The organism is Cupriavidus sp. 22TCCZM01-5, from assembly GCF_057798915.1.
On sequence record NZ_JBYOJR010000010.1, the window covers coordinates 1 to 113200 of the forward strand.

Consider the following 113200-nt stretch of genomic DNA (forward strand, 5'->3'; position numbering starts at 1 on the left):
GCAGAACTTCCGCTTCGCCGCGCCGCTGGCCGACCGCTTCTATGTGATGGAGCACGGCAGCATTGTCGAGCGCTTCGCGGCGAGCGAGCTGGAGGCGAAGATGCCGGTGCTGCATGAATTGCTTGGGGTCTGATCCGCGCGTCCGCTTGCACGGAGCGCCAGATCGGTTGTTTGGCAGGAACGGGTGGCGCGCTTGGCGCTACAACACAGGAGACTCGCTATGAAGAAGACTCGGCTCGCGGCCGCGATGGCGGCCATTGCCATGGGTGCTGTTTCGTTCAACGCCGCCGCGCAGGTATCGGGCGATACCGTCAAGATCGGCTACATCACCGACCTGTCGGGCCTGTATGCCGATATCGACGGGCAGGGCGGCGCCGAGGCCATCAAGATGGCCATCGAGGATGCGGGCGGCAAGGTGCTGGGCAAGCCCATCGAACTGGTCACTGCCGACCACCAGAACAAGGCCGACATTGCCGCGTCCAAGGCACGCGAATGGATGGACCAGCAGGGCCTGGACGTGCTGATCGGCGGTACCAACTCCGGTGCCGGGCTGGCCATGAGCAAGGTGGCCCTGGATAAAAAGCGCGTCTACATCAACGTCGGCGCCGGCTCGGCGCGCCTGACCAACGAAGAGTGCTCGCCGTACACGGTGCACTACGCCTACGACACCGTGGCGCTGGCCAAGGGCACCGCCATCCCGGTGGTGAAGCAGGGCGGCAAGTCGTGGTTCTTCCTGACTGCTGACTATGCCTTCGGCCACTCGCTGGAGAGCGACGCCGCGGCGGTGGTGAAGGCCAATGGCGGTACGGTGGTAGGTTCGGTGCGCCATCCGCTGTCGGCGTCGGACTTCTCGTCGTTCCTGCTGCAGGCGCAGTCGTCCAAGGCGCAGATCCTTGGCCTGGCCAACGCCGGTGGCGACACCATCAACGCGATCAAGGCGGCCAAGGAGTTCGGCATCACCAAGACGATGAAGATCGCCGGCCTGCTGATGTTCATCAACGACGTCCACAGCCTGGGGCTGAAGAACACCGAAGGCCTGCTGATGACCGACAGCTGGTACTGGGACATGAACGACGACACCCGCAAGTTCGCCAACCGGTACTTCAGCAAGATGAAGAAGATGCCGAGCAGCCTGCAGGCCGCCGACTACTCGGCCGTCAGCACCTACCTGAAGGCCGTGGCCGCGGTCAAGACGGATGATCCGGACAAGGTCATGGCCGAACTGAAGAAGACCAAGATCAACGACTTCTACACCAAGGGCTATATCCGCCAGGATGGCCGCGGCATTCACGACATGTACCTGATGCAGGTGAAGGCCCCGGCCGAGTCCAAGAAGCCGTGGGACTACATGAAGATCGTCGCGACGATTCCGGGCGACCAGGTCTTCACCACGGTGGCCGAGTCGAAGTGCGCGATGTTTAAGAAGTAACCGTCAGCAGCGCTGCGACGGTTTGCTCCTCTCTCCCGCCTGCGGGAGAGGGGAGATACAAACAGCAACGGATGCCTATGGACATCTTCGGAATCCCCCTTCCCGCCATGCTGTCCCAGCTCCTGCTGGGCCTCGTCAATGGCGCCTTCTATGCGATGCTGAGCCTGGGCCTGGCGGTGATCTTCGGCCTGCTCAATGTCATCAATTTCGCGCACGGCGCGCTGTTCATGCTCGGCGCGGTGCTGGCCTGGATGGGCATGGAGTACGCCGGGCTCAACTACTGGGTCATGCTGGCCCTGTCCCCGCTGGTGGTCGCGGTGCTGGGCGTGGTCATCGAGAAGACCATGCTGCGCTGGATCTACAAGCTGGACCATATCTACGGCCTGCTGCTGACGCTGGGCATCACGCTGGTGATCGAAGGCATCTTCCGTTCGATCTACGGCGTGTCGGGCTTGCCATACCAGACACCCGATGCGCTTCAGGGCGCTACGGACCTCGGCTTCATGATCCTGCCCAACTACCGGGCCTGGGTAGTGGTGGCTTCGCTGGCGGTGTGCTTCGCCACCTGGTACGTGATCGAGAAGACCAAGCTTGGCGCCTACCTGCGCGCCGGCACCGAGAACCCGAAGATGGTGGAGGCCTTCGGCGTCAACGTGCCGCTGATGGTGACGCTGACCTACGGCTTCGGCGTGGCGCTGGCCGCGTTCGCGGGCGTGCTGGCGGCGCCGGTGATCCAGATCTCGCCGCTGATGGGACAGAACCTGATCATCATCGTGTTCGCGGTGGTGGTGATCGGCGGCATGGGCTCGATCATGGGGTCGATCCTTACCGGCCTGGGGCTGGGCGTGATCGAAGGGCTGACCAAGGTGTTCTATCCTGAGGCATCGTCGACCGTGGTGTTCTTCATCATGGTGATCGTGCTGCTGCTGCGTCCGGCCGGACTGTTCGGGAGGGAGAAGTGATGCGTGCGGAATCCACCGTGACGATCAAGGGCGCACAGGCGAAAGAGGGCCACGGCGTGCAGAAGAAACTCTTGTACGGATTGTTGCTGCTGGCGCTGATCGTGGCGCCGATGGCTGGCGCCTACCCGGTGTTCGTGCTCAAGGTGCTGTGCTTTGCGCTGTTCGCGTGCGCGTTCAACCTGCTGATCGGCTATACGGGGCTGCTGTCGTTCGGCCATGCGGCCTTCTTCGGCGGCGCAGGCTATATCTCGGGCGAAGCCATGAAGGTGTGGGGCGTGACGCCGGAGATCGGGCTGATCCTGGGCACCGCAGGGGGCGCACTGATCGGCTACGTGGTCGGCTCGCTGGCCATCCGCCGCCAGGGCATCTACTTCTCGATGATCACGCTGGCGCTGGCGCAGATGCTGTTCTTCATCTGCCTGCAGGCGCCGTTCACGGGCGGCGAGGACGGCCTGCAGGGCATCCCGCGCGGCAAGCTGTTCGGCGTGCTGTCGCTGTCGGACGACCTGACGCTGTACTACGTGGCGCTGGCGATCATCGTGGCCGCCTTTGCGCTGATCGTGCGCACCGTGCATTCGCCGTTCGGGCAGATCCTGAAGGCGATCAAGGAGAACGAGCCGCGCGCGATCTCGCTTGGCTATGATGTCGACCGCTTCAAGCTGACCGCCTTCGTGCTGTCGGCGGCGCTGTCCGGGCTGGCGGGTTCGATCAAGGCGCTGGTGCTCGGTTTCGAGACGCTGACCGACGTGCACTGGTCGATGTCGGGCTCGGTGATCCTGATGACGCTGGTGGGCGGTCTGGGCACCTTGTCGGGCCCGATTGTCGGCGCCTTCGTGGTGGTGGCGCTGGAGAACAAGCTTGGCGACATCGGCTCGTTCCTGGCCTCGGCCACGGGCATCCAGTGGTTCAACTCGCTGGGCGAGTCGGTGACCATGGTGATCGGCGCGATCTTCGTGATCTGCGTGCTGACCTTCCGCCGCGGCATCATGGGCGAACTGAACGCGCTCTTCAGCCGCAAGCAGGAGTGATCACGGGTCGACATGCCCGATATTGGGGCTAGGGTTTCTTCTAGCTTGTCCCATCTGCACCGCTTCGTTACATTTCACACACGGTTTTCGCAGGTTAGATGGAGGCGGAAGCGAGGAGACGACAGGCGCGCACCCGGTGTCGGGTAGCAGCGTTATAAATAAAGGGCGTTGCCGGGTGATCCTCGGCAACGCTTTTTTCATTCACGGGTGATGATTGCATCACCTGCACCAATTCAGGGCGGCGATGCCGCAATGGCATCACCGCGCTTGAGGCACATGAGACAATGCGGGCTTGCTTTCCAGCACGCCATGCCGTCCGATCCCGCTTCCCCCCAATATTCCGAATTGTTCCCGCAGCACCAGGTACGCCTTGGCGTAAGCGCCGACGCACGCGTACTCGACGCCTGGCTGCAGGCTGCCGTGCCGTTGTCGGTGCCTGCGGCGCGCGCACGTACGCTGGTGCTGGAGGGACTGCTGGCACAGACGGGACAGGGGGCATGCCTGCTGGCGACCCGTGAAGGTGGCGAAATCGTCGCCTGCCTGCCGGTGGCGCTGGTCCCGAGTCTTGAGCTCGGGGGGCGCGTCGCGTGCGCTATGGAGTGGTGGTCGCCCAACGCAGCAGCAGCGGGCCCGGGCGGCCTCGATGCCTGCCTGGCGACGCTGGCCGACTGGTGCCGGGCCCACGGCATCCGCCATGTCCTGCTGGCCCCTGGCCTGGCCAGCGAGACGCCGCCGGCAGGATTCGCCCGGCACGCCAGCGGGCTCTGGCATCGCGTCCTGGTGCCGGCACCCAAGACGCTGGGCTAAGTGCCCGGCGCGCCGCGCAGCTTCCCCCTTCCTTTCGTCCTTCTTCCTCTTCTCTTCCTGCAATCATGGAGTTCGCATTCCTGGCGGTAGCCGCCTTTCTCGCCGGCCTGATCGACGCGGTGGCCGGCGGCGGCGGCCTGGTCCAGATCCCCGCGCTGTTTTCGGCCTTTCCCGGCATGCCGCCGGCCACGCTGCTCGGCACCAACAAGATAGCCTCGGTCGCCGGTACGGCCAATGCGGCGATCCGCTACGGGCGCAGCGTGCGCATCTACTGGGCGGCGACGGCGCCAGCCGTGATAGCGGCATTCGTGTTCTCGATGGCCGGTGCCTGGGCGCTGACCATGATTCCGGCCGAGCCGCTGCGCAAGGCGCTGCCGTTCGTGCTGGTGACGCTGCTGGTCTATACCGTGGCCAAGAAGGACCTGGGCACCGAGCACGCGCCATCGCTCAGCGGCGCGCGCGAGCGCGCGGCGGCGTTGCTCGCGGGCGCGGCGATCGGTTTCTACGACGGAGTGTTCGGGCCCGGCACCGGCAGCTTCCTGATGATCGTGTTCGTGCGCGTGTTCGGCTATGACTTCCTGCACGCCTCGGCTTCAACCAAGGTGGTGAACATGGCCACCAACCTCGCGGCGCTGCTGCTGCTGGCCAGCAAGGGCCATATCTGGTGGCAGCTCGGCGCGGTCATGGCCGTGGCCAACGTGGCCGGCAGCCAGGTAGGCAGCCGGCTGGCGCTTCGCCACGGCAGCGGCTTCGTGCGCAAGGTGTTCATCGTGGTGGTCAGCGCGCTGATCCTGAAGACGGCGTGGGACGCCTTCGTGCGCTGAGTTTGCCGCGCCATGCCATGCCATGCCATGCCATGCCATGCCGTGCCGCGATGCGGGTTAATCCGGCTGGTGGCGCTAAATCGCTGTGTTAGACTCGATTCACATTCCCGACCGAGCGGTCGGGAAATGGCCCGCGGCATTTCCGGGGAGTGGTGCGGACGGGAAAGACGGGAGGAATCATCTCCTTCCTGGCAGTACGCAGGTGCCAGCGATGTGCCTGCGCTGACCCGAGGGGTCGCAAAAACAAATAGAGGCATCCGACGGCCGGGGCCGTACGGATGCCTTTCCGTTTGCAGGAACCGAAGGAGACAAGATGAACTTCAAGCGCGCCAGCCTGCTGGCCATCGCTGCTGCCGCCCTTGTTGCCGGCACTGCCAGCGCACAGGTCAAGGTAGGGGTCACGGTGTCGGCTACGGGTCCGGCGGCATCGCTGGGCATCCCGGAGAAGAACACCTTCACGCTGATGCCCAAGGAGATCGCGGGCAAGAAGGTCGAGTACATCGTCCTGGATGACGCCTCCGACACCACCACGGCCGTCAAGAACACGCGCAAGCTGATCAGCGAGGACAAGGTCGACGTGGTGGTGGGTTCCACCGTGACACCGAACTCGCTGGCCATGGTCGACATCGTGGCCGAGAACGAGACGCCGATGATCACCATGGCCGCCTCGGCCCGCATCATCGAGCCCATGGACGCCAAGCGCGCCTGGGTCTTCAAGACGCCGCAGAACGATTCGCACATGGCCACGGCAATTGCCGAGCACATGACCAACAACAACGTGAAGACGGTGGCGTTCATCGGCTTCGCGGATGCCTACGGCGACAGCTGGGCGCAGGAATTCGCCAAGGTGGCGGACATGCGCAAGATCAAGGTCGTCGCCAATGAGCGCTTCGCGCGCACCGATACCTCGGTGACCGGCCAGGTCCTGAAGATGATGGGCAGCAATGCCGACGCCGTGCTGATCGCAGGCTCGGGTACGCCCGCGGCGCTGCCGGCCAAGGCGCTCAAGGAGCGCGGCTACAAGGGCAAGATCTACCAGACCCATGGCGTGGCCAACCCCGACTTCCTGCGCGTGTGCGGCAAGGACTGCGAAGGCACCTTGCTGCCGGCGGGCCCGCTGCTGGTGGCCGAGCAGCTGCCAGACGGCAACCCCGTCAAGAAGCCGGCCATGACTTACAAGACCGCCTACGAGAAGGCCTTTGGCGGCCAGGTGTCGACCTTCGGCGGCCATGCGTGGGACGCGGGCCTGATCCTGCAGCACGCGATTCCCGAGGCGCTGAAAAAGGGCCAGCCGGGCACCAGGGAGTTCCGCAAGGCACTGCGTGACGCCATGGAGCAGACCAAGAACCTGCCGGTATCGCACGGCATCATGAACATGAGCCCGACCGACCACCTCGGCTTCGACCAGCGCTCGCGCGTGATGGTGCAGATCGTCGACGGCAAGTGGAAGCTGCTGACCAAGTAAGCGGCTTGCAGTGGCTGGACGTGTAGCAAGGGAAGGCGCATGGTGAAACCCATGCGCTTTCTTTTTTCGTGCGCATCAGTGCATTAGGGTTGCCCTGTATTTCTGCAATAGGCAACCCGTTTACCATTCCGTAATCCCAGCGCACCCAGCGCATACTCGCGCCCTGTCCGCCCCTTGGCTTGCAGGCAGATCATTTCACAACACGGGGAGACAATGGACCTTTCGATTGCCGCCATCCTGGCGCAGGACGGGATCACCTCAGGCGCGATCTACGCGCTGCTGGCGCTGGCACTGGTGCTGGTGTTTTCGGTGACCCGCGTCATCTTCATCCCGCAAGGGGAGTTCGTTGCCTATGGCGCGCTCACGCTGGCGGCCATGCAGAGTGGGCATGCGCCGCAGACGAGCTGGCTGCTGCTGGTCATGGGCGTGCTGACCTTCCTGTATGAGACCGTGACCATGCTGCGCAGCGCGGAACTGCGCCGTACGCTCGGGCGCAGGCTCGGCGTGCTGGCCGGCAAGTACCTGGTGTTTCCGCTGGTGGTGCACGGGCTGGTCCAGCAGTACGGCGCGCAGCCGTTGCCGATGTTGGCGCAGATCGCGCTGACGCTGCTGGTCATCATTCCGCTCGGGCCGATGCTGTACCGCCTTGCCTACCAGCCGCTGGCCGAAGCGAGCACGCTGGTGCTGCTGATCGTCTCGGTCGGCGTGCATTTCGCGCTGGTGGGGCTGGGGCTGGTGATGTTCGGCGCCGAAGGCTCGCGCACCGAGGCATTCTCCGATGCGCGCTTCGAAGTGGGCAGCCTCAGCATCTCGGGGCAGAGCCTGTGGGTCGTGGGGATGTCGGCGCTGCTGATCGGCGCGCTGTATTTCTATTTCGAGCGCACGCTGCAAGGCAAGGCGCTGCGCGCGACGGCGGTGAACCGGCTGGGCGCGCGCCTGGTCGGCATCGGCACCACGCAGGCGGGGCGGCTGTCGTTCACGCTGGCCGCGGCCATGGGCGCGCTGTGCGGCATCCTGATCGCGCCGCTGACGACCGTGTACTACGAGTCGGGCTTCCTGGTGGGCCTGAAGGGCTTTGTCGGCGCGATCGTCGGCGGGCTGGTGAGCTACCCGATCGCAGCACTGGGTGCGCTGCTGGTGGGGCTGCTGGAATCGTATTCGTCCTTCTGGGCCAGCGCGTTCAAGGAGGTCATTGTCTTTACGCTGATCATTCCGGTGTTGCTGTGGCGCTCGCTCACGGGCAAGCACGTCGAGGAAGAGGAGTAAGCCATGACGATGCTGACTGACAAGCAAGCCGCCGTGGGCGGCGAACGCGCCGGCGGCCGCGCCGGGCTGCAGCGCAACCGCGTGCTGACAGTGCTGTTCATCGCGGTGCTGGCGTTGCTGCCGGTGCTGCCTACGCCGGAGTTCTGGATCACGCTGGGCAACTACATCGGCCTGTACAGCATCGTGGCGATCGGGCTTGTGCTGCTGACGGGCGTGGGCGGCATGACGTCGTTCGGGCAGGCGGCGTTCGTCGGGCTCGGTGCCTACAGCACCGCGTACCTGACCACGCAGTTCGGGCTGTCGCCGTGGTTCGGCCTGCTGGTGGGACTGGTGATCACCATGGCCTGCGCGTATGTGATCGGGCTGATCACGATGCGCATGTCCGGCCACTATCTGCCGCTTGCCACCATTGCGTGGGGCCTTTCGCTGTTCTTCCTGTTCGGCAACCTGGAGTTCCTGGGCAAGTACGACGGGCTCAATGGCATTCCGGTGCTGTCGTTGTTCGGCGTCGAGCTGCAGTCGGGCCGTTCGATGTTCTACCTGATCTGGGCCGTGGTGCTGCTCGTCGTGCTGGCCGTGCAGAACCTGCTCAACTCGCGTCCGGGCCGCGCCATGCGCGCGCTCAAGGGCGGCGGCGTGATGGCCGAGGCGATGGGCGTGAACACCGCGTGGATGAAGGTCGTGGTGTTCGTGGTGGCGGCGGTGCTGGCGTGCATCTCGGGCTTTCTCTATGCGCACCTGCAGCGCGCGGTGAACCCGACGCCGTTCGGCCTTAACTACGGCATCGAATACCTGTTCATGGCCGTGGTCGGTGGCGTGGGCCACGTGTGGGGCGCAGTGCTGGGTGCCGGCCTGCTGACGATCCTCAAGGACACGCTGCAGGGGCTGCTGCCGAAGCTGCTCGGTGCCAACGGGAACTTCGAGATCATCGTGTTCGGCGTGCTGCTGGTGCTGCTGTTGCAATACGCGCGCGATGGCCTCTGGCCGTTCCTGCGCCGCTTGTTTCCGTCGGGGCCGCCGGTGCAGGCACCGCAAGCCGCCGACGCGCTGCCGGTACGGCAGAAGCCCGAGGCCGGCGAACTGATCCTCGACGTGCGCGCCGCGCGCAAGCAGTTCGGCGGGCTGGTGGCGGTGAACGACGTGAGCTTCCAGGTGCGGGCCGGCGAGATCGTCGGCCTGATCGGCCCGAACGGTGCAGGCAAGTCGACTACGTTCAACCTGGTCACCGGCGTGCTGCCGGTGACGCGCGGCGAGGTGCGCTATCGCGGCGACATGATATCGGGCCTGCCCTCGCGCGAGATCGTCAAGCGCGGCATCGGCCGCACGTTCCAGCACGTGCACCTGCTGCCGACCATGACGGTGCTTGAGAACGTGGCGATCGGCGCGCACCTGCGCGGCGACTTCCGCGCGCAGGGCGGTGTCTGCGCGGCGATGCTGCGCATGAACCGCGCCGAGGAGGACAAGCTCTTGTTCGAGGCGCGTCGCCAGCTGGAGCGCGTGGGTCTTGCGGACTGCATGTACATGGAGGCCGGCAGCCTCGCGCTGGGGCAGCAACGCATCCTGGAGATCGCGCGCGCACTGTGCTGCGACCCGGCGCTGCTGCTGCTCGACGAGCCCGCGGCGGGCCTGCGCTACAAGGAGAAGCAGGCGCTGGCCGAATTGCTGCGCAAGCTCCGGTCGGAAGGCATGAGCGTACTGCTGGTGGAGCACGACATGGACTTCGTGATGAACCTGACCGACCGCCTCGTGGTGATGGAGTTCGGCACGCGCATTGCCGAAGGCGTGCCCGAGGAGGTTCAAAAGAACCCGGCCGTGCTCGAGGCCTACCTCGGCGGCGTGGAGTAACGGTGTGGACAAGGAACGCAAGATGAGCCCGATCCTCGAAGTGAAGGACCTCCACGTCCGCTACGGCAAGGTGGAAGCGTTGCACGGCGTGAGCCTGAAGGTGGAGGCCGGCAAGATCGTGACCGTGATCGGCCCCAATGGCGCAGGCAAGTCGACCATGCTGAACGCCATCATGGGCGCGCTGCCCGTCACCGGCTCGGCCACTGGCACCGTCAGCTATCTCGGCCACGATATGGCCGGCATCCCGGTGGAAGGGCGCGTGGCGCGCGGCATGTGCCTGGTGCCGGAGAAGCGCGAGCTGTTCGCGTCGATGACGGTGGAAGACAACCTGCTGCTTGGCGCCTTCCGCCGCAAGCGTGCGCGCGAGAAGAATTTCCTGGATCAGATGGACGTGGTCTACGACCTGTTCCCACGCCTGCGCGAGCGCGCGCGGCAGGACGCCGGCACGCTGTCGGGCGGCGAGCGCCAGATGCTCGCGGTGGGCCGTGCGCTGATGGCCAAGCCGCAGCTGCTGATGCTCGATGAGCCGAGCCTCGGGCTGGCGCCGCTGATCGTGAAGGAGATCTTCCACATCATCAGCAACCTGCGCCAGACCGGCGTGGCGACGCTGCTGATCGAGCAGAACGCGCGCGCGGCGCTGCAGGTGGCGGACTACGGCTATGTGATCGAGACCGGCGATTTGGCGATGGAAGGACCGGCGGCGGAACTGGCCAGCAATCCGAAGGTGATAGAAACCTACCTGGGGCTGGCGAAGAAGGCGGCGTGAATCGCAGGATTAGTTGATTGATGAATAGTTCGGCCCGCGTTTGCGGGTCTTTTTATTTGTCGGGTAGATGTAACCCGGATCAAAGCCCCTGCGTCATCCAAGAATATTCGGATGAAAGATGTTTGTGACTATCTAGTCGAACGAAAAATCTTTGCGGCGAATAGTTGTTGAATGGGCACAGAGTTTTCATTCATTTAATGAATTCCTCTTACCATTAATTTGAGAAGATCATCTCTCAGGCGAATGATCATCGCCGACAGCTCGTGCTGAGTCCTGTGCCGCCGTTTCCAACAGCCATTCTCGGAAGTACCGCAGAGCAGGATGATCGCGCCGTTCCCTGGGTGTGCAAAGAAAGTAGCCGCGCTGCAGCCGTATTGGAAGATTGAAGGGTGCTACCACGCGTCCGGAGGCCAGTTCGTCATGCAGCAGGCAGCGCTGCAGCACGGCCACGCCCATGTCGGCGCGCACCGCCTGGATCAGGATCGACACTTGATCGAAGCCGGTTGATAGCGTTGGCGCAGCGTTGGGTACGCCTGCCGCCCGCAGCCAGTTCTGCCAGTTGGTGGGGGCGGTGGTGTGGTAGAGCAGGGGTTCTTTGAGCAGTTCGGCCGGCTCCTTCCAGCGCCCGGCGGCATGCCGCTGGCGCGCCCGTTCGGGATGGCAGACCGGTACCATTTCATGTCCCACCACATAGTCCACCTGCAGGCCGGGCCACTTGCTGGCCTCGCCGGCCAGCACCGCCGCATCGGGCACTGCGCCTGAGAAGTCCTCATCGCGACGGTAGGGCACGAAGTCGAGCCGGATTTCCGGGTGCCGCCGATGGAACTCGGGCAGCCGGGGCACCAGCCAGACGCTGGCGAGCGTCGGGACGACGGACAAGGTGAGGTGGTGGCTGCGGTCGCCGGCGCGCAGTGCCGCACTGGCATTCTCGATGGCGGCCAGGGGACCCGCCACCGCGTCCAGCAATTGCTGCCCGGCGCCGGTCAGCATCAGGCGATGCGCATTGCGCTGGATCAGCGGCTGACCGAAGTGCTCCTCCAGCCTGGCAATGGCGCGGCTGATGGCCCCTTGCGTGACGCATAGCGTTTCGGCCGCACGGGTGAAACTGCCCAGTCGTGCGACGGCGGCGAAAGCATGCAGCTCGGACATGGAGGGGGAATGCAGCCGCATGGGTCGGGGACGGTCGAGGATGAACTTTGGTAATGCGAAGGTGCAATATAGTCGTTTGCCTCGCATGGGTAAACGGTCGACACTCGGCGCTCATTGCACACCATAAAACAGGAGAAAGCCCATGACCCGAGTCCGGATGTCGCGCCGCCAACTCATGCTGTCCGGCGCCGCGGCTGCCGCCACGCTTGCTTTTGCCGGCAGCGCCCTTGCCCAGGCTCCCTATCCCAGCCGCCCCATTCGCCTGATTGTCCCGTTCGCGGCAGGCGGCTCGACGGACCTGTCGGCACGCCTGGTGGCGGAGTTCGCCGGACGTGAGCTGGGCCAGCCCATCGTGGTCGAGAACAAGGGCGGGGCAGGGGGCTCGGTGGGCATGGAGCAGGTCGCCAAGGCAGACCCGGACGGCTACACCATCGGCATGGCCACGGTCAGCACCCATGGCTCCAACCCGGCGGTCTTTCCCAAGCTGAAGTACGACCCGATCAAGGACTTTGCCCCCGTAACCAATGTGGTGGCGGTCCCGAGCGTGTTTACGGTGCATCCGAGCGTACCGGCCAAGACCATGCAGGAATTCATTGCCCTGGCCAAGGCCAACCCGGGCAAGTACACGATTGCCTCGCCAGGTGTCGGCTCCCTGGGCCACGTGAATATCGAGTACTTCATGATGCTGGCCAAGATCAAGCTGCTGCACGTGCCATACAAGGGCGCCGGGCTGGGGCTCAATGATGCCGTGGCAGGGCAGGTCAATGCGATCAGCGACAACCTGTCATCCGCGCTGCCCCACGTGAAATCGGGGCGGTTGCGCGCGCTGGCCGTGCTTGGCCCGAGCCGCTCGCCGCAACTGCCGAACGTACCCACTTATGCGGAGCTGGGCTTCAAGGAGATGGGCGATGGCGGCTGGTTCGGCATTGTGGCGCCGGCCGGGACGCCCCCGGCCATCGTCAACCGGCTGAACCAGGCGATCCACAAGGCCATGCAGAACCCCGAGTTCAAGCGGAAGGTGGAGGAGTCGGGCGGCACGCTGGTGCCGAATACGCCGGAGCAGTTCAAGGCACAGATCCAGCAGACCATGGCGCGTTATGCGCGCGTGGCCAAGGCTGCCAACATCCAATTGGACTGAAGCATGGCTGAAGCAATGGAATCGAAAGTCATCGCGCCGTTCACGCTGGCTTTGCCGGAGGCCGAGGCCCTGCCACTGGTGTGTGACTCGCCGCACAGCGGCACCGTCTACCCGGCCGACTTCGGCGCTGCCGTCGCACCCGAGCGCCTGCGCGCTGGCGAGGACACCCACGTCGATGCGCTGTGGGAGGCGATCCCCCGGGTGGGCGGCACACTGCTTGCCGCAACCTTTCCGCGTGTGTACATCGATCCGAATCGCATGCTGGATGACATGGATCCGGAGCAGTTGGACGGGCCCTGGCCGACGCCGCTCGCACCGGGCGAGAAAACCCGTCTGGGCTACGGCCTGATCTGGCGAAATATCGACGCCGCGACGCCGATCTACGACCGCAGGCTCGCAGTAGCCGAAGTCCGGTCCCGTATCGACCACTACTACCGGCCCTATCATGCGGCGCTGGCCGAGGCAGTGGAGGGTGCCCACCGCCGCTTCGGCGCAGTCTGGCACCTGAATCTGCACTCGATGCCGAACAACGCCTATGAGCGGCTCAAGATCCAGAGCCCGCACCCGCTGGCGGATTTCGTGCTGGGAGACCGGGACGGCAGTACCTGCGAACCCGGGCTGGTCGATCTGGTGGAAGCCGAGCTTCGTAGGATGGGTTATACCGTCGCGCGCAACGACCCGTACAAGGGCGTGCAACTGATCGCCCAGATCGGGCGTCCGGCAGAGCGACGCAACAGCCTGCAGATCGAAATCCGGCGCCCACTTTATATGGATGAGCAGACGCGTGAGCGCAATGATGGTTTTGCTGCCCTACAACGGGATCTGACGTTGTTGACGCTGCGAATTGCTGAGTACGTGCGGCGGCAAATCTAGGGTTGTTCCACGTGAAACATCCGGCCGGGCCTTGTGCCCGGCCTTTTTTGTTTCACGTGGAACACACTCGGCGTCAATCGGGTATCGCAAGCGTCATGTTTCACGTGAAACATGGCGGGCCCTGAAAAGCCCCCAGTCGATTGCCGCTATAATTCGACATCCCGATTGTTCCCGCCAGCCTCCCGGAGGAGGTGTCCCATGCTTTACCCAAAAGAGTTCGATGTCATTGTCGTCGGTGGTGGTCACGCCGGCACGGAGGCCGCCCTGGCTGCTGCCCGGATGGGCTGCCAGACGCTGTTGCTGACCCATAACATCGAGACGCTTGGGCAGATGAGCTGCAATCCGTCGATTGGCGGCATTGGCAAGGGGCATCTGGTCAAGGAAGTGGATGCCATGGGCGGCGCGATGGCTGCCGCCACGGACGAGGCGGGGATTCAGTTCCGTATCCTTAACTCCAGCAAGGGCCCGGCTGTGCGCGCAACGCGTGCCCAGGCCGATCGCGTGCTGTACCGCAAGGCCATCCGCACCCGCCTGGAGAACCAGCCGAACCTGATGCTGTTCCAGCAGGCCGTGGACGATCTGCTGGTGGAACGGGATCGCGTTGTCGGCGCCGTGACGCAGGTTGGCATCGCTTTTCGCGCCCGCGCGGTGGTGCTGACGGCCGGTACGTTCCTGGACGGCAAGATCCACGTAGGCCTGGACAACTATACGGGCGGCCGCGCGGGTGACCCCGCTTCGGTGTCGCTGTCGGCCCGGCTCAAGGAGCTGAAGCTGCCGCAGGGCCGGCTGAAGACCGGCACGCCGCCGCGTATCGATGGCCGCACCATCGACTTTTCGGTGATGGAAGAGCAGCCCGGCGATCTGGATCCGGTGCCGGTGTTCTCGTTCCTGGGCCGTCCTGAACAGCATCCGCAGCAGCTTCCGTGCTGGATCAGCCATACCAACAGCCGTACCCACGACATCATCCGCGGCGGGCTCGACCGCTCGCCGATGTACACGGGCGTGATCGAAGGGGTAGGGCCGCGTTACTGCCCGAGCATCGAGGACAAGATCCATCGCTTTGCCAGCAAGGACAGCCACCAGATCTTCCTGGAGCCCGAAGGGCTGACGACCAACGAGTTCTACCCGAACGGCATCTCCACGAGCCTGCCTTTCGACGTGCAGCTCGAGCTGGTGCATTCGATCCGTGGCCTGGAGAACGCGCACATCCTGCGTCCCGGCTACGCCATCGAATACGACTACTTCGATCCGCGTGCGCTCAAGGCGTCGCTGGAAAGCAAGGCAATCAGCGGGCTGTTCTTTGCCGGCCAGATCAACGGCACCACCGGCTATGAAGAGGCTGCCGCACAGGGCCTGCTCGCAGGCATCAACGCTGGCTGCTACGTGCGCGAGCGCGATGCCTGGACGCCGCGCCGTGACCAGGCTTACCTGGGCGTGCTGGTCGACGACCTGATCACGCGTGGCGTGACCGAGCCGTACCGCATGTTCACCAGCCGCGCCGAGTTCCGCCTGAGCTTGCGTGAAGACAACGCCGATATGCGCCTGACCGAGATCGGCCGCGAACTCGGCGTGGTCGATGACGTTCGCTGGGATGCTTTCAACCGCAAGCGCGATGCTGTTTCACGTGAAACAGAGCGCCTGAAGAGCACCTGGGTCAATCCGACCCTCCTGCCGGCCGAAGACGCCGTGCCGCTGCTGGGCAAGCCGATCGAACGCGAGTACAGCCTGGCGGACTTGTTGCGCCGCCCGGAGGTCCGCTATGACAGCCTGATGGCGCTGCAGGGCGGTCGTCATGCACCGGAAGCCCCGCTCGACGCGGATCCGTTGCTGGTGGACCAGATCCGCGAGCAGATCGAGATTGGCATCAAGTACCACGGCTATATCACCCGCCAGGCGGCGGAAGTGGACAAGCTCGAAGCCAACGAGTCGACGCGCCTGCCGGAAGGGCTGGACTACACCGAAGTGCGCGGCCTCGGCTTCGAGGTCAGCCAGAAGCTGAACCAGCATCGGCCCGAGACGCTGGGGCAAGCCTCGCGCATTTCGGGCGTGACGCCGGCGGCGATCTCGCTGCTCTTGGTACACCTGAAGAAGAAGGGGCTGGGGCGTACCCGTTCCGGCAACTCTCAAGAGGCTGCCTGAGTGGCGGGCCAACGACACACCGTGATCGACGACGCGGCCCAGCGTCGTCGCCTGGAGGCCGGCCTCGCAGAGATCGCGCTGGCCTTGCCGCCGGATCGCATCGAGAAGCTGTTCGCCTACCTCGCGCTGCTGCGCAAGTGGAACGGCGTCTATAACCTCACCGCGATTCGCCATCCCGATGAAATGCTGACGCACCATCTGCTGGACTCGCTGGCTGCGGTTCCGGCACTGGCGGAGGCGGCGCGCTCGGCGGCGGTTGCCGGTGGGGCCCGGGGCAGGGTGCTTGACGTCGGATCGGGCGGCGGCATGCCAGGCCTGCCGCTGGCGATTTCGTGCCCGGATGTCTCGGTGCTGATGGTCGACATCGTGCAGAAGAAGACCGCCTTCCTGACACAGTGCCGTGCTCAACTGGGCTTGCCGAATGCGGCGGCACACTGGGGTCCGGTCGAGAAGCTTGAAGACGCCGATAAGTTCGCGGTGATTACGTCACGTGCGTTCGCCGAGCTGACGGACTTCGTCAACCTCTCCGGCCAGCTGCTGGCGCCGGCAGGGAGGCTGATTGCGATGAAGGGCGTCTATCCGCAGGCCGAACTCGACCGCATGGAAGCGGCCGGCCTGATGGCTGCATGGCACGTGGAAGAGGTAAGGCGACTGACGGTTCCCGGGCTGGACGCTGAGCGTCACCTGGTGTTCTTGTCGCGCAAATGATTTTGGCGGCGCGTGCGCCGCGAGCTGGACGGGCCAAAACGGGCCGCGCCGGATAAAGAATTCAATCGGGAGCCTCAGAAGCATATGGCCAAGGTATTCGTGATCGCGAACCAGAAGGGCGGGGTGGGCAAGACCACCACGACGGTGAACCTCGCCGCAGGACTGGCTGCGCAGGACCAGCGCGTGCTGCTGGTCGACCTGGATCCGCAGGGCAATGCCTCGATGGGCTCAGGTATCGACAAGCAGTCGCTGGAACACAGTGTGTACCAGGTGCTGGTCGGGCTGGCCTCGGTTGCGCAGGCTCGCCAGCGCTCCGAGACCGGCAAGTACGATGTGCTGCCCGCCAATCGCGAGCTGGCGGGCGCGGAAGTCGAACTCGTGGAACTGGACCAGCGCGAGCGCCGGCTCAAGCAAGCCATTGCCGAGGTCGACGATGAATACGACTTCGTGCTGATCGACTGCCCCCCGTCACTGTCGCTGCTGACGCTGAACGGTCTGTGCGCAGCGCACGGCGTGATCGTGCCGATGCAGTGCGAGTACTTCGCGCTCGAAGGCTTGTCCGATCTGGTCAACACCATCAAGCAGGTACATGCGAACCTGAACCGTGAACTGAAAGTGATCGGCCTGCTGCGCGTCATGTTCGATCCGCGCGTCACGCTGCAGCAGCAGGTATCGGCGCAGCTCGAATCGCATTTTGGCGACAAGGTCTTCAAGACCCTGATCCCGCGCAATGTGCGCCTGGCCGAGGCGCCGTCTTATGGCATGCCGGGCGTTGCCTTCGATCCGTCGTCGAAGGGTGCCAAGGCATATCTCGACTTCGGCGCCGAGATGATCGCCCGTGTCAGGCAGCTGTCGGCGCCGGAAGCTGCCACCGCCATGCAAGGACAGTGACCATGAGCACCGTGAAAAAGAAGGGTCTGGGCCGCGGCCTGGAAGCCCTGCTGGGAGGTCCGGCCGAGATCGTCGAGACCGCCAAGCAGGAGGGCGCGCCCACCGTGCTGCGACTGGACCAGCTTCAACCGGGCAAGTACCAGCCGCGCACGCGCATGGATGAGGGCGCCCTGCAGGAGCTTGCGGCGAGCATCCGCGCGCAAGGCCTGATGCAGCCGATCCTGGTGCGGCGCGTGGCAGAGCCCGACCGCTACGAGATCATTGCGGGCGAACGGCGCTTCCGTGCCTCGCGCATCGCGGGGCTCGACAAGGTGCCGGTGCTCGTGAAGGAAGTTGCCGACGAAGCAGCGGCGGCCATGGCGCTGATCGAGAACATCCAGCGCGAAGACCTGAATCCGCTGGAAGAAGCGCAGGGCATCATGCGCCTGATCCGCGAGTTCCGCTTTACGCATGAACAGGCTGCCGAGTCGGTGGGCCGCTCGCGCAGCGCGGTGTCCAATCTGCTGCGCTTGCTGAACCTGGCGGCGCCAGTGCAGACCATGCTGATGGCGGGCGATCTCGACATGGGGCACGCGCGTGCGCTGCTGGCCGTCGACGGCGCGAACCAGATCACGCTGGCCAACCAGATTATCAACAAGCGGCTGTCGGTACGCGAGACCGAGAAGCTCGTGGCATCCACGCTCAAGCCGTTCGAACTGAAGTCGCTCAAGCATAAGACCGGCAACGGCATGCGCGATGTCGCGCGGCTCGAAGAAGAACTGTCGGATGCGCTGGGACTGTCGGTGCAGATCAAGCTCGGCGTGCGTGGCAAGGGCCAGCTCACCATCCACTTCAGCAATAACGAAGCCCTCGATGGCGTGCTCGCGCGCTTGCGCGATGCGGACGAAGGGCAACGAGTCGCCTGAAAAGCTGCGCGATAAACGGCCATTTTCCTGCTCACTGTTGCATTCGCGCAGCAGTAAACAATCCGATGTTCGGTTAACGCACCGGGCAGTCGCGAATCCACCATCATGCGTCACGCGAGTTGCGCAATCCAATTACGTCAAGCGTCGTTGTCGCGCAATTTCAACGAAGCCATCATGCAATCGTGATAGCAACCGTTGTGCAGTTTGCCATTGCAAGCAAACTGTAAGCACATTGACGCGACTCAGTAGTTCCCCTTAAAATCGTGCGGTTTGAATTCTGGTCGGGCCGAAAAGTTCCGGCCCGGATGAGGCAGGCAGTAGTGGTACGAGACCGTCAGCAGCACAACGATTCGCGTCAGGTAAACGCCCGCAGTGATGACTGGGATTCTGACGCAGAACGTGAGGAAGAAGCTGTCGATCCACTGTCACACGCCGAGGCGGTGACGCTGTTTGGCGAACGCGCGTTGCAGCCTTCGCGCATGACACCCGGCAAGATCGTGCTGGCGCAGGTGGTTGTGACCCTGCTGTCGGCATTGTGCTGGGCGTTGTTCGGCAAGCAGGCAGGGCCGTATGGCTGGTCCGCGATGTTCGGTGGCGCAGTGTGTTTCGTACCGAGCGGATTTTTCGCGTTCCGCCTGTGGATGGCGCGCGATCGGGCGTCGGTGGGCGGGCTGGTGATGGGCGAGGCGATCAAGGTGTTCGCCACCGTCGCACTGTTCGTGCTGGTGGTGGTGCTGTACCGCGATCTGCGTTGGGTGCCGATGCTCGTCACGTTCCTGCTTGCGCTCAAGACGTATTGGGTGGTGGCCCTGGCAATTCGGTAACGCCAGGCCAGCCGCACGAAGTGTGTGCTTCCCGGAGAGATGAGGCACCAAAACGGAATATCAAGATACGTGGCGCAGGGTTTCACACTTGTGAAACCGTGGGCCAACAAAGTTTGACCCGCTTGCATGGCGGTGACCGGCCACGATGGCCGAAGGCAATGCAAGACGCGTACCGGCTGCCCGCCAATGCGAGGGTGCCGGCTCAACGATTTCGCAATATACCGTTCGTTTCGACATGTCAGAAGCTATCCAAGGCGCCGAACACGCGCTGACACCCTCCGGCTATATCGCCGAACACTTGCAGAACCTGAACTCGGTCGGCGGCAAGCAGGCGTCGGTGGTCGATTTCTCCGTGCTCAACTATGACACGGTGTTCTGGTCCGTGCTGTGCGGCGCCATCGCCGTGATCTTCCTCTTCGCTGCCGCGCGCCGCGTCAGCGCGGGCGTGCCGGGCCGCTTCCAGGCCTTCGTCGAGATGATTGTCGAGATGGTCGACGACCAGGCCAAGGGCATCATTCACGGCGACCGTTCGTGGATTGCTCCGCTGGCGCTGATGGTGTTCTGCTGGATCACCATGATGAACGCCATCGACCTGATTCCGGTCGACTGGGTCACCGGCCTGAACCAGCTCCTCGGTATTTTCCACATCCATCTTCCGCACCACCGCGCAGTGGCCACGGCCGACCTGAACGGCACGCTGGGCATGTCGTGCTCGGTGCTGGTGCTGATGATCTACTACAGCTTCAAGATCAAGGGCGCGGGCGGCTTCATGCACGAACTGTTCTCGGCCCCGTTCGGCGCCAAGTGGTACCTGGCCCCGTTCAACCTGATCCTGAACATCATTGAGTTCCTGGCCAAGGCCGTGTCGCTCGGCATGCGGTTGTTCGGCAACATGTATGCCGGCGAACTCGTGTTCCTGCTGATCGCGCTGCTGGGTTCGATCTGGACGTTCAGCGCCGACCTGTCTGCACTGGGCTTTGTCGGCCACGTCGTTGCCGGCACGGTCTGGGCGATCTTCCACATCCTGATCGTGCTGCTGCAGGCCTTCATTTTCATGATGCTGACGCTGGTGTACATCGGCCAGGCTCACGATCACCACTGATCGACACAGGTTTTAGGTTTTTGGTTTTTTGGTTTTTTGGTTCTAAGTCTCTCTAAATTAAAGGAGTCATCATGCAAGCATTTCTCGCCAACATCCAGGGTCTGACCGCCATCGGTATCGGCATCATCATCGGTCTGGGCGCTATCGGCGCCTGCCTGGGTATCGCCCTGATGGGTGGCAAGTACATCGAAGCCTGCGCACGTCAGCCCGAGCTGATGAACCCGCTGCAAACCAAGATGTTCCTGCTGGCTGGCCTGATCGACGCGGCATTCCTGATCGGTGTGGGTGTTGCAATGCTGTTCGCCTTCGCCAACCCGCTGCTGGCTGTCATCAAGTAATTCTTTTCGGTCTGCATGATGCTGACGGGCGGCGCGGGCCACTAGCCTGGCCGCCCTTGCGCATTTATCTGTAGTTTGATTACCGAAAGGAACACACCATGAATCTGAACGCAACGTTTTTTGCGCAGATGGTCGTGTTCTTCATCCTGTGGTGGGTTGTTGCCAAATTCATTTGGCCGCCGCTGGTGAAGGCGCTCGACGAACGCGCAAGGAAGATCGCCGATGGCCTCGCCGCTGCCGAGAAGGGCAAGGCCGAGCTTGAACTCGCCAGCAAGCGTGTGGACCAGGCTATGGCCGAAGCCCGCACCGAGGGTGCTCAACGCGTCGCTGACGCCGAGAAGCGCGCCCAGCTGACGGCCGACGAGATCAAGCAGAACGCCCAGGCGGAAGCCGCACGCATCATTGCCCAGGCCAAGGCCGAGGCAGAGCAGCAAGTGACCCGCGCACGTGAAGATCTGCGCGACCAGGTCGCTGTGCTGGCAGTCAAGGGTGCTGAGCAGATCCTCAAGCGCGAAGTGAACGCGCAGGTCCACACGGATCTGCTCAATCAACTCAAAGCTGAGCTCTAATCATGGCCGAAACCGCAACCATTGCCCGTCCCTACGCTGAGGCGCTGTTCCGCGTCGCCAGCGAAGCCGGCAATCTGGGTGCATGGTCCGAGCTGGTGTCGGAGATGGGGCTGATTGCCGCCAACCCCGACATGAAGGCGCTCGCCGACGATCCGAACATTCCCGGCCAGAAGCTGGCCGAACTGTTCCTGTCGCTGGTGAAGTCCCCGGTCAATGACGAGGCTCGCCGCTTCGTCAACCTGCTGGTGGAGAACAACCGCCTGACGGTGATGCCGGAAGTCGCCGAGCAGTTCCATGCGCTCAAGAACGCCCGCGAAGGCTCGTCGGACGTCGAGATCACCAGTGCATTCCCGCTGGATGGTCAGCCACTGAACGACCTGGTCGCTGCACTCGAACGCAAGTTCGGCCGCAAGCTGCACGCGAAGGTGGCGGTGGATCCGTCCCTGATCGGCGGCGTGAGCGTCAAGGTCGGCGACGAAGTGCTCGACACCTCCGTGCGTGCGCGCCTGGCTGCCATGCAAACCGCGCTGACCGCCGTCTGATCGGCCGTCCGTCGGATTGAAGAATTAGGAGCATTGTGATGCAACTGAACCCCTCAGAAATCAGCGAGCTGATCAAGTCCCGCATCTCGGGTCTTGGCGCCGAAGCTGAAGTGCGCAACACCGGCACGGTGATTTCCGTGACCGATGGTATCTGCCGCGTGCATGGCCTGTCTGGCGTGATGCAGGGCGAGATGCTGGAATTCCCGGGCAACACCTTCGGCCTCGCGCTGAACCTCGAGCGCGACTCGGTCGGCGCCGTGGTGCTGGGCGACTACGAACACATTTCGGAAGGCGACACGGTCAAGTGCACCGGCCGCATTCTGGAAGTGCCCGTCGGCAAGGAACTGCTGGGCCGCGTGGTGAACACGCTGGGCCAGCCGATCGACGGCAAGGGCCCGATCAACGCGAAGGAAACCGACGTGATCGAAAAGGTCGCGCCGGGCGTGATCGCGCGTCAGTCGGTGAGCCAGCCGGTGCAGACCGGCCTGAAGTCGATCGACGCGATGGTGCCGATCGGCCGTGGCCAGCGTGAGCTGATCATTGGCGACCGCCAGACCGGCAAGACCGCCGTGGCCGTCGACGCGATCATCAACCAGAAGGGCAAGGGCATGTACTGCGTGTACGTCGCCATTGGCCAGAAGGCTTCGACGATCGCCAACGTGGTGCGCAAGCTCGAAGAGCACGGCGCGATGGAATACACCGTCGTCGTGGCCGCCGCCGCTTCGGACTCGGCCGCCATGCAGTATCTGGCTGCCTACGCCGGCTGCACGATGGGCGAATACTTCCGCGACCGCGGCGAAGACGCGCTGATCGTCTATGACGACCTGACCAAGCAAGCCTGGGCCTACCGCCAGGTGTCGCTGCTGCTGCGCCGCCCCCCGGGCCGCGAAGCCTACCCGGGCGACGTGTTCTACCTGCACTCGCGCCTGCTGGAGCGTGCCGCGCGTGTGAACGAGCACTATGTCGAGCAGTTCACCAAGGGTGCTGTCAAGGGCAAGACCGGTTCGCTGACCGCGCTGCCGGTGATCGAAACGCAGGCCGGCGACGTGTCCGCGTTCGTGCCGACCAACGTGATCTCGATTACCGACGGTCAGATCTTCCTGGAAACCGACCTGTTCAACGCCGGTATCCGTCCCGCCATCAACGCCGGTATCTCGGTGTCGCGCGTGGGCGGTGCCGCCCAGACCAAGGTGGTGAAGAACCTGGCCGGCGGTATCCGTACCGACCTGGCCCAGTACCGTGAACTGGCTGCGTTCGCGCAGTTCGCTTCGGACCTGGACGACGCCACCCGCAAGCAGCTCGAGCGCGGCCGCCGCGTGACCGAACTGCTCAAGCAGGCGCAATACCAGCCGCAACAGGTGTGGCAGCTGTCGGCCTCGCTGTTCGCAGCCAACAACGGCTTCCTCGACAACGTGGAAGTGAAGGACATTCTGCCGTTCGAGAAGGGCCTGCACGACCATCTGAAGACCAAGTACGCCGATCTCATCAACCGCATCGAAGAGACCAAGGTGCTCTCGAAGGAAGATGAGCCCGCCCTGCGTGCCGCGATCGAGGATTTCAAGAAGTCCGCCGCGTTCTAACCACCGCGTGATTCCACGACACCACTGGCGCGCCTGAGCTTTCAGGCGTGGCAGTGGTTCGGACGGAGAGGAAGATATGGCCGGAACGAAAGAAATTCGAACCAAGATCAAGAGCGTGCAAAACACGCGCAAGATCACCAAGGCGATGGAGATGGTCGCCGCATCCAAGATGCGCAAGGCGCAGGAACGGATGCGCAATGCCCGTCCCTATGCCGAAAAAGTGCGCAACATCGCGGCGCACCTGGCTTCGGCCAACCCCGAGTTCAAGCATCCGTTCATGCAGGAGCGCGAAGTCAAGCGCGTCGGCATGATCGTGGTCACGACCGACAAGGGGCTGTGCGGCGGTCTGAACACGAACGTGTTGCGTGCGGTGACCAACGAGCTGAAGAGCCTGCAGGGCCGCGGCGTGGATGTGCAAGCCACGGCCATCGGCAGCAAGGGCCTGCAGTTCCTGAGCCGCATCGGCGCCAAGGTGGCCTCGAATGTGGTCCAGCTCGGCGATACCCCGCACCTGGAAAAGCTGATCGGCGCGGTCAAGGTCCAGCTCGATGCATTCACCAATGGTGAAGTCGACGCGGTGTACCTGGCGTACACCAAGTTCATCAACACGATGAAGCAGGAACCGATGGTTGAGCAGCTCCTGCCGCTCGCCGCCGACAAGCTGTCGCAGACGGAAGAAGAGAAGCGCGCCTACTCGTGGGACTACATCTACGAGCCTGACGCGCAGACCGTGGTGGAAGAGCTGTTGGTCCGCTACGTCGAGGCGCTGGTGTACCAGGCCGTGGCCGAGAACATGGCGTCCGAGCAGTCGGCGCGCATGGTGGCCATGAAGGCAGCATCCGACAACGCGAAGAACGTGATCGGCGAACTGCAGCTGGACTACAACAAGACCCGGCAGGCAGCGATCACCAAGGAACTGTCGGAGATCGTCAGCGGCGCGGCAGCGGTCTGAGGCGTCAAGAATTCAAGCTATCGGAGATACGAAATGAGTATCGGAAATATTGTGCAGTGCATTGGCGCCGTGGTGGACATCGAGTTCCCGCGCGACGCAATGCCGAAGGTGTACGACGCGCTGGTGCTGGAAGACAGCGGCGAAACGTCGTTTGCCGAAAAGGGCCTGACGTTCGAAGTCCAGCAGCAGCTGGGTGACGGCGTGGTGCGTACCATTGCCCTCGGCTCGTCGGACGGCCTGCGCCGCGGCATGGCCGTGAAGAACACCGAAGCGCCGATCTCGGTGCCGGTGGGTCAAGGCACGCTGGGCCGCATCATGGACGTGCTGGGTCGTCCCATCGACGAAGCCGGCCCGATCGCTTCGGACGAGCGCCGCGCGATTCACCAGAAGGCACCGAAGTTCGACGAACTGTCGCCTTCGACTGACCTGCTGGAAACCGGCATCAAGGTGATCGACCTGATCTGCCCGTTCGCAAAGGGCGGCAAGGTGGGTCTGTTCGGCGGTGCCGGCGTGGGCAAGACCGTCAACATGATGGAGCTCATCAACAACATCGCCAAGCAGCACAGCGGTCTGTCGGTGTTCGCCGGCGTGGGCGAGCGTACCCGTGAAGGGAACGACTTCTACCACGAAATGAAGGAATCCAACGTGCTCGACAAGGTGGCCATGGTGTTCGGCCAGATGAACGAGCCGCCGGGCAACCGTCTGCGCGTGGCACTTTCCGGCCTGACCATGGCCGAGAAGTTCCGCGACGAGGGCCGCGACATCCTGTTCTTCGTCGACAACATCTACCGCTACACGCTGGCCGGTACCGAAGTGTCGGCACTGCTGGGCCGTATGCCTTCCGCCGTGGGCTACCAGCCGACGCTGGCCGAAGAAATGGGCAAGCTGCAGGAGCGCATTACGTCGACCAAGACTGGCTCGATTACGTCGATCCAGGCCGTGTACGTGCCTGCGGATGACTTGACCGACCCGTCGCCGGCTACCACCTTCCTGCACCTGGACTCGACCCTGGTGCTGTCGCGTGACATCGCTGCTCTCGGTATCTACCCCGCAGTGGACCCGCTTGACTCGACCTCGCGCCAGATGGACCCGCAGGTTGTGGGCCAGGAGCACTACAACGTCGCGCGCGCGGTCCAGCAGACCCTGCAGCGCTACAAGGAACTGCGCGACATCATCGCGATTCTGGGCATGGACGAACTGTCGCCGGAAGACAAGATGGCCGTGAACCGCGCGCGTAAGATCCAGCGTTTCCTGTCGCAGCCGTTCCACGTGGCCGAAGTGTTCACGGGTTCGCCGGGCAAGTACGTGCCGCTGAAGGAAACCATCCGTGGTTTCAAGATGCTGGTGGATGGCGAGTGCGATCACCTGCCCGAGCAGGCGTTCTACATGGTCGGCTCGATCGACGAAGCCTTCGAGAAGGCCAAGAAGCTCCAGTAAGCCTCGCTTTGACGCTCCCGCGCCCCGGTGCGGGAGTGGCGGCATGCTGCCTCGCGCGGCCTGCCGTCAGAAGTGAAGCGAACGGACAAAGGAATTCATATGGCAACCATTCTTGTAGACGTCGTCAGCGCGGAAGCGTCGATCTTCTCCGGTCAGGCGAAGTTCGTGGCGCTGCCGGGCGAGTCGGGTGAGCTGGGCATCCTGCCGGGCCACACGCCGCTGATCACGCGCATCCAGCCGGGCGCCGTGCGCATCGAGAAGGAAGACGGCAGCGAAGAGTTCGTGTTCGTTGCCGGCGGCATTCTCGAAGTGCAGCCGAAGCATGTCACCGTGCTGGCCGATACCGCCATCCGCGGTACCGACCTGGACGAAGCCAAGGCGCAGGAAGCCAAGCGTGCCGCCGAAGAGCTGATGCAGAACCAGAGCAGCGATCTGGACATTGCACGCGCTCAGAGCGAACTCGCCGTGGCCGCCGCGCAGCTGGCTGCCATCGCCCGCCTGCGTCGTAAGAAGTAAGCAGCAAGCAGTACTGGCGCACTGTTGTTTTTTCGGTGCGACAGTCAAAAAAAGGCAGCCATGCGGCTGCCTTTTTTTTGGGGCTGGGGATATTCTTCAGCTGTTCTGGACAAAAAAAAGCGCGCGGGCCGGGGAGGCTCCGCGCGGACGGGAAAATCCCTTCGAGGGGTCAATTCGAAGGAACGGGTTCGGTCCAGGACTACTAAGGCGCAGCGAATCGCATTCGCATAATTGGCCAACAAGGCCTGGCGCCACCGGGTCTTCCTGGTATCCGGCCAGCAGGCATCGCCTGCTGGCTCGGAAAATCGGGATTCACTGCCAAAGGCTTTCTTCAGCGCCCCATCTTCTGACTTCTTGCTTCTTCGCGGGACGCGCCTCACCAAACGTCGGTGTGTCAATGCATTGTGGGGGAAAGTCCCTGCAATGGCAGTAACAAAATGTATCCTTTTGCAAGAAGTTGAAAGCCAGGTCGGTGCAAATAGCTCGTTATATGCACATTTGCGAACTCAAGCATCACTTTTTGGCGAGGCAGGTGCCTGATGCGCATCGTCTTGCGTCGGATTGCTTGTGCGACGGCGAACCAAGCGACGATTACGGCGTCGCACTTCATTCGCGGTTACGATGACTCCAGTTCTCACCACGCCCGGCAACTGCCGCGGCAATGCCACGGAGCCGATGATGACAGGTACGCAGGACGCGATCCGGGAAATGCTTGGCATGAAGACCGTGGCCATTGTCGGCTTGTCCGACCGTGCTGACCGTCCGAGCCATGAAGTTGCCGAATTCCTGCAGCAGCATGGTTTCCGCATCGTGCCAGTGAACCCGCGTCATGCCGGCGAACGGATTCTGGGCGAGCCCTGTCATGCCACGCTGGGCGAAGCTGCCTTGGCGATCCGGGCGCAAGGCGGCCGCATCGACTGGGTCGACATCTTTCGCCGTGCCGAGGATACTCCGCCGGTAGTCGGCGAGGCCATCGCCATGGGTGCGCGCGGTGTCTGGCTGCAGCTTGGCATCGTGAACGATGATGCGGTGGCACGCGCGCTTGCTGCGGGCCTGCTTGCCGTGCAGGACTGCTGCAGCAAGATCGAACTGACGCGGCAACTCGCGCTGTCCTGAACCGCACGCTATTGCCCGAACCCTTCCTGCCCCACCGATGGCCATCGATCCGCAACTTCTTGCCTATTTCCGCCGTCAGGCCGAGCAATATGCCGGCCTGCCCGTACCCGTTGATGCGCTCGCGCGGCGTGCGCGCTTTGCCGAAGTGGCGGCCTCGTCGGTGGGGCCAGATCCCGACGGCGTCACATGGACTGACCTCGCGCTGGAGCTCGACGGCCGCACACTCACGGCGCGCCTGTTCCGGCCGGCCGGCACCGGGCCGCAGCGGCTGATCGTCTATTTCCACGGCGGCGGGTGGGTGATCGGATCGCCCGAGACTCACCATACGGTTGCCGCGATGCTTGCCGCCGATACGGGTTGTGCCGTGGCCAGCGTGGACTACAGGCTGGCGCCCGAGCATCCGTTTCCGACGCCATGCGATGACGCCGTGCAGGCCGTGCAGTGGTTTGCCGGACAGCGCGCGGCATTAGGTTTCGACACAGACTTCCTGGCCGTGGCAGGCGACAGCGCCGGCGGGCATCTGGGGGCGCTTGCCACGCAGCAGGTCAATGCCGGTGCGGGCAGGCAGGTCGTGGCGGCGCAATTGCTGGTCTACCCCGTCACCGCGCCCGTGCTCAGCACCGAAAGCTACCGCGCCTTTGCCAATGGCCCTGGCCTGACGCGTGACGAAATGGCCTGGTACTGGACTCAGTTCATTGGTGCCGACGCGCTGGCATTGGGTGCGCAGCACCCCGATGCGCGCATCAACCTGATGGCGCAGGCACCACAGGTGCAGCCGCCCGCCACCGTCATCATCGTGGCGGCCAACGACGTGCTGCGCGATGGAGGCCTGGCCTATGCCGATTTCCTGGTGCGCCATGACGCCACCGTGCTCACCATCGAGGCCAGCGGCATGACGCACGGTTTCGCGCGCCTGCAGTCGGATGCGCCGCGCGCGCGCGAATGGATGCAGCGCGCGGCCCAGGCGTTCATGGGCCTGCTCGACGAGGCCTAGCCCCCGAGCACCGGCACGGTCGCAACAAGTGCCGGTGCGCCGTGGCCATCCCTTAGAATGGCGGTCTTACGAGGATGACCATGACCGCACTGCAGAACGACACTTTCCTGCGCGCACTGCGCCGGCAGCCGACTGAATACACGCCGCTGTGGCTGATGCGCCAGGCGGGCCGCTACCTGCCAGAGTACAACGCCACGCGCGCGCGGGCCGGCAGCTTCCTGGGGCTGGCCAAGAATCCGGCCTACGCCACCGAGGTGACGCTGCAGCCGCTGGATCGCTATCCTCTGGACGCGGCCATCCTTTTCTCGGACATCCTGACCGTACCCGACGCGATGGGCCTGGGCCTGTCGTTCGCCCAGGGCGAGGGCCCGCGCTTTGCCCGGCCGCTGCGAACCGAAGCCGATGTCCAGAAGCTGGCGGTGCCGGACATGGCGTCGCTGCAGTACGTCTTCGATGCCGTGGCCGAGATCCGCCGCGCGCTGGTCCAGGACGGCCGCCAGCGCGTTCCGCTGATCGGTTTCTCGGGCAGCCCCTGGACGCTCGCGTGCTATATGGTCGAAGGCGGCGGCTCGGACGACTTCCGTACGGTCAAGGCAATGATGTACGGCCGCCCCGACCTGATGCACCGGATCCTGGAGATCAATGCTCAGGCGGTCAGCCAGTACCTGAACGCCCAGATCGAGGCCGGTGCCCAGGCCGTGATGATTTTCGACACCTGGGGCGGCGCGTTGGCCGATGGCATGTACCAGGCATTCTCGCTGGCCTACATGCGCAAAGTGCTGGCTGGCCTGAAGCGCGAGCATCACGGGCAGCAAATCCCGGCGATCGTGTTCACCAAGGGCGGTGGCCTGTGGCTGGAAAGCCTCGCCGACATCGGCGCCGACGCAATTGGCCTGGACTGGACCGTCAACCTGGCCGACGCCCGGCGCCGCACCGCGGGGCGCGTGGCGCTGCAAGGCAATATCGATCCCACGGTGCTGTTCGCTCCCGAGGCTGCCATCCGCGAGCAGGTGCGTGGCGTGCTGGACAGTTATGCCGCGGCGGGCGGCAGCGACGGGCATGTGTTCAATCTGGGCCACGGCATTTCGCAGTTCACGCCGCCGGAAAGCGTGGCCGTGCTGGTTGACGAAGTGCATCGCTATAGCCGCCAGCTGCGTGCGCAGCGCGGCTGAGCCACCTTTGTTCTGGCGGCTGGCAGCAGCAGCGCCGGCCGCTGTTTCCCCGCGGTGCAGCGATCTTGCGCGGTTTGCCCTCAGTGCCGCCAGAGGCGCGCCGAAACTGCTGTCAAGTAAACAATTTCTTCCGGATTCACCAAAAAGGTACTTCCGCTTGACCGATGAGGCTTGACTTATGCACACCGATAGGTTTGCGGCGGTGCAAGAACGGGTTACCCCTTAACTCATCTGGGGGATGTTTGCAAGGCCTTGATTTTTAAGGAATTGGAAGTTTTTCAATGCGGGCGTGCCGGCCAGTGAGTCCCTTGTTTTTCGGGCTTTGGCGGCATCTTGGAGCGACTTTTCAACAAAGTTATCCACAGGGGCGTTGGAATTAGTGGAAAAGCAGTCATCTATCATCGACTTAGGGCCACATTTGAAGTTTTACTTTAAGTTGATGTTGCGCCGCACACAAAGCCTCGAGCGATTCCTTTCGCGCCGCATTCCGCACAATTTTCGCGCACGCGTTGTGCACCACAACCGCCCGCAATGATGCTGTCAGACGACACCGAGCCGCGCAGCGGGGGCATTATCCGCGTCGCGCTCGATACCCCCGCGGACGACTGTTTCGACTATCTTGCCGGCCCCGACGTGTCGCCTGGTGACCTGGTGGTGGTGCCATTCGGGCGTCGCAGCGTGGTCGGGGTTGCCGTCGCCCGCGCCGTTGAATCCGCCGTGCCCGCGGAACGTCTCAAACCGGTGTCCGCGCGGCTGGACTGGCTGGCGCCGCTGGCGCAAGAGTGGCGGGAGCTGGCGGCATTCGCCGCGCGCTATTACCAGCGCTGTCTCGGGGAGGTGATGCTGCCGGCGCTGCCGCCGTCGCTACGCGAACCGGAGGGTTGGCCGCGTCTCGCACAGCGTGCGCGTACCGAGGCGTACCGGGTGCTGCCCGAGCATATTCCCACGCTGCTGGATGCCATACCCGCCCGCGCCCGGTCAGTGCGAGCGCTTGCCCAAGCGCTCGCCGACCGTGCCGCAGGCGATGCGGTGCCGTTGCCAATGAGCCAGTCCGAGGCACGCGAGCTGTGCGCGGCCGCGCCGGCCAGGCTGGCGGAATGGGTCGCCGCGGGCTGGGTCGAGGCTCTGGTCGCCGAACGCACTTTGCTGGCCACGGCACCCGCCCAGGCCCCGTCGGTGGCGCCCCCGCTGCACGAGGAGCAGCGTATGGCGGTCGATGCCATTGCCGCGGCCACGTCATTCGCGCCGTTCCTTCTTCACGGCGTCACCGGCAGCGGCAAGACCGAGGTCTACCTGCACGCCATGGCGCAGGTGCTGGCACGCGATCCGCACGCGCAGGTGCTGATGCTCGTACCCGAGATCAACCTGACGCCCCAGCTCCAGTCGCGTATCGCCGCCCGGTTTCCGCACTTGCCGCTGGCCGTGCTGCACAGCGGACTGGCCGACCAGGAGCGCAGCCTGCAGTGGCTGGCCGCCCATCGTGGCGAAGCACGCATCGTGCTGGGCACGCGCATGGCGGTGATGGCGTCCATGCCGCAGCTCGCGCTGATCGTTGTCGATGAAGAGCACGACACGTCCTACAAGCAGCAGGAGGGCCTGCGCTACTCCGCGCGCGACCTGGCCGTGTGGCGCGCCAAGCGGCTCGGGGTCCCCGTGGTGCTGGGTTCGGCCACGCCGTCGATGGAGACCTGGTGGCGCGCCGAGCAGGGCGCCTACCGCAAGCTGGTGCTGCGAGAGCGTGCGCAGGCGGAAGCCGCGCTGCCGGTGGTGCGGCTGGTCGACCTCAACCACGAACGCCAGCGCCAGCGCGCGCTGTTCGAGGGCCTGTCGGTCCCGCTGCTGGAAGCCATCGAAGCACGCCTGGCGCGCGGCGAGCAGAGCCTGCTGTTCCTTAACCGCCGCGGCTACGCACCGGTCCTGGCCTGCGACAGCTGCGGCTGGCTCTCCGGCTGCCCGCGCTGTTCGGCGTACCTGGTATTGCACCGTCCCGAGCGGCGGCTGCGCTGCCACCACTGCGGCCTGGAAGCCCCGGTGCCGCACCATTGCCCCGATTGCGGCAATGTGGATATCGCGCCGCTGGGCCGCGGCACGCAGCGCATCGAAGAAGCCCTGGCGGCGCGTTTCCCACAGGCGCGCATCGCCCGCATCGACGCCGACTCCACACGTCGCAAAGGCAGCGCGCAAGCCATGTTCGACGACGTCCATGCCGGCGAGGTCGACATCCTGGTCGGCACCCAGATGGTCGCGAAGGGGCACGACTTCCAGCGCGTCACGCTAGTGGGCGTGGTCCACCCGGACGCCGCCATGTTCAGCCACGACTTCCGCGCCGCCGAGCACCTCTTTGCATCGCTGATGCAGGTGGCAGGCAGGGCGGGGCGGGCCGGATTGCCGGGCGAAGTCATGATCCAGACCCGCTACCCCGATGCTGCGGCATTGCAGGCCCTGCAACGCCATGACTATGATGGATTCGCCGCCGGTCAGTTGCGCGAGCGGCGCCAGGCAGGGTTGCCCCCGTTCTGCTACCAGGTGCTGCTGACCGCCGAACATGGCCAGCTGGAGCGGGCCCTGCAGTTCCTGCGGGCAGTCCGCCGCCTGGCAGATGGCAACGTGCTGGCACCTGAGGTGCAACTGCATGACCCGGTACCGATGTCGATGGTCCGTATTGCCGGCCGGGAGCGCGCGCAGATGCTGGTGGAAGCCAGCGCCAGGCCAGTGCTGCAACGGTTTGTGAGCGAGTGGGTACAGACTTTCTCCGAACCTGGAGCGGATGCCCGGGGCGTCCGGTGGCAGTTGGAGATCGATCCGCTGAGGATCTGAAGGCCGGGTTGCACCATGACCGTGGCGCAACCTCTACAACCGTTTTCTATCTAGTGGTTGCACTAGGTTGCACCCTCGCGTTTTTCGGGAGTAAGATCGCGCCAGCCCAAAGGTTGCGCAGGTCGGGCCCCTATGCCGTCCGGGCTTGACCCCGAGACGGCATCGACCCGCAGCCTTGTGTCTTACGGAGAACAGCTCGCATGGCCACCACCACCCTCGGCGTCAAGCTCGACGACGCCTCGCGCGATCGCCTCAAGCGCGTCGCCCAATCCATCGACCGCACGCCGCACTGGCTGATCAAGCAGGCGATCTTCACGTACCTGGAGCAGATCGAGCGCGGCCACCTGCCGCACGAGGCGGCGGCCGGTGGTGCGGCGGATGCCGAGAGCGCCGATCCGCGTGACCTGGGCCATGCCGATGGCGCGCCCCAGCCGTTCCTGGAATTCGCGCAGAGCATCCAGCCACAGTCCGTGTTGCGCGCGGCCATTACCTCTGCCTATCGCCGCCCCGAGACGGATTGCGTGCCAGTGCTGCTGGAACAGGCGCGCCTGCCGCACCAGCAGGCCGAGTCCGCCATCAAGATGGCCAAGAAGCTGGCCATGACCCTGCGCGAGCAGAAGGTCGGCACCGGCCGGGAAGGCCTGGTGCAGGGCCTGATCCAGGAGTTCTCGCTGTCTTCGCAGGAAGGCGTCGCGCTGATGTGCCTGGCCGAGGCGCTGCTGCGCATTCCCGACAAGCCCACGCGCGACGCGCTGATCCGCGACAAGATCAGCGGCGCCAACTGGCAGTCGCACCTGGGCCAGAGCCCGTCGCTGTTCGTCAATGCCGCGACCTGGGGCCTGCTGCTGACCGGCAAGCTGGTGGCCACGCATACCGAGTCGGGCCTGAGCAAGGCGCTCACGCGCATCATCGGCAAGGGCGGCGAGCCGCTGATCCGCAAGGGCGTGGACATGGCCATGCGCCTGATGGGCGAGCAGTTCGTCACCGGCGAGACCATTTCCGAGGCGCTCGCCAACGCGCGCAAGTACGAGGCACAGGGCTTCCGCTACTCCTACGACATGCTCGGCGAAGCCGCGATGACGGAAGAAGACGCCCAGCGCTACCTGGCGTCCTATGAGCAGGCCATCCACGCGATCGGCCAGGCCTCGCGCGGGCGCGGCATCTACGAGGGCCCTGGCATCTCGATCAAGCTGTCGGCGCTGCATTCGCGCTACAGCCGCGCCCAGCACGAGCGCGTGGTCACCGAGCTGTACGAGCGCCTGAAGAGCCTGACGCTGCTGGCACGCCAGTACGACATCGGCATCAATATCGACGCCGAGGAGGCAGACCGCCTCGAAATCTCGCTGGACCTGCTCGAGCGCCTGTGCTTCGAGCCCGAGCTGGCCGGCTGGAACGGCATTGGCTTCGTGGTGCAGGGCTACCAGAAGCGCTGCCCGTTCGTGATCGACTTCCTGATCGACCTGGCCCGCCGCAGCCGCCACCGCCTGATGATCCGCCTGGTCAAGGGCGCCTACTGGGACAGCGAGATCAAGCGCGCCCAGGTCGAAGGCCTGGAGGGCTATCCGGTCTACACGCGCAAGGTCTACACCGACGTGTCCTACGTGGCCTGCGCGCGCAAGCTGCTGTCGGTGCCGGACGCGATTTATCCACAGTTCGCCACGCACAACGCGCACACGCTGTCGGCCATCTACCAGATCGCCGGCCACAGCTACTACCCCGGCCAGTACGAATTCCAGTGCCTGCACGGCATGGGCGAGCCGCTGTACGACCAGGTCGTGGGCCCGGTCGCAGATGGCAAGTTCAACCGCCCGTGCCGCATCTACGCGCCGGTCGGCACGCACGAGACGCTGCTGGCCTACCTGGTGCGGCGCCTGCTCGAAAACGGCGCCAACACCTCATTCGTGAACCGCATTGCCGACGACACCATTTCGCTCGATGAACTGGTGGCCGACCCGGTGGCCGTGGTCGAGACCATTCATCGCGAAGAGGGCACCCTCGGCCTGCCGCATCCTAAGATCCCGTCGCCGCGCGGCCTCTATGGCAAGTCGCGCGCCAATTCGGCCGGCATCGACCTGGCAAACGAACATCGCCTGGCGTCGCTGTCGTCGGCGCTGCTGGCCGGCACCAGCGAGCGCGTGGTGGCCGAGCCGATGCTGGGCACCGAGGTTCCGCGCGCGGCCGATGCGGTTGCGGCGCCCGTGCTGAACCCGGCTGACCACCGCGACGTGGTGGGCCATGTCGCCGAGGCCAGCCAGGCCGAGGTCGACGCTGCGCTGCAGGCCGCCGCCAATGCCGCGCCGATCTGGCAGGCCACGCCGCCCGACGTACGCGCCGCCGCGCTGGAGCGCGCCGCCGACCTGATGGAAGCGCAGATGCAGTCGCTGATGGGCATCATCATGCGCGAGGCCGGCAAGACCTTCTCCAACGCCATCGCCGAAGTGCGCGAGGCGGTGGACTTCCTGCGCTACTACGCCGCCGAAGTTCGCCGCAGCTTCGACAACGAAACCCACCGCCCGCTGGGCCCGGTGGTCTGCATCAGCCCGTGGAACTTCCCGCTGGCGATCTTCACCGGCCAGGTGGCCGCGGCGCTGGCCGCCGGCAACACCGTGCTGGCCAAGCCTGCCGAGCAGACCCCGCTGATCGCCGCCGCCGCCGTGCGCCTGCTGCGCGAGGCCGGCGTGCCGGCCGGCGCGGTGCAACTGCTGCCGGGCCGTGGCGAGACCGTAGGCGCGGCGCTGGTGGGCGATGCCCGCGTCAAGGGCGTGATGTTCACGGGCTCGACCGAAGTCGCGCGCATCCTCCAGCGCAATATCGCCGGCCGCCTCGATGCCGCTGGCCGCCCGATCCCGCTGATTGCAGAAACCGGCGGCCAGAACGCGATGATCGTCGATTCCTCGGCGCTCGCCGAACAGGTGGTGGGCGACGTGGTTAACTCCGCGTTCGACTCGGCCGGCCAGCGCTGCTCGGCGCTGCGCGTGCTGTGCCTGCAGGAAGACGTGGCCGACCGCGTGCTCGAGATGCTCAAGGGCGCCATGAACGAGCTGACCATGGCCAACCCGGACCGGCTGTCCACCGACGTGGGCCCGGTCATCGACGATGAGGCGCGCGGCAATATCGTGCGCCATATCGACGCTATGCGCGCCAAGGGCCGCCGCGTGTACCAGGCCGACCCGAACGCCGCGCAGGGCGCGAGCTGCCGCCACGGCACCTTCGTGCCGCCGACGCTGATCGAACTCGACAGCATCGACGAGCTCAAGCGCGAAGTGTTCGGCCCCGTGCTGCATGTGGTGCGCTACCCGCGCGCGGCCCTCGACACCATGATCGGCCAGATCAACGGCACCGGCTATGGCCTGACGATGGGTATCCACACCCGCATCGATGAAACCATCGCGCAGATCGTGCAGCACGCCGAGGTGGGCAACCTGTACGTGAACCGCAATATCGTCGGCGCCGTGGTCGGCGTGCAGCCGTTCGGCGGCGAAGCCCTGTCCGGCACCGGCCCGAAGGCCGGCGGCCCGCTGTACCTGCATCGCCTGCTGTCGGTGTGCCCGCAGGACGCGGTGGTACGCAGCGTGCGTCATGCTGAAGCTTCGGGCGCCACGCTGGCCACGCCGGAGCGCCCGGTCGCGGCGCAGGCGCTGAAGGACTGGGCCAAGGCGGAGATGCCCGCGCTGGCCGCGGCATGCGACCGCTTTGCCGAAGCGTCGGCCGCCGGCATTTCGGTGACGCTGCCGGGGCCGACAGGAGAGCGCAACACCTACTCGCTGCTGCCGCGTCACCAGGTGCTGTGCCTGGCGGCGCAGGAAACGGATCTGGCTACCCAGCTGGCGGCCGTCCTGGCCGTCGGCAGCCAGGCCGTGATGGCGGAAAACCCTGTCGCGCGCGGGCTGTTTTCGCGGCTGCCTAAGGGCGTACAATCGCGCGTCCGCCTGGTCGCCGACTGGATGTCGCCCGAGGTTGCGTTCGACGCGGTGATCCACCACGGCGACTCAGACCAGTTGCGCACAGTGTGCGAACAGGTCGCGGCGCGCCCGGGCCCGATCGTCAGCGTGCAGGGACTGGCGCAGGGTGAAACGAATATCGCGCTGGAGCGTTTGCTGATCGAGCGCTCGCTGTCGGTCAACACGGCAGCCGCCGGCGGCAATGCCAGCCTGATGACGATCGGCTGAGCCGGCGCGGACTGAGTTTGACGTGCGTATGCGCGGCGGCGATCCTGCCGCCATACGCAGCAATAGGGGAGGGGCGCCCAGCCGGCGTTCCCGAAGCGTAGAAAAAGCGCAGCAAAGAAGGCTGAACCAGCCACCAAGGAGAACTGATGACCTCGACATTCCACAAGACGGCCCTGACCGTTGCCCTGACTTTCGCCGGCCTGACCGGTGCCACGGCAGCCTTCGCCCAGGCGCAGGAAATCAAGCTGGGTTTTGCCGGCCCGATGACCGGCGGCCAGGCCCAGTACGGCAAGGACATGCAGAACGGCATCGTCCTCGCGATTGATGACATGAACGCCACCAAGCCGAAGATCGGCGGCAAGGAAGTCAAGTTCGTGCTGGTCTCCGAAGACGACCAGGCCGATCCCAAGACCGGCTCGGTGGTGGCGCAGAAGCTCGTCGACAATGGCATCCAGGGCATGCTCGGCCACTTCAACTCGGGCACCACGATTCCGGCGTCGATGGTCTACAACCGCGCCGGCATTCCGCAGATCGCCATGGCGACCGCGCCGGAATACACGAAGCAGGGGTTCAAGACGACCTTCCGCATGATGACGTCCGACACCCAGCAGGGCTCGGTGATCGGCGCCTTCGTGGTGAAGAAGCTGGGCGCGAAGAACATCGCGATCGTCGACGATCGCACCGCCTACGGCCAGGGCCTGGCCGACGAGTTCGAGAAGGCCGCCAAGGCCGCCGGCGGCAAGATCGTGCGCCGCGAGTTCACCAACGACAAGGCGGTGGACTTCAAGGCCGTGCTGACCAACATCAAGCGCAGCAACCCGGACATCATCTTCTACGGCGGCGCCGAGACCCAGTCGGCCCCGATGGCCAAGCAGGTCAAGGAACTGGGCATGAAGGCCCCGCTGGTGTCGGGCGAAATGTCCAAGACCGACAACTTCCTGAAGCTGGCCGGCCCGGCTGCCGAAGGCACTGTGGTGTCGCTGGCTGGCTTGCCGCTGGACCAGATGCCGGGCGGCGCCGCATACGAGAAGAAGTACGAGAAGCGCTTCGGCTCCAAGGTGCAGACCTACTCGCCGTACGCCTATGACGGCGCGACCGCGATGATGACCGCCATGATCAAGGCCGGATCGGCCGATCCGGCGCGCTACCTGCCGGTGCTGGCTGCCACCAATATGCAGGGCGTCACCACCAAGACGCTGGCGTACGACGCTCGCGGCGACCTGAAGGACGGCGGCATTACCGTCTACAAGGTGGTGGGCGGCAAGTGGACGGTGCTGGAGACGGTTGGCGGCAAGTAAGCCGCCCAGCGCACAGCCCGAAAAACGCCGCCCGAACGGGGTGGCGTTTTTTTTTCGTGCAATTCTAAAGATCGAACTGACCCCTGCCGTTTGTTGTCCCCGATGGGGGATCGTGTCATTGGCGCATAATCCCGCATTCGCCTATCCAATCCAGAAGGAGCAGTACGTGTCCGTGCAGGAAGTCAGCTACGACCGCGCAATCGACCTGGCCAGCATCGGCCGGTTCGATGAAGCGCTCGAAATCGCCGGCCAGTTGTCGGAGGCCCGGCCCGAAGTGGTCGATTTCATTACGCTGCGGGCAAGGCTGCACTTCGACAAGGGTGATGCGCAGGCGGCCTTCGCCGTGCTCGACGAGGCGCTGGCGCGGCTGGAATCGCTGGGGCTGGCGGCGCCGCACCGGTGGGCTTCGCGCGGGGTGATCGCGCATCGCTACGGCGCCATGCTGATGGGCCTTGGCCGTGATGGCGACGCGCTGCCGTGGCTGCATGAGGCTGCGCGGCGCAACGGCCTGCTGTCCGGCGAATGGGCTGCCCATTTCCATGCGGGCCTGGCGTGCTACCGGCTCGGTGACCTCGCGCGGGCCGGCCGTTACTGGCACGACCTGCTGTACCGGGCGCCGGACCTTGGCGCAGAAGACATCCTGCCGCTCGTGCACGACGCGATCGCGCGCGCCGAGGCCGCCGGCCAGCCGGCCGAGCCCATGATGCGCGTTTGCCTGGGCCGCATTGCGCTGGATAACCCCGACCTGCTGGATCTCGAACCGGAGGCGGCCGACGCGCTCGCCGGCGAGCAGGCCGACCTGGTGCTGGCCGAGTCTCCCGATCATCCGCAGGCCCGCCGCCTGCGCGCGCCGCTGCGCTTTGGCACGGGCGACATGGACGGCGCCCAGGATGACCTGGCCGTGTACCTGCGCCAGTGCCCGGACCCGCAGACCCAGGTACGCGCCATGGCGTGGCGCCACCAGGCCGCCCAGTCCGGTGCGCAGGGAGCCGACGCACAGCCCTGGCTGAAATTCAGCCTGACCACGCAATCCGACGACGGCGCCGGCTTCTACCGTGCCGCCACGGCGCTGGGCGAGTTCATCGACCAGGTGCCGCAGGCCGAAGCCGCGTTGCGGCCGCGGCTGGTGGAAGCCTGCCAGCTCGGCGTAGCGCGCTTCGAAGCGTATTTCGCCACCGGCGAAGGTGACGCGGACGGCCATGGCGGCAATGCCGACCCGCACGTCTATTCGCTGCTGTGCCGCTTGCTCGCACGCAGCCTGCCGGCCGACGCCGCCAGCCTCGACACGCGCATCGCCCTGCACCGCAAGGGCATGGCCGCGAGCGAGTTCATCGACCACTGGATCGACCTGCTCGACTGCCACGCCGGCGCGGGCCAGCACCAGAAGGTGGTGGAACTGGCGGGCGAGGTGCTGAACCGCTATCCGCTGGAGCGCAACCCAGCCGACGTGACCTGGGCATTCAGCCGCCTCATCGCCGCCTGGAAGGCCATCGGCGGCGCCGAGGCCGGCGAGGCGGCCGGCGCGGCGATGACGCATATGGATGCCCGGCTCGACGCTTTGCCGGTGGAAGCACGCAGCGAGGCCGCGCACCCGATGGCGCACGCGCGCGCCCATTACGCCGCGCTCGTGCAGGCCCGCATGGACGGCATGGACCAGCACGACCGCACCGACGCACTCGCCGAGATCGACGCCCAGCAACGCCGCGCACTGCTGGTGGAAGACGCGTGGCTCTTCAACCGCTTTGGCCAGGTCTGGCGCGATCTCGGCGACCATGAACGCGCGCTGCCGCTGTTCGAGCAGGCGATCGAATTGACAGAGGGCGATGCCTGGGACCAGGCCGCGCCGCGCGTGCAGCGCGCGCTCATCCATAACGCCGCCGCACGGCACGATGCCGCGCTCGCGGATTTTGTCGCGGCGTTCGCGGTACGTGACGACTGGGATGCCGAAACCTGGTTGCGCGCGGTGGAGTCGGCGGTTGGCCTCGGTCAGCGCGAGACGGCGCTTGGCTACTACGACAAGGCGCATGCCGCAGGCGCCGCCGAAGGGCGCACGCGTGGCCTGAATATGAAGGTCGAGGCTGCGCTCCGGGCCACCCGGCCGAGGTGGAAACTGTGGGGCATGTAAGGCGCGGCCGGCGCCAGTGAAAGCGCGGATCCCGCCATGAGAAACGCCATCTGAAAAGATGGCGTTTTTTATTGAAAGTTAGAGACAGAAGTTGGCGCATTCCGTGCGGTGTCAGACAATCACTGACACGGCATGTCATGTGCTTCCATTACCATGTCACGCATGAATGGACTGAGCCAACTTTTCCCGTCACTTCCGCTCGCGCCCGGCGGCCTGTTCTGGGTCGGCCTGGCGCTGGTGGGTGCCGGCCTTGCAGGCGAGCTGAGCCGCCGCTGGCTGCGTTGCCCGCGCATTGTCGGCTATGCGGTAGCGGGCCTGTGCGCCGGCATGCTCGGGCGCAGCATCGTCGACGACAACATGATCGCGCAGACCCGTATCCTGATCGATATGGCGCTGGCGCTGGCCCTGTTCGAACTGGGGCATCGGCTCTCGCTGGCCTGGCTGCGCGCGAACCGCTGGCTGCTGCTGACCAGCGCGTTCGAAAGCGTGCTGACCTGGGGCCTGGTCGCGGCCGTGCTGCAATGGATCGGCGCCTCGCCGGGCATTGCGGTCCTGGCGGGCGGCATCGCGGTCAGCACCTCGCCGACCATCGTGCTGCAGCTCAAGAACGAGCTGCGTGCCGAAGGCCAGGTGACCGAGCGCCTGATGGCCATGGCCGCGCTCAACAGCATCTATGCCGCCGTGATCGTGCAGGTGGCTACCGGCTGGCTGCATTCCGAGTACGGCAACCTCGGCGCCGCGCTGCTGCATCCGCTTTACCTGCTGGTCGGCTCCTGCCTGCTGGCGTGGGTAGTGGGGAAGATCGGCCACGCCATCTACGGCCGGATGTCGGTGGACGATCACTACAGCTTCCTCGTGCTCGTCGGCCTGGTGCTTTTCACGCTGGCGCTGACCCGGGTACTAAAATTGTCGATGCCGATCACGCTGTTGCTGGCCGGCGTCGTGTTCAAGCACGAGGACAGCCAGCCGCATGTGTGGCCGACGCACTTTGGCAGCGCTGGCAGCCTGCTGATCATCGTCATGGTGGTGTCGCTGGGCCTGCCGCTCACGGCGCATGACTGGGCGGTCGGCGGCGTCTATGCTGTAGTGCTGGTGCTGCTGCGCCACGCGGCCAAGCTGGCCGGCGTGGTGTCGCTGGGATCGTTCTCGGGGCTGAGCCTGCGCCAGTGCGTGGCGCTCGGGCTCGCGCTGGCGCCCATGTCGGGCCTGGCGTACCTCTTGATGAACGATGTCGCGCGCCTGTACCCGGGCACCGGGGAGCCGTTGGCCGCCATCATCCTGTGCGCGCTGGCCATCGAGCAACTGCTGGGCCCGGTGATCGCGGCCTGGGCACTGCGCTTCGCCGGCGAAGTCCGCGCCGATCTGCGCAGCAATGGAGGAGGGCGCTGATGTCGCTCGAACCGTTCAAGCATTCCGAGGCGCTGACCTTCGGCGTCGAGCTGGAGCTGCAGCTCGTCAATCGGCACGACTACGACCTGGCGCCGTTCGCGCCCGACTTGCTGCGTGCGCTGAAGGGCGCCCAGCATGCCGGTGACATCAAGCCGGAGATCAGCCCGTCGATGATCGAGATCAGCACGGGCATCTGCCATACCTATGACCAGGCGGTCGAAGAGCTGACCACCATGCGCGACCTGATGGCGGCGGCCTCGCGCTCGCTCAACATCGGCATCAGCGGTGGCGGCACGCACCCGTTCCAGCAGTGGGCCGACCGCATCATCTCCGATTCGCCGCGCTACCAGTACATCTCGGAGCTGTATGGCTACCTGGCCAAGCAGTTCACCGTATTCGGCCAGCATGTCCATATCGGCTGTCCGAGCGCGGACGAGTCGCTGTTCCTGCTGCATGCCATTGGCCGCTACGTGCCGCACTTCGTCGCGCTGGCGGCGTCATCGCCGTACGTGCAGGGCGTCGATACCGGCTTTGCCTCGGCGCGCCTCAATTCGGTGGCGGCCTTCCCGATGAGCGGACGGGCGCCGTTCCTGCTCACCTGGGACGCCTTCACCGCGTACTTCGAGAAGATGCGCAATACGGGCGTGATCGAGAGCATGAAGGACTTCTACTGGGATATCCGGCCCAAGCCCGAGTTCGGCACGATCGAAGTGCGCGTGATGGATACGCCGCTGACGGTCCGGCGTGCCTGCGATATCGCCGCGTATATCCAGATGCTGGCGCGCTACCTGTTGCTGTCGCGCCCGTTCATGCCGCAGGAAGACGACTACCTGGTCTATACCTTCAACCGCTTCCAGGCCTGCCGTTTCGGGCTGGAGGGCGAATACGTGCATCCCAACGAGCTGACGCGCCGGCCGATCGCGGAACACATCCTGTCGATCTGCGACGCGCTGGTGCCGCATGCCGAAGCCCTGGGATCGCTGCAGGCGCTGGCCAATATCCGCGCGCTGGCCGAGCGCCGCGACGGCGACGCCGAATGGCTGCGCCAGGTCGACGCCGACGCGCGCAGCCAGCGTGAAACCGTGCGCCAGGCCTGCGAACGCTGGGCGGCCTGACGCCGCCCGCGGCGCTTACTTTACGGTGTAGCCGCGCCCCTGCATGCACGCGCCCCAGGCCTGGTAGTAGGTCGACATGGCCTGGCCGGTGTTGGCTGCGGCCTGCTGATTGGCGGCCGCGGCCTGCCGGCGCGATTGCCGGTGCGCGACGCCGCCCGCAACCGTGCCAACCGCTGCGCCCTTGCCGGCATCGCCCGCGATTGCGCCTACTGCCGCGCCGGCCGCTGCACCGCGCACACGCTGGCCGCTTTGCGCCTGTGCGGGCGGCGGCGCGGCCGCGGCCTGAGCCGGGTCGACGCCGGTCTGCTGCTTGGCCCAGCTATAGCACGCGCCGTCGTCGCTGGACTGCTGCTGCTGGCTCTGTCCCTTGGCGGGATAGGCAATCGGCTTTTGCTGCGCCTGGGCCGGTACTACGGCCAGCGCCGCCAGCACCGCCGCGAGCGTACCCAATCCACAACATGCATTCCCGTCAGGCTTCATGGCGAAATCCCCTGTGAGTCGGTCGGCGCTGCATGCGTCACGCTGCAGCGCATCCGGGTGCCGGAGAAATCAGTATTGCAGCGGGTGGCGCGAAGTCAATTCAGAGTTTTTGGAGGGCGGAATAGACGGGTTCGCCGCGCGTCACGCGCCGTGCGGCACGCTTTCGCCGTCGCGCAGCCCGAGCCGCCTGTTGGCCGGCACGGCCACGTCGATCAGCTTGGGCCGAGGCAGGTTCAGGTTGCGCATCATTTCGATGAACTCGTCGCGCGTGCGGCCGGCCACGCGACTGTTGTGCGCGCGCTCCTGCGCGATCGTCGACGAGGTTTGGCCCTTGTAGTCGTGCGCCGGGTAGACCAGCGTGTCGTCGGGTAGTGCAAACAGCTTGCGCGTCAGGCTGTCGTACAGCGTGCCGGCATCGCCCGACTGGAAATCGGTGCGCCCGCAGCCGTCGATCAGCAACGCGTCGCCGGTGAACACGCGGCGCACCGTGCCGTCCGGCGCGGGCTCTTCCCACAGGTAGCTCATGCTGCCGGCGGTATGGCCCGGCGTATGGATGGCCCGCAGCACCTGCGCGCCGAACGTCAGGGTATCGCCATCGATCAGCTGCTTCTGTGCGGACCTGATGTCGCACCCGGATGGTGCCGCGGTGTGCGCACCCGTCTGCATGGCGACATGGCCGGCCGAGGTGATGTGGTCGGCATGGGCATGCGTCTCCACCACCCACGCAAGGCTGGCGCCCGCGTCGCGCAGCACGGCCATGTCGCGTTCGAGCTGGTGGTCGACCGGGTCGATCAGCACGGCATCGCGCGTGGCGGCATCGATCAGCAGGTAGGTGAAAGTGGACGAGGTGTCGTCGAACAGCTGGTAGAAAGTTTGCATGGCCGCCTCGCTTTTTGCTCTGGTTCTGGCAGGCGCCCGCGGTGGCGCCATGGGGAGACTGGCGCCATGATACGCCGCACCGGGCTCAGCATTCCACGATATTCACCGCCAGCCCGCCGCGCGCCGTTTCCTTGTATTTGGTCTTCATGTCGGCGCCGGTTTCGCGCATGGTCTTGATGACCGAATCGAGCGATACGTAGTGCGTGCCGTCGCCGCGCAACGCCATGCGCGCGGCGTTCACGGCCTTGACCGAAGCCATCGCGTTGCGCTCGATGCATGGGATTTGCACCAGCCCGCCGACCGGATCGCAGGTCAGGCCCAGGTTGTGCTCCATGCCGATCTCGGCGGCGTTCTCGACCTGCGCGGGCGAGCCGCCCAGCACCGCCGCAAGCGCGCCAGCCGCCATCGAGCAGGCCACGCCAACCTCGCCCTGGCAGCCAACCTCGGCACCGGAGATCGACGCATTGAGCTTGTAGAGCAGGCCGATTGCGCCGGCGGTGAGCAGGAAATCCACCACGCCCTGCGCGTTGGCGCCGGGCACGAAGCGGTCGTAGTAGTGCAGCACGGCCGGGATGATGCCCGCCGCGCCGTTGGTCGGCGCGGTCACCACGCGGCCGCCGGCGGCGTTTTCCTCGTTGACGGCGATCGCATAGAGGTTGACCCAGTCCATCACGGACAGCGGGTCGGACAGCGTGCGCTCGGCGCGCTCGGTCAGGCTGCGGTACAGCTCCGGCGCGCGGCGGCGGACCTTGAACGGGCCGGGCAATTCGCCATCCGTGCGGCAGCCGCGCACCACGCAGGCCTGCATCACGTCCCAGATATGCAGCAGGCCGGCGGTGACGTCGTCCTCGCTGCGCCACGTGAGCTCGTTTTCCATCATCAGGCGCGCGATGCTCTTGCCGCTTTCGCTCGCCATCTCCAGCATGTCCTTGCCGCTGCGGAACGGGTGCGGCATCTGTTGCGCCGCCTTGAGCACCTGCGTGTTGGGCGCGCCCGCGGTGACGACGAAGCCGCCGCCAACTGACAGGTAGCGCGCCTCGCGCAGCGACGCTCCCTGCGCGTCGAAGGCGTGGAACTTCATGCCGTTCGGGTGCTCGGCCATGGCCTCGCGGCGATAGAACGCGATGTGTTCCTTCTCGATGAACGGGATCGGGTGGCGGCCCAGCAGCGACAGCGTGCGGCTCGCGCGCAGCGCCTTGAGCCGGCCGTCGATGGTGTCGGGATCGATGGTATCGGGCGCTTCGCCCATCAGGCCCAGCATCACGCCCTTGTCGGTGCCGTGGCCCTTGCCCGTAGCGCCGAGCGAGCCATACAGCTCCACGCGCACGCTGGCGACCTGCGGCAGCAGGCCATCGCGCTCCAGGCCCTGCGCGAACATCAGGGCAGCGCGCATCGGGCCCACGGTATGCGAGCTCGACGGGCCGATGCCCACCTTGAACAGATCGAAGACGCTGACTGCCACGGATCACTCCTGAAGTCATTGCCGCTTGCGGATGGCAAGCGGGCATTGCAGGTTCAAACTGCGTCGTCCTTGCCGACTTCGCTCCAGACCGACGCATCCGGCTTGGGCGGCGCGGCGCCGGCCGGCTGCTGGCGCAGCTTGACCGATACCGTGCCGTCGGTTTCCAGGATGGCGAAATGCACGTCGGCGATGCTGCTGCTGCCGGCGTGGCGCAGTACCTTGTTGAGGTCCTCCATGCTGACGCGCTGGCTGCGCATCACGTCACGCAGCAATTTGCCGTCATGGATCAGGAACTGCGGCCGGCCTTCCACGAAGACCTCCAGCTTGCGGCTGCGCCAGGTCAGATAGGCAAGGCCGGCATTGGCGCCCACCAGCGTGATGGCCAGGATCAGCCCGGCGGTCACGGAGTTGTCCCCGGCGTTCATGGCGTTCTGCACGGCGTTGGACAGTACCAGCAGCAACACCAGGTCGAACGGCGTGAGCTGGCCGATCTGGCGCTTGCCCGACATCCGCAGCAGGGCCAGCACCGCGCCATACACGATCAGTCCGCGCAGCACGAACTCCCACCAGGGGGCACTGAGATTCCACATGCAGCCTCCGCTGTGCTGGTGGCGCCGCGACGCGCGGCGCCCCTGTGTCGAGCATAGCGCGCGCGGCGGCCGGCCGTCACCGGACGCCGGGCGAAGGACGGCCTCAGTCCTGGGCGTACTCGCTCATCGGCACGCAGCTGCAGAACAGGTTGCGGTCGCCGTAGACGTTGTCGGCGCGGCCGACCGGCGGCCAGTACTTCTGCGTGCGCAGCGATGCCACCGGATAGGCCGCCTCTTCACGCGTGTACTTGCGCGTCCACTCGTTGGCCGTGACCACGGCCGCGGTGTGCGGGGCATGCTTGAGCGGGTTGTCCTCGCGGTCGAAGGTGCCGTCGGCGACACGGCCGATTTCCTGGCGGATCGCGATCATCGCGTCGATGAAGCGGTCCAGCTCGTGCAGGGCCTCGCTTTCGGTCGGCTCGATCATCAGCGTGCCCGGCACCGGGAAGCTCATGGTCGGGGCGTGGAAGCCGTAGTCCATCAGGCGCTTGGCCACGTCCTCGTTGCTGATGCCGGTGTCCTTCTGCAGCGGGCGCAGGTCCAGGATGCACTCGTGCGCCACCAGGTCGTGCTGGCCCGTGTACAGCACCGGGTAGTACGGCGACAGGCGCTTGGCGACATAGTTGGCGGCCAGGATCGCGTTCTCGGTGGCGGCGGTGAGGCCGGCCGAGCCCATCATGGCGATGTACATCCACGAGATCGGCAGGATGCTGGCCGAGCCGAACGGCGCGGCCGAGACGCCGCCGATGCCGTTGTCGTCGCGGCGATAGCCCACGCTGTCCTGGTTCGGCAGAAAATCGGCCAGGTGCGCGCCGACGGCCACGGGACCCACGCCGGGGCCGCCGCCGCCGTGCGGGATGCAGAAAGTCTTGTGCAGGTTCAGGTGCGACACGTCGCCGCCGAAGTGGCCCGGCGCGGCCGTGCCGACCATGGCGTTCATGTTGGCGCCATCCACGTAGACCTGGCCGCCGTGCTGGTGCACGATCTCGCAGATCTGCTGCACGCCCTGCTCGAACACGCCGTGCGTGGACGGGTAGGTGATCATGATGGCCGCCAGGTTTTTGCTGTGCTGCTCGGCCTTCTTCGCCAGGTCCTCCAGGTCGACGTTGCCGTTCTCGTCACAGGCGACCACCACCACCTTCATGCCGGCCATCTGCGCCGACGCCGGGTTGGTGCCGTGCGCCGACGACGGGATCAGGCAGATGTCGCGATGGCTTTCGCCGCGGCTGGCGTGGTAGGCGTGGATGATCAGCAGGCCGGCGTATTCGCCCTGCGAGCCGGCGTTCGGCTGCAGGCTCACGGCGGCATAGCCGGTGGCTGCGCACAGCATGTCCTCGAGCTGGTCGATCATCTCGCGGTAGCCCACGGTCTGGTCCAGCGGCGCGAACGGGTGGATCTGGCTGAACTCGGGCCAGGTCACCGGGATCATCTCGCTGGTGGCGTTGAGCTTCATCGTGCACGAGCCCAGCGGGATCATGGTGCGGTCCAGCGCCAGGTCCTTGTCGGCCAGCATGCGCAGGTAGCGCAGCATCTCGTGCTCGGCGTGGTGCGTGTTGAACACCGGGTGCGTCAGGTAGGCGCTTTCGCGTGCCAGGTTGGCCGGGAAGGCGTCCTCGACCGTTGCCTCGATGGCATCGAACGTCAGCGAGGCCGGCAGCGGCTTGCCGTGCGAGAAGATTTCCCACAGCGCCACCACGTCGTCGCGCGTGGCGGTCTCGTCGAGCGACACGCCGATGCGCGTCGCGCCGGCATGGCGCAGGTTGATGCCGCGCTCGGTCGCGGCGGCGTGGATCGCTTCGGTATTGAAGCCGGTCTCGAACGTCAGCGTGTCGAAGAACGTCGCGTTGGTACGCGTGAAGCCGAGCGTCTGCAGGCCCACGGCCAGCGTGGCCGCCAGGCGATGCACGCGCTGCGCGATGCGCTTGAGGCCTTGCGGGCCGTGGTACACGGCGTACATCGACGCCATCACGGCCAGCAGCACCTGAGCGGTACAGATGTTGGACGTGGCCTTCTCGCGGCGGATATGCTGCTCGCGCGTCTGCAGGGCGAGGCGGTAGGCCTTGTTGCCCTGCGCGTCGATGGTCACGCCGACCAGGCGGCCCGGCATCGAACGCTTGTAGGCATCCTTCACCGCCATGTAGCCCGCGTGCGGGCCGCCGAAGCCAAGCGGCACGCCAAAGCGCTGCGAGTTGCCCACGGCCACGTCGGCGCCCCATTCGCCCGGCGCGGCGATCAGCGTCAGCGCCAGCAGGTCGGCGGCCGCCACCACCAGGCCGCCGGCCGCGTGCACGGCGTCGGCAATGGCGCGGTAGTCGGTCACGTCACCATTGACGCCCGGATACTGCAGCAGCACGCCGAACGCGTGGGCCGAAGCTGCGTCGGCAGCGGGGCCGACCTTCACCTCGATGCCCAGCGGCTTAGCGCGCGTGCGTACCACTTCCAGCGTCTGCGGCAGGACGTCGTCGGCCACGTAGAAGGTGTTCGACGCGTGCTTGTTCACGCGCTGCAGCAGCGTCATGGCCTCGGCCGCGGCGGTGCCTTCGTCCAGCATCGAAGCGTTGGCGATATCGAGGCCGGTCAGGTCGGTGACCATCTGCTGGAAGTTCAGCATGGCCTCCAGGCGGCCTTGCGAGATCTCGGGCTGGTAGGGCGTATACGCGGTGTACCAGGCCGGGTTCTCGAAGATATTGCGCAGGATGACGGCCGGGGTCAGCGTGTTGTAGTAGCCTTGGCCGATAAAGCTCTTCAGGACCTTGTTCTTGCCAGCGAGCTTGCGCAGCTTTGCCAGTGCGGCCTCCTCGGCCAGCGGCTCGGTGAATTCGCCCATCGGCATGCCGTCGCGGCGGCGGATGGCCTCGGGGATCACGGCGTCGATCAGCGCGGCGCGGCTGCTGTAGCCGAGCACCTTGAGCATGTGCTGCTGTTCGGGCGTGTCGGGGCCGATATGGCGAGCGGCGAAGGCGTCGCGCGCCTCCAGTTCGGCCAGCGTGGGCCGGTTACCTTGGGCGGCGGTCATGGGAAGCGGGGCGTTCATGGCAAGAACCTCGTTGGGGCGCGGCGGCAGGTGGTCAGCCATGCCGCCGCGCATCGATACAGTGGCCGGCCCATGCTTGGTGCAGGGGCCGGCGGGCGTGGCGTCAGGCGCCGACGCTGGCCTTGTAGGCGTCGGCCGACATCAGGCCGTTGACGTCGTCGCTGTTGGCCGGCTTGAGCTTGAACAGCCACGCGTCGAAGGCGTCGGCGTTCACGCTTTCCGGCGCGGCCGTGGCGGCCTCGTTGACGGCGATGACTTCGCCGGCCACCGGGGCGTAGATGTCGGAAGCGGCCTTCACCGATTCCACCACGGCGAGCGCGTCGCCGGCGCCAACCGACTTGCCCACTTCGGGCAGTTCCAGGAAGACGATGTCGCCCAGCGCGTCCTGCGCATGGTCGGTGATGCCGATGGTCAGGGTGCCGTCGGCTTCGACGCGCACCCACTCGTGCGACTCGGTGTATTTCAGGTCAGCGGGGAAATTCATGAGGGTTCTCCGGATTCAGATTTGTTCTTGATTCGGGCGCCTGCCATCGGTGGATGGTGCAGGCGCGACGGGCGACCGTTGTGGTGGGCCGGGGCGTTGCCGCCTCAGCTCACGAGTGCCTTGCCATTACGCACAAACGGCAGTTTAACCACAGTCGCCGCGAGTTTGCGGTCGCGGATCTCCACCTGGACGGTATCGCCGACCGCCACGCCCATCGGCAGGCGTGCGAAAGCGATCGACTGCGACAGGGACGGACTGAAGGTGCCGCTGGTGATTTCGCCGTCACCGGCCGCGGTGATGACCTTCTGGTGGGCGCGCAGCACGCCGCCCTTGTCGCGCAGGATCAGGCCCAGGAACTGCTGGCGCTGGCCGGCGGCGGCGAGTGCCGCCTTGCCGGTGAAATCGCGCTCGCTCTGCAGGTCCACGGTCCAGGCCAGGCCCGCGTCCAGCGGCGAGACGTTGATGTCCATGTCCTGGCCATACAGGTTCATGCCGGCTTCCAGGCGCAGCGTGTCGCGCGCGCCGAGCCCGGCCGGGCGCACGCCCGCGGCATCGAGCTTTTCCCAGACAGCGGCAACGCTCTCGGCGGGCACGACCAGTTCGAAGCCGTCTTCACCTGTGTAGCCGGTACGCGCGACCATGATCTCGCCGATAGCAGGATCCTGCACCACGACGGCGTTGAAGGGCTTGAGGGCGTCGGAAGGCTGAGTGGACGGGAAGGCGCTCCACACCTTGGCGCGGGCATTCGGGCCCTGCACGGCAACGATGGCCAGCGGCAGCACGCCAGCCGGGGCCACGTCATCGCGGCGCGGGGTGATGGTCACGCCGCTGCCGGTGGCGTCATTGCGCGCGCCGATCCATTCGATATCGCCGAGCGCCGTGCTGGCATTGACGACCAGGCGGAAGCGGTCCTCGGCGAAGAAATATACGATCAGGTCGTCGATCACGCCGCCTTTCTCGTCGAGCATGCACGAGTACAGCGCCTTGCCCGGGGTCTGCAGCTTGTCGACGTTGTTGGCCAGCAGGCCGCGCAGGAACGCGCGGGTATTCGGGCCCGCCAGGTCGACCACGCACATGTGCGACACATCGAACATGCCGGCGTCGCCGCGCACCGCGTTGTGTTCTTCGATCTGGGAGCCGTAGTTGACTGGCATGTCCCAGCCGCCGAAATCGACCATGCGGGCGCCGAGAGCGCGGTGGATGGCGTTGAGGGGCGTGGCCTGGAGCGTCATGGGAATCCTCGGGGGCAATCTCGGTTGCGAAAACGAAAAAAGGGTCATCCGCCGCAACGCTTGCTTCGCCCGAATGGCGTCGCAATCCGCTGCGGCGGATGACCCCTCTGTCCTCGATACCTGAGAGATTACGAGGCGGCTCTGCCTGATGGCAGGCCCGGTCCTCGCGCGCCCCTTCGGTGGGCACGCTCGCCATCTTAATGGCGGGTGCCGCTCTCCAGAGTGCGGCATGCATCGTGTGCATGTTGCATGCCGATCCGAACGGTCCGTGGTGCCTGAGAGTTTTCGGGTGATACCCCTTCGGCGGCGCAATACTGTGCGCGCTCTCCCGGTCGGATGCGCGCAATGTACGGGAGGGCCCTGCCTTTGTCAACGCGGCAGGCCCGCCCGCTTTCGTCACCCCTTAGCGGTGATGGTGGTTGTCGTCCGTGACCACGTTGCCGACCACGCCGCCGAGCGCGGCGCCGCCGAGGGTACCGACCGCACTGCCGTTGGTCAGCACGGCGCCGCCCACGCCACCGGCGGCCGCACCGATTGCGGTATTACGTTGCTTTGGCGTCATATCGGAACAACCGCCCGCGAGGGCCGCTACTGCCACGCCTACCAGTGTCGCCTTGCCAAGGGCTCGTAGAGTTCTCATGATTGGCTCCGGAAGTGACTTCAAACAGGCCCGGGACGGATCGGAATCCCTCCCGCCTACTCATTAGAAACCGCGATGTGCCGCCGGTTTTGGGACTTACCAAGTGTTACCCCGGTAACATGCGCGCCAAGCAAATACCGGTTTCCGCTGACAGAACCGCCGCTGTCGCGCGTGTTAACATGGCCGGCTTCGCGCCGGCCGCCGACATGCTGCGGCATGTTGCGTACCAGGCGCCTCCGCCGCCCCGCCCACGTCAGACACATCCCACGCATGACCCACGGCCTGAATGCTGCCCAATCCGAAGCCGTCCGCTACCTGGACGGGCCCTGCCTCGTCCTTGCCGGCGCGGGTTCGGGCAAGACGCGCGTGATCACGCAGAAGATCGCGCACCTGATCGAAGACAAGGGCTTCGAGCCGCGCCACATCGCCGCCGTCACGTTTACGAACAAGGCGGCCAAGGAGATGCAGGAGCGCATCGGCAAGCTGATGGAGGGCAAGACCACGCGCGAGGGCAAGCGCCTGCCGCTCAGGCAGCTCACGGTGTGCACGTTCCACTCGCTGGGTGTGCAGATCCTGCGCCTGGAGGCCGAACACGTGGGCCTGAAGCCGCAGTTCTCGATCATGGATTCCGACGACTGCTTCGGCCTGATCCAGGAGCAGCTTGGCACCACCGACAAGAAGCTGATCCGCGGCGTGCAGAGCACCATCTCGCTGTGGAAGAACGGCATGGTCGATCCGGAAGCGGCCATCGCGCAGGCCGCCAATGCAGACGAGCACCAGGCCGCGCTGGTCTACCGCAACTACGTGGCCACGCTGAATGCCTACCAGGCGGTGGATTTCGATGACCTGATCCGCCTGCCGGCCGAACTCTTCGCGCGCAATGAAGCGGTGCAGCTCAAGTGGCAGAACCGCCTGCGCTACTTCCTGGTTGACGAATACCAGGACACCAACGCGTGCCAGTACCAGCTGCTGAAGCTGCTGGCGGGCGGGTCGCACCTGCGCGCGCCGGCGTTCACCGCCGTGGGCGATGACGACCAGGCCATCTACGGCTGGCGCGGCGCCACGCTGGACAACCTGCGCTTGCTCCAGACCGATTTCCCCGACCTCAAGGTCGTGAAGCTCGAACAGAATTACCGCTCGACCGTGCGCATCCTCGAAGCGGCCAATTCGGTCATCGCCAACAACCCGAAGCTGTTCGACAAGAAATTGTGGAGCGAGCACGGCATGGGCGACCCGATCGCCGTGCACCCGATGAACGACGAGGAGCACGAGGCCGAATCCGTGGTGTTTCGCCTGTCAGCGCACAAGTTCGAGCGCCGCGCGCAATTCCGCGACTACGCGATCCTGTATCGCGGCAATCATCAGGCGCGGCTGTTCGAGCAGATCCTGCGGCGCGAGCGCATTCCCTACGTGCTGTCGGGCGGCCAGAGCTTCTTCGACAAGGCGGAGATCAAGGACATCTGCGCCTACCTGCGGCTGATCGCCAACCCGGACGATGATCCCGCCTTCATCCGCGCGATCACCACGCCGCGCCGCGGCATCGGCAACACCACGCTGGAAGTGCTGGGCACGTTCGCGGGCCAGGCCAAGGTGTCATTGTTCGAGGCTGCCATGATGGGTGGCATCGAAGCGAAACTGCAGCCGCGCCAGCTCGAGCCGCTGCGCGTGTTCTGCGAATCGATGGTGCGCCTGGCCGATCGCGCGACCAAGGACCCGGCCAGCGTGGTGCTGGACGACATGATGGAAGGCATCCACTACGAAGCCTACCTGTATGACGCCTTCGACGAGCGCCAGGCCCAGTCGCGCTGGACCAACACGCTCGAGTTCCTTGACTGGCTCAAGCGCAAGGGCACGCGGCCCGAACCGGAGGGCGAGGGCGAAGCCACCGGTTTCGACAATACCGACGGCTTCGGCGACGAAGGCAAGAACCTGCTCGAACTGACCCAGACCGTGGCGCTGATGAGCATGCTGGAAGGGCGCGAGGAAGACCCCGACGCGGTGCGGCTGTCGACGCTGCACGCGTCCAAGGGCCTCGAATATCCGCATGTGTTCCTGGTTGGCGTGGAAGAGGGCATCCTGCCCCATTGCCGCGAGGACGAGGACATGGGTGACGAGAAGATCGAGGAAGAGCGGCGCCTGATGTACGTGGGTATCACGCGTGCCCAGCGCAGCCTGCATATCAGCTGGTGCAAGAAGCGCAAGCGCGCGCGGGAGACATATTCCTGCGAGCCTTCGCGCTTCATCGGCGAGATGAAGCTGGAAGAGGCGCCCGCGCCGAAGGATGAGACACCGGCAATGAGTCCCAAGGACCGGCTTGGCGCGCTGAAGGCTTTGCTCGGCAATGGTGGCAAGGCGGCGCAGGGGTGAGATTTGCGGGAGGCAATATTGCCGATACCAAGCGATATGAATGGGACATGGCCCACGTGCCGGCGCGGGCCTAATATTTTCCGGCGTTGGCGCGGAGCTGTCTTGTGCGGGCGTCGGGCGGTGACGCGGGAATAGGGAAGGGTTGGGGGTGTCGTGTGTTTCGCCGGCTACGCCGGCGAAACAGCGGCGCCTGCCAAGCACGACAACCCCACCATCACCCATCCCCGCACTCCGCTTATCGCCTTGATCTCAGGCGCGCACGCCCGTGTATCGGGCCTGATACAAAGGCGCCACAGGGACCTACCGCGCGCCTGAAGCGGCCAGCTGCACGTAGCGCGAGCCGCGCTGGCCCTGCGTGAAGTCGAGCGTGAAATCGCCCACGTCGATGCGTGCCTGCAGCGCGCGCCGCAGTTCCACCGTGCCGTTGCCGTGCCACCCGCCCAGGGCGCGCACCAGCCACGCCGCGCCGATGTATCCGGCGATGGTCGCAGGCGAGGGCGGTTCATCGAGGTATTGCTTCATGCGGGCCACATGCTCCTTGACCACGCGCAGCGTGGCGGCCTGCGGGCCGGGGGCGACCTGCGTCAGCACCATGCCGCCCGGGTAGCCTGCGCCGAGCACTTCGCGCGCGACCGCAGGGCTGACCGCGGACAACCCGACCAGGAATCCGTACCAGCCTTGCGCGGCCAGCGCGCGGCCCAGGCTCGCATAGGCGAGCGTATCGCCCGCTACGATCACGGCACCCGGCCGTTGCGCCGCGATGGTGCGCGCTGCGGCGTCCGGGCTGCCGCCCAGCGGCACCGCGCGCGTGCCCGTCGTGGATTCCAGCCGGGTCAGCCACGATGCACCGTTGCCGGACGCGGTGGCGGCGAACTCCGCCGAAACCGCCAGGGCCACGCGGGTCAGCCCATAGTCGCGCAACTGCTTCACCGCGGCGTCGAGCTCGGCCTGGTAGTCGGCCCGCGTGAACCAGACGTTGTCCGCGCTCAGGGCAAGGCCCGAGAGCGGCGCCACGATCTGCACGCCGCGCCGGTGCAGTTCGGGCGAGGCCGCCAGCGCGGGCAGCAACCGGTCGCCCGGACCGAACAGCAACTCGGCATGCTCGCTATCCACGAGCGACAGTGCCTGCGCGAGCGCCGCGCGCGGATCGGCATCGGCGTCGCGCACGACATGCGCGATCCGCACGGGCCCTCCCGTGGCGTTGGCCGCGTCGAACATGACCTTGGCGCCCGCCAGATAGTCGCGCGCCAGATCGGCCTGCGCGCCGCTGCGGTCGAGCAGGTGCCCGACCACGGCAGTGCGCCGGGCCGGTGACTGGGCCAGGACCGGCGGCGTGGCGGCCAGTCCGCCAAGCGCCAGCATCAGCTGGCGGCGTCGCGGGGAGTCTGGCAGCGCTTCGCCGCGCAGCGATGGGTACGGCAAACAGGGCAGGATTGAAGGCATGGGAACACGGTTGGCTGAGCGATCCGGGCGGTGGCTGCCGGAGATGCGGGGCGCAGCGTATCCGGCATCCGTGACAGAAATGTGACGCAGTCCCCCCGCTCACGAGGGGTGTGCGCAAGCATTGCGGCGGTGGTGCTTGACGCGGGTCAAGTCCCTGCACGCGTCGCGGAACTAGCATGGACCGTCAAACTCCCCGATAAGTCCGCCCCCATGAACACGTCATCCACGCCATCCGCGGCGCTCGACCGCCGCGCCTTGTCCGACTTCCGCGCGCTGGCAGGCCGAATCGACGGCAACGGTCCGCGTTATACGTCCTACCCCACGGCAGACCGCTTCCATGGCGGCTTCGACGAAGCCGCCTATCATGCTGCGCTGGCGGACTGCGGCGCGGCGGCGCCGGCGCCGTTGTCGCTGTACCTGCACATCCCGTTCTGCGAGAACATCTGCTACTACTGCGGCTGCAACAAGGTCATCACGCGTGACCATGGGCGCAGCGCCAAATACGTGAGCTACCTAGGGCGCGAAATGGCCCTTGCTGCGGCACACCTTGGCGGGCGCAGGCAGGTGTTGCAATCGCACTGGGGTGGTGGCACACCGACTTTCCTGAACCCGGCCGAGATGCGCCGCGTGATGGCTTCGCTGCACGAGCACTTCGACCTGCCGGCCGACGGCGAGCACTCGATCGAGATCGATCCGCGCCGCGTCGACCACGAACGCATGGCGTTGCTCGCCGAACTCGGCTTCAACCGTGTCAGCCTCGGCGTGCAGGATTTCGATCCCGAAGTCCAGCAGGCCATCCATCGCGTGCAGCCGTTCGAGGAAACCCGGGCGGTGGTCGATGCTTCGCGCGAACTGGGGTTCCGCTCGGTCAGCCTGGACCTGATCTACGGGCTGCCGCACCAGACCACGGCGCGCTTCAACGCGACGGTGGAGCGGGTACTGACGTTGCGGCCGGACCGGCTCTCGGTCTACAGCTACGCGCACCTGCCGCACGTCTTCAAGCCGCAGCGGCGCATCGATGAAAACGCCTTGCCGAGCGCGGGCGAGAAGCTCGACATTCTGGTCTCCACGATCGAGCGCCTGACCGCCGCCGGCTACGTCTATATCGGCATGGACCACTTCGCGCTGCCCGACGATGACCTCGCCGTGGCCCAGCGCGAGGGCCGGTTGCAGCGCAATTTCCAGGGCTACTCCACGCATGCCGGCTATGACCAGCTCGGCTTCGGCATTTCCGCGATCGGAGCCGTGGCGGGACGATACGTGCAGAACGCGCGCACGCTGGACGACTATTACGCTGCGCTCGACGACGGCCGGCTGCCGGTCATACGTGGCTTCGCGATGGAGCGCGACGATCATCTGCGCCGCGAGATCATCGGCGCGCTGATGTGCAACGGCGTGCTCGACATCGCGCAGATCGAGGCACGCCATGGCATCGATTTCGCGGACGTGTTCGCCGCGGAGCTCGGCGATCTCGACCGGCTCGGTGCCGATGGCCTGGTCCGCCGCGAGCCGGGCCGCATCGAGGTGACCATACTGGGCCGCCTGCTCGTGCGCCGCGTGGCCATGGTGTTCGACCGGTACCTGCGCGAAGATGCCGCGCGGCCGCCTGCCGCGCAGCCAGCCGCCAACGACGGTGCCGAGCCGGTGCGGTTCGTGCCGCGGTACTCGCGCGTGGTCTGAACCGGCGGCGCCATTCCTGGCGCACGGCGACAGGCGAAGAACCAAAAAAAAGCCCGCGAACCAGTCGCGGGCTTTTTTTACAGCGCAGCCGGTATTACTTGGCAGCGCTCGCCATGTAGTCGGCGGCGGCGAGCACGTCGGCGTCCGGGCCGGCATAACCGCCCTTCGGCGGCATCACGCCCTTGCCCTTCAGCGCGAAGTTGTGGACAGCGTCCATGCCTTCCTTCAGGCGTGGTGCCCAGGCGGCCTTGTCGCCGAACTTGGGAGCACCGGCAACGCCAGCAGCATGGCAGGCGGCGCAGACCTGGTCATAGACCTTCTTGCCCACATCGGCGGACGCCGCGGCAGGTGCAGCGGCCGGTGCCGGCGCAGCAGCAGCGGGCGCTGCCGGGGCGGCGGCTGCCGCAGGTGCGGCACCAGCGTCCGTTGCCGCGGTGGCGGCCGGAGCAGCGGCGGCCGGAGCCGGCGGCTCGGGGAACTTGGCGCCGCCGGCGTCAGCCATGTAGACCACGGCGCGGCCCAGTTCGTAGTCGGAATAGTCGTCCGGCGTGGTGCCCGCGCGGGCCTGCATGGCGCCCTTGCCGTTCAGGAGGGACTTCAGCAGGCCATCGAAGCCCTGGCCGATGCGGCCGGCCCAGTCGCCAGCGTTGCTGTACTTCGGCGCGCCCGCCGCACCCGTGGCGTGGCAGGCAGCGCAGACTTCCTTGTAGACCTGCTCGCCGGTCTTGAAGACGCGCGGCGCATTAGCGTCCTTGATCTCAAGCGCTGCGACCGGCTTGATGCGGTCATTGATGGCTTCGGCCGTGGTAATCGAACCGGCACCTTCCTTGGAACCATGGCCGACAAAATTGACCAGCAGGATGATCACGATGATCGGGACCAGGAACGCAGCGATCACCACCGCGATCAGCTGCTTTGGCGTCTTGATGGGAGACTCGTGTTCGTCGTGTTGGTGTTGGACGTCGCTCATACAGAACTCTCAGTTTTGCAGGAAACCTTCAGCCGCTCACGCTCGGCTTGATTTATGGGGCCCTAGAACGCCTGGGTCCTTCTGATTGCGTGGTTCAGTACTGTCCACCGTTTGCCAACGCGGTGCGGCTGCGTCTTGACGGAAATAGCTCGCGATTATAGCCCCAAAGGCCTCATGGCAGGGCCAAAAGAGACGGTTCCGAGACGTCCGGCGACGTCCCCGGATTCCCGCGCATGGACGCATGACCGCAAACGCGGTATCCTATGCGACTTCTCAGCGGCGGCACTCGCCCACCGCACGGTTGCACCCCGCGGCAGTGCCTGCCGCCAGTGCCAGACCACTTTCCGCGCGCCCGTAGCTCAATGGATAGAGTACTGCCCTCCGAAGGCAGGGGTTGCTGGTTCGATCCCAGCCGGGCGCGCCAAATCTCCATCACATTTCTTGCCGTTCCCGCTTTTCGCTTCCAGGGCCAGCACATTGCCAAGAGCGGCAGCGTGTCCGCGCCTTCTGCTAAGTCTTGCCCCGGCGAGGGGTGTCTTTGCGAGCACCTCTGCTGGAACATGCGAGTGTCGCGAGCTGACCCTCCCCGGCATTTCCCATGGCCCGCTCAATGCGGGCCTTCTTGTAGGACGAAGCCGGATACCCGGACGACTGGCATGCGCCAAGACTGGAAATGTTCCTAGGCGGAGACCACCATGGGTAGCAAGACTCCCCCCGTCGATCCGACGCACGACCGCAAGTCAGCCGGGTCGGAGGCCCATGATGATCAGGGCCTGGGCGAGCGGCGGGCTGAGACTGTGCGGAGCGACGACGCTCTGCTCGAGCGGATGCAGTGGGTCCGCGCCTCCAACCGCCGGGTCGTCGAGCGAAGCCAGCGCCTGGTGACTGAGAGCATCATCTTGCTGGCGAGGATTGGATTCCGCTGAGCAGGCGACGGCCAGGCATCCGTGCTTGAGCCTTCAAGGCACGGCCCGCGGACGCATGGCAGCGTCCCGGCACGATGTCCTCAGGCAGGGTATTACGCCGCGGCGACTGAAGGTGCCGTGGCTGCGCGCTTGACAGCTCCGGCAGTCAATACCGCTGCTGCTCGTTGCGTCCCTTGATATTGCCGGCCACACCGCCCGCCACCGCGCCGATGGCGGCACCCGTCCAGCCGCTGCCGCCTGCGATGGCGGCAATGCCGGCGCCGGCCGCCGGCACCGATGGCCGCCCCCGATACCGTACCTTGCTGCTGCGGCGTCATGCCCGTGCAAGCGGCAACACTGGCCACTGCCAGCGCCGCGCCGATCCACTGAAGTCGTTTCATGGCCTTGCCTTACTTCTTGTTCTGCAGTCCGGGCACCACCATCTCGAACCAGATGGTCTCGATCACCGGCCGCTGCAGACGGTCGGGGTGGGCGGCATACCAGCGGTCCAGGCCGTCGCGAACCGAATCCAGCGTATGGCCTTTCAACCCCCTGGCCAGGCGCGGCACGATGGTCTGCGAGTCGGGCGGGACATTGCCGGCATAGTAGGCGACGTCGACCTGCACGACGTTGGCGATGCCGACCAGGTAGGCCTTCTTCAACTGCTCCGTCGATTCGGTCCACTGCTTGCCGGTCACCAGCGGGACCTCGTCGGCACGGGCAATGCCCGATGCCATGACAAGCGCGGTGCACGCCACGGCGGTCCACGCATGCAGTTTCTGTCTTGTTGTCATTGCGCACTCCTGCACGGGCCGGGTTGCGCCGCGGCCCACTCAGCCTGTCTCCCGGTCAGCAGGTGCTGACTGGCGCGCTTTCATATTAGTCGCTATTCCAGTGACCGCTACGCCGCCGTTCGGGGGCTCACCGGAGACGCGGCCGCAAGACCCATCGTCAGCCAGCGCGGCACCCGCAACCACGTCACCATGGCATCGGCCCTGGGCTATGCCTGGCGCTGACCCGGGACGTGTCGCCGCTGTAACGGATTGTCCATCAGCACCGCGGATATCCTGCGTCACAATCGGCACCCTTTTGGCACCGTGTCGCGGATACCGGGAGACTTGCCAGGCATCACGGATGAAACACTTCGGCCCGATTCGAAGGAAGCACTAGCCCCTTTGAGTCGCAAGGCGTGTCCAGTCGGTGCGTTGCCGCACATGGCGCGCAATTTGCGAGACTGAAACCCCTGGACGGCTGCCATGGCCCCTGTCCACCACCGCATGGCGGCCCCGGGATGTCGATGCGGAGGATTGCCATGCCCGTGATTTCGAATGACTTGCTTGCGTCACTGCGCACGGCCGTGCGCGGCAAGGTGCTGTTGCCCGGTGAGGCCGACTACGATGCGTCGCGCGCGATCTGGAATGCCATGGTGGACAAGCGCCCCACACTGGTCGTGCGATGCACCGGGGTAGCCGACATCGCGGCGGCGGTAGCATTTGCGCGCGACAACGGCCTGCTGCTCGCGGTGCGCGGCGGTGGCCACAATATTGCCGGCAAGGCGCTGTGCGATGACGGCCTTGTCATCGACCTGTCGGCCATGCGCGCGGTCCATATTGACACGGGTTCACGGCGCGCCTGGGTGGAGCCTGGCGCGCTGCTGGCCGACTTCGACCACGAGGCCCAGGCTTGTGGGCTGGCGACGCCGCTGGGCATCAACTCGACCACGGGCGTGGCCGGCTTGACGCTTGGCGGCGGCTTCGGCTGGCTCACGCGCAAGTACGGCATGACGGTGGATAACCTGCTCTCGGCACAAGTCGTGACCGCCGATGGCCGGCGCCTTCACGCGAGCGAGCAGGAGCACTCCGACTTGTTCTGGGCCCTGCGCGGCGGCGGCGGCAACTTCGGCGTGGTGACGCTGTTCGAATTCCGGCTGCATGCTGTCGGGCCGCAGATCCTGGCCGGGCTGCTGGTGTTCCCGGCTGCGGAAGGCCGTGCGGTGCTCAGCCAGTACCGCATGTTCACCGAAACCATGCCGGAAGACTTGAATATCTGGGTCGTGTTGCGCAAGGCGCCGCCGCTGCCTTTCCTGCCGGCCGCCGTCCATGGCACGGACGTAGTGGTGCTGGCTGTGTTCTACGCGGGCGAGCCGGCGCAGGGCGAGCCGTTGCTGGCGCCATTGCGCGGCTTCGGCACGCTGCTGGGCGAGCATGTCGGCGCCATGCCCTATGTGGCCTGGCAGCAGGCGTTCGACCCGCTGCTGACGCCGGGCGCGCGCAACTACTGGAAATCGCACAACTTCACGCAACTGCCGGACGAGGCCATTGAGGCGATGATGGATTACTCCGGCCGCCTGCCTTCGCCACATTCTGAGATTTTCATCGGTCATGTCGGCGGGCGGGCCAACAGCGTCGCCGCGGATGCCACCGCCTACCACCACCGGGATGCACGCTTTGTCATGAACGTACATACGCGGTGGGAAAGTCCCGGCGAGGACGCAGCCTGCATAGCCTGGGCGCGCGACTTCTTCCGCGCCACGGAACCATATGCCACGGGAGGCGTGTACGTGAACTTCCTGACCGAGGATGAAGCGGGGCGCATCGGTGCGGCCTATGGCCCCAACTTCGAACGCTTGTCACGAATCAAGCAGAAGTACGACCCGGACAACCTGTTCCGCGTGAACCAGAACATCGCGCCCGCCGTTTAGAAGAATGTCCCGGGCATGCGCCTTGCTATGATGCGCGCATGTCCGGCGAACTCCTCATCCCTCACCACGAGTACGACATCACCGCCATCCGCGCGCAGGGCGCGGGCGGCCAGAACATCAACAAGGTGTCCAACGCGGTGCACCTGCGCTATGACGTGCATGCGTCTTCGCTCGCGCCGGACCATAAGGAGCGCCTGCTGCAACTGCATGACCACCGCATCACGCGTGATGGCGTGGTGGTCATCAAGGCGCAGCAGCACCGCAGCCTGGAGCTGAACCGCGACGATGCCATCCGGCGCCTGCATGAACTGGTTGCGAGCGTGGCGACCCCGCCGCGCTCGCGCCGCCCGACACGGCCTACGCTGGCTTCACGCAAGCGCCGCCTCGAGAGCAAGAACCAGCGCAGCCAGGTGAAAGCACTGCGCGGGCGCGTGACGGACTGAGCGCGGGCAGCCTGCTGCCTGCGGGCACCGTGGGGGCCGAGAGCGCATGATAGCTTGCTCCCTGACCGATGCCCGCGATGCCAGAGGCCCTGGACGGGTCGCAGCGATGGATCGGGCTTCAGCGTGCCGACTGCAGCGCCGCGATGCGCTGCTCGATCGGCGGATGGCTCGAGAACAGCGCCATCCACGATGTCCCTCCTGCTATGCCCATGGCCTGCATGTTCTGCGGCAGGCCATCCGGCTCCAGGCCGCCCAGGCGGCGCAGCGCGGCGACCATCGGCATCGGCGTGCCCATCAGGCCCGCGGCGCCCGCGTCGGCGCGGAATTCGCGGCGGCGAGAAAAGGCGGCGACGATGATGCTGGCCAGGATGCCGAAGACGATCTCGCAGACGATCACGGTGACCATGTAGCCGATGCCGGGCCCGCTCGACTCCTCATCGTTCTTGCGCAGCATCGAGTCGACGAAGTAGCCGACCACGCGCGCGAGGAAGATCACGAACGTGTTCACCACGCCCTGGATCAGCGTGAGCGTGACCATGTCGCCATTGGCCACGTGCGCCACTTCATGCGCGAGCACGGCCTCCACCTCGTCGTGCGACATCGTTTGCAGCAGGCCGGTGGAAACGGCCACCAGCGAGCTGTTCCGGGTCGCGCCGGTCGCAAACGCGTTGGGCTCGCCCTCGTAGATCGCCACTTCGGGCATCGGTAGCCCGGCCTTCTGCGTCAGCTTCTGCACGGTCTGCACCAGCCACAGTTCGGTGCTGGTGCCCGGGTGCGTGATGACCTGCGCGCCGGTGGACCACTTGGCGATGGTCTTGGACATCAGCAGCGAGATAAAGGCGCCGCCGAAGCCCATCAGCGCGGCAAAGGCGAGCAGCATGCCGAGGTTGAGACCGTTGGCGGTCAGGAAGCGGTTCACGCCAAGGACGCTGGCGGTGATGCTGAGGACAAGCATGACGGCGAGGTTGGTCGCCAGGAAAAGCAGGACGCGTTTCATGAGAGTGGAACAGGACAGCAGGATAGGCGCGGACGGGCCGCAGGCGCGCGCGGCGCCTCAACGGCACGGCACGCAGGAATGGTCATGCGCGGCGAATGCCGCGCAGGTGGGGATCAGCCGCGCGGAGGACGCGGCAGGAGAGGAAGGTCGGGGTCAGGCAGGGCAATCCCCACGTAGCGCGGTGGCCCGGATTGGGTGGGACCGGCGGCAACGCGGAACTCGGGCGAGGGCAGAAGCTGCTCCGCGAGATCGATGCCGGCCGGCGACGTTTCAGGCGCTTCGGCCGGATCGGTCGGTGAGGTGCTGCAGGGCGCCGCACTTTCCGTCGCCTTGCACTGTCCGGCCGAACGGCCGTCAGTCTGTTGCGCCGGGTTGGCCGCAGCACCCAATTCAGGCGCGACTGCGCCGGCCCATGCCTGGAACGGCAGGAAGGCCAGCATCAGAACCAGCAGGAGGAGCCGGATGGTGCGCACGCGACAGCAGCGACAGCAAAAAAAACGCAAAGGGGGATGGCGCGAATTCTACAGGATGGTGCCGGCGTCCGCGGTGACGTAATGAGCGCTAGCCTACGATGCGCGCGGCTGCGCGGGTGCCCCGTCAGGCGGCCTCTTCGAACACCGACAGGCCTGATCAAGGCGGTGCTGTCCGCCGCATCGAGGAACCGCATCGGCATGTCGTTGAACCCGCATTCGCCAAACGATGGCACGTAGGCGTGGTAGGGCCAGGTATGCAGGCCCGCCTCGCGCAGGGTTGCATCGATGCCCCAGTACGAGCGCGGCGCGTAGTACGGCGAGGTGGACTGCACCACGGCTTAACCCTTCTCCGTGAGGTGCCGCGACAGCAGCCGGTACATCTGTACCGAGTACAGCTTGCCGAGCCCGAAGTTGGGCGGGGCGGGCAGGTCGACGATGATGGCATCGAACACCTCGGCACGCTGCTCCATCCATTGCGCGGCATCGGCGTTGACCACCCTCACGCGCGCGATGCGCGCTTCCAGCACTTCGGGCCAGGGCTTGGCGTGACGGGCGTGCTGCTGCTCAAGGAGTCGCACATCAGCATCCATACGTGGCCCGAATATGGCTTCGCGGCTGTGGATATCTTCATGTGCGGCACGGCCAGGCCCGAACTGGCCGCCCGGCATATCCGCGAAGCGCTTGCGCTGCGCTCGATGACACTGCGGGACGAGGCACGCGGCATGAACGGCTGCCGCTGACGCCGCTTCGGCAGATCAGTGTCTTCTGCGCTAGACTAGCAAAACCCCGTAGTCACTACAGAGATCGTACCCATGCGAATCGGCGAACTCTCCCGGCACAGCGGTTGCGACGTCGAAACCATCCGCTACTACGAACGCGAAGGCGTGCTCGACGCCCCGCAGCGCGAGGACAACGGCTACCGCCGCTACGGCGACATGCACCTCACGCAGCTGAACTTCGTGCGGCACTGCCGTTCGCTCGGCATGAGCCTGTCGGACGTCCGCCGGTTGCGCGATTTCGAGCGCAACCCGTCGCAGGACTGTGACGATGTCAACGCCTTGCTGGACCGCCAGATCGAGCAGATCCACGCGCAGCGCATGGCACTCGAAGCGCTGGAGAGCCAGCTGCGGGCCTTGCGCGAGACCTGCCACCACCAGCACCAGGCCGCCAGCGAATGCGGCATCCTGCAGAACCTGCAGCAGGCCGCTGCCGGCGCGCCATGCGAATGCCATGCGCCGGCCACCGGCCAGGCTGGCTGAAGGCGGCGCTCACGGCGCATGCCGCCTGCCTGTGCTACGATGGGTGTTCCCGTCGCTGCACCAGACCGGTGCGGGCACGAAGCCAGAATTGCCGGACATGTGTCTGGTTTTCCTTTCCAGATCCTAGCTCTTGTTATCTGCGTGACCGCCATAACAGCCCGCCACTCGCTGCCCGCCGTACCTGCCCGCCCTGCGCGGCAGGACCGCGCACGCACCGGCGCCGCAGCCCTGGCAACGCGCATGACGCCCCGCCGCCGGGTCAGCGCTCCGCCTGATCCCGCCCGGTTCCCAGCCTGATTGTCCCCACCACGGGCCCGGGCCGAACCGGGCCCGAGCCCCAAGCCTGCGTTCTGACACCGATGCGCTTTGCAAGCGCCGTGTGACCCGGCAACGCCGGCCTTGATTCGCTGTTTTTCCCTGATGTTCCCGCATGGGGCCGTCGGCAATGCCGTCCGGTTGCCGTGCCGGGTCCAACCTGACCGCCACCGACATCTGACGGAGGATTAGCCATGACGGCCACCAACCCGACCGCAACGACCCTCTACCTGACCGAGCTCGACGTCACGCGACTGGAGCGTATTGCCAGCCGCCCCGGCGCCGGCCCGATGGCCGATATGCTCGACGCGCTGCTCGCGCGCGCGGCGATCGTCGCGCCGCGGGATATCCCGACCGACGTGGTCACCATGAACTCCCGCCTGCTGTGCGCACTGCAAGGCGACGCCGCGCCGCGCCAGTGGACGCTGGTCTACCCGGATGAAGCCGATTTCGAGGCCGGCCGGCTGTCGGTGCTGTCGCCGGTGGGCCAGGCGCTGCTGGGCGCGCGTGCCGGCCAGACGGTGAGCTACCGCATGCCCGATGGCCGCGAACAGCACGTCATCATCAGTGAAATCGCGTTCCAGCCCGAGGCCAGCGGCCAGTACACACTTTGAGCAGGTGAAACGGGCAGCGCACGCCATACGCGTGCGGGCCCGCTGCCTCGCGCCATGGCATAGGCATACGGCGATCCACACGCACCGTTCGTCAGCAAGTCCGTCGTTTCACGACTAGCAACTCACCATTCGTCGCAGCGTCATTTCCGATGACGTACCCAGTGACTAAGCTTCAGTCCGTGCTCGCATCGCGACAAAGATTGCGTAGCGGCAAGGAGTTAGCCGGTCACATAAAGAAAGACGAAATCAGTTGAAGGAGTCCGAAATGATCGCCAAACGCATTCTTGGCGGCGCGTTCGTGGTAGCGGCCCTGGCCGCATCGGCCGCGTCGATCGCTGCCCCTGCTGCGACCAGCAAGGCAGGCAAGTTCGATGTTTATGCCGACGCACTGCGTGCCGGCAAGTTCGACCCGTATGTGGACGGCACCAAGCAAGGCAAGTACGACGTCTACACCGACGGCGCGCGCAAGGTTTACGACCCTTATACGGACGGCGCGCGCATGGAACGCTTCAACCCTTATACGGATGGTGCGGCCGTATTTAGTGGCGAGCTCTCCGCGAGCTCGACCGACAACTCGCGCACGGGCGACGGCACGCTCTACGGGTATCGCGTCTGACGCGCTTTCACAGGGTTCTTTTCGGACCTGATGCGGCCACCCTGGGTGGCCGCAAGTTTTCTCTCCCGCCTGCCCGGCAGACCTCCTCCTCCTTCTCTCTGCGCCGGGCAGGCGATTTTTCCCCGAAGATCACCACGAAGCTCACGGTTTAGCACCTGAGTCCGGTGCGGCTCGCTCAGGACGATCGCGCCGAAGAAAACGGGTCAAACGACGGATCAAGGCTGGCGCGCGGCGAAGGTATCGCACTTGCGGATATCGCCCGTGGTCAGGCCCTGGCGCAGCCAGCGCACACGCTGTTCGCTGGTGCCATGTGTAAAGGCCTCGGGCACGACATAGCCCTGTGACTGGCGCTGCAGCCGGTCGTCGCCGATGGCGGCGGCGGCCTTCAGGCCTTCCTCGATATCGCCCGGCTCCAGCAACTGCTGGTTGGCGCGCTGTGCGTTGGTGGCCCAGACGCCGGCCAGGCAGTCCGCCTGCAGCTCCATGCGCACCGACAACTGGTTGGCCTGCGCCTCGCCCATGCGGCGGCGTGCCGCATCGACCTTGTCGGAGACCCCGAGCAGGTTCTGCACGTGGTGACCGATCTCGTGGGCAATCACATACGCCTGCGCAAAATCGCCGCCCGCGCCAAAGCGCTGGCGCAGCTCGTCATAGAAGGCCAGGTCGATATAGACCTTGTGATCGCCCGGGCAATAGAACGGACCCATGGCCGATTGTCCCGTGCCGCATGCAGTTGGCGTCGCGCCCGAGAACAGCACGAGCTTCGGCGGCTCGTAGCGGCGATTGAGTTCGGTTTCGAAGATGTGCTCCCACGTCCGCTCGGTATTGCCCAGCACCTTGCGCGTGAACACCGTCATCTGGTCGTTGGCCGGAGGCCGGTTGACCTGTTGCTGGTGGGGCGCCTGCTGGCCCTGCAGCACCGACGCACCCTGCATGATGAGCGTCGGATCGATGCCAAAGAAATACGACGCGGCAAGGGCGATGATGACCGTGCCGATGCCGATGGTCTTCGGACCACCGAACCCGCCACCGCCAAAGCCGCCGCGGCGGTCTTCAACGTTCTGGCTTTCGGCTTCGTCATCGAGACGCATGGGGGCTCCGCGGGCAAGGGGGTATCGGTTGGGGAATCAAGTATAGCAACGAGGATGAAGGGCGTTTGGCGGCACGGCGCCCTTCGGGAACAACCCCTCCAGACAAAAAAACGCCACCCGCCCAGCCTTGGAGAAAAGGCACTGGCGGGTGGCGGGCGGCAATTTGCACCATAGGGGCACGGCCAGTGCCCCGACAACAAAAAGCGGATCAGACCGTAGCGGCCTCCCGGGCGGATTGCGCACCGACCGCCGCATTACCGCCAACTTCCGCCACGCGCAGCAGGTTGGTGGTCCCGCCCTGGCCAAACGGCATGCCGGCGGCAATCGTGATCTGGTCGCCCGGCGCGGCATAGCCCTCGACCAGCGCGGCCCGCGTGGCCGCTTCGACCATCTCGTCGACGCTCTGCACATCGGGACTGACGGTCGAGTGGACGCCCCAGGCAATCGCCAGCCGGCGTGCGATCTCGAGGTTCGGCGTGATGCTGACGATCGGCGCGCACGGCCGCTCGCGCGCCGCGCGCAGTGCCGTGGCGCCGGACGACGTATAAGTCACGGTCGCCGCCGCGCCGATGATCTGCGTGACTTCGCGCAGTGCCGCGCAGATCGCGTCCTGGCGTGTGTTCAGCGGCGTCTCGTGCTGAGCATCGAGCAGGTTGCGATAGAGCGGATCGCGTTCCACCTCGGTGACGATGCGATTCATCATCGACACTGCAGGCACCGGGTAGCGGCCATTGGCCGACTCGGCCGACAGCATCACCGCGTCGGCGCCTTCGTAGATCGCGCTCGCCACATCGGACGCTTCGGCACGCGTCGGCACCGGTGAGTCGATCATCGACTCCAGCATCTGCGTAGCGATCACCACCGGCTTGCCAAGCTGGCGGCACACGCGCAGGATGCGCTTCTGCACACCGGGCACGCGCTCGGGCGGCAGTTCCACGCCGAGGTCGCCGCGCGCGACCATCACCGAGTCCGACACGCGCACAATCTCTTCGAGCTGCTGCAGCGCGGCCGGCTTCTCGATCTTCGACAGGATGCCGGCACGCGTGCCGACGATCTCGCGCGCTTCGACGATATCGGACGGGCGCTGCACGAACGACAGGCCGATCCAGTCAGCGCCAAGCGACAGCGCGAAGTCCAGGTCCTTGCGGTCCTTTTCGGTCAGCGCGGGAATGGGGATCACCGCGTCGGGCACGTTCACGCCCTTGCGGTCGGACAGCGTGCCGTTATTCACCACGCGCGTAGTGATGCTGCCGCTCGCCACGGCTTCGATCGCCAGGCGCACCTTGCCATCGTCGATCAGCAGCGACTGTCCGGGCTGCGCCGCGCGGAACAGTTCCGGGTGCGGCAGGTGCACGCGGGTGCCGTCGCCGGGCGTCGGGTCGCTGTCGAGCACGAAGGTGTCGCCGGCGCGCACCGCGACCTTGCCTGCGGCGAACACGCCGATGCGCAGCTTGGGGCCCTGCAGGTCGGCCAGCACCGCGATCGGGCGGCCGGTCTCGGCCTCGACCTGGCGCACGGCGTCGTAGCGCGCGCGGTGGTCTTCGTGCGTGCCGTGGCTGAAGTTCAGGCGGAACACGTCGGCCCCGGCTTCGAACAGCTGTCGGATCACCGCGATATCGGTGCTCGCGGGACCGAGCGTGGCAACGATCTTGGCTTTGCGCTGGCGTCTCATGATGTCTCCTCTTCCATTCTCGGAACGGCGCGCCGGATGCGGTGCGCCGGTAATGCAATTCGGCAATTCAGTTCGTGCAGTTCGCTTCGGCCGCGATGCTCAGACGATGAGGATCGCGCGGAAGTCGTTCACGTTGGTGCGGGTCGGTTCGGTGACGATCAGGTCGTCCACGCCCGCAAAGAAGCCATAGCCGTCGTTGTTTTCCAGATGCGCGCGCGCGGACAGGCCGCGAGCCGCGGCACGGGTCAGCGTGTCGGGCGCGAGCAGGGCGCCAGCGTTGTCTTCGGAACCATCGATGCCGTCGGTGTCGCACGCAATCGCATGCACGCCGGGCAGGCCGTCGAGCGCCACCGCCAGCGACAGCAGGAACTCGGCATTGCGGCCGCCTCGGCCCTTGCCGCGCACTGTGACGGTGGTCTCGCCGCCCGACAGCAGCACGCACGGCTTGCTAAACGGCTGGCCGTGCTGCGCGATCTGGCGTGCGATCGCGGCATGCACGACGGCCACGTCGCGGGCCTCGCCTTCGATGCAATCGGACAGGATGTGCGCTTCGTAGCCGAGTTCGCGCGCACGCGCCGCAGCGGCTTCGAGCGATTGCTGCGCGGTGGCCAGCGTCACGCTGCGGTGGCCGGAAAAACGCGCATCGCCGGGCTTGGGCGTCTCGCCAGCGCCGCTTTCGAGATGCGCGCGCACATTGGCCGGCACCTCGATGCCGTACTTGGCGATAACGGCGAGCGCGTCGGCACAGGTGGTCGCATCGGGCAGCGTCGGGCCGCTTGCGATCAGCGTCGGGTCATCGCCGGGAATATCGGAAATCAGCAAGGTCTCGACGCGGGCCGGCGCGCAGTGCAGCGCCAGGCGGCCACCCTTGAGCGCGGACAGGTGCTTGCGCACGCAGTTCATCTCGCCAATGCTCGCGCCGCTGCGCAGCAGCGCCTTGTTGACGGCCTGCTTGTCGGCCAGCGAGATGCCGGGCGCGGGCGCGGCCAGCAGCGCGGAGCCGCCGCCGGAGATCAGGCACAGCACCAGGTCGTCGGCGCTCAGGCCCTGCACGAGTTCGACCATGCGCTGCGCGGCACGGGCGCCGGCTTCATCGGGCACCGGATGCGCGGCCTCGACGACTTCGATGCGCTGGCAGTCGGCACCGTGGCCATAGCGCGTCACCACCAGTCCGCTCAGCTCGCCCTGCCAGTGGGCCTCGACCGCCTGCGCCATCGCGGCGGCGGCCTTGCCGGCGCCGATCACTACCGTGCGGCCCTTGGGCGGCTGCGGCAGGTGCGGGGGCAGGCAGTGGCTGGCGCTGACCGACGCCACGGCGGTATCGAACAGGTCGCGCAGCAGGGCACGCGGCTGGAGGCTGGGGCGCTGCGGGGTCAGCAGGGCGGCGCTGGTTTCGGTGTCGAGCATGGGGAATCCTGGGAACTGAAACTGAGGCCGTCCCCGGCGAAGGGGACGGCGTTTGCTGCAACTACAGGTACTGCAGATACTGCAGGTATTGCATGTACAACAATGCGCTTACTTGGCCTTGGCGATGTCGTGGTTCGACATGATCTCGATCGCACGGCACAGGGCCGAGTGGTCGGCCTTGCCGAAGCCGTTCGCGGCGCAGGTGTTGAACAGCTCCTGCGCGGTCGCGGTGTTCGGCAGTGCCACACCCAGCGCCTTGGCGCCCTGCAGCGCGAGGTTCAGGTCCTTCTGGTGCAGTTCGATGCGGAAGCCCGGGTCGAAGGTGCGCTTGACCATGCGTTCGCCGTGCACTTCCAGGATGCGCGACGAGGCGAAGCCGCCCATCAGCGCCTGGCGCACGCGTGCCGGATCGGCGCCGGCCTTCGACGCGAACAGCAGCGCCTCGGACACGGCCTGGATGTTCAGCGCGACGATGATCTGGTTGGCCACCTTGGTGGTCTGGCCATCGCCGTTGCCGCCCACCAGCGTGATGTTCTTGCCCATCAGCTCGAACAGCGGCTTGACCTGGTCGAACGCTTCTTCCGGACCACCAACCATGATCGTCAGCGACGCGGCCTTGGCACCCACCTCACCACCGGACACCGGCGCGTCCAGGTACGAGGCGCCCAGCTTGTTGATGCGCGCTGCGAAATCCTTGGTCGCGATCGGCGAGATCGAGCTCATGTCGACCACGATCTTGCTGTAGCTGGCTTCCTTGCCGGCGGCCTTGAGCGCGGCGGCAACGCCCTTCTCGCTGAACAGCACCGCTTCGACGTGCGGGGTGTCCGGCACCATGATGATGATGATGTCGGCGCGCTTGGCGACTTCCTCGGCGCTGGTGCAGACCGTCACGCCGGCATCGACCAGGACCTGCGGGGCCGGGTTGACGTCATGCACGAACAGCGTGTGGCCCGCTGCGCGCAGGTGGCCCGCCATCGGTGCGCCCATGATGCCCAGTCCGATGAAGCCGATATTGCGTTGGTTTGCCATGTTGATGTCTCCGATTGGATGTTAAGTCTGTGATGGATTGCGTGTGCGGTAACCCGTTACTGCACGCTGTTACTGCACGCCGTGGGCGGCGCGCCAGCCCAGGCCGGCTTCGGTGGTGGTCTTCGGCTTGTACTCGCAGCCGATCCAGCCGGTGTAGCCGATCTCGTCCAGGTACTTGAACAGGAACTGGTAGTTCAGCTCGCCGGTGCCCGGCTCGTTGCGGCCCGGGTTGTCGGCCAGCTGCACATGCCTGATCTTCGGCAGGTTGGCCTTGATGGTGTTGGCGATCTCGCCCTCCATGCGCTGCATGTGATAGATGTCGTACTGCACGTAGAGGTTGGGCGCGTTGACCTGGTTGATCAGGTCCACGGCCTGCTGCGTGCGCGACAGGAAGAAGCCCGGGATATCGAAGGTGTTGATCGGCTCGATCAGCAGGTCGATATGCTCGGCGGCCAGCGCGTTGGCGGCGAAGCGCAGGTTTTCGACCAGCGTCTCCTGCGCCTGCTCGCGCTTCACGTTCTGCGGCTGGATGCCGACCAGGCAGTTGAGCTGGCGCACGCCCAGCACCTTGGCGTACTTGATGGCCTCGCCCACGCCGTCCTGGAATTCGCCGACGCGGTCCGGGTGGCAGGCAATGCCGCGCTCGCCCGCATCCCACTTGCCGGCGGGCAGGTTGTGCAGCACCAGGTCGAGCTGGAAGCGGTTCAGGCGGTCAGCGATCTGGTCCGCATGGAACGCATACGGAAACAGGAATTCCACGCCGCGGAAGCCCGCGCGCGCAGCGGCTTCGAAGCGGTCGAGAAAACCGACTTCGTTGAACAGCATGGTGAGGTTTGCCGCAAGTTTGGTCATGAATCTCTCCGGTTTAATTGTGGTTGTCGCTCCGCCGGTGCGGAGCCGCTACTGCTTTCCTTGGTGCTGCAAAACAGGGGGCGCTGACAACGGCGCGGGCCTGTTGCCCGCGCCGCGTGTGGAGGCTTGCTTACGCCGTTTCCACTTCTTCCTTCAGGATCGCTTCCTCGATGTCCTCGAGATCCTCGATCGGTTCGAACTCGTTGATGTTGTCGATCTCGGTACCCATCGCGATATTGGTCACGCGCTCCAGGATCACTTCCACGACCACCGGCACGGAGAACTCGGCCATCAGGTCGCGCGCCTCGGCGAAGGCCGGGGCGATGTCTTCCGGCTTGAACACGCGGATCGCCTTGCAGCCCAGGCCTTCGACGACCTTGACGTGGTCCACGCCGTAGCCGTTGAGCTCGGGCGAGTTGACGTTGTCGAACGCGAGCTGCACGCAGTAGTCCATCTCGAAACCGCGCTGCGCCTGGCGGATCAGGCCGAGGTAGGAGTTGTTCACCACCACGTGGATGTACGGCACCTTGAACTGCGCGGCCACGGCCAGTTCCTCGATCATGAACTGGAAGTCGTAGTCGCCCGAGATCGCCACCACGTCCGAGTTCGGCGACGCGGTCTTCACGCCGATCGCGGCCGGGATGGTCCAGCCCAGCGGGCCGGCCTGGCCGCAGTTGATCCAGTGGCGCGGCTCGTTGACCGACAGGAACTGCGCCGCGGCGATCTGCGACAGGCCGATGGTGCTGACGTAGCGCACGTCGCGCGGGAAGTACTGGTTCATCTCGCGGTACACGCGCTGCGGCTTGACCGGCACGTTGTCGAAGTCGCTCTTGCGCTGCATGGTGCGGCGGCGCTTCTGCACGTCGGCGACCCACGACTTGCGGCACGGCAGGCGGCCGGCCATCTTCATTTCGCGTGCGACTTCGACGAACAGTTCCAGCGCGGCCTTGGCGTCGGAAACGATGCCAAGGTCCGGACCGAACACGCGGCCGATTTGCGTCGGCTCGATATCGACGTGCACGAACTTGCGGCCCTTGGTGTAGACGTCGACGCTGCCGGTGTGGCGGTTGGCCCAGCGGTTGCCGATGCCCATCACGAAGTCCGAAGCCAGCAGCGTGGCGTTGCCGTAGCGGTGCGAGGTCTGCAGGCCGACCATGCCGGCTTGCAGCGGGTGGTCGTCGGCCAGCACGCCCCAGCCCATCAGCGTCGGCACTACCGGCACGTTGACCAGCTCGGCGAACTCGACCAGCAGGTCGGACGCGTCAGCGTTGATCACGCCGCCGCCGCACACGATCAGCGGGCGCTCGGCCGCGTTGAGCATGGCGATGGCCTTCTCGATCTGGGCGCGCGAGGCGGCCGGCTTGTACGGCTGCAGCGACTGGTAGGTGTCGGGATCGAATTCGATCTCGGCGACCTGCACGTCGAACGGCAGGTCGATCAGCACCGGGCCCGGACGGCCCGAGCGCATGATGTGGAACGCTTGCTGGAACACCTGCGGCACCAGCGCCGGCTCGCGCACGGTCACGGCCCACTTGGTCACGGGCTTGGCGATCGACTCGATGTCGACGGCCTGGAAGTCTTCCTTGTACAGGCGGGCGCGCGGGGCCTGGCCGGTGATGCAGAGGATGGGGATCGAATCGGCCCAGGCCGAGTACAGGCCGGTGATCATGTCGGTGCCGGCGGGGCCCGAGGTGCCGACGCAGATACCGATATTGCCCGGCTCGGCACGGGTGTAGCCCTCGGCCATGTGCGAGGCGCCCTCGACGTGGCGGGCCAGCACGTGGTTGATGTTGCCCGACTTGCGCATCGCCGAGTAGAACGGGTTGATCGCCGCGCCCGGCACGCCGAACGCCGTGGTCACGCCTTCCTTCTCCAGTACGGCGATGGCCGCGTCGATTGCTCTCATCTTTGCCATGATCTTGTCTCCAGTTGGGGTGGGTTTTCCGTTGGAGTTGATCCTATTCCCGCAACCGGTGTGGGATAAAGGGAAGCGAGATCAGTTGATTCGATACCTGGAGTTTGCAATGTGGCCTTGGAACGCCCGATGGACGGTCGGCGCCCATGCCGCGCGCACCGGAATTCGAGATCGCGTGTGATGATCTGGATACGCGGGGACGCTACCCCCTGCACGCGGCTGCGGCGACAATGGCGGGGTTAGCTGCGCCGCGCCGATTCCAAACCTCCGCCTTCCTGAACGCCATGTACTCCCGGCTACCGTCCACCTACGAACTGCTCGAAGCCCTGGCCGCCGCGCCGGCGCCCGCGCCCGTGCCGGCGTCGGTCAGTGCGGCGGGGGTGACGCCTTGGGCGCAGCGGCTTGGCCGTGGTCTGTGGGTGGGCTTCGTCGTCACGCTGGTGGCAACGCTGCTTGCGGCCGCCGCGCTCGCTGTCTGGCGGCTGGTGCTGAAGCATCCGCTGGCGCCATGGTCGGTCCGGCTGACCGAGGCCCTGCTGGTGCTTTGCGCCGCGTGCTATGCGGGCGCGGGGCTGATGCGCCTGCCGGGTGTGCTGGCGATCGTGCGCAACCCGCTGCGGTGGCAGGCCAGCCAGATGGATCTGGACAGCGCCATCGAGAACGCGCTGCTGCGCCGGCTAGGGCGGATTCACCCGCTGCAGCTGCAGGCGCGGCAACGGCGGGTGGCCTTGCAGATTCGCTTATGGGAAGCGATGGCGCGCGCCGTCGGCCTGCTGCTTGCACTGGCGCCCGCGGCGCTGGTGCTCGTGAGCGGGCTGCACCCGCTGCCGCATCAGGCCGAGATGAAGGGGTCCCTGCTATGGCTTTACGCCGTGATGGTAGTGGTGGGGGCGGCGCTCTATCTCTACGTGCATGTGCAATGCAGCCGGCCGCTGCGACGGCTGTCGCATGTGCTGGGGGAGGCGGCGGAGATCAACGCGCGGCTTGGGGCGCGGCGCGCGGGCCCGGCTCCATCCACCGAGCAGGCACCCGCGCAGTAAGACCGGGCGGTTTCAGTTCGCCGCCAGGTAGGTCTGCGCCAGCCGCACCCACGCGGCCGCGCCCAGCGGCAGCACTGCGTCGTTGAAGTCGTAGCCGGGGTTATGCACCATGCATCCCCCAGACTCCCCTTCGCCATTGCCGAGGATCAGGTAGCAGCCCGGCACCGCATTGAGCATCCACGCAAAATCCTCGCTGCCGTTCAGGCCCTTGGGCGCTTGCGTGACCACGTTTTCCGCCCCAACGAGTTCTGCGCAGACATGTTGCGCAAGCTGCGTTTCCGCTTCGGTGTTGACCATCGGCGGCGTGAGCTGCCGGTAGTCGATCTGCGCTTCCACACCATGCGCCTGCGCCGTGAGCGACACGATCTCGCGGATGCGCTGCTCTACCAGCGCGCGCGTCTCCGGACGCGCCGCGCGCACGTTAAGGCCGATCGTCACGGACTCGGGAATGACATTGTGCGTGGCACCGCCGCGGATGAACCCGACCGACACCACCGCGGTGTCGTCAGGCGCGACGTTGCGCGCCACCACCGTCTGCAGCGCGGTGACGATGGCCGCCGACGCGGCGATCGGATCGCGCGCGCGGTGCGGCATGGCACCGTGGCCGCCCACGCCCTTGATGGTGACGTCGGCCACATCGGACGACAAACTGACCGGCCCCGGCAGCACGCGGAAGGTGCCGGCCGGCACGCCCGGCATATTGTGCAGTGCGAACACCGCGTCGCACGGGAAGCGCTCGAACAGCCCGTCCTCGATCATCGCGCGCGCGCCGCAGAGGTTTTCCTCGTCAGGCTGGAAGATGAGGTTCAGCGTGCCGTCGAAGTCCGGGTGGTCGGCCAGCGCCTTGGCTGCTGCCAGCAGGATCGCGGTATGGCCGTCATGGCCGCACGCGTGCATCTTGCCGTGCAGCTGGCTGGCGTAGGGCAGGCCGGTGGCCTCGACGACCGGCAGCGCATCCATGTCGGCGCGGATGCCGAGCCGGCGCTTGCCGGTGCCGCGCCTGAGTTGCCCGACCACGCCGCTCTTGCCGATGCCGGTGTGGACCTCGTAGCCCCACGCGGCGAGCAGCGTGGCCACCAGCTTGCTGGTCGCGCCGACTTCGAAGCCGAGCTCGGGTTGCGCATGGATCTGGCGGCGAATGCCGATGAAGGTTTCGGCATCGATATTGATGTTCGGCAGCAGGTGCGGCAGGTACTGGAAGGGCTTGAGCGTGGGTGCGCGGGTCATGGATCGGGTCTCCTGAAGAATGGGGGAATCAGTGCACGCGGCGTTCGCGGATGCTCAGCACGGCGATCAGCGTGATGGCGCCGCAGACCAGCATGTACCAGGCCGGCGAGAGCGGATTGCCGGTCCGCGAGAGCAGCCACGTGACGATGAACTGCGACGAGCCGCCAAATACGGTCACGCCAACGCTGTAGATCACCGACAGGCCGCTGGCGCGCACGCTGGCGGGCAGCATCTCGAGCATCATCAGGAACATCGGCGTGGTGCCCAGGTTGATGCCGGCGGTCAGCAGCGCCGACAGGCACAGCACCAGCGGCACGCTCGGGTGGGCATTGATCAGCCAGAAGGCGGGATACACGGCCACCATGCTGAACACCAGCGACGCCACCACCAGCGGCTTGCGGTTCGTCAGGCGGTCGGCCAGGCGCCCGGCGACCAGCGATACCACCGTCAGCGTGAGCCCCGTGACGCAGCCCGACAGGAACGACAGCGAGGGCGGCATCTTGAGCACGCGGATCATGTACGTCGGCATGAAGAACACCACCAGGTACATCGTCGCGGTGCCAGCCGTGGTGGCGAGGATGCCCTTCACCACGGTGGCCCAGTGGTGGCGGAACAGTTCGCCGAGCGGGCTCGGTGCATGGGCGTCGGCCTGGTGCGTTTCATCGAGGTTGGCGCGGATGTAGAGGCCCACCGGCGCGATCAGCAGGCCCACCAGGAACGGCAGGCGCCAGCCCCAGCTTTCCAGCGACTCGGTCGGCAGCAGCGTGTAAAGGGCCGCGCCGGTCAGCGCGCCCAGCAGCGCCGAGATGCCCTGGCTGCCGAGCTGCCAGCTCACGCGCCAGCCGCGGCCGCGCACGCCGCCCGATTCCATCAGCATGGCGGTCGACGCGCCGATCTCGCCGCCGAGCGAGAAGCCCTGCAGCAGGCGGCCGGCCAGGATCGTCAGCGAACCGAACACGCCCGCCGACGCATACGGCGGCGCCAGCGCGATGCACAGCGTGCCGGCCACCATCAGGCCGATGGTCAGCGTCATGGCCGCCTTGCGGCCGCGGCGGTCGGCGTAGCTGCCGATCACCACGCCGCCAAGCGGACGCATCACGAAGCCGATGCCGAAGGTGGCCACGGCCAGCAGCAGCGAACCGTAGGGATTGTCGGACGGGAAAAACAGCTTGCCGATCAGCAGCGAGAAGAAGCTGTAGACGGTGAAGTCGAACATCTCCAGCGCATTGCCAAGGGAACAGGCGGCAATCAGGCGGAACTGGCTTTGCGGGCGCGTCGGCGTGGCAAGCGTGCCGGTGCCGGCGGCGAGGGTGGCGTCGTTCATGCGGTCTCCACGAACTGGTGGGTGGGGGCGCACGCGGGGGCCGGTCTTGTCCGTGCCGGGTCATCGGGATCCGCGCTGGCCATGGGGTGCAAAGGCTGCGATGAAGTATTCAGGCAAACGCGGCGGGACAAAAAATCATATATTTTCATCTTGATAACCAAATCGAATCACCGTCATAACCGCTTGCCGGCGGATATCGGGACAAGTACTGAGCCGGGGCGAAACCCAGCGCTGGCGCGGGATGGCGGGAATGCGGCGTGCGCCGCGCATGGATGCGGTGCGCCTGCAAACGGGGCGCGCTGCACGGCACGCGGGCACGCCGCACAAATCAAGGGGACCGATGAAGCTGCAACAACTGCGCACCCTGCTGGCCGTGGCCGAGCACGGCAGCATTCATGAGGCGGCGCGTGCGCTGCATATCTCGCAGCCGGCGCTGTCCAAGGCGATCGCGGAGCTGGAGCGCGAACTGGGCGTCACGCTGATGTCGCGCTCGGTGCGCGGCGTGAGCCTGACGGCCTATGGCGTGGCGCTGGTCAAGCGGGCCAGCGTGGTGGAGCAGGAGCTGCGGCATGCGCTGGAAGACATCGAGTCGATCCGCGGCCACGCCGAGGCCGAACTCAATATCGGCTTCACGGCGGTGGCTTCCAGCGGGCCGCTGCCGGACGCCATGGCGGCGTTTCGCCAGCGCTTCCCGAACGTCGCGCTGCGCGGCTTCGAACTGCGTCCGCAGCAGATCCAGGAAGGGTTGCGCGAAGGGCGGCTGGACCTGGGGCTGATCTCGACCAACAGCGGCCCCGGCTCCGCCTCGTTCCAGTGGGAGCCGCTGTTCTCGGTCGGCATGAAGCTGGCCGTGCGCACCGGCCACCCGCTGCGGCGTGCGCGGCGCCTGCGGCCGCTGCTCGATGCCGACTGGCTCGTGCTCGACCCGGTCGATGACGCTGGCAGCCCGCTCGCCAGCCTGATGCGCCTGCACCGGCTGGAGATGCCGCGACGCGTGGTGCAAAGCGCCTCGAACCTGCTCGGCCTGCAGCTGGCGACCAAGACCGATCTCGTCAGCATGTGGTCGGATTTTGTCTTCTTCGGCACTGGCGGCCCGCTGCAACTGGTACGCGACGCGCTCACTCCGCTGCCTATCCAGGACGAGCTGCCAGATTTCCGCGTATTCCTGGTCTACCGCTCGGTGGACCTCATGACCCACGTCTGCGCCGAATTCGTGCGCGAGGTGCGCCATTGTGCCCGCCAGATGCGTGAGCCGCTGGCCACCATGCGCAAGCCCCGATCCGCTACATAAGTGCCGGCAAGGTGCCAGTCCGGCGCCGATGCCGCACAATGGCGGGCAGGAGACGCAATACCCTATGGACAAACTCAAACAGATAGAAGCCTTTATCGCCGTGGTCGAGCATGGCAGCATGGCCGCCGCTGCGCTCACCCAGGACGTCACGCCGGTGATGATCGGGCGCCGCATCAACGCGCTGGAGGCGCGCATCGGCGTCAAGCTGCTGCACCGCTCGACGCGGCGCATCGTCGTGACCGAGCAGGGCGCCGTGTTCATGGAGCAGTGCAAGAAGGCGCTGGCCGACCTGGACCGCGCCGAGATGCTGATCGCCGAAGGCAAGCACAAGGCCACCGGCCACCTGATCGTGTCGGCCCCGGCCGCGTTCGGGCGCAAGCACGTGGCGCCGCATGCGCCGGCCTTCCTGGCGGCGAACCCGGAAGTGCAGATTTCCTTCAACCTGACGGACCGCGTCGTGGATCTGGTGCGCGAAGGGTATGACGTCGGCATCCGCATAGGTGGCGCCATCGACCCGAACTTCGTCGCCATCAAGCTGGCCGCGAACAAGCGCGTGGTGTGCGGCACGCCCGCGTACTTCGCAAAGCACGGCGTGCCGCTTACGCTGGACGATTTGCAGCACCACAACTGCCTGGCCTTCAATTTGCAGGGCGGCCAGCAGCGCGGCTGGTACTTCCAGCAGAACGGCAAGACCGTGACGGTGCGCGTCAACGGCAACCTCGACTGCAACGACGGCGAGCTGCTGCACCGCTGGACCGGGGAGCACCTGGGCCTGGGCTGGCGTTCCACGTGGGAGATCCTGCCGCAGCTCGAGAGCGGCGAGCTGGTCACCGTGCTGGATGAATACGCACTGCCGGACTACGACATCCTTGCCGTGTACCCGCAGCAGCGTCCGGTGCCGGCCAAGATCCGCTTCTTCATCGAGCACCTGAAGGCGCAGTTCGCACAACCCGGCTACTGGTCCGGCCGAACCTGACGAACGAGAGGAGGGCGCCGATGGCGGGGTGGCTGGCTGACCTGGTGGTCGTGGTCCACTTCCTCTTCATCGCCTTCGTGGTCGGGGGCGCTCTGCTGCTGTTCCGCTGGCCTCGCGTCGCGTGGGTGCACTTGCCGGCGGCAGCGTGGGGCGTGTTCGTGGAGTGGTCGGGGCGGATCTGTCCGCTGACGCCGCTGGAGAATGCGTTGCGCCGTGCGGCGGGCGAGGCGGGGTATGGCGGCGGGTTTGTCGAGCGCTACTTGTTGCCGGTGATTTACCCGGTCGGGTTGACGCCGGAGATTCAGCTCTGGCTCGGCGCGCTCGTGCTGGGACTTAACGTGGCGATCTATGTGTTGTGGTGGAGGCGCCGGAGACAGTCCTAGCTCACCGCTCACCGGTTATGACGATCGCGCGGTGCCTCCCCTCTCCCGCATGCGGCAGAGGGGAGCCAGGCAGCGGTAACGCCGGGCGTATCGCTCAGTCCCGTGCCGCCTCAAACTTCGGCGCACGCTTTTCCAGATTTGCCCGCACCGCTTCGCGCTGGTTGGGCGAACCGACCAGCTTGTCCTGCTCGACTGACTCGGCCATCAGGATAGCGGCGTTGTCGCCACCCTCGACCACTTCCATCAGCCGCTTGGCGGCGCGGATGGCGTGCGGGTTCTTCTGCGCGACCTGCCGCGCCGCCTCCAGCGCCGCAGCGCGCGGATCGTCCACGACGCGCGTGGCCAGGCCCAGTTCGCACGCTTCGGCGCCGGTGACGATGCGGCCCGTGTAGACCAGCTCGCGCAGCGCGTCCGGGCGCACCAGCCCGCGTGTCAGCACCATGCCCGCCATATCTGGCACCAGGCCCCACTTGATCTCCATGACCGAGAGCCTGGTGTCGGCCGTGACGAAGCGCACGTCAGCGCCCAGCGCCACCTGCAGGCCGCCGCCGAAGGCCACGCCATGCACGGCCGCGAACACGGGCACCGGCAGCTCGCGCCACACCATGCATGCGTACTGCGGACGATTGGAGATGCCGTGCGCGCGCGCGGCAAGTCGGCCCGGGCGGATGCCCGGATCGCCGCCCCCGCCGTTGCCGAGCATGCCGGCCATGCTTTCCATGTCCAGCCCCGCGCAGAACGCACGGCCTTCGCCCGACAGCACCACCGCGCGCAGGTCCGGGGTCTCGCGCAGCCGTTCGCCAGTGGCGATCAGCGCGTCGAACATCGCTGGGTCGAGCGCGTTCATCTTGTCGGCGCGGTTGAGGCGGACGTCGGCGACGCCGTCCTCGATGGTCACAATGATGCGGTCGGTGCTGCTGGCGCTCATGCGCGGCTCCTTCTGTGTTCGTTCAGTGTTGGGAATGGCTGCCCGCACCGCGGCGGCGCGGGCAGCCGGTCTTACGCCGTGCGCTCGTCTTGCGCGGTCGGCAGCACATAGTTCCGGTAGGTCTCGCGCAGCTTCAGCTTGAGCAGCTTGCCGGTGGCCGTATGTGGCAGCGCATCGACGAACACCACGTCGTCAGGCACCCACCAGCGCACTACCTTGCCCGCCAGGAAGGCGAGCAGCTCGGCCGGCGTGACATCCTGATCGGGCCGCTTCACCACGATCAGCAGCGGCCGCTCCTGCCACTTGGGATGGGGCACGCCGATGACGGCCGCCTCGGCCACGGCCGGGTGGCTCATGGTGGCGTTCTCCAGGTCGATCGAAGAGATCCACTCGCCGCCGGACTTGATCACGTCCTTGGCGCGGTCCACCAGCTGCACGTAGCCTTCAGGGTCGATATTGGCCACGTCGCCAGTATCGAACCAGCCGTCGTTGTCGAGCGCGTCATGCTCGGCCTTGAAGTATCCCGAGGCAATCCACGGTCCGCGCACCTTGAGCCGGCCGAACGCCTTGCCATCGTGCGGCAGCGCCTGGCCTTCGTCGTCCTCGATGCGCAACTCGACACCCCACAGCGCGCGGCCCTGCTTGAGCTTGATCCTGAGCTGCTCGGCCTCGCCGAGGCCGGCATGCTGCGGCAGCAGCGTGTTGATCACGCCGATCGGGCTGGTCTCGGTCATGCCCCAGCCCTGCATCAGCGTCGCGCCGAACTGCTTTTCGAAGCGCTCGATCATGGCCGCCGGTGCGGCGGAGCCACCCACGCCGGCCACGCGCAGCACCAGCTCGTCGCGCGGGTTGATTTCAGGGTGCGCGTCCAGGTACTGGAACAGCATCAGCCACACCGTGGGCACTGCGGTGGAGTAGTTCACGCGCTCGTCGCGCAGCAGCCGGTACACGCTTTCGCCGTCGAGGTGCTGGGCCGGCAGTACCATCTTCGCGCCGTTCATCGCGCACGCGTAAGGCAGGCCCCACGCGTTGGCATGGAACAGCGGCACGATCATCAGGATGCTGCTGGCCGGACTCACGCCGAAGGTGTCGGCGCCGCTGGCCTTGAGGCTGTGCAACACCGTGGACCGGTGCGAGTAAAGCACGCCCTTGGGGTGGCCCGTGGTGCCGGACGTGTAGCACAGCGACGACGCGGTGCGCTCGTCGAACTGGGGCCAGTCGAAATCCTCACTGCTGCCGGCGAGCAGGTCTTCATAGCAGAGCAGGTTCGGAATGCCCATCGCAGCCAGCGCCGCCATGTGCTCGGGATCGGTCATGGCGACGTAGTGCCTGACCGTCTTGAGCTGCGGCGCGAGCTTCGCGACCAGCGGCGCGAAGCAGCTGTCGAAGCACAGCACGCTGTCTTCGGCGTGGTTGACAATGTATTCGATCTGCTCGGGGAAAAGCCTCGGGTTGACCGTATGCAGCACGGCGCCCGAGCCCGACACGCCGAAATACATCTCGAGGTGCCGGTGCGTATTCCACGCCAGCGTGCCGACGCGGTCGCCTTCGCTCAGGTCGAGCTTGGCGAGCGCGTTGGCGAGCCGCTTCGAGCGGCGATGCACCTGCTCATAGTTGCTGCGCACCGTGCCGCCTTCCACGGTGCGCGAGATGATCTCCTGTTGCGGGTGGTACGCCGTCGCGTACTCGATCAGCGATGAAATCAACAACGGACGGTCTTGCATGAGGCCCAGCATGATGCGTCTCCTTGTGTTGTTCTCGTGATGCCCCGGGATGCCATCCCGGGGGTAATGCAAACGGCGATGGAGCGCTCAGCGGCCCTTGAACTGCGGCGGCCGCTTGGCCACGAAGGCGGCCACGCCTTCGCGGAAGTCCTCGCTGCGGCAGGCCAGCGACTGCTGCGTCGCCTCCAGCTCGAGCTGCGCCGCCAGGTCGTTGCCGGAGCTGGCGTTGAGCGCCTGCTTGATCAGCCCATAGGCGAAGGTCGGCATGTTGGCCAGGTGGTTGGCCATCCTGGCGGCCTCGGCCTGCAGCGCGTCGTCGGCGTGGACCTTCCATACCAGGCCAATGCGCTGGGCTTCTTCCGCATCGATCTTCTCGGCCAGGATGGCCAGCGCACGCGCGCGCATCTCGCCCGCGTAGCGCGGCACGAAGTACGTGCTGCCGGCATCGGGCACCAGGCCGATCTTCGAGAATGCCTGCAGGAACGAAGCCGACTTCGCCGCCAGCACCACGTCAGCGGCCAGCGCGATGCTCATGCCGGCGCCGGCGGCAACGCCGTTCACGGCGCTGATCACGGGCTTGGGCATCTCGCGCAGCTTGAGGATGATCGGGTGATAGCGTTCGCGCAGCAGCGCGCCGGAGTCGGCCATCTCGCCGCCGGCATTCTGGCGCGCGGACAGGTCCGCGCCCGAGGAGAAGCCGCGGCCGGCGCCGGTCAGCACGACGGCGCGCACGGACTCATCGGCGGCGGCCCGGTCCACGGCCGCGCGCAGCTCGCGCAGCAGGTCGGCGTTGAGCGCGTTCAGGACGTCGGGACGATTCAGGGTGATGGTGGCCACGCCTTCGCTGGCGTGGCAGAGCACGGGGGAGGTCATCGGGCTGTATTCCTTCGGATGATCTTGGGGTTCAGTTGGTCTTCAGGGCGTTGGCCGAGGCGTCGCCGAGCTTGCTGCCGCCGTCGCAGTCCAGGATGGTGCCGGTCACGTAGCGCGCGTTGTCGCAGCTCAGGTACAGCGCGGCATCGGCGATGTCCTGCTTGCTGCCGTAGTCGCGCAGCGGCAGGCGGCCCTTGTAGAGCGCTTCCATCTCGGGCGTCGGTGCCAGGCGCGCCATGCCTTCCGTCTCCGCGATCGGGCCGGGAGAGATGCCGTTCACGCGCACGCCGGCCGGGCCCCATTCCATCGCCAGGCACTTCACCAGCATGTTGATGCCGGCCTTGGCCGCGCACGCGTGGGCCTGGAACATCATCGCGTTCACGCCCTGCGGCGCGGTGATCGCGATCAGCGATGCGCCGGGTTTGTTCAGGTAGTCGAACGACGCGCGGAACACGTTGAACGTGCCGATCAGGTCGATGTCGACCACGGTCTTGAAGCCGTTGGCCGACATGCCGACCACCGGCGCCAGGAAGTTGCCGGCCGCGCCCGAGATGACGATGTCGATCGGGCCGAGCGTGTCGCGCGCCTGTTTCAGCGCGGCGTCCACGGTGGCGTAGTCGCGCACGTCGGCGGCCATGCCGATGGCGGTGCCGCCGGCCTCGGTGATGGTGGCCGCGGCGGCTGCAACGCGCGCCGGGTCGCGGCTGATCAGCGCGAGCTTTGCGCCGGCGCGGGCAAAGCTCTGGGCAATGCCAAGGTTGATGCCGGACGAGCCACCAGCCACGAAGACAGTCTTGCCGGCGAGCGCGTCAGGGCGGAATGCACTGGACATGGGATTCCCTCTGTTGAGTGGGTGAGCGAGACAAGGCACCGGCTTGCGTGCGGCATGCCGGCGGTTCACGTAAAGGGAGGCAGGGGAAGCAGGGCCAGGTTCAGCGCGGTGCGCGCGCGCTTGGCCAGGTATTGCGGCAGTTGCGGCAGGGGTCAGGGTGGGTGCAAGCGTGCATGGGTGTCTCCTGTCTGTCGTTATCGCTGGCTCGGGCCTGCGACATGCTAACCCGAAGACGGATTCCGTTCATGCACGCCCTGCGCAATGCCGCGCCGCAACACCGGAAATTATGTGGCGCCACGCGGCGGCGCGGCAATCGGCGAAGACAGGCTTACAAAAAGAAAAAGCCCGCACCATTAAAAGAAAAAGCCCGCACACCATTGCGGTGGGCGGGCGGCCTGCCAGATAGATCGGGTAGGCGCAGTGCCCGTGAAGTGCGCCCCCGCGTCTTCACGAGCGGGGTCAATATTGCATCGCAGTCAGCGCAAACGCTTTGACCGGCGTCAAGCAGTCAGGCGAGCAGCGCCGCAACCAGGTCCTTGCCGCGTGCCGCGGGTTCGTTTTCCTCGAAGTGCAGGGCGGCCTCGACGTGGCTCAGGTGGTCGACCATCAGCGACACGGCGCGCTCGACATCGCCGGCACGGGCGGCTTCGATGAATTCGCGATGCTCGTCGGACGAGCAGGCCGCATCGCGCCGCGACTGGTACAGCATGGTGATCACCGCGCTGCGCGTCGACAGCTCGCGCATCATCTCGGTCAGCACGCTGTTGCCGACCACTTCAGCCAGCACGATGTGGAAATCGCCTAGCAGCCGGGTGCGGGTCTGCGCGTCGATGCCTTCGATCGACTTGCGCTCGGCGGACAGGTGCTTGTCGATGCGCTTGTAGTCGGCCGGGCGCGCCTTGGCGACGAACTCGCGCGCGAGCGCCGCTTCCAGGATGCGGCGCACGGCAAAGACCTCGCGCGCTTCCTCGGCGCTCGGCTTGGCGACGAAGGCGCCCTTGTCCGGCACGATCTGGATGACCTTGTCCTTGGACAGCATCAGCAGCGCCGCGCGCACCTTGGTGCGGCTCACGCGGTAGACGCTGGCCAGGGCTTCCTCGCGCAGCTTGGTGCCCGGGGGCAGCCGGTGCGAGACGATCGCCGCGACGATGTCTTCGGCGATCGCTTCGGCGGTCATGTCGGGATCGATATGCTCGGGCATGGCTTGCATGGGCGCAGGGCCTGCGCGTTGGAGGAAATGCCGAGATTCTAGCGCCCCGCCGCGGGTGACGGCACAGGCGCCACGGCTTCGGCCGCATCGGCCACCGGCAGGCCCTCGTCCAGCTCGGTGGCCGGCACCTTGCCATTGAGCACGTCGTGCGCGCGGCCGCGGTCGATATCCTTCTCCCAGGCCGCCACCACCACAGTGGCCACGCAGTTGCCGATCAGGTTGCCCAGGGCGCGGGCAATGCCGATGAACCAGTCGACGGAAAGCACCAGCACCAGGCCGATGGCCGGGATGGCCGGATGCGCCGACAGCGTCGCCGCCAGGATCACGATGGCCGAGCCGGGGATGCCATGCGCGCCCTTCGAGGTGATCAGTGCCACCGCGAGGATGCCGAGCAGGTCGCCCATGGCCAGCGGCGTGTTGGTGGCCTGCGCGATGAACACGGCTGCCAGGGTCAGGTAGATCGAGAATGCGTCGAGGTTGAACGAGTAGCCGGTCGGGATCACCAGGCCGACCACGGACTTCTTGATGCCCATGAACTCGAGCTTCTTCATCACCTGCGGCAGCACGCTGTCGGACGAGGCAGTGCCCAGCACCACCAGCAGTTCGGCGCGCAGGTAGCGGATCAGCTTGATCACGGAGAAGCCGGACAGCCGCATGATGGTCCCCAGCACCACGAGCACGAAGATGATTACCGCGCCGTAGAACAGCACCACCAGGAAGCCGAGTTGCTTGAGCGAGCCGATGCCGTACTTGCCGACCGTGAACGCGACTGCGCCCAGCACACCCAGCGGAGCGAGCTTGATGATGAAGCCCATCATCTTGAACAGGGTGTGGGAGAAGGTGTCGACCAGGCTCACCAGCGGCTTGGCCTTTTCCCCGACCAGCGACAGCGCACAGCCGAACAGCACCGAGACCAGCAGCACCTGCAGCACGTCGCCGCTGGCGAAGGCGCCCATGATCGTGTTCGGAATCAGCTTGAGCAGGAAGTCGGCCGTGCCCTCGCTCTTCACCTTGGTGGCGTTCTCGATGTAGCCTGCAATCGCGGAAGCATCGAGCGAGCGCGGATCCACGTTCATGCCCGTGCCCGGATGGAACACGTAGGCCAGCAGGATGCCAAGCGCCAGCGCTATGGTGGTGACGATCTCGAAGTACACCACCGCCTTGATGCCCACGCGGCCGACCTTCTTGAGTTCGCCCGCGCCGCAGATGCCGGCCACGACCACGCAGAACACGATGGGGCCGATCAGCATCTTGACCAGCTTGATGAAGGCATCGCCAAGCGGCTTGAGCTTGGCGGCGAACTCGGGGAACAGTATGCCGAGCACCGTGCCGATCACGAGGGCGATCAGCACCTGGCCGAACAGCGAGCGGGTAAAGCGGGTGTGGAGGCGGCCACCAGGGGCGGGGCGCGACTGGACTGCGTGCTGCATGGTTGTCTCCGTACCGGGTCGCTGCCTGGCGCCTTTCGCTGGCCCGCCCGTTATCTGATTCCAGGAATGCCTGCCGCCCGTACTGCATTCACCATCCGGGCTGCCGGCCTGCCGTTCAGGACGCACCGTCGGGTCACGGACGCATCACTTCGCGGACAGCCCCCCTGTTGGGGCGGAATCCGCGCAATCCATTGTTGGGACGGGATTGTCCGCAGCAGATTGTCTGAACGTTGGACCGAATATAGTGCATATAATTTTTGTATGCAATTTTTGAATTCACTGTGCTACCATGAATCGCACAGAATAGAGCTTCGGCCCTGGGCGCCTTTAACCAGACAGCGCCCCGACTGGCGCCCCCGCCAGCCCGCGTGCCGCCGCTTCAAGTCCTTCCAGCAGGAGACAACGCATGGCAGCAAACCAGTCGCCGGCCGCAGACATCGGCACGCGCATCATGGCCTGGCACGACGCCCTGGCCGTCCACACCGAGCAGCCCGGCATGCTCACCCGCACCTACCTGACCGAAGCCCACCACGGTGCCGCCGCGCAGCTGACCGAGTGGATGCAGGCCGCGGGCATGACGGTGCGCCGCGACGCCGCCGGCAACGTGATCGGCCGCTATGAAGGTACCGAGCCGGGCGCCCCCGCGCTGCTGACCGGTTCGCACTTTGACAGCGTGCGCGACGGCGGCCGCTATGACGGCAATCTCGGCGTGATCCTGCCGATTGCCTGCGTCGCCGAATGGAACCGCCAGGGCAAGCGTTTCCCGTTCGCCGTCGAGGTGGTCGGGTTCGCGGAAGAAGAGGGCGTGCGCTTCAAGGCCACGCTGCTGGGCAGCCGCGCGATTGCGGGCACTTTCGACAACAACGTGCTGGACAACGTCGACGACAGCGGCAAGACCATGCGCGAGGTGATGGCCGCGGCCGGCTTCGACCCGGCCGGCCTGCCGGCCGCCGCGCATGACCCGAAGCAGGTGCTGGCCTTCATCGAAGTCCATATCGAACAGGGCCCGGTGCTGCTCAACGAAGGCCTGCCGGTCGGCGTAGTGACCGCCATTTCCGGCGCGAGCCGCTTCATCGTCGAACTCGAAGGCCTGGCCGGCCACGCCGGCACGGTGCCAATGGACATGCGCCGCGACGCGGCCATGGCCGGTGCCGAGATCGGCCTGTACATCGAGAAGCGCTGCGGCGGCAAGCCGGGCCTGGTCGGCACGGTCGGCCAGTTCAACGTGCCCAATGGCGCCACCAACGTGGTGCCGGGCCGCGCGGTGTTCTCCATCGACATCCGCTGCGGCGAAGACGCCGAGCGCGAGGCCGCCGTCAATGACGTGCTGGCCGAAATCGAACGCGTGTGCGCACGCCGCAACGTGCGTGCGCAGGTGCGCAAGACGCACGAAGCCAAGAGTGTTCCCTGCGCCCCGTGGCTGCAGGAGCAATGGGCCGCCGCCATCGCCCGCCAGGGCGTGCCGGTGCGCCACCTTCCCTCCGGCGCCGGCCATGACGCCATGGCCATTGCCGCGATTGCCGACGTGGCCATGCTGTTTGTGCGCTGCGGCAACGGCGGCATCAGCCACCACCCCACCGAAATCATGACCGCCGAGGACGCCCAGCTGTCCGCGCGCGTGTTCAGCGATTTCGTCGAGCAATTCCGGCGCCAGCAATAAGCCGAGCGCGCCTGGAGCGCTTCCTGAAGCTACAGCACAATCCCCGAGAACAAGACATGACCGCACGAGACAATATGAACCCGATCGAAACCACGCTGACGACGTTCATCGACCAGCACCGCCCGCAGCAGGAAGCCTTCCTGGCCGAGCTGGTCAAGGTGCCTTCCGACAACCCGCCGGGCGACTGCGACGCCCATGGCAAGCGCGCCAAGGAACTGCTCGAAGGCCTGGGCTTCACCGTCGAAGCGCACAAGGTGCCTGACGAGCAGGTGAAGGCCGCCGGCATGATCAGCGCCACCAACCTGATCGTGCGCAAGCAGTTCGGCACGGGCGGCCCGGTCATCGCCATGAACGCCCACGGCGACGTGGTGCCCCCGGGCCTGGGCTGGACCAAGGACCCGTACGGCGGCGAGATCGCCGATAGCGAGCACGGCCCGGTCATGTACGGCCGCGGCGTGGCCGTGTCCAAGTCGGACTTCGCCACCTACACCTACGCCGTGCTGGCGCTGATGGAAGCCGAGAAGCAGGGCGCCAGGATCAACGGCGCGGTCGAGCTGCAGTTCACCTATGACGAGGAAACCGGCGGCGACATCGGTCCCAAGTTCCTGCTCGACAACAACCTGAGCAAGGCCGACTACGCGATCTCGGCCGGCTTCTCGTACGGCATCACGTCGTCGCACAACGGCTGCCTGCACGTCGAAGTGACCGTGAAGGGCAAGCAGGGCCACGCCGCCATGCCGCACACCGGCGTGGACGCGATCGAGGCCGCCACGCACATCCTGCAGGCCATCTACGGCCTGCGCGCCGAACTGGCCACGCGCAAGTCCAAGGTGCCGGGCATCGACACCGCCACGCTGAACGTCGGCCTGATCAAGGGCGGCATCAACACCAACGTGGTGCCGGACCTGGTGACCTTCCGCGTCGACCGCCGCATGATCCCCGAGGAAATCGGCTTCGACGCCGAGGGCGAGATCCGCGCCGTGGTGGAAAAGGCCGCCAAGGACCGTCCGGGCATCGAAGTGAAGGTCGAGCGCATCATCCTGGCCGAGCCGCTGTCGGAACTGCCGGGCGTGGAAAAGCTGATCGGCGCGCTGAAGAGCCGTGCCGAGTCCGTGTTCGGCGTGGACATCCCGGTGCAGGGCGTGCCGCTGTACACCGACGCGCGCCACTACACCAAGCGCGGCATCCCGACCGTGCTGTACGGTGCCGGCCCGCGCACGCTGATGGAAGCGCGCGGCCACAACTCGGACGAGAACCTGCGCCTCAATGACCTGAACCGCGCGACCAAGGTGGTGGCGCTGGCGCTGTCGGACCTGATGAAGTAAGCCGGCAGCCATACCATCTTGAAGACAGCCCGCAGCGATGCGGGCTGTTTTGGTTTCTGCCTTCCACGCAGCCCCACCGAATGCCACGAACCTACAAATAGATGCACGGGATAAATCAAATTAAAATTTATCGCCGTCAAATTATTCTCAAATCCAATGATTAGAGCAGCTGAGTGCGTTTCTATGCACCAAGCTGGTGGCTCCGCCTACTCCGGCAGACTGCCTCGCCCGGTTCCAAGCTCGCGCTGCATCAATACCGTGTCGATCCACTGCCCATGCTTGAAGCCGACCGCTTCGAGCCGGCCGACCGTGCGGAAACCCAGCCGCTCATGCACGGCCAGCGACCCCGCGCCCTCGCCGCTGGCGGTGCACGCAACGACCGCCACCATCTGCCGCCACGGTCCGGTCTCGCAGCGCGCGATCAGCGCTTCCAGCAACGTCCGACCCAGGCCCTCGCCGACACAGCGGTGGTCGATGTAGATGGAGTCCTCGATCGCGAAGCGGTAAGCGCTGCGCGCGCGGTACGACGACGCGTAGGCATATCCCAGCACCTCGCCGTCGCGCTCGGCGACCAGGTAGGGCAGGCCCTTGCGCAGGACTTCGGCCATGCGCTGCTGCATGTCGTCGACGCTTGGCGGCACTTCCTCGAACGAAGCGCGGCCGTGCAGCACATGATGGGCGTAGATGGCCTGGATGGCCGGCACATCGGCCGGTCCGGCATCACGCAGGGTGAAGGTCTTGCGCTGCCGCACCGTGGGTGCCGGCATGGAGGAGTTCGTCATGGTCGAGGTGGACACGCCGCAATCCGCGGGAAGATAAATATGCACCGGAACAGCACGATGCGTGCCGGGCTCCGCCGACGAGCTTGCACTGCGCCGGTGCACGTATATAGTGCGTGATTATTCGACAAGAAGGACGCCTGCCATGATCACGATCTATCACAACCCTCGCTGCTCGAAATCGCGCGAAACGCTGGCCCTGGTCGAGGCCGCCGCCGAACGCCTCGGCGAACCGGTGGAGGTCGTGGAGTACCTGAAGGCCCCGCCGTCGCTGGCCACGCTGCGCCAGCTTCAGACCATGCTCGGTGTGTCGGCGCGCGAGATGCTGCGCGACAACGAAGCGCCATACCAGGAACTGGATCTGGCCGATCCTGGCCTGACCGACGCAGAGCTGCTGGCTGCCGTGGCTGACAATCCCATCCTGCTGCAGCGGCCGGTGGTGGTGCGCAACCGCCGGGCGGCCATCGGACGCCCGCCGGAGAAGGTCGCCGCGCTGCTCGCCTGATCCGCAGCGACGAAATAAAACCGGCCTTCACAAAGTGAAGGCCGGCCCGGTCAGTCAAGCTGGATCGCTTCAGGCGAGTCGTTTAATGAACACCCAACCAGTGCATGGCTTCCTGACCGAAAGCGATTGCCGCCAACACCACGAGCAGCACGACCAGCGTGACCGTGCTCACGTACAGGGTCGCCTTGGCGACTTCGGCATCCTCGTCCGAGGTGTGGCGGTGAGTGATCTGCGTGTCATTGCGCGCGGGATGCGGCCAATGGATCCGGCCGGCCAGTTCCTTGAAGTGCAGGTCGGTAGGAAATCGCATGATCGACACCTCCTCGACGGGAGCCGCGCAGGCCGGGCGACAGGGGAACGCAGGCAGATGGCGTGATTGCGCTTGGTCCGCGAATCGCAAGTCGTCAGGTTTCACCCGGTGTCGCCACCTGCATCTTTACTATAGGCGGGCTGGGCGCAGATGCCAGCCCGCGCACATATGCCGCCACGGGTCGCTTAGGGCGCTAACGGTGGAGGTGAAGGTTCGCTTACGTCAGAAGCCTCACCAGAAGCCAGCCTGGCTTCACGGGCGCGGACTTCTGCAAGCATATTGCAGAACAGGGCTCCCTGTTCCAGGGCGTCGTCCAGGGCCACGTGCGTATGGGGCAGCGGGTCTTTCCATGCGTCCGGGAAGGCCGGCTTGACGGTCTTGCGGTACGGCAGCCCGGTCAGCGCGAAGCCCAGCGTCTTGACGTCGAGCGCGGCCCAGCCGAACGGCGAGCGGCCGACGAAGCGCATCATGTACCAGAACATCCACGTGAAGTCGAAGCCGGCCGGAAACGCCACGAAGACCGGCTTGCCGGGCAGGCGCTCGACCCATTCGACGTAGCGCACCATGGCCTCCTCAGGCCGTTGCAGGTCGCGGCGGCAGGCGGTCCAGGCTTCGGGCTGGGTCTCCCACCATTGCATCTGGACCGGATGACCTACCGCCCCCGGCAGCGTTTCCAGGTTCGCCGAGAACGTGCCCACCACGGTCTTGTCCGCCAGCATGGCAGCCGAGGCGAACGACAGCATCGAATGCGGGCCGGGAATCGGCCCGTCGGCCTCGATGTCCGTGCTGACGTAGATTTCCGGGCGGGTATCGGGGGCTTGCCGCTTGGCCATGGCGCTTGCTGGGATGGCCCGCGGGTCAGGCCGCGTCGATGAGGTGGTCGGCGACGTAGGGGTTGTTGCGGCGTTCCTCGCCGAACGTCGACACCGGACCGTGGCCGGGGATGAAGGTCACGTCCTCGCCCAGCGGCCACAACCGCGTGCGGATCGAGCGGATCAGGTCCGCATGGTTGCCGCGCGGAAAATCCGTGCGGCCGATCGAGCCGGCAAACAGCACGTCGCCGACAACCGCAAGCCGGTTCCCGCGCGAAAAGAACACCACGTGGCCGGGCGTATGGCCCGGGCAGTGATAGACCTCGAGCGTTTCGCCGCCGAACTGGACGGTATCGCCGTCCTTGAGCCAGCGATCGGGCTCGAACGCCTCGGGGTGGCCAAAGCCGAAGCGGCGGGTTTGTTCCGGAAGCTGTTCGATCCAGAAGCGCTCATCCTCGTGCGGGCCCTCGATGGGGATGCCGAGCTGGCGCGAAAGCGCCGCGGCACCGGCGCAGTGGTCCACGTGGCCATGCGTCAGGAAGATCTTCTCCAGCGTCACGCCCTGCTCCTTCACGGCCTCCAGGATGCGGTCCAGGTCGCCGCCGGGATCGCAGACGGCTGCCTTGCCGGTGTGCTCGTCGATCAGCAGCGAACAGTTTTGCTGGAAGGGCGTAACGGGGATCAGCAGGACTTTCATGGGTGATTTTTCGTAGGCCGCGGCGGGCTCGGTCACATGCGGCGGGTTGTGTCGGCATTGTAGCGCCGGCCGGCCGCAAGGCCCGTTTCCTGCTCTGAATATGCAGTTTGAAGCACAGCCATCCTGGTATTGGCCGACAGCCGGAATCCCTTGCCTGGCGGTGGATTCCGGGGAATTGACCGGCCTTCGTGCGAGATCGCACATAATTCGTAACAAAATCAATGCTATAGCTGCATCGGTACGATGATAGACTCGCGCGATGTCTTGGATTCTGTCGATCTCCTCCGGCTGGCAGCGGCTGGCAAAACTGGGCACATGCACGGCATGTGCCGTGGTGCTGGCCGCCTGTGCAACGCCGCCCGAGGGCGGCGATTCTTTGGGCGCCGGGGCTTCCGGCGCGGTGCCGACCAAGTCTGCCCGCACGTCGAAAACCGCCAAGGCCGACAAGCCCGATACGGGCAGCTGGAACCTGTTTGGTCTCGATCAGGACGACAGCAGCCTGAGCGGCCGTTCGCTGGACGGCCTGCGCGCCGACATGGGCTCGTTCGAGCAGCGCGGCATGGCGTCCTGGTACGGCAAGGGCTTCCATGGCCGCAAGACCGCCAACGGCGAACGCTTCGACATGCGCGCGATGACCGCGGCCCATCCGTCGCTGCCGCTCGACAGCTGGGTGCTGGTGCGCAACCTGCGCAACAACAAGGTGGCCGTGCTGCGCATCAATGACCGTGGCCCATACCATGGCAACCGCGTGCTCGACGTGTCCTATGGCGCCGCGCGCCGGCTGGGCTTTGTCGACCACGGCGCCACGCAGGTGGAAATCCGCCGCCTGTCGCGCACCGAAGTGGCTGCGCTGGGACCGCAGTTCGAGGCTGGCGGCAACGAAGCCGGCGACGGCGCCGGCGATGACGATGTCGCAGTGCCCGAACTGGCCAACTCGCTCGCGCCCAAGTCGGGCAAGGCGTCCGCGAAGGCCAGGTCGACGGCCAAGCACAAGCGCCGCTGATGCGGCGCGGGCCGACGCATGCCGCCGCGCGCCCCGGCCCTCTTTTCCGCCTTTCTCCGCTTTCCCTCAGTCCCCGCCGCGCTGCGCCAGCGCCAGCTTGTAGAGCGCATCGGTATCCGCGCCAGTGATCGCGGCGGCCAGCTTGGCCGCACGCTTGGCGGGCAACTCCGCCAGCAGCAACGACAGGACGCGCTGCGCTTTGGCGTCGGGCGCACCGTCAACCACAGTCCCCGCCGCACCTTCCACGACCAGCACGAATTCGCCCTTGGCGCGGGTGGCCTCTGCCGCCAGCCACGCAGGCGCCTCGGCCACGGTCATCACCGGGATTTCCTCGAACAGCTTGGTCAGCTCGCGCCCCACCAGCAGCCGGCGCGTGCCCGGCAGGCCAGCGGCCAGCGCAGCCAGCGTCTCGGCAATGCGGTGCGGCGCCTCATACAGGACCCAGGCGTGGTCGAGCGCAGCCAGCGTGGCGATAGCCTCGGCGCGTGCCTTGGCTTTGCTCGGCAGGAAGCCGACAAAGGTGAAACGGCCAGCGCCGGTGTCGAGCATCTCGCCGGCGACCGACAGCGCCGCCACGGCGGCACTGGGGCCGGGCAGCGGCACCACCGGCAGGCCAGCGGCGCGCACGGCCTCCACCAGCCGTGCGCCAGGATCGGAAATGCCCGGCGTGCCGGCGTCCGACACATAGGCAATGCGCTCGCCGGCGGCCAGGCGCTGCACGATGCGGACCGCGGCCTCGCGTTCGTTATGTTCATGCACGGCGACCAGCGGGCGCTGCAGGCCCACGCGCGACAGCAGTTGCCCGGTATTGCGCGTGTCTTCGCAGGCAATGGCATCGGCCAGGCCCAGCACATGCAGCGCGCGCAGCGACAGGTCCGCCACATTGCCGATCGGGGTCGCCACGACGTACAGCGTGCCGGCCGGGTACGACTGGCCGGCCGCCAGCGAGATCCAGTCACTCATGAGAACTTCCGTTGATTCGATCATTCAAAAGCACGACGCAGGCGCGCGGCGCGCTGGCCGAGGACCGCGCGCTTGCCCACCTGCAACGGCACGGCTTGCAGCCCGTGGTGCGCAATTATCGCTGCAAAGGCGGCGAGATCGACCTGGTCATGTGCGCGCCGGACGGTACGCTGGTGTTTGTCGAGGTGCGCCAGCGCAGTGCGGCCGCGTTTGGCGGCGCGGCGGCCAGCGTGACGCCGGCCAAGCAGCGGCGCGTGGTACTGGCGGCGCTGCATTACCTGGCGACGCTGGCGCAGCAGCCGCCGTGCCGGTTCGACGTGGTGGCGCTGGCGCCGGGCCGGCTCGAATGGCTGCAGCACGCCTTCGACCTGGATGCCGCCGGCGGCCTTTGCTGATCGCGGCTGACCGGCCGCGCTGGTTCATAATGCGCGATATTGCGCGGCCCGTGCCGCCACTGCAACAATAAGGCCCCCATCGAGCGATGAGCATCGAAAGCATTCAGCAGCAATTCCTGGACAGCGCCGAAACCAAGCGCCAGGCCGCGGCCGTGATGGCGCCGTATATCGACGCCGCCGTGGAACGCATGGTCGGCGCGCTGACCAGCGGCAACAAGATCCTGGCCTGCGGCAACGGCGGTTCGGCCGCCGACGCCCAGCATTTCGCCGCCGAGCTGGTCGGCCGCTTCGAACGCGAGCGGCCCGGCCTGGCGGCAATCGCGCTGACCACGGACAGCTCGATCCTGACCGCCATCGGCAATGACTACGACTTCAGCGTGGTGTTCTCCAAGCAGGTCGAGGCGCTGGGCCAGCCCGGCGACATCCTGCTGGCACTGTCCACGTCGGGCAATTCCGGCAATGTGATCACCGCGATCGAGGCCGCGCGCCAGCGCGACATGAGCGTGATCGCACTGACCGGCAAGGGCGGCGGCAAGATCGGCGCCATGCTCGACGAATTCGATATCCACCTGTGCGTGCCGAGCGAGCGAACGGCGCGCGTCCAGGAAGTCCACCTGCTCACCCTGCATTGCCTGTGCGATGGCATCGACGAGGCATTGCTCGGCGAAGCCTGATCCACTTACCCCAAGCTACAGCAAGGACAGCATGACCAAACTGCCTTTCCAAGCCACCCGACTGACCCGCATCGCGCTCACGGCCGCCATGCTCGCCGTCGGTACCACCCAGCTCGCCGGCTGCTTCCCGGTCATGGCCGGTGCCGTGGCCAGTGGCGTGGCGGTTGCCACCGACCGTCGCCCGACCGCCACGCAGACCGTCGACCGCGGCCTGCAGATGGAGGCCGACAGCACGCTGAGCTCGCGCTACAACGGCCAGGCGCGCGTGAGCGTCACCGTGTTCAACCGCAAGGTGCTGCTGACCGGCGAAGCCGCGAACGACAATGTGAAGCAACAGGTCGACCAGTACGTGCGCGGGCTGCAGAACGCGCGCGTGGTAATCAACGAGCTCGAGATCGCGTCGTCGCCGTCGTTCCTGACGCAGAGCGAGGACGCCTACCTGACCAGCAAGGTCAAGACCCAGCTCATGACCGCCGAGGGCGTGCCGTCCAACTCGATCAAGGTCACCACCGACAAGGGCGTGGTCTACCTGCTGGGCATCGTCACCACGGCCGAAGGCGACCGCGCCACGGAAGTGGCCCGCAACACCAGCGGCGTCGCCAAGGTGGTCAAGGCTTTCGACTACGTGAGTGATGCCGAGCGCGCGCGCCTGGACCAGGCCTCCACCTCGCAGAACCCGCAGCCGGACGGCACCGTCGGTACGCCGGCGCCCGTGCAGTCGGTGCCGGGCGTCGGAGGTCCGGTCAATGCGCCGGCCGACTCGTCGGCCGGCAATGGCGCCGTTGCGACTCCGGTGACGTCGCCGGTGGCTTCCCCGGTGGCACTGCCTCCGGGCCGCAGCCTGCCCTGAGCCGCATCCGAACCCACCGTCAGGCAGCACCGGCTGCCTGACGTCATGCGGATTTCGTTCCGTCCGCCCGCGTGCAATGTGATACGGTAGCCACGCGCCGCCCGCCGGGCGGTCCACGGAGCGAGACCATGACAAGGATCCCCATGCCCGCGGCGCTGGCCGTGCTGGCCTTGCCGATCGCGTGCGGCACCGCCTCCGCGGCCGACAACGACGCGTCGGCGCTGCGCGCCCGCAATCATGCCGCGGCCTGCACCAGCTGCCATGGTCCGCACGGCCGCCCGCCTGCGGGCAGTCCCATTCCCGCGCTGGCCGGCCGCCCCCAGTCAGAACTCGTCTCGCAGATGCAGGCGTTCAAGGCCGGCACGCGCCCGGCTACGGTCATGCACCAGATTGCCAACGGCTACAGCGACGACCAGGTCGCCGCGATTGCCGCGTGGTTTGCCGCCATCAGGTGAGGGGGGGCACCATGCAACGTCGCAACTTTCTGAAGGTGGCGGCCGGCGCCGCTGCACTGGGTACGCTGGGCGCACGCGCAGCCGCGCCGGCAAAGGTGGTGGTGGTCGGCGCCGGCTACGGCGGTGCCACGGCGGCGCGCTACCTGCGCGAATGGAGCGGCCACACCATCGACGTCACGCTGGTGGAGCCCAATGCGGCCTTCGTATCGTGTCCGCTGTCCAACCTCGTGATCGGCGGCAGCCGGCGCATGGCGGACATCACCGTGCCATACGACGCCCTGGTGCGCCGCCACGGCGTGAAGCTCGTGCGCGACAACGCGGTGGCGATCGACGCCGCCCGGCGCACGGTGCGCCTGGGCGGCGGCGCGGTGCTGCCGTACGACCGCCTGGTGCTGTCGCCCGGCGTCGACATGATGAGCGACGCGCTGCCCGGTCTGCAGCGTCCCGGCGGCGACCAGATCCTGCATGCCTGGAAGGCGGGCCCCCAGACGCTGGCATTGCGGCGCCAGCTCGAAGCCATGCCGGACGGCGGCACCTTTGCGATCAGCATTCCGCTGGCGCCTTACCGATGCCCGCCGGGGCCCTACGAGCGGGCCTGCCAGGCGGCGCACTATTTCAGCCGGCACAAGCCGCGCAGCAAGGTGCTGATCCTGGATGCCAATCCGGACATCACCTCGAAGGCGGCGCTGTTCCGGAAGGTCTGGGGCACGCAGTACCAGGGCATGGTGGAGTACCGGCCGCAATACAACGCCGTCGATGTCGACGCCGCCACGCGCACGCTCAAGTTCGACGTGCAGGATGACGAGCGGGCCGACGTGCTCAACGTGCTGCCGCCGCAGCGTGCTGGCGCAATTGCCGTGTCGGCGGGGCTGGCCACCGCCAATGGCCGGTGGTGCGAGGTGGATTTCCTGACGTTCGAATCGCTTGCCGTGCCGAATATCCACGTGCTCGGCGACGCCATCCAGATTGCGCCGCTGATGCCCAAATCGGGACATATGGCCAACCAGCACGGCAAAGTCGCCGCGGCGGCCATTGTCGCGCTGCTATCGGGTCGTGCCCCGGATTCCGAGCCGCTCTACAACAACACCTGCTACAGCTTCACGTCCGATCGCGAAGCGGTGCATGTGGCGAGTGTGCATCGCTACGACGCCGCGCAGAAGACGATGGTGACGGTGCCAGGTTCTGGCGGGCTGTCGGCGGCGCCGAACGCGCCGGAGGGGGATTTTGCCCTGGCATGGGCAAAGGGAATCTGGGCCGACATGCTGAGTTAGCCGTCTCGGCAAAAACCGCAGGAACGTGCAATGCCCCGGCGCGGGGCACTGCTACGCTGGGGCTTTCCGAATCCGCCCCCGCGCCGCCCCCGTTCCCATGCACCCCAAAGACCGCCTCCTAGCCCTAGCCATCGTCTGCGTCTGGGGCGTCAACTTCGTCGTCATCAAGGTCGGCCTGGCGGGCGTTCCGCCGATGCTGCTGGGCGCGCTGCGCTTCTGCCTGGTGGCGTTTCCGGCCATCTTCTTCGTCCCGCGCCCGCGCGTGCCGCTGCCCATGCTGCTGGCCTATGGCGCGACCATCAGCCTCGGGCAGTTCGCGTTCCTGTTCTACGCGATGGCGGTCGGCATGCCGGCCGGGCTGGCCTCGCTCGTGCTGCAGTCGCAGGTCTTCTTCACAGTGGGCATCGCGGCGCTGTGGCTGGGCGAGCCCGTGCGCTGGCACAACCTGGCCGGCATGATGGTGGCCGCCTGCGGACTGGTGCTGATCGGCTCGGGCGCTGCAACGGGTACGGCTCCGGGCAGCATGAGCGTTGCCGGCTTCCTGCTGACGCTGTGCGGCGCGGCCTGCTGGGCCAGCGGCAATATCGTCAGCAAGAAGATCGGTCCGGTCGACCTGCTGGGCCTGGTGGTCTGGGCGGCGCTGATTCCGATCGTGCCGTTTGCGCTGCTGTCGCTGTGGTTCGAAGGGCCGGCGCGCATTACGGCAAGCCTCACGCACGTCTCGGGCATGGCCGTGTTCGCGGTACTGTATCTGGCGTTCGCCGCGACGGTGTTCGGCTACACCATGTGGGGCAGGCTGCTGACCCGCTATCCGGCCAGCCAGGTGGCGCCGCTCACGCTGCTGGTGCCGGTGGTCGGCCTGGTGGCTGCGCACGGGCTGCTGGGCGAAGACCTGTCGCCGGCCCAGTGGCTCGGCGCCGCCGTGGTCATGGCCGGCCTGCTGCTCAACGTGTACGGCGGCCGCTTCTGGGCTGGCCGCCCGCTGGCACGTCGCTAGCGTCGGCGCAGGCGCGCCCCTTGGCGCAGTCAGTTCAACGCAGCGGGGACGCCCGGATTCATTCTCCGAATCCGGTCCGCCATCAGGCGACGACGGCGGACACCCAGGGCGAGCGGATATCGGACAGGAAGCGTTGCGCGCGCGGATGCTCGGGCTTCTGGAAGAACCGCTCCGGCTTGGCGCGCTCGAGCACCTGGCCCTGGTCCATGAAGATCACGCGATCCGCCACTTCGCGCGCGAAGCCCATTTCATGCGTGACGCACACCATGGTCATGCCGTCACGCGCCAGCCCCTTCATGACCTGGAGAACTTCATTGACCATCTCCGGGTCGAGCGCGGAGGTCGGTTCGTCGAACAGCATGACAGGAGGCTTCATCGCGAGCGCGCGCGCAATGGCGACACGCTGCTGCTGGCCGCCCGACAATTGTCCCGGGTAGGCCTGCGCCTTGTGCGGCAGGCCAACGCGTTCCAGCAGGCTCATGGCAAAGTCCTTCGCTTCGCGTGCTGACATCCGCTTGAGCCGCACCGGCGCGAGCGTGCAGTTGTCGAGCACCGTCAGGTGCGGGAACAGGTTGAACTGCTGGAAGACGAAGCCGATGCCGCTGCGCAACGTGTTGACATCGACATTGCGCGCGTGCACGTCCAGGCCGTTCACGACGATGCGGCCTTTCTGGATGGCTTCCAGCCGGTTCAGGGTCCGGATCAGCGTCGACTTGCCAGAGCCCGAAGGCCCGCACACGACCACGACTTCGCCTTTCGCTACCGTTTCGTTGATATCCACCAGCGCCTGATAGTCGCCGTACCACTTGCTGACATTCTCAAGGGTAATCATTTCACACCTTCATCGGGGCACGCGCGGCAAGCCTGCGCTCAAGCAGATAGGCAAAGCGGGTCAGTCCAAAGCACATGACGAAGTAGCTGAACGCGAGCAGCAGGTAGACCTGGGCCGCCTGGGTAAGCATCTGCGTGCTGATCTGACCGGAGATGAATGAGGCTTCCGGCAGGCTGATGATATAGCCCAGTGACGTCTCCTTGATCGTCGACACCAGCTGGTTCACCAGCGAGGGCAGCATATTGCGCAAGGCCTGCGGAAGAATGACCAGGACCATCGCCTGAACGTATGACAAGCCGAGCGACCGCGCGCTCTCCATCTGGCCGCGCGGCAGCCCCTGGATCCCGGCGCGCACGATCTCGGCCAGGTAGGCGCCGTCGAAGATCACGAGCGCGGTCAGCATGGTCGTGAACTGCGCCGTGCGATGGCCCGTCACCGTGGGCAGCAGGAAGTACGCCCAGAAGACCACCATCAGCAGTGGCGTTCCCCGCACGATATAGACGAGCGCTGTGGCCGGCCAGCGCAGTGTGCGGAACGGGCTCACCCGGCACAGCCCCAGGGTGATCCCGACGGGCAAAGCCAGCACGAGTCCGGCCGACGCCAGCAGTATCGTCAGCAGCAGGCCGCCCAGCGGACCGTTGGGATACTGGCCGATAAGAAAGTAGACGCCATACGTCTGGATGACATCAAGCATGGCTACGCGCTCCTTACCGGATACCGGCGCTGATACCACACGGACACCAAGGTGATGGTCATCGAAATGGTAAGGTAAGCCAGCGTGGCGAACGCGAACGATTCAAAGCCGCGGAACGTGGCGCTTTCCACCTGCTGCGCCTGGTACATCAGTTCCGCCACGCCGATCACCATGGCAATGCTTGAGTTCTTCCAGAGATTCAGGGTCTGGCTAACCAGTGGCGGCACGGTAATGCGCAGCGACTGGGGTAGTACGACCAATCGCATCGCTGCCAGGAAGCTCAAGCCCAGCGCGCGGCTGGCCTCGAGCTGCTCCTTCGGTATGGAGCGAATGCCGCTGCGAATATCCTCGGCCATATAGGCCACCGTATACAGCACCAGGGCGATCAGCGCGCTGACGGCTTCATAGTTGTGTTCGTACAACCAGCTCCTGAGCGCCAGGGGCAGCAACTGCGGCGCGCCGAAATACCAGAACAACATGTGCGCGAGCAGCGGCACATTGCGGATGGCTTCGACGTAGACTTGTCCAAGGGCCCGCAAGGGCGCAAATGGCGCGAGACGCAAGAGGGCCACCACGATGGCGAGCGGCAGAGAGATCACGAACGTGAGCGCCGACAGCTTCAGCGACATCACGAATCCGCTGACCAGCCATTCGTGGTACTGGCCGGACAGCAACATCGACAGGTGGAAATTGGGCATGGCGTGCAACTGCCCGGCATGGTGCCGGGCAGCGCTTCAGGGAAGGTGACCGAAACTCAGTCGATCTTGTCGGTGGAGATCTTGAACGCGCGCGGCGGGAAGTTCATCTTCGTCGTTGGCCCGAACCACTTGTCGTACAGCTTCTGCGCTTCGCCGCTGGATTCCATGGCCAGCAAGACCTTGTTGACCTGGGCGTGAAGGGCGGGCTCGTTCTTGCGCAGGCCCAGCGCGAGATGTTCCGTCGAAAGGTACTGCGGCACCAGCGTGTAGTCCTTGGCGGCGGGCCCAAGCTTCGAGAAATTGCTGACCAGCGAGGTCTCGTCGTTGACATACGCAACGCCCTTGCCCTGTTGGAGCGCCAGCAGCGCCTGCGGGCTGTTGTCGAACGACACCACCGAGGCGTTCTTGATCTTGGCGGCGATGTTGGTTTCCATCGTCGAGCCCTTGACGGTCAGGACCTTCTTGCCGTCAAGCTGTTCGAGGGTCGTGATGCCGCTGCTCTTCGTGACCATGGCCTTCTGGCCGGTGATGAAGGTCGACAGCGAGAAGTCGATCTGGGACTCCCGCTCCTTGTTGTGCGTCAGCGAGGCGGCAAGCAGGTCGACGTGACCTTGCTGGAGCTCGGGAATGCGCGCGGCGACCGCGATCTGCTTGAGCACCGGCTTGACGCCCAGGCTCTTGGCGACCGCATTGCACAGGTCGACGTCATACCCGACAATTTCGCGGCTGGACGGATCCTTGATGAAGCTGAACGGTTCGTCAGTACCGAGCACGCCGCATACCATTTCGCCCTTGGCCTTGATATCGGCGACCTGATCGGCATGGGCATGCACCGCCATCAGCGCAAGCGCAGACAGGGCGGCCAGGCGGGCAATCCGAACAATACCTTTCTCTTCTTGCATGTCTCCTCCTCCTCCTTTTGAAATATTGTCCTGGCAGGGTCGAGCTGTATTCTATTTTCCCGTCTGCCTTTGGGAAGACAGGGCTAACCCCATCCTTTCAACGCCCGTATTCCGGCTTGAGACCAGCTGGATACGCTCCTTCGGTTGAAATCATAGAGTCCCGCTCGAGGAAAGGATTTTCGAAGAACGCCGCCCCAGCGTCTCATCAGTAGAATAAATTTCTATGCGACGGACGTAACAAGGAATTCAATGCTCGAAGAGCTAAAATGTGGACGTCTGTCGGGCTCGGGACATATTGAGTTTGGTACTGACCTGGCGACACGGGCGCAAGAAGCGGTGAGGCCCATGCCGCTGCTCGGCCGGTCGTAGATTCCGCGCTGTATCGCAGCGTGTATTGCAGCGTGTATTGCAGCGTGTATTGCAGCGGGTAAACACTATATGCGCATTCGCGCATATACGAATATATTGGATCTCATGGAAGAGCTGGATCGCGTGTTCGAAAAGGTGTCGGGGTATTTCAGCCTGCTGGCGGAGCCTACGCGGCTGAAGATCCTGCACGCCCTGTGCGATGGCGAGAAGCCGGTGAACACGGTGGTCGAGACGGTGGGTTCGTCCCAGACCAATGTGTCGCGGCATCTCAACGCGATGTACCGCTCGGGCGTGCTGTCGCGCCGCAAGGAGGCGAACCTGGTGTATTACGCCATTGCGGACGAAAGCGTGGTGGAGCTGTGCCGCACGGTCTGCGTGCAGGTGGCCAGCCGGCTGGAGGACAATGCCCTGACCTCCGGCGCGGTGGACCGTTTCATGGCCCAGCCCGCACCACCCCCCGCCCGGCGGCGCAAGGCCGCGCAGTAGCCTGGCTCTTCCTGCAAACCGCATCAGAACAGGCGCGCCGCCACGGCGAGCGTGCCGGAGGAGACGGCATTGCAGGAACGCACCCCGCGCGGGCGCATCGTGCCCGCGCCCGAGCACTTCGTCAGCACCTCGCTGCAGCAGGACATTGCCCGGCACGGGCTCGACAGCCCGCGCCGCGACTTCCTGCGCAAGAGCTTCCTCGGCGCGGCGGCCGGGATCGCGGCAGTCGGCCTGGGCCGGCGCGCGCTGGCCGCTGATGGCGATCCCGCCATCCTGGAACCGCAGCCGTGGGCCACATCTCTGGGCCAGCCGGTGGCGGCGCGGCCGTACGGACAGCCTTCGGTCCATGAGAAGAACCTCGTGCGGCGCGAGTCGCCGGGACTGACGCGCGTGTCGGCGGCCTCGGTCGCGTTTGCGCCGCTGCAGGGGCTGTTCGGCATCATCACGCCCAGCGGCCTGCATTTCGAGCGGCACCACCAGGGCTGGCAGGACATCGACCCGGCCCGCCACCGCTTGATGATCAACGGGCTGGTCAAGGCGCCGCGCGTCTATACCATGGACGACCTGATGCGCCTGCCGTCGGTGTCGCGCATGCATTTCATCGAGTGCGGCGCCAATACCGGCATGGAGTGGGGCAACGTCGCGGTGCCGACGGTGCAGTACACCCACGGCATGCTGTCCTGCTGCGAATTCACCGGCGTGCCGCTCAAGGTGCTGCTGGACGACGCCGGCGCGGACCTGCGCCGCGGCAAGTACCTGCTGGCCGAAGGCGGCGACGGCTCCGGCATGACGCGCACCATCCCGATGGAGCTGGCCGACGAGATCATCGTCGCCTGGGGCATGAACGGCGAGATGCTGCGTCCCGAGAACGGCTACCCGCTGCGGCTGGTGGTGCCGGGCGTGCAGGGCGTGTCGTGGGTCAAGTGGCTGCGCCGGCTGGAGCTGGGCGACCAGCCCTGGAACGCCAAGGACGAGACCATCCACTACGTGGACATGATGCCGGACGGCAAGCTGCGCCAGTACACCTCGATCCAGGAGTGCAAGTCCGTCATCACCTCGCCGTCGGGCGGCCAGCAGATGGTCGGCAAGGGCTTCTACAACATCAGCGGGCTGGCGTGGTCCGGGCGCGGGCGCGTGCGCCGCGTCGATGTCTCGACCGATGGCGGGCGCAACTGGCGCACGGCTCGGCTCGAAACGCCTGTGCTGTCCAAGTGCCTGACGCGCTTCAACCTGGACTGGGTCTGGGACGGCGGACCGGCCATCCTGCAAAGCCGCGCGATCGATGAAACCGGATACGTGCAGCCCAGGATGGGGCAATTGCGCGCGGTGCGCGGCACGCGCTCGATCTACCACAACAACGCCATCCAGAGCTGGCACGTGGCCCAGGGCGGGGAGGTGTCCAATGTCCATGTGGGCTGACACGGCGCGCGCGCTGGCGCTGGCGGCCGGCTGCGTGGCCTCCGCGGCCTGGGCTGGCACGGCAGACACGGCCGCGGCACGCACGGCACTGGGCCGCACCGCGACCGCGGCCGAGGTGGCCGCCTGGGACATCGACGTGCGCCCCGATTTCCAGGGCCTGCCCAAGGGCAGCGGCACGGTGGCGCAGGGACAAAAGATCTGGGATGGCAAATGCGCGTCCTGCCATGGCGACTTCGGCGAATCGAACGAAGTCTTCTCGCCCATCGTGGGCGGCACCACGGCCGACGATATCCGCAGCGGCCGCGTCGCCGCGATGACCGGCAACCAGCCGTACCGCACCACGCTGATGAAGGTCAGCACGGTCAGCACGCTGTGGGACTACATCCACCGCGCGATGCCGTGGAATGCGCCGAGGAGCCTGAGCGCCGACGATGTCTACGCCGTCACGGCCTATCTGCTGAACCTTGGCGAGATTGTCCCGTCCGACTTCACGCTGTCGGACGCCAACATCGCCGAGGTGCAGCGCAAGATGCCGAACCGCAACGGCATGACCACGGAACACGGGATGTGGCCCGGCCGCGGCCGGGCCGATACGCACAACGTCGCGTGCATGAAGGACTGCGAGTCAACCGTGAAGGTGGTCTCGGCCATGCCGGACTACGCGCGCGATTCGCACGGCGACCTGTCGCAGCAGCAGCGCGAGTTCGGACCCACGCGCGGCGTGGTGGCGCTGGCTTCGGCGAGGGCGGTGCCGGTCGCCACTGCGCCGGTGGCACCAGGCGCGAAGCTGACCGGCCAGTACCAGTGCATGGCGTGCCACGCCCTCGATCGCAAAGTGGTGGGTCCGTCATTCTCGGATATCGCCAGCAAGTATCGCGGGCAGGGTGATGCTCACGCCGCGCTGGAGCGCAAAGTCAAGGCGGGCGGGCAGGGCACCTGGGGCAGCGTGCCGATGCCACCGCAGCCACAGATCCCCGATTCGGACATCCGCGCCATGGTGGGGTGGATTCTTGAGGCAAAATAGCGGACTGGCCGCTGGAGTGCCCCCAGGCGGCGGCCAGAGTGTGTCGCGCCGCAGCGCAGTCCGTTTGTGGCGCGGCCTTTGCCGTCCCCACGGCTTTACAAAGCTTGGAGCTTAATAATGAAGCAGTTTGTCATCGCAGCGCTGATGCTGGGCGCCGCCGCATCGGCCCACGCGGTCGATGCCGCCAAGGCACAGGAGATCGCCAACAAGAACGCCTGCATGGGTTGCCACCAGGTCGACAAGAAGCTGGTTGGCCCGGCCTACAAGGACGTGGCCGCCAAGTACAAGGGCGACAAGAACGCCGTTGCGACCCTGGTCAAGAAGGTCAAGACCGGCGGTTCGGGCGTGTGGGGTCCTGTGCCGATGCCCGCCAACACCGGCCTGAGCGACGCTGAGGCGAAGACGGTGGTGGAGTGGGTCCTGGCTGGCTCGCCGGCCAAGTAAGCAAGGCCCGCAAGGGCAGACGCACCGATGCAACGGGCCGGCGGGCATGCGCCACGCGGGCCTGACACAAAGCACAGCGGCCGGCCAAGCACCGGCCGCATGCAGGACGCACCGCCCCAGGCGGTCAACCACGTGTGGGAACGGAGTAGCTGGAGAGCTAAGCACAATGAATTCCAAACGACGAGAAATGCTGCGGGTCACCGCTGTCCTGTCGCTGATGGCTGCAACCGGCCTGATCACCGAAGCCCAGGCAGCCGAGTGGAACAAGACCGCTTTTGACGGCAAGAGCGTGGCCGACGTGATCAAGGCCCTGGGCGGCAGCGCTACCGAGAAGAGCACCGCCATCACCTTCAACGCCCCGGACATCGCCGAGAACGGCGCCGTGGTGCCGGTGGCCGTGACCAGCGCGATCCCGGATACCGAGCAGATCGCCATCATGGTCGAGAAGAACCCGAACACGCTGGCCGCGGATTTCGTGATCCCGGCGGGCACCGAACCGTTCGTCTCCACGCGCGTGAAGATGGGCCAGACCTCCGTGGTGCATGCCGCGGTCAAGGCCGGCGGCAAGTGGTACGTGGCATCCAAGGAAATCAAGGTCACCTTGGGCGGCTGCGGCGGTTGAGCCCCCGCCAACCCACGATCATCTGCAACAGGAGAGAGCAATGGCAGACCCGATGCGCGTACGCGCCACCGAGAACGGCGGCGTGGTAGACGTCAAGATTCTGATGAAGCACGACATGGAAACCGGCCAGCGCAAGGACGGCGCCGGCAAGACCATTCCGGCGTGGCATATCCAGACCGTGAGCGCCCAGTGCAAGGGCAAGGAAGTGTTCCGCGCGCAGTTCGGCCCGGCGGTGTCCAAGGACCCGTTCCTGAACTTCAAGTTCAAGGGCGGCGCCAAGGGCGACAAGGTCGCCGTGACCTGGATCGACAACCGCGGCGACAAGCGCACCGACGAGGCGACCATCGCCTGATACCCGTCCGGCGCGCGCGGCCGTCGTCTGCTATGGTTCTGGTCGGAAACTGACCTCGGGAACAATCATGCGGCGAGCATTCATTCGGGCATCGGCGGCGCTGGCCGCCATCGGACTGGCGGCAAAGGCGGAGGCGCAGGCGGCGCCGGCCGCGTCGGCAGGCAAGGGCGGGCGCGTCAAGGTGGTGTACCAGCTGTCGGAAGGCATCGACCAGGCGGTGCGCGCGATGGGCAACCTGCGCAACCACCTGAACGCCGCGCCCGACACAAAACTTGTCGTGGTCGCGTTCGGCTACGGCGTGGATTTCCTGGTGGAAGGCGCCAAGGATGCGCGCGGCAACACGTTTGAAGGCCCGGTGGGCGCGCTGGCCTCGGCCGGTGTCGAATTCCGCGTCTGCCGCAATACGCTGACGGCACGCAAGATTTCCGAATCGAGCCTGCTGATGGAATCGAAGATCGTACCGGCCGGCGTGGTGGAGATCGCCCGCCTGCAGTTTGATGAAGGCTACGCCTACATCAAGCCTTGAGGACGGCCCGGGCAAGGGAAGGCCCGCAGACAGAAGAATGACCTGGCGCATGAGCGGCCGGGAGGAGAAGCCCCCAATGACCAAGATCCGACGCCTTGCCACAGGCGCCGCGGCGCTGACCCTGGCGGCCGCCGTGCACGCGCAGGGCAGCACCGCCGACGAAATCGCCAAGTACCGCCAGATGCTGGCCGAAGGCAACCCGGCTGAATTGTGGGAAGCCGCCGGCGAAGAGCTGTGGAAGAAGCCCGCCGGCCCGAAGAACGTATCGCTCGAGCAGTGCGACCTGGGCAAGGGCCCGGGTGTCACCAAGGGTGCCTACGCCGAACTGCCGCGCTACTTCAAGGACACCGCCAAGGTGATGGACCTGGAGCAGCGTCTGGCCTACTGCCGCGTGACGCTGCAGGGGTTGACCAGGGAAGAGGCGATGGCCAACCCGTTCTCGTCGTCGGGCAAGCCGTCGGACATCGAGCGCCTGGTCTCGTACCTGACCGCCGAGTCGCGCGGCGTGAAGATGAACGTCCAGCTCGGCCACCCGGAAGAGCAGCGCACCTACGCGCTGGGCCAGAAGATGTTCTTCTACCGCGGCGGCGCCTATGACTTTGCCTGCGCCACCTGCCACGCGGTGGACGGCCAGCGCATCCGCCTGCAGGACCTGCCCAACCTGCTGACCGAGAAGGGCGCGCAGGCCGCCTACACGACGTGGCCCGCCTACCGTGTCTCGCAGGGCGAGGTACGCACCATGCAGCACCGCCTGTACGACTGCCTGCGCCAGCAGCGCTTTCCCGAGCCAGCCTACGGTTCGGACGTGATCACCGCCCTCACCATGTTCCTGGCCAGGAACGCCAACGGCGGCACCTACGATGGCCCCGCCATGAAGCGCTGACGAGCACGGGAGACAGACATGCAAGGAATCACCAAGCAATACGCCGTGTGGGCGGTTGCCGCGCTGACCCTGGCGGCCAGCGCCGGTGCCGTCGCGCAGGACAGCGCAAAGGCCAAGCCGGCGGCAAAGGCGAAAGCGATCACCGTCAGCGCCGCTGACATGAAGCACCTGATCGAAGGCTCGTTCTCGTCGAAGGGGCCGGCCACTGTCGAAGGCGTGCTCAACCAGGACGCCATGCAGCAGGCCTGCAGCCAGTACCCGGACCGCTCCAAGGTGCCGGCGGCCACGGCAAAGAAGATAGAGGCCGCCGAGCTGAAGCAGGTCAAGTATCCGGCCGACGGCAAGTGGCTCGGCGACTGGAAGGAAGGCGAGAAGATCGCGCAGAACGGCCGCGGCATGCAGTTCACGGACCCGGTCGGCGGCACCAACGGCGGCAACTGCTACGCGTGCCACCAGATGACCAAGGCGGAGATCTCGTTCGGCAATATCGGCCCGTCGCTGTACCAGTACGGCAAGCTGCGCGGCAATTCCGACGACGTGGTCAAGTACACCTGGGGCAAGATCTGGGACTCCAGCGCCTATGCGGCCTGCTCCAACATGCCGCGCTTCGGCCACAAGGGCATCCTGACCGAAACGCAGATCCGCGACGTGATGGCGCTGCTGCTGGACCCGGCCTCGCCGGTCAACCAGTAAGGACAAGGGCATGCTGCGCGTTCGCACCGCCTTCATCGCGTGGCTGCTGGCCTTCGGCCTGATGGCCGGCGCCGGCAGCGCCGGCGCGCTGGAGGTCGGCGACACCGTGCGGCTGCCCGATGTGCGGACGCTCGATGGCCGCACCCTGAGCGCGGCATCGCTGGCCGGCAAGCCGCTGATCGTCGAAGTGTGGGCTTCATGGTGCCCGTTCTGCGCCCTGCAGAACCCGCGCCTGCAGAAGCTCCACGAACGCACGCGCGGCACGCCGCTGCAGGTGCTGACCATCAGCATCGACAAGGATCCGCGCGAGGCGACGGAGTACCTGCGCAAGCGCGGCTATACCTTCCCGGTTACCATGGATTCGCCGGCGCTGCGCAGTGCATTCAGCCCGCGCAAGGGCCTGCCCGAGCTGTACGTGATCGACGCGCGCGGCCGCGTGGTGCAGAAGGAAGTGGGCGAGATGCTCGACGACGAAGTCGCGGCGCTCGACCGTTACGCCAGGCCCTGAAGATTCCTTGCCGCGTGCGGACGCCCCTCCGTGCATGGCCAACTTGAAACGATGCCGGAACGCCCTTGCATGCGTGCGGGGGCCCAACCGGCACGCCGATTCCACAGGAAGAGACGAAGACATGAACCGACGCGAGTTCCTGCAGGTGCTGGCCATTGCCGGCGCCGGCGGCATGAGCTTCCCCGCCAGCGCGGCCCAGGCGGCGAAATCCGCCGAGGCCATGTACGACCTGCCGCGCTTCGGCAATGTCCACCTGCTGCATTTCACCGATTGCCATGCGCAGCTGCGGCCGGTGTATTTTCGCGAACCCAACGTCAACCTTGGCATCGGCGCCTATGCCGGCAAGCCGCCGCACCTGGTCGGCGACGCGTTGCTGCGCCACTATGGCATTCGCCCCGGCACGCCGCAGGCGCATGCGTTCACCTACCTCGATTTCACCGAGGCCGCGCAGCGCTATGGCCAGGTCGGCGGGTTTGCCCACCTGGCCACGCTGGTCAAGCGCATGAAGGCCAACCGGCCCGGCGCGCTGCTGCTCGACGGCGGCGACACCTGGCAGGGCTCCGCCACCGCTCTGTGGACCAAGGGACAGGACATGGTCGACGCGGCGCTGGCGCTCGGCGTCAACGTCATGACGCCGCACTGGGAAATGACGCTCGGCGCCGACCGCGTCAAGGAGATCGTCGAGAAGGACTTCAAGGACAAGGTCTCGTTCCTGGCGCAGAACATCAAGACCAACGACTTTGGCGACCCCGTCTTCGACCCGTACGTGATCCGCGACATCAACGGCGTGGCGGTGGCCATCATCGGCCAGGCTTTCCCGTACACGCCGATCGCCAACCCGCGCTACTTCGTGCCGGACTGGACCTTCGGCATCCAGGAAGAGAACCTGCAGCAAGTCATCGACGACGCGCGCAGCAAGGGCGCCCAGGTGGTCGTGCTGTTGTCGCACAACGGCATGGATGTGGATTTGAAGCTGGCCTCGCGCGTGCGCGGGCTCGACGCGATTCTGGGTGGCCACACCCATGACGGCATGCCGGCGCCTGTGCCGGTGAAGAACGCGGGGGGCACCACGCTGGTCACCAACGCCGGCTCCAATGGCAAGTTCCTCGGCGTGCTGGATTTTGACGTGAAGAACGGCAAGGTAACGGATTTCCGCTACCGCCTGCTGCCGGTGTTCGCCAACTACCTGCCGGCCGATCCGGCCATGGACGGGCTGATCAGGAAGGTCCGCGCGCCGTATGAGCAGAAGCTCGGCGAAGTGCTGGCCGTGAACCGCGGCCTGCTGTACCGGCGCGGCAATTTCAACGGCACCTTTGACCAGCTCATCCTGGACGGCCTGATGGAAGTGCAGGGCGCGCAGATCGCGTTCTCGCCGGGTTTCCGCTGGGGCACCACGCTGCTGCCGGGCGAGGCCATCACCATGGAGCACCTGATGGACCAGACCGCCATCACCTACCCGTACACCACGGTGACGGACATGAGCGGCGAGACCATCAAGACGATCCTCGAAGATGTGGCCGACAACCTGTTCAACCCGGACCCGTACTACCAGCAAGGCGGCGACATGGTGCGCGTGGGCGGCCTGCAGTACACCATCGACCCGAACGCCGGCATGGGCAAGCGCATCAGCGAAATGCGCCTGAACGGCCAGCCGCTCGAAGCCGGCAGGACCTACAAAGTGGCCGGCTGGGCGCCCGTGGCCGAAGAAGCGCGCCAGACCGGCGGCGCACCGATCTGGGATGTCATGGCCCAGTGGCTGCGCGCCAGCAAGGAAGTCAGCGCCCGCCCGCTGAACCAGCCGCGCGTGGTCGGCATGGAGCGCGACCCGGGCATGGCGGCCTGATGTTGCGCGGGATCATCACCCTGCGGGTACGGATTGAAGCGCCAAACGGAAGTAGGCTACAATCATCCGCGACGGGCCGATAGCTCAGCTGGGAGAGCGCTGCGTTCGCAATGCAGAGGTCGGGAGTTCGATCCTCCTTCGGTCCACCAAGAATATCAATGAAATCAAGGGCTTGCCATACCAGCAAGCCCTTTTTCTTTCTTGATTTCCCAAGATTTCTGCTTGGCTTGTCTCCCCGCAGGGTGACATGAGGGTGACAGGATTGTTGCCTGTCGGGGCGAAGCATGCCACACGGTCCGGCATAGGATCAATGGTGTCGGTCCATTGCGCCGATGATCGGTAGTCGGTCAAAGCCATTGCCGCCCATGAGATGCCACCATCGCGCATGCCATTGCGCGGATTGGCCCACCCGGTCCACATCCTTGTCATTGGAGACCGCCCATGCCACGTCCCGGTAGGAAACGACGGAGCGACGAACTGCTACCGCGTTACGGCGACATTAAACAGCTTCGCGCCAGCCTGAGTATTCGCGCTGACAGACCTCGATCATTGCCGCCAGAACGGGTGACCATGCTTACCCTACACATCGAGGGTGAATTCACAGAACCGGTAGCAGGGACTTCGCAGTTTTCCATCATGGCCTACGTCAGTGCGAACCCGGTCGTGGGTACGAAGGAGGTACCATCGATTGGCGCGTTCATTGCTATCAAGCCAGTCCTACAGGGTGTAATCGACCTATCCCAGAGCGAGTTCCAGTCTCTGCTAACGATGGCATCTGCAGGAATGCTTCGATCCTGCTATTTCGCTTTCACGAAACCTCGCTACCGTTCGGCCAAGATTGTCACCGCCGACTTCAGTTCGAGGACGGTGGACGAGCTTGACGAATAGCGGGTGCCCGTCGATGTACCAGTCTGCCACTGGCTAACTTTGCTGCGGACACCACTGCTACGGTCGATCACTGGTGTTCCACCATTGTCCAACCAGTCCGCAATGGTCACGGCGATTGCAGACCAGTCAAACAATTACAGTGAGGGCCGTAAACGGACTAGCCTATCAACCCGTTGGTGTATCTCCCCAATGATTGTCACTGTTGCCTGACCGCTGGCATGACCACTGTCCCGACTAAACCAGCGGGTACTGCTCTACACCATGGCATTGGTACCACCCGGCT

Annotated in this window: 104 protein-coding genes, 2 tRNA genes, 3 pseudogenes and 2 riboswitches; of the genes and pseudogenes, 70 read left to right on the top strand and 39 right to left on the bottom strand. The window is 66.1% G+C overall.

Going from position 1 to position 113200, the window contains the following annotated elements; all coding sequences use genetic code 11:
- The 10 genes and pseudogenes from AC3FNH_RS11925 to AC3FNH_RS11970 all read left to right on the top strand — a co-directional run.
- Positions 1-133: pseudogene (locus tag AC3FNH_RS11925) on the top strand (ABC transporter ATP-binding protein); the annotation flags it as partial.
- 87 nt (positions 134-220) lie between these two features.
- On the top strand, positions 221-1429 hold the full coding sequence (locus AC3FNH_RS11930; RefSeq protein WP_276098941.1) for an ABC transporter substrate-binding protein: 1209 nt from the start codon (positions 221-223) through the stop codon (positions 1427-1429).
- A gap of 77 nt (positions 1430-1506) precedes the next feature.
- Positions 1507-2391, top strand: a complete 885-nt coding sequence (locus tag AC3FNH_RS11935; protein ID WP_211946071.1) for a branched-chain amino acid ABC transporter permease — start codon at positions 1507-1509, stop codon at positions 2389-2391.
- Complete coding sequence (locus AC3FNH_RS11940) at positions 2391-3419, top strand: branched-chain amino acid ABC transporter permease (protein ID WP_276098940.1); 1029 nt, start codon at positions 2391-2393, stop codon at positions 3417-3419. Before AC3FNH_RS11935 ends, AC3FNH_RS11940 begins: the two co-directional genes overlap by 1 nt.
- 309 nt (positions 3420-3728) lie before the next feature.
- Entirely contained in the window at positions 3729-4226 is a 498-nt protein-coding gene (locus AC3FNH_RS11945) for a hypothetical protein (RefSeq protein WP_488720194.1), read from the top strand.
- Positions 4227-4291: 65 nt separating this feature from the next.
- A complete protein-coding gene (locus AC3FNH_RS11950; RefSeq protein ID WP_276098938.1) occupies positions 4292-5050 on the top strand; it encodes a sulfite exporter TauE/SafE family protein in 759 nt (252 codons plus the stop codon).
- 313 nt (positions 5051-5363) lie between these two features.
- Positions 5364-6515: an ABC transporter substrate-binding protein gene (locus tag AC3FNH_RS11955; protein WP_488720195.1), complete on the top strand. Its 1152-nt coding sequence runs from the start codon at positions 5364-5366 to the stop codon at positions 6513-6515.
- 213 nt (positions 6516-6728) lie between these two features.
- The gene (locus AC3FNH_RS11960) at positions 6729-7781 is read left to right on the top strand and encodes a branched-chain amino acid ABC transporter permease (protein ID WP_488720196.1); all 1053 of its coding nucleotides are present in this window, start codon (positions 6729-6731) and stop codon (positions 7779-7781) included.
- A 3-nt stretch (positions 7782-7784) separates the two neighbouring features.
- Complete coding sequence (locus tag AC3FNH_RS11965; protein WP_488720197.1) at positions 7785-9626, top strand: branched-chain amino acid ABC transporter ATP-binding protein/permease; 1842 nt, start codon at positions 7785-7787, stop codon at positions 9624-9626.
- 22 nt (positions 9627-9648) lie between these two features.
- Positions 9649-10392 carry an ABC transporter ATP-binding protein gene (locus AC3FNH_RS11970; protein WP_488720198.1) on the top strand — a complete coding sequence of 248 codons (744 nt, stop codon included), beginning with the start codon at positions 9649-9651 and terminating at the stop codon, positions 10390-10392.
- A gap of 228 nt (positions 10393-10620) precedes the next feature.
- On the opposite strand, the gene AC3FNH_RS11975 is transcribed toward AC3FNH_RS11970, so the two are convergent.
- Entirely contained in the window at positions 10621-11562 is a 942-nt protein-coding gene (locus tag AC3FNH_RS11975) for a LysR substrate-binding domain-containing protein (RefSeq protein ID WP_488720199.1), read from the bottom strand.
- Between the two features lie 121 nt (positions 11563-11683).
- On the opposite strand from AC3FNH_RS11975, the gene AC3FNH_RS11980 reads away from it, so the two are divergent.
- The 24 genes from AC3FNH_RS11980 (at position 11684) to AC3FNH_RS12095 (ending at position 42250) form a co-directional block, all read left to right on the top strand.
- Positions 11684-12679 carry a Bug family tripartite tricarboxylate transporter substrate binding protein gene (locus AC3FNH_RS11980; RefSeq protein ID WP_276098932.1) on the top strand — a complete coding sequence of 332 codons (996 nt, stop codon included), beginning with the start codon at positions 11684-11686 and terminating at the stop codon, positions 12677-12679.
- Positions 12680-12682: 3 nt separating this feature from the next.
- Positions 12683-13552: an N-formylglutamate amidohydrolase gene (locus AC3FNH_RS11985; protein ID WP_488720200.1), complete on the top strand. Its 870-nt coding sequence runs from the start codon at positions 12683-12685 to the stop codon at positions 13550-13552.
- A gap of 198 nt (positions 13553-13750) precedes the next feature.
- Positions 13751-15691: a tRNA uridine-5-carboxymethylaminomethyl(34) synthesis enzyme MnmG gene (gene mnmG / locus AC3FNH_RS11990; protein WP_488720201.1), complete on the top strand. Its 1941-nt coding sequence runs from the start codon at positions 13751-13753 to the stop codon at positions 15689-15691.
- A gap of 21 nt (positions 15692-15712) precedes the next feature.
- Positions 15713-16399: a 16S rRNA (guanine(527)-N(7))-methyltransferase RsmG gene (rsmG, locus tag AC3FNH_RS11995; protein ID WP_488720202.1), complete on the top strand. Its 687-nt coding sequence runs from the start codon at positions 15713-15715 to the stop codon at positions 16397-16399.
- 84 nt (positions 16400-16483) lie between these two features.
- Positions 16484-17290, top strand: coding sequence for a ParA family protein (locus tag AC3FNH_RS12000; RefSeq protein ID WP_276098928.1), 807 nt, complete (start codon positions 16484-16486; stop codon positions 17288-17290).
- A 2-nt stretch (positions 17291-17292) separates the two neighbouring features.
- Positions 17293-18195, top strand: coding sequence for a ParB/RepB/Spo0J family partition protein (locus tag AC3FNH_RS12005; protein ID WP_488720203.1), 903 nt, complete (start codon positions 17293-17295; stop codon positions 18193-18195).
- A 305-nt stretch (positions 18196-18500) separates the two neighbouring features.
- A complete protein-coding gene (locus AC3FNH_RS12010) occupies positions 18501-19019 on the top strand; it encodes an ATP synthase subunit I (RefSeq protein ID WP_488720204.1) in 519 nt (172 codons plus the stop codon).
- Positions 19020-19254: 235 nt separating this feature from the next.
- Positions 19255-20121: a F0F1 ATP synthase subunit A gene (gene atpB, locus AC3FNH_RS12015; RefSeq protein ID WP_276098926.1), complete on the top strand. Its 867-nt coding sequence runs from the start codon at positions 19255-19257 to the stop codon at positions 20119-20121.
- 71 nt (positions 20122-20192) lie between these two features.
- Positions 20193-20459 (top strand): F0F1 ATP synthase subunit C, encoded by a 267-nt coding sequence (atpE, locus tag AC3FNH_RS12020; protein ID WP_013958389.1) that lies wholly within the window; start codon positions 20193-20195, stop codon positions 20457-20459.
- A 98-nt stretch (positions 20460-20557) separates the two neighbouring features.
- Positions 20558-21028, top strand: coding sequence for a F0F1 ATP synthase subunit B (locus AC3FNH_RS12025; protein WP_488720205.1), 471 nt, complete (start codon positions 20558-20560; stop codon positions 21026-21028).
- Positions 21029-21030: 2 nt separating this feature from the next.
- Positions 21031-21570: a F0F1 ATP synthase subunit delta gene (locus AC3FNH_RS12030; protein ID WP_276098924.1), complete on the top strand. Its 540-nt coding sequence runs from the start codon at positions 21031-21033 to the stop codon at positions 21568-21570.
- A 38-nt stretch (positions 21571-21608) separates the two neighbouring features.
- On the top strand, positions 21609-23150 hold the full coding sequence (gene atpA / locus AC3FNH_RS12035; RefSeq protein ID WP_276098923.1) for a F0F1 ATP synthase subunit alpha: 1542 nt from the start codon (positions 21609-21611) through the stop codon (positions 23148-23150).
- A 76-nt stretch (positions 23151-23226) separates the two neighbouring features.
- Positions 23227-24102, top strand: coding sequence for a F0F1 ATP synthase subunit gamma (gene atpG, locus AC3FNH_RS12040; protein ID WP_276098922.1), 876 nt, complete (start codon positions 23227-23229; stop codon positions 24100-24102).
- Positions 24103-24135: 33 nt separating this feature from the next.
- Positions 24136-25539 carry a F0F1 ATP synthase subunit beta gene (gene atpD, locus AC3FNH_RS12045; RefSeq protein WP_488720206.1) on the top strand — a complete coding sequence of 468 codons (1404 nt, stop codon included), beginning with the start codon at positions 24136-24138 and terminating at the stop codon, positions 25537-25539.
- Positions 25540-25638: 99 nt separating this feature from the next.
- Positions 25639-26055 carry a F0F1 ATP synthase subunit epsilon gene (locus AC3FNH_RS12050; RefSeq protein ID WP_224080200.1) on the top strand — a complete coding sequence of 139 codons (417 nt, stop codon included), beginning with the start codon at positions 25639-25641 and terminating at the stop codon, positions 26053-26055.
- 678 nt (positions 26056-26733) lie between these two features.
- Positions 26734-27171 (top strand): CoA-binding protein, encoded by a 438-nt coding sequence (locus tag AC3FNH_RS12055; RefSeq protein WP_488720292.1) that lies wholly within the window; start codon positions 26734-26736, stop codon positions 27169-27171.
- A 37-nt stretch (positions 27172-27208) separates the two neighbouring features.
- The gene (locus AC3FNH_RS12060; RefSeq protein ID WP_276098920.1) at positions 27209-28165 is read left to right on the top strand and encodes an alpha/beta hydrolase; all 957 of its coding nucleotides are present in this window, start codon (positions 27209-27211) and stop codon (positions 28163-28165) included.
- A gap of 80 nt (positions 28166-28245) precedes the next feature.
- Positions 28246-29337, top strand: a complete 1092-nt coding sequence (hemE, locus tag AC3FNH_RS12065) for a uroporphyrinogen decarboxylase (protein ID WP_276098919.1) — start codon at positions 28246-28248, stop codon at positions 29335-29337.
- Between the two features lie 531 nt (positions 29338-29868).
- Positions 29869-32154, top strand: coding sequence for a primosomal protein N' (locus AC3FNH_RS12070; protein WP_488720207.1), 2286 nt, complete (start codon positions 29869-29871; stop codon positions 32152-32154).
- Positions 32155-32354: 200 nt separating this feature from the next.
- Positions 32355-36323 (top strand): trifunctional transcriptional regulator/proline dehydrogenase/L-glutamate gamma-semialdehyde dehydrogenase, encoded by a 3969-nt coding sequence (gene putA, locus AC3FNH_RS12075; RefSeq protein ID WP_488720208.1) that lies wholly within the window; start codon positions 32355-32357, stop codon positions 36321-36323.
- A gap of 146 nt (positions 36324-36469) precedes the next feature.
- Entirely contained in the window at positions 36470-37621 is a 1152-nt protein-coding gene (locus tag AC3FNH_RS12080) for a branched-chain amino acid ABC transporter substrate-binding protein (RefSeq protein ID WP_276098916.1), read from the top strand.
- A gap of 166 nt (positions 37622-37787) precedes the next feature.
- Positions 37788-39746: a tetratricopeptide repeat protein gene (locus tag AC3FNH_RS12085; RefSeq protein WP_488720293.1), complete on the top strand. Its 1959-nt coding sequence runs from the start codon at positions 37788-37790 to the stop codon at positions 39744-39746.
- A 153-nt stretch (positions 39747-39899) separates the two neighbouring features.
- Positions 39900-41135 (top strand): cation:proton antiporter, encoded by a 1236-nt coding sequence (locus AC3FNH_RS12090; protein ID WP_488720209.1) that lies wholly within the window; start codon positions 39900-39902, stop codon positions 41133-41135.
- Positions 41135-42250, top strand: coding sequence for a YbdK family carboxylate-amine ligase (locus AC3FNH_RS12095; protein ID WP_276098914.1), 1116 nt, complete (start codon positions 41135-41137; stop codon positions 42248-42250). The genes AC3FNH_RS12090 and AC3FNH_RS12095 overlap by 1 nt, the downstream gene beginning before the upstream one ends.
- A 15-nt stretch (positions 42251-42265) precedes the next feature.
- Here AC3FNH_RS12095 and AC3FNH_RS12100 read toward each other — a convergent pair whose 3' ends face one another.
- The 8 genes from AC3FNH_RS12100 to AC3FNH_RS12135 all read right to left on the bottom strand — a co-directional run bounded on the left by AC3FNH_RS12100 (position 42266) and on the right by AC3FNH_RS12135 (position 51051).
- Complete coding sequence (locus AC3FNH_RS12100; RefSeq protein WP_488720210.1) at positions 42266-42730, bottom strand: hypothetical protein; 465 nt, start codon at positions 42728-42730, stop codon at positions 42266-42268.
- 141 nt (positions 42731-42871) lie between these two features.
- Complete coding sequence (locus tag AC3FNH_RS12105) at positions 42872-43609, bottom strand: MBL fold metallo-hydrolase (RefSeq protein WP_276098912.1); 738 nt, start codon at positions 43607-43609, stop codon at positions 42872-42874.
- 85 nt (positions 43610-43694) lie between these two features.
- On the bottom strand, positions 43695-45071 hold the full coding sequence (locus tag AC3FNH_RS12110; RefSeq protein WP_488720211.1) for an L-serine ammonia-lyase: 1377 nt from the start codon (positions 45069-45071) through the stop codon (positions 43695-43697).
- 53 nt (positions 45072-45124) lie between these two features.
- A complete protein-coding gene (locus AC3FNH_RS12115; RefSeq protein WP_276098910.1) occupies positions 45125-45661 on the bottom strand; it encodes a DUF421 domain-containing protein in 537 nt (178 codons plus the stop codon).
- A gap of 103 nt (positions 45662-45764) precedes the next feature.
- A complete protein-coding gene (gene gcvP, locus AC3FNH_RS12120; RefSeq protein ID WP_488720212.1) occupies positions 45765-48695 on the bottom strand; it encodes an aminomethyl-transferring glycine dehydrogenase in 2931 nt (976 codons plus the stop codon).
- A gap of 103 nt (positions 48696-48798) precedes the next feature.
- Positions 48799-49179, bottom strand: coding sequence for a glycine cleavage system protein GcvH (gcvH, locus tag AC3FNH_RS12125; RefSeq protein WP_029046545.1), 381 nt, complete (start codon positions 49177-49179; stop codon positions 48799-48801).
- Between the two features lie 104 nt (positions 49180-49283).
- On the bottom strand, positions 49284-50411 hold the full coding sequence (gene gcvT / locus AC3FNH_RS12130; protein ID WP_488720213.1) for a glycine cleavage system aminomethyltransferase GcvT: 1128 nt from the start codon (positions 50409-50411) through the stop codon (positions 49284-49286).
- Between the two features lie 97 nt (positions 50412-50508).
- A riboswitch (glycine riboswitch) is annotated at positions 50509-50642 on the bottom strand.
- A 21-nt stretch (positions 50643-50663) separates the two neighbouring features.
- Positions 50664-50752, bottom strand: a riboswitch (glycine riboswitch).
- 62 nt (positions 50753-50814) lie between these two features.
- Positions 50815-51051, bottom strand: coding sequence for a YMGG-like glycine zipper-containing protein (locus tag AC3FNH_RS12135; protein WP_276098907.1), 237 nt, complete (start codon positions 51049-51051; stop codon positions 50815-50817).
- 270 nt (positions 51052-51321) lie between these two features.
- Between AC3FNH_RS12135 and AC3FNH_RS12140 the strand changes: the two genes are divergently transcribed.
- Positions 51322-53418 carry a UvrD-helicase domain-containing protein gene (locus AC3FNH_RS12140; RefSeq protein WP_276098906.1) on the top strand — a complete coding sequence of 699 codons (2097 nt, stop codon included), beginning with the start codon at positions 51322-51324 and terminating at the stop codon, positions 53416-53418.
- 300 nt (positions 53419-53718) lie between these two features.
- Here the strand turns inward: AC3FNH_RS12140 and AC3FNH_RS12145 are convergent, their stop codons facing one another.
- Positions 53719-54861: an ABC transporter substrate-binding protein gene (locus AC3FNH_RS12145; RefSeq protein WP_276098905.1), complete on the bottom strand. Its 1143-nt coding sequence runs from the start codon at positions 54859-54861 to the stop codon at positions 53719-53721.
- A 210-nt stretch (positions 54862-55071) separates the two neighbouring features.
- Between AC3FNH_RS12145 and hemN the strand changes: the two genes are divergently transcribed.
- On the top strand, positions 55072-56541 hold the full coding sequence (gene hemN, locus AC3FNH_RS12150; protein WP_488720214.1) for an oxygen-independent coproporphyrinogen III oxidase: 1470 nt from the start codon (positions 55072-55074) through the stop codon (positions 56539-56541).
- A 94-nt stretch (positions 56542-56635) separates the two neighbouring features.
- Here the strand turns inward: hemN and AC3FNH_RS12155 are convergent, their stop codons facing one another.
- Positions 56636-57511, bottom strand: a complete 876-nt coding sequence (locus tag AC3FNH_RS12155; protein WP_276098903.1) for a c-type cytochrome — start codon at positions 57509-57511, stop codon at positions 56636-56638.
- Positions 57512-57859: 348 nt separating this feature from the next.
- Here AC3FNH_RS12155 and AC3FNH_RS12160 point away from each other — a divergent pair.
- Both AC3FNH_RS12160 and AC3FNH_RS12165 read left to right on the top strand, forming a co-directional pair.
- Positions 57860-57935 (top strand) — tRNA-Arg (locus AC3FNH_RS12160).
- A 271-nt stretch (positions 57936-58206) separates the two neighbouring features.
- Positions 58207-58437, top strand: a complete 231-nt coding sequence (locus AC3FNH_RS12165) for a hypothetical protein (RefSeq protein ID WP_276098902.1) — start codon at positions 58207-58209, stop codon at positions 58435-58437.
- A 145-nt stretch (positions 58438-58582) separates the two neighbouring features.
- On the opposite strand, the pseudogene AC3FNH_RS12170 reads toward AC3FNH_RS12165, so the two are convergent.
- Positions 58583-58817: pseudogene (locus tag AC3FNH_RS12170) on the bottom strand (YMGG-like glycine zipper-containing protein).
- Between the two features lie 9 nt (positions 58818-58826).
- Complete coding sequence (locus tag AC3FNH_RS12175) at positions 58827-59210, bottom strand: hypothetical protein (RefSeq protein ID WP_488720215.1); 384 nt, start codon at positions 59208-59210, stop codon at positions 58827-58829.
- A 518-nt stretch (positions 59211-59728) separates the two neighbouring features.
- Here AC3FNH_RS12175 and AC3FNH_RS12180 point away from each other — a divergent pair.
- Both AC3FNH_RS12180 and arfB read left to right on the top strand, forming a co-directional pair.
- Positions 59729-61117, top strand: coding sequence for an FAD-binding oxidoreductase (locus tag AC3FNH_RS12180; RefSeq protein ID WP_276098899.1), 1389 nt, complete (start codon positions 59729-59731; stop codon positions 61115-61117).
- Positions 61118-61155: 38 nt separating this feature from the next.
- Positions 61156-61560 carry an alternative ribosome rescue aminoacyl-tRNA hydrolase ArfB gene (gene arfB, locus AC3FNH_RS12185; RefSeq protein WP_276098898.1) on the top strand — a complete coding sequence of 135 codons (405 nt, stop codon included), beginning with the start codon at positions 61156-61158 and terminating at the stop codon, positions 61558-61560.
- 118 nt (positions 61561-61678) lie between these two features.
- Here arfB and htpX read toward each other — a convergent pair whose 3' ends face one another.
- The 3 genes and pseudogenes from htpX to AC3FNH_RS12200 all read right to left on the bottom strand — a co-directional run.
- Entirely contained in the window at positions 61679-62557 is an 879-nt protein-coding gene (gene htpX / locus AC3FNH_RS12190) for a protease HtpX (RefSeq protein ID WP_488720216.1), read from the bottom strand.
- 113 nt (positions 62558-62670) lie between these two features.
- The gene (locus AC3FNH_RS12195; protein WP_488720217.1) at positions 62671-63030 is read right to left on the bottom strand and encodes a hypothetical protein; all 360 of its coding nucleotides are present in this window, start codon (positions 63028-63030) and stop codon (positions 62671-62673) included.
- A 176-nt stretch (positions 63031-63206) separates the two neighbouring features.
- Positions 63207-63536: pseudogene (locus tag AC3FNH_RS12200) on the bottom strand (spermine/spermidine synthase domain-containing protein); the annotation flags it as partial.
- Between the two features lie 48 nt (positions 63537-63584).
- On the opposite strand from AC3FNH_RS12200, the gene AC3FNH_RS12205 reads away from it, so the two are divergent.
- The 4 genes from AC3FNH_RS12205 (at position 63585) to AC3FNH_RS12220 (ending at position 65834) form a co-directional block, all read left to right on the top strand.
- A complete protein-coding gene (locus AC3FNH_RS12205; protein WP_488720218.1) occupies positions 63585-63770 on the top strand; it encodes an S-adenosylmethionine decarboxylase family protein in 186 nt (61 codons plus the stop codon).
- A 72-nt stretch (positions 63771-63842) separates the two neighbouring features.
- Entirely contained in the window at positions 63843-64289 is a 447-nt protein-coding gene (locus tag AC3FNH_RS12210) for a Cd(II)/Pb(II)-responsive transcriptional regulator (protein WP_488720219.1), read from the top strand.
- A 509-nt stretch (positions 64290-64798) separates the two neighbouring features.
- Positions 64799-65218 (top strand): nucleoside diphosphate kinase regulator, encoded by a 420-nt coding sequence (gene rnk / locus AC3FNH_RS12215; RefSeq protein WP_488720220.1) that lies wholly within the window; start codon positions 64799-64801, stop codon positions 65216-65218.
- Between the two features lie 265 nt (positions 65219-65483).
- Positions 65484-65834, top strand: coding sequence for a hypothetical protein (locus AC3FNH_RS12220; protein WP_488720221.1), 351 nt, complete (start codon positions 65484-65486; stop codon positions 65832-65834).
- Positions 65835-66049: 215 nt separating this feature from the next.
- Here AC3FNH_RS12220 and ypfJ read toward each other — a convergent pair whose 3' ends face one another.
- From ypfJ to gcl, 6 genes are all read right to left on the bottom strand, one after another.
- The gene (gene ypfJ / locus AC3FNH_RS12225) at positions 66050-66925 is read right to left on the bottom strand and encodes a KPN_02809 family neutral zinc metallopeptidase (RefSeq protein ID WP_488720222.1); all 876 of its coding nucleotides are present in this window, start codon (positions 66923-66925) and stop codon (positions 66050-66052) included.
- Positions 66926-67133: 208 nt separating this feature from the next.
- Complete coding sequence (gene pyk / locus AC3FNH_RS12230) at positions 67134-68597, bottom strand: pyruvate kinase (protein ID WP_276098891.1); 1464 nt, start codon at positions 68595-68597, stop codon at positions 67134-67136.
- A 99-nt stretch (positions 68598-68696) separates the two neighbouring features.
- The gene (locus AC3FNH_RS12235) at positions 68697-70004 is read right to left on the bottom strand and encodes a glycerate kinase type-2 family protein (RefSeq protein WP_488720223.1); all 1308 of its coding nucleotides are present in this window, start codon (positions 70002-70004) and stop codon (positions 68697-68699) included.
- Between the two features lie 108 nt (positions 70005-70112).
- Positions 70113-71033: a 2-hydroxy-3-oxopropionate reductase gene (gene glxR / locus AC3FNH_RS12240; RefSeq protein ID WP_276098889.1), complete on the bottom strand. Its 921-nt coding sequence runs from the start codon at positions 71031-71033 to the stop codon at positions 70113-70115.
- 69 nt (positions 71034-71102) lie between these two features.
- On the bottom strand, positions 71103-71885 hold the full coding sequence (gene hyi, locus AC3FNH_RS12245) for a hydroxypyruvate isomerase (protein ID WP_276098888.1): 783 nt from the start codon (positions 71883-71885) through the stop codon (positions 71103-71105).
- Between the two features lie 130 nt (positions 71886-72015).
- Positions 72016-73800, bottom strand: a complete 1785-nt coding sequence (gcl, locus tag AC3FNH_RS12250) for a glyoxylate carboligase (RefSeq protein ID WP_488720224.1) — start codon at positions 73798-73800, stop codon at positions 72016-72018.
- A gap of 284 nt (positions 73801-74084) precedes the next feature.
- On the opposite strand from gcl, the gene AC3FNH_RS12255 reads away from it, so the two are divergent.
- On the top strand, positions 74085-74840 hold the full coding sequence (locus AC3FNH_RS12255; protein WP_488720225.1) for a hypothetical protein: 756 nt from the start codon (positions 74085-74087) through the stop codon (positions 74838-74840).
- A gap of 12 nt (positions 74841-74852) precedes the next feature.
- Here AC3FNH_RS12255 and AC3FNH_RS12260 read toward each other — a convergent pair whose 3' ends face one another.
- Together AC3FNH_RS12260 and AC3FNH_RS12265 are read right to left on the bottom strand one after the other, a co-directional pair.
- Positions 74853-76067, bottom strand: a complete 1215-nt coding sequence (locus AC3FNH_RS12260; protein ID WP_488720226.1) for a M20 aminoacylase family protein — start codon at positions 76065-76067, stop codon at positions 74853-74855.
- A 28-nt stretch (positions 76068-76095) separates the two neighbouring features.
- Positions 76096-77391 (bottom strand): MFS transporter, encoded by a 1296-nt coding sequence (locus AC3FNH_RS12265; RefSeq protein ID WP_276098884.1) that lies wholly within the window; start codon positions 77389-77391, stop codon positions 76096-76098.
- A 340-nt stretch (positions 77392-77731) separates the two neighbouring features.
- Here AC3FNH_RS12265 and AC3FNH_RS12270 point away from each other — a divergent pair, with 340 nt between their 5' ends.
- From AC3FNH_RS12270 to AC3FNH_RS12280, 3 genes are all read left to right on the top strand, one after another.
- The gene (locus AC3FNH_RS12270) at positions 77732-78682 is read left to right on the top strand and encodes a LysR family transcriptional regulator (protein WP_488720227.1); all 951 of its coding nucleotides are present in this window, start codon (positions 77732-77734) and stop codon (positions 78680-78682) included.
- A 64-nt stretch (positions 78683-78746) separates the two neighbouring features.
- Positions 78747-79658: a LysR family transcriptional regulator gene (locus AC3FNH_RS12275; RefSeq protein WP_488720228.1), complete on the top strand. Its 912-nt coding sequence runs from the start codon at positions 78747-78749 to the stop codon at positions 79656-79658.
- Between the two features lie 20 nt (positions 79659-79678).
- The gene (locus AC3FNH_RS12280) at positions 79679-80041 is read left to right on the top strand and encodes a DUF2784 domain-containing protein (RefSeq protein WP_488720229.1); all 363 of its coding nucleotides are present in this window, start codon (positions 79679-79681) and stop codon (positions 80039-80041) included.
- Positions 80042-80135: 94 nt separating this feature from the next.
- On the opposite strand, the gene AC3FNH_RS12285 is transcribed toward AC3FNH_RS12280, so the two are convergent.
- From AC3FNH_RS12285 to AC3FNH_RS12310, 6 genes are all read right to left on the bottom strand, one after another.
- Positions 80136-80969: a crotonase/enoyl-CoA hydratase family protein gene (locus AC3FNH_RS12285; protein WP_488720230.1), complete on the bottom strand. Its 834-nt coding sequence runs from the start codon at positions 80967-80969 to the stop codon at positions 80136-80138.
- A gap of 71 nt (positions 80970-81040) precedes the next feature.
- Positions 81041-82705: a long-chain-fatty-acid--CoA ligase gene (locus AC3FNH_RS12290; RefSeq protein WP_488720231.1), complete on the bottom strand. Its 1665-nt coding sequence runs from the start codon at positions 82703-82705 to the stop codon at positions 81041-81043.
- Positions 82706-82780: 75 nt separating this feature from the next.
- A complete protein-coding gene (locus tag AC3FNH_RS12295) occupies positions 82781-83566 on the bottom strand; it encodes an enoyl-CoA hydratase-related protein (RefSeq protein ID WP_488720232.1) in 786 nt (261 codons plus the stop codon).
- A 31-nt stretch (positions 83567-83597) separates the two neighbouring features.
- The gene (locus AC3FNH_RS12300) at positions 83598-84398 is read right to left on the bottom strand and encodes an SDR family oxidoreductase (RefSeq protein ID WP_488720233.1); all 801 of its coding nucleotides are present in this window, start codon (positions 84396-84398) and stop codon (positions 83598-83600) included.
- A gap of 508 nt (positions 84399-84906) precedes the next feature.
- Entirely contained in the window at positions 84907-85599 is a 693-nt protein-coding gene (locus AC3FNH_RS12305) for a GntR family transcriptional regulator (protein ID WP_488720294.1), read from the bottom strand.
- Between the two features lie 47 nt (positions 85600-85646).
- Positions 85647-87038: a C4-dicarboxylate transporter DctA gene (locus AC3FNH_RS12310; protein WP_488720234.1), complete on the bottom strand. Its 1392-nt coding sequence runs from the start codon at positions 87036-87038 to the stop codon at positions 85647-85649.
- Between the two features lie 406 nt (positions 87039-87444).
- On the opposite strand from AC3FNH_RS12310, the gene AC3FNH_RS12315 reads away from it, so the two are divergent.
- Together AC3FNH_RS12315 and AC3FNH_RS12320 are read left to right on the top strand one after the other, a co-directional pair.
- Entirely contained in the window at positions 87445-88698 is a 1254-nt protein-coding gene (locus AC3FNH_RS12315) for an allantoate amidohydrolase (RefSeq protein WP_488720235.1), read from the top strand.
- A 56-nt stretch (positions 88699-88754) separates the two neighbouring features.
- Positions 88755-90023, top strand: coding sequence for a M20/M25/M40 family metallo-hydrolase (locus AC3FNH_RS12320; protein ID WP_488720236.1), 1269 nt, complete (start codon positions 88755-88757; stop codon positions 90021-90023).
- Positions 90024-90229: 206 nt separating this feature from the next.
- Here AC3FNH_RS12320 and AC3FNH_RS12325 read toward each other — a convergent pair whose 3' ends face one another.
- The gene (locus AC3FNH_RS12325) at positions 90230-90805 is read right to left on the bottom strand and encodes a GNAT family N-acetyltransferase (RefSeq protein ID WP_488720295.1); all 576 of its coding nucleotides are present in this window, start codon (positions 90803-90805) and stop codon (positions 90230-90232) included.
- A 142-nt stretch (positions 90806-90947) separates the two neighbouring features.
- On the opposite strand from AC3FNH_RS12325, the gene arsC reads away from it, so the two are divergent.
- Positions 90948-91307, top strand: a complete 360-nt coding sequence (gene arsC, locus AC3FNH_RS12330) for an arsenate reductase (glutaredoxin) (protein WP_276098873.1) — start codon at positions 90948-90950, stop codon at positions 91305-91307.
- A gap of 82 nt (positions 91308-91389) precedes the next feature.
- Here the strand turns inward: arsC and AC3FNH_RS12335 are convergent, their stop codons facing one another.
- The 3 genes from AC3FNH_RS12335 to AC3FNH_RS12345 form a co-directional block, all read right to left on the bottom strand.
- Positions 91390-91617, bottom strand: a complete 228-nt coding sequence (locus tag AC3FNH_RS12335; RefSeq protein WP_276098872.1) for a hypothetical protein — start codon at positions 91615-91617, stop codon at positions 91390-91392.
- 185 nt (positions 91618-91802) lie between these two features.
- Positions 91803-92450 (bottom strand): exonuclease, encoded by a 648-nt coding sequence (locus tag AC3FNH_RS12340; protein WP_488720237.1) that lies wholly within the window; start codon positions 92448-92450, stop codon positions 91803-91805.
- A 25-nt stretch (positions 92451-92475) separates the two neighbouring features.
- The gene (locus AC3FNH_RS12345; protein WP_276098870.1) at positions 92476-93126 is read right to left on the bottom strand and encodes an MBL fold metallo-hydrolase; all 651 of its coding nucleotides are present in this window, start codon (positions 93124-93126) and stop codon (positions 92476-92478) included.
- 259 nt (positions 93127-93385) lie between these two features.
- Between AC3FNH_RS12345 and AC3FNH_RS12350 the strand changes: the two genes are divergently transcribed.
- Positions 93386-94129 (top strand): septal ring lytic transglycosylase RlpA family protein, encoded by a 744-nt coding sequence (locus tag AC3FNH_RS12350; RefSeq protein ID WP_276098869.1) that lies wholly within the window; start codon positions 93386-93388, stop codon positions 94127-94129.
- 66 nt (positions 94130-94195) lie between these two features.
- Here the strand turns inward: AC3FNH_RS12350 and rsmI are convergent, their stop codons facing one another.
- Entirely contained in the window at positions 94196-95092 is an 897-nt protein-coding gene (gene rsmI / locus AC3FNH_RS12355; RefSeq protein WP_276098868.1) for a 16S rRNA (cytidine(1402)-2'-O)-methyltransferase, read from the bottom strand.
- Between the two features lie 11 nt (positions 95093-95103).
- Here rsmI and AC3FNH_RS12360 point away from each other — a divergent pair, with 11 nt between their 5' ends.
- The 6 genes from AC3FNH_RS12360 to AC3FNH_RS12385 all read left to right on the top strand — a co-directional run bounded on the left by AC3FNH_RS12360 (position 95104) and on the right by AC3FNH_RS12385 (position 99734).
- The gene (locus AC3FNH_RS12360; protein WP_276098867.1) at positions 95104-95487 is read left to right on the top strand and encodes a YraN family protein; all 384 of its coding nucleotides are present in this window, start codon (positions 95104-95106) and stop codon (positions 95485-95487) included.
- 86 nt (positions 95488-95573) lie between these two features.
- Positions 95574-96161: a phosphoheptose isomerase gene (locus AC3FNH_RS12365; RefSeq protein WP_276098866.1), complete on the top strand. Its 588-nt coding sequence runs from the start codon at positions 95574-95576 to the stop codon at positions 96159-96161.
- Between the two features lie 31 nt (positions 96162-96192).
- Positions 96193-97011: a BON domain-containing protein gene (locus tag AC3FNH_RS12370; protein WP_276098865.1), complete on the top strand. Its 819-nt coding sequence runs from the start codon at positions 96193-96195 to the stop codon at positions 97009-97011.
- A gap of 128 nt (positions 97012-97139) precedes the next feature.
- Positions 97140-97466 (top strand): c-type cytochrome, encoded by a 327-nt coding sequence (locus AC3FNH_RS12375; protein ID WP_488720238.1) that lies wholly within the window; start codon positions 97140-97142, stop codon positions 97464-97466.
- Positions 97467-97477: 11 nt separating this feature from the next.
- Positions 97478-98737 carry an FCSD flavin-binding domain-containing protein gene (locus AC3FNH_RS12380; RefSeq protein WP_488720239.1) on the top strand — a complete coding sequence of 420 codons (1260 nt, stop codon included), beginning with the start codon at positions 97478-97480 and terminating at the stop codon, positions 98735-98737.
- A 97-nt stretch (positions 98738-98834) separates the two neighbouring features.
- Positions 98835-99734, top strand: coding sequence for an EamA family transporter (locus AC3FNH_RS12385; protein WP_488720240.1), 900 nt, complete (start codon positions 98835-98837; stop codon positions 99732-99734).
- An 82-nt stretch (positions 99735-99816) separates the two neighbouring features.
- Here AC3FNH_RS12385 and AC3FNH_RS12390 read toward each other — a convergent pair whose 3' ends face one another.
- From AC3FNH_RS12390 to AC3FNH_RS12405, 4 genes are read right to left on the bottom strand one after another with little or no spacing between them, the layout of a single operon-like run.
- Positions 99817-100566: an amino acid ABC transporter ATP-binding protein gene (locus AC3FNH_RS12390; RefSeq protein WP_488720241.1), complete on the bottom strand. Its 750-nt coding sequence runs from the start codon at positions 100564-100566 to the stop codon at positions 99817-99819.
- A 1-nt stretch (position 100567) separates the two neighbouring features.
- On the bottom strand, positions 100568-101260 hold the full coding sequence (locus AC3FNH_RS12395; protein ID WP_276098860.1) for an amino acid ABC transporter permease: 693 nt from the start codon (positions 101258-101260) through the stop codon (positions 100568-100570).
- A gap of 2 nt (positions 101261-101262) precedes the next feature.
- Entirely contained in the window at positions 101263-101958 is a 696-nt protein-coding gene (locus AC3FNH_RS12400; RefSeq protein WP_276098859.1) for an amino acid ABC transporter permease, read from the bottom strand.
- 56 nt (positions 101959-102014) lie between these two features.
- Positions 102015-102860, bottom strand: coding sequence for an ABC transporter substrate-binding protein (locus AC3FNH_RS12405; RefSeq protein ID WP_276098858.1), 846 nt, complete (start codon positions 102858-102860; stop codon positions 102015-102017).
- A gap of 438 nt (positions 102861-103298) precedes the next feature.
- Between AC3FNH_RS12405 and AC3FNH_RS12410 the strand changes: the two genes are divergently transcribed.
- From AC3FNH_RS12410 to AC3FNH_RS12465, 12 genes are all read left to right on the top strand, one after another.
- A complete protein-coding gene (locus tag AC3FNH_RS12410) occupies positions 103299-103715 on the top strand; it encodes an ArsR/SmtB family transcription factor (RefSeq protein WP_488720242.1) in 417 nt (138 codons plus the stop codon).
- Positions 103716-103784: 69 nt separating this feature from the next.
- A complete protein-coding gene (gene soxC, locus AC3FNH_RS12415; RefSeq protein WP_488720243.1) occupies positions 103785-105134 on the top strand; it encodes a sulfite dehydrogenase in 1350 nt (449 codons plus the stop codon).
- Positions 105118-106158, top strand: a complete 1041-nt coding sequence (locus tag AC3FNH_RS12420) for a c-type cytochrome (protein WP_488720244.1) — start codon at positions 105118-105120, stop codon at positions 106156-106158. The genes soxC and AC3FNH_RS12420 overlap by 17 nt, the downstream gene beginning before the upstream one ends.
- Positions 106159-106275: 117 nt before the next feature.
- On the top strand, positions 106276-106602 hold the full coding sequence (locus tag AC3FNH_RS12425) for a c-type cytochrome (protein WP_276098854.1): 327 nt from the start codon (positions 106276-106278) through the stop codon (positions 106600-106602).
- A 166-nt stretch (positions 106603-106768) separates the two neighbouring features.
- Positions 106769-107224 carry a thiosulfate oxidation carrier protein SoxY gene (soxY, locus tag AC3FNH_RS12430; RefSeq protein ID WP_488720245.1) on the top strand — a complete coding sequence of 152 codons (456 nt, stop codon included), beginning with the start codon at positions 106769-106771 and terminating at the stop codon, positions 107222-107224.
- 40 nt (positions 107225-107264) lie between these two features.
- Positions 107265-107576, top strand: coding sequence for a thiosulfate oxidation carrier complex protein SoxZ (gene soxZ, locus AC3FNH_RS12435; protein ID WP_276098852.1), 312 nt, complete (start codon positions 107265-107267; stop codon positions 107574-107576).
- A gap of 67 nt (positions 107577-107643) precedes the next feature.
- Entirely contained in the window at positions 107644-108102 is a 459-nt protein-coding gene (locus tag AC3FNH_RS12440; protein ID WP_488720246.1) for a DsrE family protein, read from the top strand.
- A gap of 76 nt (positions 108103-108178) precedes the next feature.
- On the top strand, positions 108179-108985 hold the full coding sequence (gene soxA, locus AC3FNH_RS12445) for a sulfur oxidation c-type cytochrome SoxA (RefSeq protein ID WP_488720247.1): 807 nt from the start codon (positions 108179-108181) through the stop codon (positions 108983-108985).
- A gap of 18 nt (positions 108986-109003) precedes the next feature.
- Positions 109004-109678, top strand: a complete 675-nt coding sequence (soxX, locus tag AC3FNH_RS12450; protein WP_276098849.1) for a sulfur oxidation c-type cytochrome SoxX — start codon at positions 109004-109006, stop codon at positions 109676-109678.
- A 10-nt stretch (positions 109679-109688) separates the two neighbouring features.
- Positions 109689-110186: a TlpA family protein disulfide reductase gene (locus tag AC3FNH_RS12455; RefSeq protein WP_488720248.1), complete on the top strand. Its 498-nt coding sequence runs from the start codon at positions 109689-109691 to the stop codon at positions 110184-110186.
- 121 nt (positions 110187-110307) lie between these two features.
- Complete coding sequence (gene soxB, locus AC3FNH_RS12460) at positions 110308-112029, top strand: thiosulfohydrolase SoxB (RefSeq protein WP_488720249.1); 1722 nt, start codon at positions 110308-110310, stop codon at positions 112027-112029.
- Positions 112030-112102: 73 nt separating this feature from the next.
- Positions 112103-112178, top strand: a tRNA-Ala gene (locus tag AC3FNH_RS12465).
- Positions 112179-113200 lie beyond the last annotated feature (1022 nt).

Bases quoted from the DNA above. Each gene is read 5' to 3' on its own strand.
- rnk (WP_488720220.1), top strand. From the start codon at position 64,799: ATGACGGCCACCAACCCGACCGCAACGACCCTCTACCTGACCGAGCTC.
- AC3FNH_RS12305 (WP_488720294.1), bottom strand. From the start codon at position 85,599: ATGCCCGAGCATATCGATCCCGACATGACCGCCGAAGCGATCGCCGAA.
- AC3FNH_RS12105 (WP_276098912.1), bottom strand. From the start codon at position 43,609: ATGCAAACTTTCTACCAGCTGTTCGACGACACCTCGTCCACTTTCACC.
- soxA (WP_488720247.1), top strand. From the start codon at position 108,179: ATGACCAAGATCCGACGCCTTGCCACAGGCGCCGCGGCGCTGACCCTG.
- soxB (WP_488720249.1), top strand. From the start codon at position 110,308: ATGAACCGACGCGAGTTCCTGCAGGTGCTGGCCATTGCCGGCGCCGGC.
- AC3FNH_RS12080 (WP_276098916.1), top strand. From the start codon at position 36,470: ATGACCTCGACATTCCACAAGACGGCCCTGACCGTTGCCCTGACTTTC.
- AC3FNH_RS12155 (WP_276098903.1), bottom strand. From the start codon at position 57,511: ATGAGCGACGTCCAACACCAACACGACGAACACGAGTCTCCCATCAAG.
- AC3FNH_RS11970 (WP_488720198.1), top strand. From the start codon at position 9,649: ATGAGCCCGATCCTCGAAGTGAAGGACCTCCACGTCCGCTACGGCAAG.
- ypfJ (WP_488720222.1), bottom strand. From the start codon at position 66,925: ATGCGTCTCGATGACGAAGCCGAAAGCCAGAACGTTGAAGACCGCCGC.
- AC3FNH_RS12275 (WP_488720228.1), top strand. From the start codon at position 78,747: ATGGACAAACTCAAACAGATAGAAGCCTTTATCGCCGTGGTCGAGCAT.
- AC3FNH_RS12180 (WP_276098899.1), top strand. From the start codon at position 59,729: ATGCCCGTGATTTCGAATGACTTGCTTGCGTCACTGCGCACGGCCGTG.
- AC3FNH_RS12320 (WP_488720236.1), top strand. From the start codon at position 88,755: ATGACCGCACGAGACAATATGAACCCGATCGAAACCACGCTGACGACG.
- AC3FNH_RS11955 (WP_488720195.1), top strand. From the start codon at position 5,364: ATGAACTTCAAGCGCGCCAGCCTGCTGGCCATCGCTGCTGCCGCCCTT.
- AC3FNH_RS12340 (WP_488720237.1), bottom strand. From the start codon at position 92,450: ATGGCCAAGCGGCAAGCCCCCGATACCCGCCCGGAAATCTACGTCAGC.
- AC3FNH_RS12100 (WP_488720210.1), bottom strand. From the start codon at position 42,730: ATGAAGCCTGACGGGAATGCATGTTGTGGATTGGGTACGCTCGCGGCG.
- AC3FNH_RS11965 (WP_488720197.1), top strand. From the start codon at position 7,785: ATGACGATGCTGACTGACAAGCAAGCCGCCGTGGGCGGCGAACGCGCC.
- AC3FNH_RS11975 (WP_488720199.1), bottom strand. From the start codon at position 11,562: ATGCGGCTGCATTCCCCCTCCATGTCCGAGCTGCATGCTTTCGCCGCC.
- AC3FNH_RS12265 (WP_276098884.1), bottom strand. From the start codon at position 77,391: ATGAACGACGCCACCCTCGCCGCCGGCACCGGCACGCTTGCCACGCCG.
- atpA (WP_276098923.1), top strand. From the start codon at position 21,609: ATGCAACTGAACCCCTCAGAAATCAGCGAGCTGATCAAGTCCCGCATC.
- AC3FNH_RS12335 (WP_276098872.1), bottom strand. From the start codon at position 91,617: ATGCGATTTCCTACCGACCTGCACTTCAAGGAACTGGCCGGCCGGATC.
- AC3FNH_RS12090 (WP_488720209.1), top strand. From the start codon at position 39,900: ATGTCACGCATGAATGGACTGAGCCAACTTTTCCCGTCACTTCCGCTC.
- AC3FNH_RS12395 (WP_276098860.1), bottom strand. From the start codon at position 101,260: ATGCTTGATGTCATCCAGACGTATGGCGTCTACTTTCTTATCGGCCAG.
- AC3FNH_RS12290 (WP_488720231.1), bottom strand. From the start codon at position 82,705: ATGCTGGGCCTCATGCAAGACCGTCCGTTGTTGATTTCATCGCTGATC.
- AC3FNH_RS11930 (WP_276098941.1), top strand. From the start codon at position 221: ATGAAGAAGACTCGGCTCGCGGCCGCGATGGCGGCCATTGCCATGGGT.
- AC3FNH_RS12140 (WP_276098906.1), top strand. From the start codon at position 51,322: ATGACCCACGGCCTGAATGCTGCCCAATCCGAAGCCGTCCGCTACCTG.
- AC3FNH_RS12455 (WP_488720248.1), top strand. From the start codon at position 109,689: ATGCTGCGCGTTCGCACCGCCTTCATCGCGTGGCTGCTGGCCTTCGGC.
- AC3FNH_RS11980 (WP_276098932.1), top strand. From the start codon at position 11,684: ATGACCCGAGTCCGGATGTCGCGCCGCCAACTCATGCTGTCCGGCGCC.
- AC3FNH_RS12400 (WP_276098859.1), bottom strand. From the start codon at position 101,958: ATGCCCAATTTCCACCTGTCGATGTTGCTGTCCGGCCAGTACCACGAA.
- AC3FNH_RS12315 (WP_488720235.1), top strand. From the start codon at position 87,445: ATGGCAGCAAACCAGTCGCCGGCCGCAGACATCGGCACGCGCATCATG.
- atpG (WP_276098922.1), top strand. From the start codon at position 23,227: ATGGCCGGAACGAAAGAAATTCGAACCAAGATCAAGAGCGTGCAAAAC.
- hemN (WP_488720214.1), top strand. From the start codon at position 55,072: ATGAACACGTCATCCACGCCATCCGCGGCGCTCGACCGCCGCGCCTTG.
- mnmG (WP_488720201.1), top strand. From the start codon at position 13,751: ATGCTTTACCCAAAAGAGTTCGATGTCATTGTCGTCGGTGGTGGTCAC.
- AC3FNH_RS12420 (WP_488720244.1), top strand. From the start codon at position 105,118: ATGTCCATGTGGGCTGACACGGCGCGCGCGCTGGCGCTGGCGGCCGGC.
- gcvH (WP_029046545.1), bottom strand. From the start codon at position 49,179: ATGAATTTCCCCGCTGACCTGAAATACACCGAGTCGCACGAGTGGGTG.
- AC3FNH_RS12235 (WP_488720223.1), bottom strand. From the start codon at position 70,004: ATGCTCGACACCGAAACCAGCGCCGCCCTGCTGACCCCGCAGCGCCCC.
- putA (WP_488720208.1), top strand. From the start codon at position 32,355: ATGGCCACCACCACCCTCGGCGTCAAGCTCGACGACGCCTCGCGCGAT.
- gcl (WP_488720224.1), bottom strand. From the start codon at position 73,800: ATGGCAAAGATGAGAGCAATCGACGCGGCCATCGCCGTACTGGAGAAG.
- AC3FNH_RS12135 (WP_276098907.1), bottom strand. From the start codon at position 51,051: ATGAGAACTCTACGAGCCCTTGGCAAGGCGACACTGGTAGGCGTGGCA.
- AC3FNH_RS11960 (WP_488720196.1), top strand. From the start codon at position 6,729: ATGGACCTTTCGATTGCCGCCATCCTGGCGCAGGACGGGATCACCTCA.
- AC3FNH_RS12280 (WP_488720229.1), top strand. From the start codon at position 79,679: ATGGCGGGGTGGCTGGCTGACCTGGTGGTCGTGGTCCACTTCCTCTTC.
- gcvT (WP_488720213.1), bottom strand. From the start codon at position 50,411: ATGACGCTCCAGGCCACGCCCCTCAACGCCATCCACCGCGCTCTCGGC.
- AC3FNH_RS12440 (WP_488720246.1), top strand. From the start codon at position 107,644: ATGCGGCGAGCATTCATTCGGGCATCGGCGGCGCTGGCCGCCATCGGA.
- AC3FNH_RS12285 (WP_488720230.1), bottom strand. From the start codon at position 80,969: ATGAGCGCCAGCAGCACCGACCGCATCATTGTGACCATCGAGGACGGC.
- AC3FNH_RS12115 (WP_276098910.1), bottom strand. From the start codon at position 45,661: ATGTGGAATCTCAGTGCCCCCTGGTGGGAGTTCGTGCTGCGCGGACTG.
- AC3FNH_RS12370 (WP_276098865.1), top strand. From the start codon at position 96,193: ATGACCAAACTGCCTTTCCAAGCCACCCGACTGACCCGCATCGCGCTC.
- AC3FNH_RS12350 (WP_276098869.1), top strand. From the start codon at position 93,386: ATGTCTTGGATTCTGTCGATCTCCTCCGGCTGGCAGCGGCTGGCAAAA.
- AC3FNH_RS11940 (WP_276098940.1), top strand. From the start codon at position 2,391: ATGCGTGCGGAATCCACCGTGACGATCAAGGGCGCACAGGCGAAAGAG.
- rsmI (WP_276098868.1), bottom strand. From the start codon at position 95,092: ATGAGTGACTGGATCTCGCTGGCGGCCGGCCAGTCGTACCCGGCCGGC.
- AC3FNH_RS12385 (WP_488720240.1), top strand. From the start codon at position 98,835: ATGCACCCCAAAGACCGCCTCCTAGCCCTAGCCATCGTCTGCGTCTGG.
- AC3FNH_RS11945 (WP_488720194.1), top strand. From the start codon at position 3,729: ATGCCGTCCGATCCCGCTTCCCCCCAATATTCCGAATTGTTCCCGCAG.
- AC3FNH_RS12070 (WP_488720207.1), top strand. From the start codon at position 29,869: ATGATGCTGTCAGACGACACCGAGCCGCGCAGCGGGGGCATTATCCGC.
- AC3FNH_RS12025 (WP_488720205.1), top strand. From the start codon at position 20,558: ATGAATCTGAACGCAACGTTTTTTGCGCAGATGGTCGTGTTCTTCATC.
- AC3FNH_RS12210 (WP_488720219.1), top strand. From the start codon at position 63,843: ATGCGAATCGGCGAACTCTCCCGGCACAGCGGTTGCGACGTCGAAACC.
- AC3FNH_RS12010 (WP_488720204.1), top strand. From the start codon at position 18,501: ATGAGGCAGGCAGTAGTGGTACGAGACCGTCAGCAGCACAACGATTCG.
- AC3FNH_RS12060 (WP_276098920.1), top strand. From the start codon at position 27,209: ATGGCCATCGATCCGCAACTTCTTGCCTATTTCCGCCGTCAGGCCGAG.
- hyi (WP_276098888.1), bottom strand. From the start codon at position 71,885: ATGACCAAACTTGCGGCAAACCTCACCATGCTGTTCAACGAAGTCGGT.
- AC3FNH_RS12300 (WP_488720233.1), bottom strand. From the start codon at position 84,398: ATGTCCAGTGCATTCCGCCCTGACGCGCTCGCCGGCAAGACTGTCTTC.
- soxZ (WP_276098852.1), top strand. From the start codon at position 107,265: ATGGCAGACCCGATGCGCGTACGCGCCACCGAGAACGGCGGCGTGGTA.
- AC3FNH_RS12260 (WP_488720226.1), bottom strand. From the start codon at position 76,067: ATGACCCGCGCACCCACGCTCAAGCCCTTCCAGTACCTGCCGCACCTG.
- AC3FNH_RS12165 (WP_276098902.1), top strand. From the start codon at position 58,207: ATGGGTAGCAAGACTCCCCCCGTCGATCCGACGCACGACCGCAAGTCA.
- glxR (WP_276098889.1), bottom strand. From the start codon at position 71,033: ATGGCAAACCAACGCAATATCGGCTTCATCGGACTGGGCATCATGGGC.
- hemE (WP_276098919.1), top strand. From the start codon at position 28,246: ATGACCGCACTGCAGAACGACACTTTCCTGCGCGCACTGCGCCGGCAG.
- AC3FNH_RS12255 (WP_488720225.1), top strand. From the start codon at position 74,085: ATGTACTCCCGGCTACCGTCCACCTACGAACTGCTCGAAGCCCTGGCC.
- AC3FNH_RS12410 (WP_488720242.1), top strand. From the start codon at position 103,299: ATGCGCATTCGCGCATATACGAATATATTGGATCTCATGGAAGAGCTG.
- AC3FNH_RS12375 (WP_488720238.1), top strand. From the start codon at position 97,140: ATGACAAGGATCCCCATGCCCGCGGCGCTGGCCGTGCTGGCCTTGCCG.
- soxX (WP_276098849.1), top strand. From the start codon at position 109,004: ATGCAAGGAATCACCAAGCAATACGCCGTGTGGGCGGTTGCCGCGCTG.
- AC3FNH_RS12365 (WP_276098866.1), top strand. From the start codon at position 95,574: ATGAGCATCGAAAGCATTCAGCAGCAATTCCTGGACAGCGCCGAAACC.
- arsC (WP_276098873.1), top strand. From the start codon at position 90,948: ATGATCACGATCTATCACAACCCTCGCTGCTCGAAATCGCGCGAAACG.
- AC3FNH_RS12000 (WP_276098928.1), top strand. From the start codon at position 16,484: ATGGCCAAGGTATTCGTGATCGCGAACCAGAAGGGCGGGGTGGGCAAG.
- AC3FNH_RS12425 (WP_276098854.1), top strand. From the start codon at position 106,276: ATGAAGCAGTTTGTCATCGCAGCGCTGATGCTGGGCGCCGCCGCATCG.
- atpE (WP_013958389.1), top strand. From the start codon at position 20,193: ATGCAAGCATTTCTCGCCAACATCCAGGGTCTGACCGCCATCGGTATC.
- AC3FNH_RS12295 (WP_488720232.1), bottom strand. From the start codon at position 83,566: ATGACCTCCCCCGTGCTCTGCCACGCCAGCGAAGGCGTGGCCACCATC.
- AC3FNH_RS12005 (WP_488720203.1), top strand. From the start codon at position 17,293: ATGAGCACCGTGAAAAAGAAGGGTCTGGGCCGCGGCCTGGAAGCCCTG.
- AC3FNH_RS12055 (WP_488720292.1), top strand. From the start codon at position 26,734: ATGACAGGTACGCAGGACGCGATCCGGGAAATGCTTGGCATGAAGACC.
- AC3FNH_RS12325 (WP_488720295.1), bottom strand. From the start codon at position 90,805: ATGACGAACTCCTCCATGCCGGCACCCACGGTGCGGCAGCGCAAGACC.
- AC3FNH_RS11935 (WP_211946071.1), top strand. From the start codon at position 1,507: ATGGACATCTTCGGAATCCCCCTTCCCGCCATGCTGTCCCAGCTCCTG.
- atpD (WP_488720206.1), top strand. From the start codon at position 24,136: ATGAGTATCGGAAATATTGTGCAGTGCATTGGCGCCGTGGTGGACATC.
- atpB (WP_276098926.1), top strand. From the start codon at position 19,255: ATGTCAGAAGCTATCCAAGGCGCCGAACACGCGCTGACACCCTCCGGC.
- AC3FNH_RS12310 (WP_488720234.1), bottom strand. From the start codon at position 87,038: ATGCAGCACGCAGTCCAGTCGCGCCCCGCCCCTGGTGGCCGCCTCCAC.
- AC3FNH_RS12095 (WP_276098914.1), top strand. From the start codon at position 41,135: ATGTCGCTCGAACCGTTCAAGCATTCCGAGGCGCTGACCTTCGGCGTC.
- AC3FNH_RS12030 (WP_276098924.1), top strand. From the start codon at position 21,031: ATGGCCGAAACCGCAACCATTGCCCGTCCCTACGCTGAGGCGCTGTTC.
- AC3FNH_RS11985 (WP_488720200.1), top strand. From the start codon at position 12,683: ATGGCTGAAGCAATGGAATCGAAAGTCATCGCGCCGTTCACGCTGGCT.
- AC3FNH_RS12145 (WP_276098905.1), bottom strand. From the start codon at position 54,861: ATGCCTTCAATCCTGCCCTGTTTGCCGTACCCATCGCTGCGCGGCGAA.
- AC3FNH_RS12175 (WP_488720215.1), bottom strand. From the start codon at position 59,210: ATGACAACAAGACAGAAACTGCATGCGTGGACCGCCGTGGCGTGCACC.
- pyk (WP_276098891.1), bottom strand. From the start codon at position 68,597: ATGAGACGCCAGCGCAAAGCCAAGATCGTTGCCACGCTCGGTCCCGCG.
- AC3FNH_RS12050 (WP_224080200.1), top strand. From the start codon at position 25,639: ATGGCAACCATTCTTGTAGACGTCGTCAGCGCGGAAGCGTCGATCTTC.
- htpX (WP_488720216.1), bottom strand. From the start codon at position 62,557: ATGAAACGCGTCCTGCTTTTCCTGGCGACCAACCTCGCCGTCATGCTT.
- arfB (WP_276098898.1), top strand. From the start codon at position 61,156: ATGTCCGGCGAACTCCTCATCCCTCACCACGAGTACGACATCACCGCC.
- AC3FNH_RS12390 (WP_488720241.1), bottom strand. From the start codon at position 100,566: ATGATTACCCTTGAGAATGTCAGCAAGTGGTACGGCGACTATCAGGCG.
- AC3FNH_RS12380 (WP_488720239.1), top strand. From the start codon at position 97,478: ATGCAACGTCGCAACTTTCTGAAGGTGGCGGCCGGCGCCGCTGCACTG.
- AC3FNH_RS11950 (WP_276098938.1), top strand. From the start codon at position 4,292: ATGGAGTTCGCATTCCTGGCGGTAGCCGCCTTTCTCGCCGGCCTGATC.
- AC3FNH_RS12345 (WP_276098870.1), bottom strand. From the start codon at position 93,126: ATGAAAGTCCTGCTGATCCCCGTTACGCCCTTCCAGCAAAACTGTTCG.
- gcvP (WP_488720212.1), bottom strand. From the start codon at position 48,695: ATGAACGCCCCGCTTCCCATGACCGCCGCCCAAGGTAACCGGCCCACG.
- AC3FNH_RS12220 (WP_488720221.1), top strand. From the start codon at position 65,484: ATGATCGCCAAACGCATTCTTGGCGGCGCGTTCGTGGTAGCGGCCCTG.
- AC3FNH_RS12405 (WP_276098858.1), bottom strand. From the start codon at position 102,860: ATGCAAGAAGAGAAAGGTATTGTTCGGATTGCCCGCCTGGCCGCCCTG.
- soxY (WP_488720245.1), top strand. From the start codon at position 106,769: ATGAATTCCAAACGACGAGAAATGCTGCGGGTCACCGCTGTCCTGTCG.
- AC3FNH_RS12270 (WP_488720227.1), top strand. From the start codon at position 77,732: ATGAAGCTGCAACAACTGCGCACCCTGCTGGCCGTGGCCGAGCACGGC.